Annotated in this window: 144 protein-coding genes and 1 pseudogene (1 of these 145 cut by a window edge); 136 read left to right on the forward strand and 9 right to left on the reverse strand. The window is 46.1% G+C overall.

What is annotated here, in order from left to right; all coding sequences use genetic code 11:
- The 67 genes from sucC to BM124_RS18695 form a co-directional block, all read left to right on the forward strand.
- Positions 1–432 carry the 3' portion of an ADP-forming succinate--CoA ligase subunit beta gene (sucC, locus tag BM124_RS02215; RefSeq protein ID WP_093335019.1) on the forward strand. Its footprint begins 729 nt before the window's first position, so the window shows 432 of its 1,161 coding nt (coding positions 730–1,161); its start codon lies beyond the left edge, outside the window; its stop codon occupies positions 430–432.
- Between the two features lie 20 nt (positions 433–452).
- The gene (gene sucD, locus BM124_RS02220; RefSeq protein ID WP_093335020.1) at positions 453–1,364 is read left to right on the forward strand and encodes a succinate--CoA ligase subunit alpha; all 912 of its coding nucleotides are present in this window, start codon (positions 453–455) and stop codon (positions 1,362–1,364) included.
- A gap of 53 nt (positions 1,365–1,417) precedes the next feature.
- The gene (gene dprA, locus BM124_RS02225; protein WP_093335021.1) at positions 1,418–2,281 is read left to right on the forward strand and encodes a DNA-processing protein DprA; all 864 of its coding nucleotides are present in this window, start codon (positions 1,418–1,420) and stop codon (positions 2,279–2,281) included.
- 249 nt (positions 2,282–2,530) lie between these two features.
- On the forward strand, positions 2,531–4,603 hold the full coding sequence (topA, locus tag BM124_RS02230) for a type I DNA topoisomerase (protein WP_093335022.1): 2,073 nt from the start codon (positions 2,531–2,533) through the stop codon (positions 4,601–4,603).
- A 165-nt stretch (positions 4,604–4,768) separates the two neighbouring features.
- Entirely contained in the window at positions 4,769–5,689 is a 921-nt protein-coding gene (gene xerC / locus BM124_RS02235) for a tyrosine recombinase XerC (protein ID WP_093335023.1), read from the forward strand.
- A 4-nt stretch (positions 5,690–5,693) separates the two neighbouring features.
- Complete coding sequence (gene hslV / locus BM124_RS02240; RefSeq protein WP_093335024.1) at positions 5,694–6,239, forward strand: ATP-dependent protease subunit HslV; 546 nt, start codon at positions 5,694–5,696, stop codon at positions 6,237–6,239.
- A gap of 16 nt (positions 6,240–6,255) precedes the next feature.
- The gene (gene hslU, locus BM124_RS02245) at positions 6,256–7,650 is read left to right on the forward strand and encodes an ATP-dependent protease ATPase subunit HslU (RefSeq protein WP_244504202.1); all 1,395 of its coding nucleotides are present in this window, start codon (positions 6,256–6,258) and stop codon (positions 7,648–7,650) included.
- Between the two features lie 23 nt (positions 7,651–7,673).
- Positions 7,674–8,456, forward strand: a complete 783-nt coding sequence (codY, locus tag BM124_RS02250; protein ID WP_093335026.1) for a GTP-sensing pleiotropic transcriptional regulator CodY — start codon at positions 7,674–7,676, stop codon at positions 8,454–8,456.
- A gap of 432 nt (positions 8,457–8,888) precedes the next feature.
- Positions 8,889–9,284, forward strand: a complete 396-nt coding sequence (flgB, locus tag BM124_RS02255; RefSeq protein WP_093335027.1) for a flagellar basal body rod protein FlgB — start codon at positions 8,889–8,891, stop codon at positions 9,282–9,284.
- A 29-nt stretch (positions 9,285–9,313) separates the two neighbouring features.
- Positions 9,314–9,778: a flagellar basal body rod protein FlgC gene (gene flgC, locus BM124_RS02260; protein WP_093335028.1), complete on the forward strand. Its 465-nt coding sequence runs from the start codon at positions 9,314–9,316 to the stop codon at positions 9,776–9,778.
- Between the two features lie 14 nt (positions 9,779–9,792).
- The gene (gene fliE / locus BM124_RS02265) at positions 9,793–10,107 is read left to right on the forward strand and encodes a flagellar hook-basal body complex protein FliE (RefSeq protein ID WP_093335029.1); all 315 of its coding nucleotides are present in this window, start codon (positions 9,793–9,795) and stop codon (positions 10,105–10,107) included.
- 36 nt (positions 10,108–10,143) lie between these two features.
- Positions 10,144–11,730, forward strand: a complete 1,587-nt coding sequence (fliF, locus tag BM124_RS02270; RefSeq protein WP_093335030.1) for a flagellar basal-body MS-ring/collar protein FliF — start codon at positions 10,144–10,146, stop codon at positions 11,728–11,730.
- A 12-nt stretch (positions 11,731–11,742) separates the two neighbouring features.
- On the forward strand, positions 11,743–12,756 hold the full coding sequence (gene fliG, locus BM124_RS02275) for a flagellar motor switch protein FliG (RefSeq protein ID WP_093335031.1): 1,014 nt from the start codon (positions 11,743–11,745) through the stop codon (positions 12,754–12,756).
- Entirely contained in the window at positions 12,749–13,543 is a 795-nt protein-coding gene (gene fliH / locus BM124_RS02280; RefSeq protein WP_170840914.1) for a flagellar assembly protein FliH, read from the forward strand. The genes fliG and fliH overlap by 8 nt, the downstream gene beginning before the upstream one ends.
- On the forward strand, positions 13,530–14,843 hold the full coding sequence (fliI, locus tag BM124_RS02285; protein WP_093335033.1) for a flagellar protein export ATPase FliI: 1,314 nt from the start codon (positions 13,530–13,532) through the stop codon (positions 14,841–14,843). The genes fliH and fliI overlap by 14 nt, the downstream gene beginning before the upstream one ends.
- Before the next feature lie 3 nt (positions 14,844–14,846).
- Positions 14,847–15,284, forward strand: a complete 438-nt coding sequence (fliJ, locus tag BM124_RS02290; protein WP_093335034.1) for a flagellar export protein FliJ — start codon at positions 14,847–14,849, stop codon at positions 15,282–15,284.
- Positions 15,285–15,299: 15 nt separating this feature from the next.
- Positions 15,300–15,866, forward strand: a complete 567-nt coding sequence (locus BM124_RS02295) for a magnesium transporter MgtE N-terminal domain-containing protein (protein WP_093335035.1) — start codon at positions 15,300–15,302, stop codon at positions 15,864–15,866.
- A 33-nt stretch (positions 15,867–15,899) separates the two neighbouring features.
- Complete coding sequence (locus BM124_RS02300; protein ID WP_093335036.1) at positions 15,900–17,309, forward strand: flagellar hook-length control protein FliK; 1,410 nt, start codon at positions 15,900–15,902, stop codon at positions 17,307–17,309.
- A 9-nt stretch (positions 17,310–17,318) separates the two neighbouring features.
- Positions 17,319–17,825, forward strand: a complete 507-nt coding sequence (gene flgD, locus BM124_RS02305; protein WP_093335037.1) for a flagellar hook assembly protein FlgD — start codon at positions 17,319–17,321, stop codon at positions 17,823–17,825.
- Between the two features lie 33 nt (positions 17,826–17,858).
- Complete coding sequence (locus BM124_RS02310; protein WP_093335038.1) at positions 17,859–18,254, forward strand: TIGR02530 family flagellar biosynthesis protein; 396 nt, start codon at positions 17,859–17,861, stop codon at positions 18,252–18,254.
- An 86-nt stretch (positions 18,255–18,340) separates the two neighbouring features.
- The gene (flgG, locus tag BM124_RS02315; RefSeq protein ID WP_093335039.1) at positions 18,341–19,138 is read left to right on the forward strand and encodes a flagellar basal body rod protein FlgG; all 798 of its coding nucleotides are present in this window, start codon (positions 18,341–18,343) and stop codon (positions 19,136–19,138) included.
- Positions 19,139–19,202: 64 nt separating this feature from the next.
- Positions 19,203–19,415, forward strand: a complete 213-nt coding sequence (locus BM124_RS02320; RefSeq protein WP_093335040.1) for a flagellar FlbD family protein — start codon at positions 19,203–19,205, stop codon at positions 19,413–19,415.
- A gap of 1 nt (position 19,416) precedes the next feature.
- Complete coding sequence (gene fliL, locus BM124_RS02325; RefSeq protein WP_093335041.1) at positions 19,417–19,848, forward strand: flagellar basal body-associated protein FliL; 432 nt, start codon at positions 19,417–19,419, stop codon at positions 19,846–19,848.
- Positions 19,849–19,881: 33 nt separating this feature from the next.
- Positions 19,882–20,877 carry a flagellar motor switch protein FliM gene (fliM, locus tag BM124_RS02330; protein ID WP_093335042.1) on the forward strand — a complete coding sequence of 332 codons (996 nt, stop codon included), beginning with the start codon at positions 19,882–19,884 and terminating at the stop codon, positions 20,875–20,877.
- Positions 20,867–22,078, forward strand: coding sequence for a flagellar motor switch phosphatase FliY (gene fliY / locus BM124_RS02335; RefSeq protein ID WP_093335043.1), 1,212 nt, complete (start codon positions 20,867–20,869; stop codon positions 22,076–22,078). Before fliM ends, fliY begins: the two co-directional genes overlap by 11 nt.
- Before the next feature lie 25 nt (positions 22,079–22,103).
- Positions 22,104–22,466, forward strand: a complete 363-nt coding sequence (locus BM124_RS02340; protein ID WP_093335044.1) for a response regulator — start codon at positions 22,104–22,106, stop codon at positions 22,464–22,466.
- 22 nt (positions 22,467–22,488) lie between these two features.
- Positions 22,489–23,157 (forward strand): flagellar biosynthetic protein FliO, encoded by a 669-nt coding sequence (gene fliO, locus BM124_RS02345; RefSeq protein WP_093335045.1) that lies wholly within the window; start codon positions 22,489–22,491, stop codon positions 23,155–23,157.
- Positions 23,154–23,834 (forward strand): flagellar type III secretion system pore protein FliP, encoded by a 681-nt coding sequence (gene fliP / locus BM124_RS02350; protein ID WP_093335046.1) that lies wholly within the window; start codon positions 23,154–23,156, stop codon positions 23,832–23,834. The genes fliO and fliP overlap by 4 nt, the downstream gene beginning before the upstream one ends.
- 21 nt (positions 23,835–23,855) lie before the next feature.
- Positions 23,856–24,125 carry a flagellar biosynthesis protein FliQ gene (gene fliQ, locus BM124_RS02355; protein ID WP_093335047.1) on the forward strand — a complete coding sequence of 90 codons (270 nt, stop codon included), beginning with the start codon at positions 23,856–23,858 and terminating at the stop codon, positions 24,123–24,125.
- 4 nt (positions 24,126–24,129) lie between these two features.
- Positions 24,130–24,909, forward strand: coding sequence for a flagellar biosynthetic protein FliR (fliR, locus tag BM124_RS02360; protein ID WP_093335048.1), 780 nt, complete (start codon positions 24,130–24,132; stop codon positions 24,907–24,909).
- Position 24,910: 1 nt separating this feature from the next.
- Entirely contained in the window at positions 24,911–25,993 is a 1,083-nt protein-coding gene (gene flhB / locus BM124_RS02365; protein WP_093335049.1) for a flagellar biosynthesis protein FlhB, read from the forward strand.
- Positions 25,994–26,029: 36 nt separating this feature from the next.
- Entirely contained in the window at positions 26,030–28,063 is a 2,034-nt protein-coding gene (gene flhA / locus BM124_RS02370; RefSeq protein WP_093335050.1) for a flagellar biosynthesis protein FlhA, read from the forward strand.
- On the forward strand, positions 28,063–29,205 hold the full coding sequence (gene flhF / locus BM124_RS02375; RefSeq protein WP_093335051.1) for a flagellar biosynthesis GTPase FlhF: 1,143 nt from the start codon (positions 28,063–28,065) through the stop codon (positions 29,203–29,205). Before flhA ends, flhF begins: the two co-directional genes overlap by 1 nt.
- Positions 29,198–30,085 (forward strand): MinD/ParA family protein, encoded by an 888-nt coding sequence (locus tag BM124_RS02380; RefSeq protein ID WP_093335169.1) that lies wholly within the window; start codon positions 29,198–29,200, stop codon positions 30,083–30,085. The genes flhF and BM124_RS02380 overlap by 8 nt, the downstream gene beginning before the upstream one ends.
- On the forward strand, positions 30,082–31,158 hold the full coding sequence (locus BM124_RS02385) for a protein-glutamate methylesterase/protein-glutamine glutaminase (RefSeq protein ID WP_170840915.1): 1,077 nt from the start codon (positions 30,082–30,084) through the stop codon (positions 31,156–31,158). The genes BM124_RS02380 and BM124_RS02385 overlap by 4 nt, the downstream gene beginning before the upstream one ends.
- Positions 31,155–31,784, forward strand: a complete 630-nt coding sequence (locus BM124_RS02390) for a chemotaxis protein CheC (RefSeq protein WP_093335053.1) — start codon at positions 31,155–31,157, stop codon at positions 31,782–31,784. The genes BM124_RS02385 and BM124_RS02390 overlap by 4 nt, the downstream gene beginning before the upstream one ends.
- Before the next feature lie 2 nt (positions 31,785–31,786).
- Positions 31,787–32,290: a chemotaxis protein CheD gene (locus BM124_RS02395; protein ID WP_093335054.1), complete on the forward strand. Its 504-nt coding sequence runs from the start codon at positions 31,787–31,789 to the stop codon at positions 32,288–32,290.
- A gap of 88 nt (positions 32,291–32,378) precedes the next feature.
- Positions 32,379–33,149, forward strand: a complete 771-nt coding sequence (locus BM124_RS02400; protein WP_093335055.1) for a FliA/WhiG family RNA polymerase sigma factor — start codon at positions 32,379–32,381, stop codon at positions 33,147–33,149.
- Between the two features lie 118 nt (positions 33,150–33,267).
- Entirely contained in the window at positions 33,268–34,647 is a 1,380-nt protein-coding gene (locus tag BM124_RS02405) for a flagellar assembly protein A (protein ID WP_170840916.1), read from the forward strand.
- Between the two features lie 33 nt (positions 34,648–34,680).
- A complete protein-coding gene (locus BM124_RS02410; RefSeq protein ID WP_093335057.1) occupies positions 34,681–34,992 on the forward strand; it encodes a hypothetical protein in 312 nt (103 codons plus the stop codon).
- A gap of 10 nt (positions 34,993–35,002) precedes the next feature.
- Positions 35,003–35,509, forward strand: a complete 507-nt coding sequence (locus BM124_RS02415) for a DUF6115 domain-containing protein (protein ID WP_093335058.1) — start codon at positions 35,003–35,005, stop codon at positions 35,507–35,509.
- A 154-nt stretch (positions 35,510–35,663) separates the two neighbouring features.
- Positions 35,664–36,458, forward strand: coding sequence for a 30S ribosomal protein S2 (gene rpsB / locus BM124_RS02420; protein WP_093335059.1), 795 nt, complete (start codon positions 35,664–35,666; stop codon positions 36,456–36,458).
- A gap of 149 nt (positions 36,459–36,607) precedes the next feature.
- A complete protein-coding gene (gene tsf / locus BM124_RS02425) occupies positions 36,608–37,489 on the forward strand; it encodes a translation elongation factor Ts (protein ID WP_093335060.1) in 882 nt (293 codons plus the stop codon).
- Positions 37,490–37,648: 159 nt separating this feature from the next.
- Positions 37,649–38,368, forward strand: coding sequence for a UMP kinase (gene pyrH, locus BM124_RS02430; protein WP_093335061.1), 720 nt, complete (start codon positions 37,649–37,651; stop codon positions 38,366–38,368).
- Positions 38,368–38,925, forward strand: coding sequence for a ribosome recycling factor (gene frr / locus BM124_RS02435; protein WP_093335062.1), 558 nt, complete (start codon positions 38,368–38,370; stop codon positions 38,923–38,925). Before pyrH ends, frr begins: the two co-directional genes overlap by 1 nt.
- Before the next feature lie 164 nt (positions 38,926–39,089).
- Complete coding sequence (locus BM124_RS02440; RefSeq protein ID WP_093335170.1) at positions 39,090–39,854, forward strand: undecaprenyl pyrophosphate synthase; 765 nt, start codon at positions 39,090–39,092, stop codon at positions 39,852–39,854.
- A gap of 14 nt (positions 39,855–39,868) precedes the next feature.
- Positions 39,869–40,669, forward strand: a complete 801-nt coding sequence (locus BM124_RS02445; RefSeq protein ID WP_093335063.1) for a phosphatidate cytidylyltransferase — start codon at positions 39,869–39,871, stop codon at positions 40,667–40,669.
- Between the two features lie 42 nt (positions 40,670–40,711).
- The gene (locus BM124_RS02450) at positions 40,712–41,860 is read left to right on the forward strand and encodes a 1-deoxy-D-xylulose-5-phosphate reductoisomerase (protein ID WP_093335064.1); all 1,149 of its coding nucleotides are present in this window, start codon (positions 40,712–40,714) and stop codon (positions 41,858–41,860) included.
- A 13-nt stretch (positions 41,861–41,873) separates the two neighbouring features.
- Positions 41,874–43,136 (forward strand): RIP metalloprotease RseP, encoded by a 1,263-nt coding sequence (rseP, locus tag BM124_RS02455; protein ID WP_093335065.1) that lies wholly within the window; start codon positions 41,874–41,876, stop codon positions 43,134–43,136.
- Between the two features lie 57 nt (positions 43,137–43,193).
- Complete coding sequence (locus BM124_RS02460) at positions 43,194–44,897, forward strand: proline--tRNA ligase (protein WP_093335066.1); 1,704 nt, start codon at positions 43,194–43,196, stop codon at positions 44,895–44,897.
- Positions 44,898–44,928: 31 nt separating this feature from the next.
- Entirely contained in the window at positions 44,929–49,227 is a 4,299-nt protein-coding gene (locus BM124_RS02465) for a PolC-type DNA polymerase III (RefSeq protein ID WP_093335067.1), read from the forward strand.
- A gap of 190 nt (positions 49,228–49,417) precedes the next feature.
- Positions 49,418–49,888, forward strand: a complete 471-nt coding sequence (rimP, locus tag BM124_RS02470) for a ribosome maturation factor RimP (protein ID WP_093335068.1) — start codon at positions 49,418–49,420, stop codon at positions 49,886–49,888.
- 55 nt (positions 49,889–49,943) lie between these two features.
- Positions 49,944–51,125 (forward strand): transcription termination factor NusA, encoded by a 1,182-nt coding sequence (gene nusA / locus BM124_RS02475; RefSeq protein ID WP_093335069.1) that lies wholly within the window; start codon positions 49,944–49,946, stop codon positions 51,123–51,125.
- A 20-nt stretch (positions 51,126–51,145) separates the two neighbouring features.
- Positions 51,146–51,421 (forward strand): RNase P modulator RnpM, encoded by a 276-nt coding sequence (rnpM, locus tag BM124_RS02480; RefSeq protein WP_093335171.1) that lies wholly within the window; start codon positions 51,146–51,148, stop codon positions 51,419–51,421.
- Entirely contained in the window at positions 51,418–51,720 is a 303-nt protein-coding gene (locus BM124_RS02485) for a L7Ae/L30e/S12e/Gadd45 family ribosomal protein (protein ID WP_093335070.1), read from the forward strand. The genes rnpM and BM124_RS02485 overlap by 4 nt, the downstream gene beginning before the upstream one ends.
- A 17-nt stretch (positions 51,721–51,737) precedes the next feature.
- The gene (infB, locus tag BM124_RS02490; protein ID WP_093335071.1) at positions 51,738–53,900 is read left to right on the forward strand and encodes a translation initiation factor IF-2; all 2,163 of its coding nucleotides are present in this window, start codon (positions 51,738–51,740) and stop codon (positions 53,898–53,900) included.
- Positions 53,897–54,175 carry a DUF503 domain-containing protein gene (locus BM124_RS02495; RefSeq protein ID WP_093335072.1) on the forward strand — a complete coding sequence of 93 codons (279 nt, stop codon included), beginning with the start codon at positions 53,897–53,899 and terminating at the stop codon, positions 54,173–54,175. The genes infB and BM124_RS02495 overlap by 4 nt, the downstream gene beginning before the upstream one ends.
- A 19-nt stretch (positions 54,176–54,194) precedes the next feature.
- Positions 54,195–54,548, forward strand: coding sequence for a 30S ribosome-binding factor RbfA (gene rbfA, locus BM124_RS02500; protein WP_093335073.1), 354 nt, complete (start codon positions 54,195–54,197; stop codon positions 54,546–54,548).
- A 53-nt stretch (positions 54,549–54,601) separates the two neighbouring features.
- The gene (gene truB, locus BM124_RS02505) at positions 54,602–55,540 is read left to right on the forward strand and encodes a tRNA pseudouridine(55) synthase TruB (RefSeq protein ID WP_093335074.1); all 939 of its coding nucleotides are present in this window, start codon (positions 54,602–54,604) and stop codon (positions 55,538–55,540) included.
- Positions 55,541–55,557: 17 nt separating this feature from the next.
- Positions 55,558–56,526, forward strand: a complete 969-nt coding sequence (ribF, locus tag BM124_RS02510) for a riboflavin biosynthesis protein RibF (protein WP_342028578.1) — start codon at positions 55,558–55,560, stop codon at positions 56,524–56,526.
- 138 nt (positions 56,527–56,664) lie between these two features.
- Positions 56,665–56,934, forward strand: coding sequence for a 30S ribosomal protein S15 (gene rpsO, locus BM124_RS02515; protein WP_093335075.1), 270 nt, complete (start codon positions 56,665–56,667; stop codon positions 56,932–56,934).
- Between the two features lie 211 nt (positions 56,935–57,145).
- A complete protein-coding gene (locus BM124_RS02520; RefSeq protein WP_093335173.1) occupies positions 57,146–59,236 on the forward strand; it encodes a polyribonucleotide nucleotidyltransferase in 2,091 nt (696 codons plus the stop codon).
- A 99-nt stretch (positions 59,237–59,335) separates the two neighbouring features.
- Entirely contained in the window at positions 59,336–60,295 is a 960-nt protein-coding gene (locus BM124_RS02525) for a polysaccharide deacetylase family protein (RefSeq protein ID WP_093335076.1), read from the forward strand.
- Between the two features lie 25 nt (positions 60,296–60,320).
- On the forward strand, positions 60,321–61,568 hold the full coding sequence (locus tag BM124_RS02530; protein ID WP_425288497.1) for a M16 family metallopeptidase: 1,248 nt from the start codon (positions 60,321–60,323) through the stop codon (positions 61,566–61,568).
- 30 nt (positions 61,569–61,598) lie between these two features.
- Positions 61,599–61,850 carry a YlmC/YmxH family sporulation protein gene (locus BM124_RS02535; RefSeq protein ID WP_093335078.1) on the forward strand — a complete coding sequence of 84 codons (252 nt, stop codon included), beginning with the start codon at positions 61,599–61,601 and terminating at the stop codon, positions 61,848–61,850.
- Positions 61,851–62,080: 230 nt separating this feature from the next.
- Positions 62,081–62,998, forward strand: a complete 918-nt coding sequence (dpsA, locus tag BM124_RS02540; protein WP_170840917.1) for a dipicolinate synthase subunit DpsA — start codon at positions 62,081–62,083, stop codon at positions 62,996–62,998.
- Between the two features lie 13 nt (positions 62,999–63,011).
- Positions 63,012–63,152, forward strand: coding sequence for a hypothetical protein (locus BM124_RS18695; protein ID WP_170840918.1), 141 nt, complete (start codon positions 63,012–63,014; stop codon positions 63,150–63,152).
- Here the strand turns inward: BM124_RS18695 and BM124_RS02545 are convergent.
- The 5 genes from BM124_RS02545 to BM124_RS02565 all read right to left on the reverse strand — a co-directional run bounded on the left by BM124_RS02545 (position 63,103) and on the right by BM124_RS02565 (position 66,780).
- Complete coding sequence (locus BM124_RS02545) at positions 63,103–64,521, reverse strand: recombinase family protein (protein WP_093335080.1); 1,419 nt, start codon at positions 64,519–64,521, stop codon at positions 63,103–63,105. The two genes, BM124_RS18695 and BM124_RS02545, sit on opposite strands and share 50 nt — an antisense overlap.
- Positions 64,522–64,535: 14 nt before the next feature.
- Entirely contained in the window at positions 64,536–64,886 is a 351-nt protein-coding gene (locus tag BM124_RS02550; RefSeq protein ID WP_093335081.1) for a hypothetical protein, read from the reverse strand.
- Positions 64,870–65,478, reverse strand: coding sequence for an ImmA/IrrE family metallo-endopeptidase (locus tag BM124_RS02555; protein WP_139217049.1), 609 nt, complete (start codon positions 65,476–65,478; stop codon positions 64,870–64,872). Before BM124_RS02555 ends, BM124_RS02550 begins: the two co-directional genes overlap by 17 nt.
- Positions 65,479–65,563: 85 nt before the next feature.
- The gene (locus BM124_RS02560) at positions 65,564–66,286 is read right to left on the reverse strand and encodes a DUF3862 domain-containing protein (RefSeq protein ID WP_093335083.1); all 723 of its coding nucleotides are present in this window, start codon (positions 66,284–66,286) and stop codon (positions 65,564–65,566) included.
- A gap of 77 nt (positions 66,287–66,363) precedes the next feature.
- Positions 66,364–66,780, reverse strand: a complete 417-nt coding sequence (locus BM124_RS02565) for a helix-turn-helix domain-containing protein (protein ID WP_093335084.1) — start codon at positions 66,778–66,780, stop codon at positions 66,364–66,366.
- Between the two features lie 165 nt (positions 66,781–66,945).
- On the opposite strand from BM124_RS02565, the gene BM124_RS02570 reads away from it, so the two are divergent.
- The gene (locus BM124_RS02570) at positions 66,946–67,164 is read left to right on the forward strand and encodes a helix-turn-helix transcriptional regulator (protein ID WP_093335085.1); all 219 of its coding nucleotides are present in this window, start codon (positions 66,946–66,948) and stop codon (positions 67,162–67,164) included.
- A 50-nt stretch (positions 67,165–67,214) separates the two neighbouring features.
- On the opposite strand, the gene BM124_RS02575 is transcribed toward BM124_RS02570, so the two are convergent.
- Positions 67,215–67,436 (reverse strand): hypothetical protein, encoded by a 222-nt coding sequence (locus BM124_RS02575; RefSeq protein ID WP_093335086.1) that lies wholly within the window; start codon positions 67,434–67,436, stop codon positions 67,215–67,217.
- A 92-nt stretch (positions 67,437–67,528) separates the two neighbouring features.
- Here BM124_RS02575 and BM124_RS18700 point away from each other — a divergent pair, with 92 nt between their 5' ends.
- From BM124_RS18700 to BM124_RS02855, 60 genes and pseudogenes are all read left to right on the forward strand, one after another.
- Positions 67,529–67,696, forward strand: a complete 168-nt coding sequence (locus BM124_RS18700) for a hypothetical protein (protein WP_170840919.1) — start codon at positions 67,529–67,531, stop codon at positions 67,694–67,696.
- A 79-nt stretch (positions 67,697–67,775) separates the two neighbouring features.
- Complete coding sequence (locus tag BM124_RS02580; protein ID WP_093335087.1) at positions 67,776–68,366, forward strand: helix-turn-helix domain-containing protein; 591 nt, start codon at positions 67,776–67,778, stop codon at positions 68,364–68,366.
- Between the two features lie 42 nt (positions 68,367–68,408).
- Complete coding sequence (locus BM124_RS02585; protein WP_139217050.1) at positions 68,409–68,657, forward strand: hypothetical protein; 249 nt, start codon at positions 68,409–68,411, stop codon at positions 68,655–68,657.
- A complete protein-coding gene (locus BM124_RS02590; protein ID WP_093335089.1) occupies positions 68,654–68,869 on the forward strand; it encodes a hypothetical protein in 216 nt (71 codons plus the stop codon). The genes BM124_RS02585 and BM124_RS02590 overlap by 4 nt, the downstream gene beginning before the upstream one ends.
- A 458-nt stretch (positions 68,870–69,327) precedes the next feature.
- Positions 69,328–70,593: a 5'-3' exonuclease gene (locus BM124_RS02600; RefSeq protein ID WP_093335091.1), complete on the forward strand. Its 1,266-nt coding sequence runs from the start codon at positions 69,328–69,330 to the stop codon at positions 70,591–70,593.
- The gene (locus tag BM124_RS02605) at positions 70,586–70,804 is read left to right on the forward strand and encodes a hypothetical protein (protein WP_093335092.1); all 219 of its coding nucleotides are present in this window, start codon (positions 70,586–70,588) and stop codon (positions 70,802–70,804) included. The genes BM124_RS02600 and BM124_RS02605 overlap by 8 nt, the downstream gene beginning before the upstream one ends.
- Before the next feature lie 14 nt (positions 70,805–70,818).
- Positions 70,819–71,454 carry a Rha family transcriptional regulator gene (locus BM124_RS18705; RefSeq protein WP_170840920.1) on the forward strand — a complete coding sequence of 212 codons (636 nt, stop codon included), beginning with the start codon at positions 70,819–70,821 and terminating at the stop codon, positions 71,452–71,454.
- Positions 71,454–72,395: a DnaD domain-containing protein gene (locus BM124_RS02615; RefSeq protein ID WP_093335093.1), complete on the forward strand. Its 942-nt coding sequence runs from the start codon at positions 71,454–71,456 to the stop codon at positions 72,393–72,395. The genes BM124_RS18705 and BM124_RS02615 overlap by 1 nt, the downstream gene beginning before the upstream one ends.
- 121 nt (positions 72,396–72,516) lie before the next feature.
- Positions 72,517–73,173, forward strand: coding sequence for a DnaA ATPase domain-containing protein (locus BM124_RS02620; RefSeq protein WP_170840921.1), 657 nt, complete (start codon positions 72,517–72,519; stop codon positions 73,171–73,173).
- A gap of 5 nt (positions 73,174–73,178) precedes the next feature.
- Entirely contained in the window at positions 73,179–73,352 is a 174-nt protein-coding gene (locus BM124_RS18710; protein WP_170840922.1) for a hypothetical protein, read from the forward strand.
- Between the two features lie 274 nt (positions 73,353–73,626).
- Positions 73,627–73,779, forward strand: coding sequence for a Fur-regulated basic protein FbpA (locus BM124_RS18500; protein ID WP_170840923.1), 153 nt, complete (start codon positions 73,627–73,629; stop codon positions 73,777–73,779).
- Complete coding sequence (locus tag BM124_RS02630; protein ID WP_093335096.1) at positions 73,772–74,509, forward strand: hypothetical protein; 738 nt, start codon at positions 73,772–73,774, stop codon at positions 74,507–74,509. Before BM124_RS18500 ends, BM124_RS02630 begins: the two co-directional genes overlap by 8 nt.
- A gap of 152 nt (positions 74,510–74,661) precedes the next feature.
- Positions 74,662–74,874: a hypothetical protein gene (locus tag BM124_RS02635; protein WP_093335097.1), complete on the forward strand. Its 213-nt coding sequence runs from the start codon at positions 74,662–74,664 to the stop codon at positions 74,872–74,874.
- A 39-nt stretch (positions 74,875–74,913) separates the two neighbouring features.
- On the forward strand, positions 74,914–75,231 hold the full coding sequence (locus BM124_RS02640) for a hypothetical protein (RefSeq protein WP_093335098.1): 318 nt from the start codon (positions 74,914–74,916) through the stop codon (positions 75,229–75,231).
- Between the two features lie 28 nt (positions 75,232–75,259).
- Positions 75,260–75,493 (forward strand): hypothetical protein, encoded by a 234-nt coding sequence (locus BM124_RS02645; RefSeq protein WP_093335099.1) that lies wholly within the window; start codon positions 75,260–75,262, stop codon positions 75,491–75,493.
- Positions 75,494–75,542: 49 nt separating this feature from the next.
- Positions 75,543–75,851 carry a hypothetical protein gene (locus BM124_RS02650; protein ID WP_093335100.1) on the forward strand — a complete coding sequence of 103 codons (309 nt, stop codon included), beginning with the start codon at positions 75,543–75,545 and terminating at the stop codon, positions 75,849–75,851.
- A gap of 26 nt (positions 75,852–75,877) precedes the next feature.
- Positions 75,878–76,030, forward strand: coding sequence for a hypothetical protein (locus tag BM124_RS18715; protein WP_170840924.1), 153 nt, complete (start codon positions 75,878–75,880; stop codon positions 76,028–76,030).
- Positions 76,031–76,066: 36 nt separating this feature from the next.
- The gene (locus tag BM124_RS02655) at positions 76,067–76,303 is read left to right on the forward strand and encodes a hypothetical protein (protein WP_093335101.1); all 237 of its coding nucleotides are present in this window, start codon (positions 76,067–76,069) and stop codon (positions 76,301–76,303) included.
- A gap of 43 nt (positions 76,304–76,346) precedes the next feature.
- Positions 76,347–76,622: a hypothetical protein gene (locus BM124_RS02660; protein WP_093335102.1), complete on the forward strand. Its 276-nt coding sequence runs from the start codon at positions 76,347–76,349 to the stop codon at positions 76,620–76,622.
- Positions 76,623–76,660: 38 nt separating this feature from the next.
- Positions 76,661–76,930 (forward strand): hypothetical protein, encoded by a 270-nt coding sequence (locus BM124_RS02665; protein WP_093335103.1) that lies wholly within the window; start codon positions 76,661–76,663, stop codon positions 76,928–76,930.
- Between the two features lie 213 nt (positions 76,931–77,143).
- Entirely contained in the window at positions 77,144–77,758 is a 615-nt protein-coding gene (locus tag BM124_RS02670) for a dUTP diphosphatase (RefSeq protein WP_093335104.1), read from the forward strand.
- A 32-nt stretch (positions 77,759–77,790) separates the two neighbouring features.
- Positions 77,791–77,988 carry a DUF6011 domain-containing protein gene (locus BM124_RS19635; RefSeq protein WP_425288498.1) on the forward strand — a complete coding sequence of 66 codons (198 nt, stop codon included), beginning with the start codon at positions 77,791–77,793 and terminating at the stop codon, positions 77,986–77,988.
- The gene (locus BM124_RS02675) at positions 77,921–78,238 is read left to right on the forward strand and encodes a hypothetical protein (RefSeq protein WP_093335105.1); all 318 of its coding nucleotides are present in this window, start codon (positions 77,921–77,923) and stop codon (positions 78,236–78,238) included. The genes BM124_RS19635 and BM124_RS02675 overlap by 68 nt, the downstream gene beginning before the upstream one ends.
- A 12-nt stretch (positions 78,239–78,250) precedes the next feature.
- Positions 78,251–78,445 (forward strand): hypothetical protein, encoded by a 195-nt coding sequence (locus tag BM124_RS02680; protein WP_093335106.1) that lies wholly within the window; start codon positions 78,251–78,253, stop codon positions 78,443–78,445.
- A 64-nt stretch (positions 78,446–78,509) separates the two neighbouring features.
- On the forward strand, positions 78,510–78,704 hold the full coding sequence (locus BM124_RS02685; protein ID WP_093335107.1) for a DUF3954 domain-containing protein: 195 nt from the start codon (positions 78,510–78,512) through the stop codon (positions 78,702–78,704).
- 127 nt (positions 78,705–78,831) lie between these two features.
- Positions 78,832–79,296, forward strand: coding sequence for a sigma factor-like helix-turn-helix DNA-binding protein (locus tag BM124_RS02690; RefSeq protein WP_093335108.1), 465 nt, complete (start codon positions 78,832–78,834; stop codon positions 79,294–79,296).
- A gap of 64 nt (positions 79,297–79,360) precedes the next feature.
- Entirely contained in the window at positions 79,361–79,915 is a 555-nt protein-coding gene (locus BM124_RS02695) for a site-specific integrase (protein ID WP_093335109.1), read from the forward strand.
- Between the two features lie 449 nt (positions 79,916–80,364).
- Complete coding sequence (locus BM124_RS02700) at positions 80,365–80,961, forward strand: hypothetical protein (protein ID WP_093335110.1); 597 nt, start codon at positions 80,365–80,367, stop codon at positions 80,959–80,961.
- Positions 80,939–82,732: a phage terminase large subunit family protein gene (locus tag BM124_RS02705; protein ID WP_093335111.1), complete on the forward strand. Its 1,794-nt coding sequence runs from the start codon at positions 80,939–80,941 to the stop codon at positions 82,730–82,732. Before BM124_RS02700 ends, BM124_RS02705 begins: the two co-directional genes overlap by 23 nt.
- A 39-nt stretch (positions 82,733–82,771) precedes the next feature.
- A complete protein-coding gene (locus tag BM124_RS02710) occupies positions 82,772–82,996 on the forward strand; it encodes a DUF6148 family protein (protein ID WP_093335112.1) in 225 nt (74 codons plus the stop codon).
- A gap of 18 nt (positions 82,997–83,014) precedes the next feature.
- The gene (locus BM124_RS02715; RefSeq protein WP_093335113.1) at positions 83,015–84,595 is read left to right on the forward strand and encodes a phage portal protein; all 1,581 of its coding nucleotides are present in this window, start codon (positions 83,015–83,017) and stop codon (positions 84,593–84,595) included.
- Entirely contained in the window at positions 84,516–85,655 is a 1,140-nt protein-coding gene (locus tag BM124_RS02720; protein WP_139217054.1) for a head maturation protease, ClpP-related, read from the forward strand. Before BM124_RS02715 ends, BM124_RS02720 begins: the two co-directional genes overlap by 80 nt.
- Positions 85,655–86,032, forward strand: coding sequence for a head decoration protein (locus BM124_RS02725; protein ID WP_093335115.1), 378 nt, complete (start codon positions 85,655–85,657; stop codon positions 86,030–86,032). Before BM124_RS02720 ends, BM124_RS02725 begins: the two co-directional genes overlap by 1 nt.
- Positions 86,033–86,056: 24 nt before the next feature.
- Positions 86,057–87,118, forward strand: coding sequence for a major capsid protein (locus BM124_RS02730; RefSeq protein ID WP_093335116.1), 1,062 nt, complete (start codon positions 86,057–86,059; stop codon positions 87,116–87,118).
- A 13-nt stretch (positions 87,119–87,131) separates the two neighbouring features.
- Entirely contained in the window at positions 87,132–87,542 is a 411-nt protein-coding gene (locus BM124_RS02735; RefSeq protein WP_093335117.1) for a DUF7210 family protein, read from the forward strand.
- Positions 87,542–87,883: a hypothetical protein gene (locus tag BM124_RS02740; protein ID WP_093335118.1), complete on the forward strand. Its 342-nt coding sequence runs from the start codon at positions 87,542–87,544 to the stop codon at positions 87,881–87,883. The genes BM124_RS02735 and BM124_RS02740 overlap by 1 nt, the downstream gene beginning before the upstream one ends.
- Entirely contained in the window at positions 87,880–88,443 is a 564-nt protein-coding gene (locus tag BM124_RS02745) for a phage tail protein (protein ID WP_244504203.1), read from the forward strand. The genes BM124_RS02740 and BM124_RS02745 overlap by 4 nt, the downstream gene beginning before the upstream one ends.
- Positions 88,444–88,622: 179 nt before the next feature.
- The gene (locus BM124_RS18720; protein ID WP_170840925.1) at positions 88,623–88,928 is read left to right on the forward strand and encodes a hypothetical protein; all 306 of its coding nucleotides are present in this window, start codon (positions 88,623–88,625) and stop codon (positions 88,926–88,928) included.
- Complete coding sequence (locus BM124_RS02755) at positions 88,925–89,254, forward strand: hypothetical protein (protein ID WP_093335120.1); 330 nt, start codon at positions 88,925–88,927, stop codon at positions 89,252–89,254. Before BM124_RS18720 ends, BM124_RS02755 begins: the two co-directional genes overlap by 4 nt.
- Positions 89,254–90,708, forward strand: coding sequence for a phage tail sheath family protein (locus BM124_RS02760; protein ID WP_093335121.1), 1,455 nt, complete (start codon positions 89,254–89,256; stop codon positions 90,706–90,708). Before BM124_RS02755 ends, BM124_RS02760 begins: the two co-directional genes overlap by 1 nt.
- On the forward strand, positions 90,708–91,220 hold the full coding sequence (locus BM124_RS02765) for a phage major tail tube protein (RefSeq protein ID WP_093335122.1): 513 nt from the start codon (positions 90,708–90,710) through the stop codon (positions 91,218–91,220). The genes BM124_RS02760 and BM124_RS02765 overlap by 1 nt, the downstream gene beginning before the upstream one ends.
- Before the next feature lie 18 nt (positions 91,221–91,238).
- Positions 91,239–91,544, forward strand: coding sequence for a phage tail assembly protein (locus BM124_RS02770; protein ID WP_093335123.1), 306 nt, complete (start codon positions 91,239–91,241; stop codon positions 91,542–91,544).
- A gap of 193 nt (positions 91,545–91,737) precedes the next feature.
- Positions 91,738–94,128 (forward strand): phage tail tape measure protein, encoded by a 2,391-nt coding sequence (locus BM124_RS02775; protein ID WP_093335124.1) that lies wholly within the window; start codon positions 91,738–91,740, stop codon positions 94,126–94,128.
- A 15-nt stretch (positions 94,129–94,143) separates the two neighbouring features.
- On the forward strand, positions 94,144–94,356 hold the full coding sequence (locus tag BM124_RS02780; protein ID WP_093335125.1) for a tail protein X: 213 nt from the start codon (positions 94,144–94,146) through the stop codon (positions 94,354–94,356).
- Positions 94,357–94,382: 26 nt separating this feature from the next.
- Positions 94,383–95,360 carry a phage late control D family protein gene (locus BM124_RS02785; protein ID WP_170840926.1) on the forward strand — a complete coding sequence of 326 codons (978 nt, stop codon included), beginning with the start codon at positions 94,383–94,385 and terminating at the stop codon, positions 95,358–95,360.
- Positions 95,361–95,374: 14 nt separating this feature from the next.
- The gene (locus BM124_RS02790) at positions 95,375–95,956 is read left to right on the forward strand and encodes a hypothetical protein (protein ID WP_093335127.1); all 582 of its coding nucleotides are present in this window, start codon (positions 95,375–95,377) and stop codon (positions 95,954–95,956) included.
- Positions 95,953–96,351: a phage tail protein gene (locus BM124_RS02795; protein ID WP_093335128.1), complete on the forward strand. Its 399-nt coding sequence runs from the start codon at positions 95,953–95,955 to the stop codon at positions 96,349–96,351. The genes BM124_RS02790 and BM124_RS02795 overlap by 4 nt, the downstream gene beginning before the upstream one ends.
- A 3-nt stretch (positions 96,352–96,354) precedes the next feature.
- Positions 96,355–96,660: a hypothetical protein gene (locus BM124_RS02800; RefSeq protein WP_093335129.1), complete on the forward strand. Its 306-nt coding sequence runs from the start codon at positions 96,355–96,357 to the stop codon at positions 96,658–96,660.
- Positions 96,650–97,792 (forward strand): baseplate assembly protein, encoded by a 1,143-nt coding sequence (locus tag BM124_RS02805; RefSeq protein WP_093335130.1) that lies wholly within the window; start codon positions 96,650–96,652, stop codon positions 97,790–97,792. The genes BM124_RS02800 and BM124_RS02805 overlap by 11 nt, the downstream gene beginning before the upstream one ends.
- Complete coding sequence (locus BM124_RS02810; protein ID WP_093335131.1) at positions 97,785–98,447, forward strand: phage tail protein I; 663 nt, start codon at positions 97,785–97,787, stop codon at positions 98,445–98,447. The genes BM124_RS02805 and BM124_RS02810 overlap by 8 nt, the downstream gene beginning before the upstream one ends.
- 15 nt (positions 98,448–98,462) lie before the next feature.
- Positions 98,463–100,316 (forward strand): phage tail-collar fiber domain-containing protein, encoded by a 1,854-nt coding sequence (locus tag BM124_RS02815; RefSeq protein WP_093335132.1) that lies wholly within the window; start codon positions 98,463–98,465, stop codon positions 100,314–100,316.
- 293 nt (positions 100,317–100,609) lie between these two features.
- Entirely contained in the window at positions 100,610–100,909 is a 300-nt protein-coding gene (locus tag BM124_RS02820; protein WP_093335133.1) for a hypothetical protein, read from the forward strand.
- A 46-nt stretch (positions 100,910–100,955) separates the two neighbouring features.
- Complete coding sequence (locus tag BM124_RS18725; RefSeq protein WP_093335134.1) at positions 100,956–101,405, forward strand: S8/S53 family peptidase; 450 nt, start codon at positions 100,956–100,958, stop codon at positions 101,403–101,405.
- Positions 101,386–101,502: pseudogene (locus BM124_RS19640) on the forward strand (Acb2/Tad1 domain-containing protein); the annotation flags it as partial. The gene BM124_RS18725 and the pseudogene BM124_RS19640, both read left to right, overlap by 20 nt.
- 138 nt (positions 101,503–101,640) lie before the next feature.
- Entirely contained in the window at positions 101,641–102,375 is a 735-nt protein-coding gene (locus BM124_RS02830; protein ID WP_093335135.1) for a hypothetical protein, read from the forward strand.
- Between the two features lie 30 nt (positions 102,376–102,405).
- Positions 102,406–103,173, forward strand: coding sequence for an FRG domain-containing protein (locus tag BM124_RS02835; protein ID WP_093335136.1), 768 nt, complete (start codon positions 102,406–102,408; stop codon positions 103,171–103,173).
- Positions 103,174–103,270: 97 nt separating this feature from the next.
- A complete protein-coding gene (locus BM124_RS02840; RefSeq protein ID WP_093335137.1) occupies positions 103,271–103,519 on the forward strand; it encodes a phage holin in 249 nt (82 codons plus the stop codon).
- A 28-nt stretch (positions 103,520–103,547) separates the two neighbouring features.
- Entirely contained in the window at positions 103,548–103,877 is a 330-nt protein-coding gene (locus BM124_RS02845) for a hypothetical protein (RefSeq protein WP_093335138.1), read from the forward strand.
- Between the two features lie 13 nt (positions 103,878–103,890).
- On the forward strand, positions 103,891–104,817 hold the full coding sequence (locus BM124_RS02850) for an N-acetylmuramoyl-L-alanine amidase family protein (RefSeq protein WP_093335139.1): 927 nt from the start codon (positions 103,891–103,893) through the stop codon (positions 104,815–104,817).
- Positions 104,814–105,026 (forward strand): hypothetical protein, encoded by a 213-nt coding sequence (locus BM124_RS02855; protein WP_093335140.1) that lies wholly within the window; start codon positions 104,814–104,816, stop codon positions 105,024–105,026. The genes BM124_RS02850 and BM124_RS02855 overlap by 4 nt, the downstream gene beginning before the upstream one ends.
- A 36-nt stretch (positions 105,027–105,062) precedes the next feature.
- Here BM124_RS02855 and BM124_RS02860 read toward each other — a convergent pair whose 3' ends face one another.
- The gene (locus tag BM124_RS02860) at positions 105,063–105,527 is read right to left on the reverse strand and encodes a type II toxin-antitoxin system HicB family antitoxin (protein ID WP_093335141.1); all 465 of its coding nucleotides are present in this window, start codon (positions 105,525–105,527) and stop codon (positions 105,063–105,065) included.
- A gap of 29 nt (positions 105,528–105,556) precedes the next feature.
- Complete coding sequence (locus BM124_RS02865; protein ID WP_093335142.1) at positions 105,557–105,745, reverse strand: type II toxin-antitoxin system HicA family toxin; 189 nt, start codon at positions 105,743–105,745, stop codon at positions 105,557–105,559.
- A 432-nt stretch (positions 105,746–106,177) separates the two neighbouring features.
- Between BM124_RS02865 and BM124_RS02870 the strand changes: the two genes are divergently transcribed.
- Positions 106,178–107,191, forward strand: coding sequence for a hypothetical protein (locus BM124_RS02870; protein ID WP_093335143.1), 1,014 nt, complete (start codon positions 106,178–106,180; stop codon positions 107,189–107,191).
- Positions 107,166–107,816: a hypothetical protein gene (locus BM124_RS02875; RefSeq protein WP_093335144.1), complete on the forward strand. Its 651-nt coding sequence runs from the start codon at positions 107,166–107,168 to the stop codon at positions 107,814–107,816. The genes BM124_RS02870 and BM124_RS02875 overlap by 26 nt, the downstream gene beginning before the upstream one ends.
- A gap of 454 nt (positions 107,817–108,270) precedes the next feature.
- On the opposite strand, the gene BM124_RS02885 is transcribed toward BM124_RS02875, so the two are convergent.
- A complete protein-coding gene (locus BM124_RS02885) occupies positions 108,271–108,621 on the reverse strand; it encodes a YolD-like family protein (protein WP_212634931.1) in 351 nt (116 codons plus the stop codon).
- A gap of 108 nt (positions 108,622–108,729) precedes the next feature.
- Between BM124_RS02885 and BM124_RS02890 the strand changes: the two genes are divergently transcribed.
- From BM124_RS02890 to dapA, 6 genes are all read left to right on the forward strand, one after another.
- Positions 108,730–108,942, forward strand: coding sequence for a LexA family protein (locus tag BM124_RS02890; protein ID WP_093335146.1), 213 nt, complete (start codon positions 108,730–108,732; stop codon positions 108,940–108,942).
- Complete coding sequence (locus tag BM124_RS02895) at positions 108,942–109,178, forward strand: hypothetical protein (protein ID WP_093335147.1); 237 nt, start codon at positions 108,942–108,944, stop codon at positions 109,176–109,178. Before BM124_RS02890 ends, BM124_RS02895 begins: the two co-directional genes overlap by 1 nt.
- A 66-nt stretch (positions 109,179–109,244) precedes the next feature.
- A complete protein-coding gene (locus tag BM124_RS02900; protein ID WP_244504205.1) occupies positions 109,245–109,787 on the forward strand; it encodes a dipicolinate synthase subunit B in 543 nt (180 codons plus the stop codon).
- 106 nt (positions 109,788–109,893) lie between these two features.
- Positions 109,894–110,943, forward strand: coding sequence for an aspartate-semialdehyde dehydrogenase (asd, locus tag BM124_RS02905; protein ID WP_093335149.1), 1,050 nt, complete (start codon positions 109,894–109,896; stop codon positions 110,941–110,943).
- 77 nt (positions 110,944–111,020) lie between these two features.
- A complete protein-coding gene (gene dapG / locus BM124_RS02910) occupies positions 111,021–112,235 on the forward strand; it encodes an aspartate kinase (RefSeq protein ID WP_093335150.1) in 1,215 nt (404 codons plus the stop codon).
- Positions 112,236–112,266: 31 nt separating this feature from the next.
- Entirely contained in the window at positions 112,267–113,139 is an 873-nt protein-coding gene (gene dapA / locus BM124_RS02915) for a 4-hydroxy-tetrahydrodipicolinate synthase (protein WP_093335151.1), read from the forward strand.
- Positions 113,140–113,266 lie beyond the last annotated feature (127 nt).

Raw genomic sequence — 113,266 nt, forward strand, 5'->3', positions numbered from 1 at the left:
GAAGCTTCAAAATTTGATCTCAGCTATATTGCGCTCGACGGCAATATTGGCTGCATGGTCAACGGTGCGGGGCTTGCCATGTCTACGATGGACATTATCAAGTATTATAACGGCGATCCGGCCAACTTCCTCGATGTCGGCGGCGGCGCGACGGCAGAGAAAGTAACCGAAGCCTTTAAGATTATTCTCGAGGATGACCAGGTTAAAGGCATTTATGTGAATATTTTCGGCGGTATCATGAAATGTGATGTCATTGCTGATGGTGTTGTGGAAGCAACCAAGCAGATCGGTCTTGAAATACCACTTGTTGTGCGTCTTGAAGGCACCAACGTGGAAACCGGGAAGCAGATTCTGGAAGAATCCGGACTGAATATAACAGCAGCGGATTCCATGGCTGACGGCGCACAGAAAATCGTATCTCAAGTGCAATAGAAAGGCGGGACGAAGTCAAAATGAGCATCTTTATCGATAAAGATACCAAAGTTGTTGTACAGGGCATTACCGGTTCAACCGGTTTGTTTCATACCCAGCAGGCGCTTGCCTATGGAACACAGATTGTCGGAGGCGTTACACCAGGGAAAGGCGGCACCGAAATTGAAGGCGTTCCGGTATTTGATACACTCCATGACGCAGTAATTGAAACCGGAGCCAATGCCACCGTCATTTACGTTCCACCTGCTTTTGCGGCGGATGCCATTATTGAAGCGGTGGATGAAGAAATGGATCTGGCAATCTGCATCACTGAAGGTATACCGGTTAGTGATATGATGAATGTGAAGCGTTTTATGGAAGGCAAGAAAACTCGTTTGGTCGGGCCGAACTGCCCGGGGGTTATCACACCGGAAGAATGCAAAATCGGAATTATGCCTGGCTATATTCATAAAAAAGGTCATGTCGGCGTTGTATCCCGTTCAGGCACACTGACCTACGAAGCTGTACATCAGCTCTCCACCAATGGTGTCGGCCAGTCTACAGCAGTGGGCATCGGCGGTGACCCGGTCAATGGAACGAACTTCATCGATGTACTAAAAGAATTCAATGAAGATGATGACACAAAAGCAGTTATCATGATCGGTGAAATTGGTGGAACCGCGGAAGAAGAAGCAGCAGAGTGGATTAGAGATAACATGGATAAGCCTGTTGTCGGCTTTATCGGCGGACGTACCGCACCTCCGGGAAAAAGAATGGGCCATGCCGGCGCCATCATCTCCGGCGGAAAAGGCACAGCCGATGAAAAGATTAAAACCCTTGAAAGCTGCGGGGTTGATGTAGCTGATACACCGGCTGAAATCGGAGACACACTGATTTCTTCCTTGAAGCAGAACAATCTGTTTGAGAAGTGTCTGACACACGATCCACAATAGTAAAAGAATCGGGGCGGGCTTTTACCAAGCCCGTCCTTTTTTTGGAAGGATGAATGCCTACGGAAACGACACGGCTTCTCACATTGCACGAAGCGCCCCACATGACATGGAAAAGAATAGCAGCCATTCACGGCATCGATCCGACATTCACCACGGCTTATCACCTTTCTGCAACTGAACTCGCCTCATGTCTTTATCTGCAGCCCCTTCAGGCTTCCGCACTGCACCGATTTCTTCATTCCACTGAACGTACCCCCGCTTTTTATAGAGAAAAAGGCATTGAAATTCTGACACCTTTCATGGAAGAATACCCGGAACGACTCCGCCACATATATGATCCCCCATGGGTGATCTATGCCAAAGGCAGAACCAATCTGCTTCACAGCGAAAAGAGTCTTGCTGTCGTAGGAACAAGAAAGCTTACTTCCTATGGTATGGAAGCTCTTGAAGAACTGCTCCCGCCTGTTATGGAACGCGGTACGGTTATTATCAGCGGCTTAGCTGCCGGCACAGATGCTGCTGCCCACAAATTAACGATCCGTAAAAAAGGAGTAGCAATAGCTGTTTTGGGCGCCGGGTTTGATCATATTTATCCCCGGGAGAATACAGCTTTATTCCACCACCTTTCCCGCCATCATCTGCTGCTGAGTGAATTTGCGCCGGACACCCCGCCGAGAAAATGGCAGTTTCCGATGCGGAACCGTATTATCAGCGGCTTGTCTGATGCGGTATTTATAACCGAAGCCGCCTCCCGCAGTGGTTCTCTTATTACCGCCTACCAGGCTCTGGAACAGGGCCGGGACGTGAAAGTGCTGCCCGGATCGATATTTTCCCCGATGTCTGCCGGAACGAACCAGCTTATTAAAGAAGGAGCTGCGCCGGTGATGAGTGCCGATGACCTTCTGGATCCTGAATGACGAGGAAAGAAAGGAACATAGACATTTTGGGTGGACACGGCACATAAACTGTGAAAAAATGATTGTGATTTGTTTCCCAAAACAAAAGATAGTTTTACTAATTAGCGGAGAAAGAATGAATAGACAGGTTACGTACGGCAGACGAATAAAAGCGGCACCATAATATGTTAAAGATTTGACAAAGCACAGGACACTGGTTGATAATATGGAAAATCGAAAAGCAGCAAAAAGGGGGAGGAAACAAGAGATATGGCAGATTATTTAGTAATCGTGGAATCTCCCGCTAAGGCGAAAACGATCAGCAAATATCTTGGGAAAAAATATACAGTGAAAGCGTCGATGGGACATGTCAGGGATTTACCGAAAAGCCAGATGGGAGTGTATTCAGAGAGTAATTTTGATCCAAAGTATATAACGATCCGGGGAAAAGGCCCGATTCTGAAGGAACTGAAAGCAGCGGCGAAAAAAGTAAAGAAAGTGTATCTGGCTGCAGACCCCGACCGGGAAGGGGAAGCCATTGCCTGGCATCTGGCCTACAGCCTTAATATAGATCCGGAATCGGAGTGCCGGGTTGTTTTTAATGAAATCACAAAGTCAGCGATCAAAGATGCTTTCAAGGAACCCCGCAAAATTAATATGGATCTCGTTGACGCCCAGCAGGCCCGCCGGGTTCTGGACAGGCTCGTCGGATACAATATCAGTCCGCTTCTATGGAAAAAAGTGAAGAAGGGATTAAGCGCCGGCCGCGTCCAGTCCATCGCGGTAAAAATGATAATCGACCGGGAAAAAGAGATTCAAAGCTTTGTACCGGAAGAATACTGGAGTATCGAAGGGTCGTTTCAACGCGGAAAAGACGCTTTTGAGGCGAAGTTTTACGGCGTGGACGGCAAAAAGCAGGAACTGCGCTCCAAAGAAGATGTAGACCAGGTACGAAGCCGGATGATCGACGATTCCTTCACGATTCAAAAGGTTACGAAAAAGGAAAGAAAGCGTAACCCCGTACAGCCGTTTACAACGTCGCTCCTACAGCAGGAAGCAGCCCGGAAACTGAATTTCCGCGCCAAGAAAACGATGATGATTGCCCAGCAGCTGTATGAAGGAGTCGATCTCGGCAAAGCGGGTACCATTGGGCTTATCACGTACATGCGGACCGATTCAACCAGGGTATCCAACACGGCAAAAGAAGATGCGAAAGCGTATATTGAAGAACAATACGGGAAAGAATACCTGGGAACGAACCAAAAACAGCCTTCGCAGAATTCCAACGCCCAGGACGCCCATGAAGCCGTAAGGCCGACAACAATCAGCAACGATCCAAAAAGCGTAAAATCCCATCTGAGCCGGGATCAGTACAGGCTGTACAAACTGATCTGGGAACGTCTGATGGCGAGTCAGATGGCGCCCGCTGTCATGGACACGATGTCAGTGGATATGGATAACAACGGGGTTATCTTCCGCGCGAATGGCTCCAAGGTTAAATTTCAGGGCTTTATGAAAGTGTATGTCGAAGGCAGCGACGACGGAAAGAAAGAAAAAGACACCTTTCTTCCGGACCTTAAAGAAGGAGAGCAGGTGCAGGAACAGGAACTTTCGGAAAACCAGCACTTCACACAGCCGCCTCCGCGTTACACGGAAGCACGACTGGTGCGGACGATGGAAGAAATGGGAATCGGCAGACCGTCGACCTATGCACCGACACTGGATACAATTCAGCGGCGCAACTATGTCGCTCTCGAAGAAAAACGGTTTGTACCGACGGAACTTGGAGAAATTGTTCTTGATTTGATCGTTGAATTCTTTCCGGAAATTCTGGATGTTGAATTTACCGCGAAAATGGAGAATGACCTTGACTATATTGAAGAGGGACGTCAGAATTGGATTGAAATCATCGATGAATTCTACCAGGATTTCGAGAAACGGCTGAAAGTCGCGGAAGAGGAAATGGAAGAAGTGGAAATCCGTGACGAACCGGCCGGAGAGGACTGTGAAAATTGCGGAAGTCCCATGGTCTATAAAATGGGGCGTTACGGTAAATTCATGGCATGCTCAAACTTTCCGGAGTGCCGTAACACAAAAGCCATTGTAAAAGAAATCGGAGTCGACTGTCCCAAGTGTAAAGAAGGGAATGTCGTCGAGCGCAAAAGCAAAAAGCAGCGGAAATTTTACGGCTGTGACCGCTATCCCGAATGTGACTTCATTTCCTGGGATAAACCCATTTCCCGGCCCTGTCCGAAATGTAACTCCATGCTCGTCGAGAAAAAGACGAAAAAAGGAGTACATGTCCAGTGCACCAACTGCGACTACAAAGAAGAACCGAACTAACGACAAAAAGGAATCCCCTTTTTTACAAAAGGGGGTTTTCCTATGTTTCCTTCACATAAAAACAACCGGCCCTCGTCAGAATTTTATGAAAAAATAATTAACTTCCTTGAACGGGTGCAGGGTCTATGTTAGAATTTAAGAGCTTTTGTGCGTGAGGTGACAAACATGAAAGAAGAATGGAAATACTGGAATGATACATTTCTGCAATATCTTCAGGTGGAGAAAAACGCATCTTCTTTGACGATTGATGCGTACCGAAAAGATCTGGAGGACTATTTCCGTTTTTTACAGACGGAAGGTATCCAGAATCCCCTGGACGTGGACATGAACGTTGCGCGCCTGTATTTAACACGTCTCTTTGACGAGCAGTACGGGCGCAGCAGCGCTGCCCGGAAAATTTCCGTTCTGCGCACGTTTTACAGGTATGTTAAAAAAGAAGGACAGATGGAGACAAATCCATTTGCGTCCTCCAGTCTGCCGAAAAAACAGAAAAAACTGCCCAGGTTTTTGTATGAGAAAGAGCTGGAGGCGCTGCTTGATTCCTTTGATATTGAAAAAGATCTTGACCAGCGCGATCTGGCCCTTTTTGAACTGCTGTATGCCACAGGACTGCGCGTCAGTGAGATGTGTCGGCTGGAAGAACAGCATCTTGATGAAGACCTTGGCACTATTCTTGTGCACGGAAAAGGCGACAGAGAACGATATGTACCTGTCGGGAGTTTTGCGATGGAGGCGCTTGATCATTACCGCCGGCATGCAAGGCGGCGCCTCGTTCAGAAAAACGGCGGGGATACCTCTGTTTTGTTTCTGAACAATAAAGGGACGCCGCTTACAGACCGGGGGATACGTTATATCGTGAACAAACGGGTGAAAGATGTATCAGCTACGCTGCAATTGTCTCCCCATGATCTGCGTCATACGTTCGCGACTCATCTATTGAATCAGGGAGCGGATCTGCGCAGTGTGCAGCAGCTCCTGGGACATGCGAACCTTTCCACAACGCAGATTTACACTCATGTAACAAAGGACCGGCTCCGGGACGTGTACAACAATGCCCACCCACGCTCGGAAAAGAATGGAGGATAAAACCATGGAGTCATCGTTTCATGCTACAACGATATTTGCCGTTCATCATAATGGAAAAGCCGCAATGGCCGGAGATGGACAGGTGACATTCGGGCAGGCGGTTGTCATGAAGAAGACCGCACGAAAAGTCAGGAAAATTTATCATGACCGGGTACTTGCCGGGTTTGCAGGGTCGGTTGCGGATGCGTTTACCCTGTTTGACATGTTTGAAAGCAGGCTCGAACAGTGGAACGGCCAACTGCAGCGAGCTGCCGTGGAACTTGCCAAAGAATGGCGCAGTGACAAAACACTCCGCCGGCTGGAAGCTATGCTCGTCGTGATGGATAAAGATACCCTTCTCCTGGTGGCCGGCACCGGTGAAGTTATTGAACCGGATGACGGTCTGATTGCGATTGGCTCGGGAGGAAATTATGCGCTTGCCGCGGGACGTGCACTCAAGCAGCATGCTCCCCATATGGAAGCTAAAGACATGGCGGAAGCTTCCCTGAAAACCGCCGGCGACATCTGTGTGTTTACAAATGACCAGCTGGTTGTAGAAGAAATCGAATAAAGGAAAGGGCGGATGAGTGATGAACACCCCGCTGACACCGAAAAAAATTGTGGAGATCCTCGATCAGTACATTATCGGTCAGAACCAGGCGAAGCGGTCCGTCGCGGTAGCGCTTCGCAACAGATACCGGAGAAGCATGCTGGAGGAAAGTCTGCAGGATGAAATCACGCCGAAAAACATTCTCATGATCGGACCGACCGGAGTCGGTAAAACCGAAATTGCGAGAAGACTGGCCAAGCTGGCCGGGGCTCCTTTTGTGAAAGTGGAAGCGACAAAATTCACCGAAGTCGGATACGTGGGCCGTGACGTCGAATCCATGATCCGGGATCTTGTAGAAACGTCGGCCCGGCTCGTTAAAGAGGAAAAGATGGAGGAAGTAAAAAATGAAGCCGCACGCGAAGCAGAGAAGCGTCTTGTAAAACTGCTCGTTCCGGAAAAAAAGAAGCAGCAGCAGAGCAAAAACCCTTTTGAAATGCTCTTTCAGCAGCAGAATCAGGAAGAAACAAAAGAAGAAACACAAGAAGATCAGGACATCGCTGGAAAGCGGCGCCGCATGGAACATCAGCTTGCTATGGGTGAATTGGAAGATCACATGGTTACCATCGAAGTGGAAGAACAGGGACGGGGCATGTCTGATATGTTTCAAGGGTCCGGTATGGAACAGATGGGCATGAACATGCAGGAAATGCTCGGCAGTATGATGCCTAAAAACAAGAAAAAAAGGCGGCTGACAGTAAAAGAGGCACGACCGGTGCTTGAGGAGCAGGAAGCCCAGCAGCTCATTGATATGGATGAGGTGGGGCAGATTGCTGTTTCGAAAGCAGAACAGCTGGGTATGGTGTTCATAGATGAAATCGACAAAGTCGCCGGTAATCAGCAGTCCAGTGCTGATGTGTCCCGGGAAGGCGTTCAGCGGGATATTCTCCCGATTGTCGAGGGATCGGCCGTATCCACCAAGTACGGAACAGTGAAAACCGACCACATTCTGTTTATCAGTGCCGGCGCTTTTCATACGTCGAAACCGTCCGATCTGATTCCTGAACTTCAGGGACGTTTTCCGATCCGAGTGGAACTTGATAACCTCGGAGCGGATGATTTTATCCGGATTCTGCAGGAACCGGATCAGGCTCTGATAAAACAGTACCAGGCGCTCTTAAACACCGAAGGTATAAATGTTGAATTTTCTGACGAAGCTGTACACAAGATTGCGGAGATGGCGCAGGATGTGAACCAGCATACAGAAAATATCGGGGCACGCAGACTGCACACACTGCTGGAGCGCCTGCTTGAAGATTTATCATTTGAGGCACCGGATATTATGATGGAAACGGTGACGATTACCTCGGATTATGTGGAAGAAAAACTCGCTTCGATTGCAAAGAACAGAGATATGAGCCGATATATTTTATAAGAGATAAACAGGAGGAGTCACAGATGGATTTGTTATCAAAAAGCCGCAAGATTAATGACATGCTGCAAAAAACGGCAGGGGACCATGTTAACTTTAAAGATATGGCGGAAACACTCCGCGATATTATCAGCTCCAATGTGTTCGTTGTAAGCCGCCGCGGCAAACTGCTCGGCTATGCAATTAAACAGGAGATTGAAAACGACCGGATGAAAAGAATGCTGGAAGAACGACAGTTTCCGGAGGAGTATACGTCTGGTTTGTTCAAAATAGATGAAACGTCTCCTAACCTCACGATAGACAGTGACTACACTGCTTTCCCGGTAGAGAACAAGGAACTGTTTGCTTCCGGGCTGACGACGGTCGTTCCGATTAACGGTGGCGGGCAGCGTCTTGGCACGCTTGTACTGGCGCGTTTAAACGAACACTTTGATGATGATGATCTTATTCTGGCGGAATACGGGGCTACCGTGGTAGGCATGGAGATTCTCCACGAAAAAACACAGGAAATTGAAGAAGAAGCCCGCAGTAAAGCGGTCGTTCAAATGGCGATCAGCTCCCTTTCATACAGTGAGCTGGAAGCAGTGGAGCACATCTTTGAAGAACTGGAAGGAAAAGAAGGATTGCTCGTCGCGAGCAAGATTGCAGACAGAGTCGGTATTACCCGCTCTGTGATCGTGAACGCTCTCCGGAAGCTTGAGAGCGCGGGAGTCATTGAATCGCGTTCCCTCGGAATGAAAGGAACGTACATTAAAGTACTGAACGACAAATTTCTCTATGAACTCGAAAAGCTGAAAGCAAACAGTTAGAACCGAATAATGACGGCACCCGCTGCTTCGTGTGAAGCAGCGGGTTTTTTCATGTTTTCATAAATCAATAAGATTGACCTATGTAAGCTGCTGCTCTTTTTAGAGAAAACGAAAACGACAATCAAAGTGAACGAAAGCACGGCAGGCCTTTCACTATATTGAACAGGGGGGTAAAGGTCTTAGAAATGAAAACGATACCAGTGGTTTTTGTTTAGTATAAAAGAACTATTTATATAGGAAAAAATGGGGTGGTCCTTTTTTATCGAAATGAAAAACCATGAAAACACCCTTAGACAAATGTCACATATTTTTATACAATTTGGGTGGAAGTCCTCAAACAATAGAAAAAAATGTAAGGTTATGTCATGAACAAACAAACCAAAGCAAATTTCAGGCTTAATAAGGTCTTTAGTAGGAGGAAGGAGGTAGTGTATGGGACTGTTTGATTCAGCCACTTTTCACAACCTGGAACAGGGTCTGAAAGGTGCGGCCACCCGGCAGAAGGCAATATCAGACAATATTGCAAATGTTGATACGCCGAATTACAAGGCTAAGAACGTCCACTTTAAACATACCCTAAATGAAGCGGTGCAAAACGACAAATTTCAAGCGCAGCAGACCAATCAAAAACATATTCCTTTTGGAGGCGGCAGCGAGTCGATTTATGTCAGCCGGGATGCATCTACGATGTACAACCATAACGGCAATAATGTCGACATAGACAAAGAAATGACAGATTCGGCCAAAAACCAGATTTACTATAATGCACTGACGGATCGGTTGAGCAGTAAATTCAGCAGTCTGAAAACAGCGGTACGCTCGAATTAATCCGCTGATGAAATCGGAGGGAATGAATAGTGGGACTATTTGATGGAGTGAATGCAGCAGCCTCAGGGCTGACAGCCCAGCGCCTGCGGATGGATGTTGCTTCGGCCAATACAGCCAATGCCGATTCCACCAGAGGAACTCTCGTCGACGGAGAATGGGAACCGTACCGCAGGAAAATGGTAACAATGAGTTCGGCGGACTCCGGTTTTTCTTCCCATCTCCAGCAGGCGATGGGAAGCGGCAAAAACCCGCAGGTGGGAACTGGAACGGAAGTAACGGGCATTGTGGAAGACCAGTCTCCGTTCAAACAGGTTTACAACCCGGAGCATCCTGATGCCGGGGAGGACGGATACGTGGAGATGCCCAATGTGGATCCGCTGAAAGAGATGGTGAACATGATGGGGGCGAGCCGTTCCTATCAGGCTAATATTACATCACTGAATGCGTCGAAGAACATGATGCTAAAAGCGCTTGAAATAGGAAGAGGCCAGTAAGAGGAGGACTATGAATGTTTGAAAGTTTTATAGGGGGCCCTGTAGCATCACAGCAGACCGGGGCAGTGAAAAACAATGCCGGGAACAATACAACGCCTGCACAAGCTCAGGAGTCGTTCAAAAACGCATTGAATGATGCGGTGACCAAAGTGAACGACGCGCAGATTAAATCGAATGAAATGACATCAAAACTCGCATCCGGTGAAGTGGAGAACCTGCATGAAGTAATGGTTGCGGCTGAGAAAGCAGGCGTCATGCTGCAGACCACTGTCGAAGTGCGGAATAAGGCACTGGATTCCTATCAGAAAATCATGCGTATGCAGGTTTGATCTGCTCACAGCAGATAATGCAAATCGGGAGGCCCCATGAAAGAGAAGGTACTACAATTCAGACAGAAAACAACCGAATACTGGCGTAATCGAAGCGGAGTTCAGAAAATACTGCTCATCGGTTCCTTTGTATTACTTATCCTTATTATAATTCTCGCTGTATTTTTTACGTCCAGAACGAACTATGCTCCGCTCTATTCCGAATTGACACAGGAAGAAACAGGACAGATTACGCAGAATCTTGATTCCAGGGGCGTAACGTATGAGCTTGCAAACAATGGATCTACTATCCGGGTCCCGCAGGAGCAGGTCGATTCCCTGAAAGTGGATCTGGCTGCCGAAGGACTTCCGGACAGCGGCAGTATTGATTATTCGTTTATTGAAGATCAGATGGGCTTTGGCATGACCGACAATGAATTCAACACGATGGAGCGGGCCGCCATCCAGACAGAGCTCGGTCGTCTTATGGAGAACATTGACGGCGTGGAAGCAGCTGATGTCATGCTCAATATGCCTGAAGAGTCCACGTGGGTGTCTGAACAAGGGGGAAATGCATCCGCATCTGTCGTGGTGGACACCGGAGGATCAGCAAATCTTGAGCAGTCCCAGGTGCGGGCGTTGTATCATCTTGTTGCCAAAAGTGTGCCCGATCTGACCGTTGATAACATTGTTATTATGAATCAGATGTTTGAACAGTTCACGTATGAGAATGCCGAAAGCGGCTCGACGATGAGTGCCTATGAAGAACAGCGGAGCATTCAGGAAGATATTGAAAAGGATATTCAGTCCAGACTGCAGCAGATGCTCGGCCGTATGATGGGGCTCAATAAAGTAGCCGTGTCGGTGACAACAGATCTTGATTTCACGCAGGAAACGAGAGAGGAAGCGCTGGTGGAGCCGGTCGATGAAGAGAATATGGAAGGCATCGCCGTCAGCGCTGAACGGATTGAAGAAGCTTATGAAGGTCAGCCCCCGGAAGATGGCGGCACTGCAGGAGCCGGGGAAGGAGATGTGGCGAACTATCCAGCCGGAGCCGGCACCGGACAGGGCGATTATCAACGGGATGAAGAGCGGATCAACTACGAGGTGAACCGAATTCACCGTGAAATCACGGAAAGTCCTTACAAAATCCGTGACCTCGGTATCCAGGTGATGGTTGAACCACCTGAACCGAATAATCCGGACTCTCTTGATCCGCAGACAATAACCGAAATTGAAGAAATGCTGACGACAATGGTAAGTACAAGCATCAATCAGGAATACCAGGATAATATGGAAGCCGGAGCCATTGAGGACAATATTTACGTCGCTTCCCAGCCGTTCAATGGACAGCAGGAGATGCCGGAGGAAACCTCAACATCGTCTATCCCGATGTGGGCGTACATTGCCGGAGGAGCTCTTCTGTTCACGGTTCTTGCGCTCATCATTATATTAATACGCAGAAGAAACCACGGTGAAGAAGAGTGGACCGAAGAAGAAATGACCGCAGCAGAACCGGTGCCCGATATTCCGGATGAAGACAACTCAGAGGAAGCACAACGTAGAAAACAGCTGGAAAACCTGGCTCAGGAAAACCCGGAGGAATTCTCAAAACTATTACGGACGTGGTTGTCCGATGAGTAAGGAGGTTCTGCCATGCCGAAACCAAAAGATACCCTGACCGGAAAACAGAAGGCGGCCATGCTCCTTATCTCGCTTGGGCCGGATGTTTCCGCCCAGGTATATAAACACTTGAATGAGGATGAAATCGAGAAACTGACACTCGAAATATCCAATGTCCGGAAAGTGGACAGCGCCACAAAAGAGAATGTCCTTGAAGAGTTCCATCAGATAGCGGTGGCTCAGGACTACATCTCACAGGGCGGGATAGGTTATGCCAAGAGTGTCCTGGAAAAAGCACTCGGCGAGGAGAACGCAATGCAGGTGATCAACCGCCTCACCTCATCGCTGCAGGTGAAGCCGTTTGACTTTGCACGAAAAGCCGATCCGTCCCAGATTCTCAATTTCATTCAGAATGAACACCCGCAGACGATTGCTTTGATTCTTTCCTATCTGGAGTCTGAACAGGCCGGCCAGATATTGTCGGAACTGCCACAGGACGTACAGACCGATGTGGCAAGAAGGATTGCTGTGATGGACAGCACATCCCCCGAAATTGTCAATGAAGTGGAATCCATCCTTGAACAGAAACTGTCGGCTACCGTGACGCAGGATTACACCGAAGCCGGCGGCATCGAATCTGTCGTGGAAGTACTAAACGGGGTGGACCGCAGCACAGAACGCACCATTCTTGATTCCCTGGAGATTCAGGATCCGGAACTGGCTGAAGAAATCAAGAAGCGGATGTTTGTTTTCGAAGATATCGTCACGCTCGACAACCGTTCCATCCAGCGTGTTATCAGGGATGTTGAAAATGATGATCTGCAGCTTTCCCTGAAGGTGGCAAGTGATGAAGTCAAAGAGCTCGTTTTCAATAACATGTCTCAGCGGATGGCAGACACATTTAAAGAGGAAATGGAATTTATGGGGCCGGTGCGCCTGCGTGATGTGGAGGAATCCCAGACAAGAATTGTGTCGGTGATCCGCAGACTGGAAGACTCAGGCGAAATTGTCATCGCACGCGGAGGAGGAGACGATATTATTGTCTAGACTGATTAAGCGGTCCTCTTCCCCCGCTTCCTCTGAAAATGTGCGGCCTATCGGCCTCAGGCAGGTAGCGCCGGATTATTCCCAGAACAACCATGAAGTTGGAAAAGCCGACACCGGTGAAACAACAGCTGATCGGGAAGAGTCCCGGCTCGAAAAAAAACGAAAAGAAATAAAGGTGCTGAAACAGCAGGCGGAAGAGGAGCTGCAGGAGACACGCAGAAAGATCAGTGAAGAAGAGGAAAATTCCAAGCAGCGCATAGAACAGGCGTATACGGATGCTAGACAGGAAGGCTGGAAGCAGGGGATCGAAGAAGGCAGACAGGAAGGATACGCAGCTGTTGAAGATGCCGTCCAGGAAGCGAAGCAGACGATAACAGCAGCACAGGCAGAGTATCACCAATACCTCGAGCGGGCAGAACCGGTCATTCTTGATCTGGCACTCACCATAGCCAACCGGATCATTTACGACTCCCTGGAGGACCACGATGGAACGTGGATGGAGATAGTGAAAAATGCGGTGAAAGAAGTGAAAGACCATGAAGAAGTCGCCGTATATGTTCCACTCTCCCGGCTTGAAGAAACGAGAAAACAGCGCAATGAAATGCAGAACCTGCTCGCTTATTCCCAGGACCTTCTCATTTACCCGGACAGCTCTCTTGGAGAAAGCGACTGTATTATCGAGACGCCTTACGGCAAAGTGGATGCATCATTGGACAGCCAGCTTCAGGAACTGAAAGAACAGCTCGAAGAAAAACTGAAAGAGGGCGGTATGCATGAAAGCAGCTGATCTCGCAAGCGAAATACACACCCTGAATCCGTACAAACAGTATGGAAAAGTAACGAGGGTGGTTGGTCTGACCATCGAATCCAAAGGACCCCGTACGTCGGTTGGAGAACTGTGCTTCATTTATCCGGAAGCTGCTGACAAACCGGTTCTTGCTGAAGTTGTTGGATTTAAGGACAAGCACGTACAGTTGATGCCGCTCCGCCACACAGTGGATATCAGTCCCGGAAGCCTCGTGGAGGGGGCAGGCAAACCTCTGCAGGTAAAAGCAGGCACCGGACTGATCGGGAAAGTCATTGATGGAACAGGCCGGCCGCTTGATGGATCAAAGCTGCCGGACGGGCTTGTTCCGGTGCCGACAGAAGCAGAACCGCCCAATCCGCTGCTCCGCCCGCGGATCACCGAGGCGCTTTCCCTTGGTATCAGAGCAGTGGATGGTCTTCTCACGATGGGAAAGGGCCAGCGGATCGGCATTTTTGCAGGAAGCGGTGTTGGAAAGAGTACGATTCTCTCCATGCTCACGAGGCACTCGGAAGCGGATGTGAATGTTATTGCCTTAATCGGAGAGCGAGGCCGGGAAGTGAAGGATTTTATCGAACGGGACCTCGGCGAAGAAGGAATGAAAAAATCCGTTGTCGTCGTAGCGACGTCCGACCAGCCGGCTTTAATGAGAATCAAAGGCGCCATGACCGCAACAGCAGTAGCGGAGTATTTCCGGGATCAGGGAAGAAATGTGAATCTGATGATGGATTCAGTGACGAGATTTGCGATGGCGCAGCGTGAAATTGGGCTTGCAGTCGGGGAACCCCCGACGACAAAGGGATACACTCCTTCTGTTTTTGCCATGCTTCCTAAACTTCTGGAACGTTCCGGCACGAGCGAGAATGGAACGATCACCGCGTTCTACACTGTATTGGTGGATGGAGATGACTTGAATGAACCGATTGCCGACGCGGTCCGGGGGATTCTTGACGGCCACCTTGTTCTCGACCGCAAACTTGCCGATAAAGGTCATTACCCTGCCATTAATGTACTGAGAAGCATCAGCAGGGTGATGGAAGACCTGGTGGACAAAAGCCACCGGGAAGCAGCCGCCAACCTGCGGCACTACCTGTCCACCTACACCGAGTCGGAAGACCTTATCAATATCGGAGCTTACAAGAAAGGCTCCTCCAAAGAAATCGACGAGGCGGTGCAGATAAAGCCGAAGATCAATGCATTTCTTCAGCAGGATACTTCGGAAATGCAGGCTTTGTCCGAAACAAAAAAACAGTTGGTCGATGAGTTTGGTAAAGGAGAATGATGAATGCCGTTTACATACTCTTTTCAGAAAATACTGGAGCTGCGAAAACGCCAGAAAGAACAGAAAACCCAGGAGTATGAACAGTCGGTGCAGCAGTTTGAACGAATGGCATCTTCTTTGTATGAGCTGCTCAAACAAAAAGAGCAGATAGAATCTCTATATAAAGAACAGATGAGCGGTGGCACATACGTCCATCAGCTGCAGCAGAGTGAAAAAGCCATGTTTCAGCTGCAGCATCAGATCGCCGATATTCAGAAACAAACCGATAAAGCAAGGGACAACATGCACCGGAAACAACAAGAGATGCAGGAAGCGTCCATCGAATGGAAAAAGTATTCTAAAATGAAAGACTGGGAAAAAGAGGCATTCCATCAGGAGGAGAAACGGCAGGAAGAAAAAATGATGGATGAAATATCAACACGGAAATTTGCGTTTCGATGAAATGTGGTGAATCAGATGGCCAAACAAAAAACGGAAAAAAGAACGAAAAAAGGGCAGTGGTTCTTCCTTATCATTTTTGTGCCGGTCGTGTTTGCGCTCATTCTAGGCGCTGTTCTCCTGTCCGTTCTCGGTGTCAACGTAGCTGATCTGGGAAAAAGCATGTTGAATGAAGTGCCGGGTATTTCCATGGAAGCAGACAGCACAGAAACGGGAGCAGAAGAATCCGCGCCTCAGGCATCGCAGGAAGAGCTGGCCGCAAAAGAAGAAGAGATAGCATCACTTGAGCAGCAGCTCGAAGCGAAAAACACGGAAATACAGGAACTTGAACAGGAGATCGAAACCACGCAGGTGGAGCAGCAAGCCGAAAGCTCAGGGCAGGAACAGGAAAACTCCGCCCTTCAGGAAACGGCTCAAGTATACGAAAGTATGGGAGCTTCGGCAGCTGCCTCTATCTTATCGGAAATGAGCAATGAAGAAGTCGTCCGGCACCTGTCGGAGACCGGGACGGAAATGAGAGCAAATATTCTCGCAGAAATGGAGCCGCAGCGGGCTTCTGTCATTTTAAACTCGATGAGTGAATAAAAAAATGATTATTACTGAAAGGGGGTGAAACAGATGCAGATGCTTATGCAGACCATGCCGAACGCGGAGCTGAACATGCAGCGTACAGGGAAGAAAGGCCCGGACGCAGGCGCGGAAAAAGGATTCATGCAAATGCTCGGCAAGGCATTAAACGCGGCCGGGTCCGAAGGAACAACGTCCGGTGCGCAAGCCGGCGGCTCCCTCAAAGAGTTATTGTCCGGGTTTATGAACAACGGGGAAAAGCTGCTTGAACAATTTTCAGATGAACTGAAGGCTTTGTTTGAAAGCGGGGACTTCCAGTGGTCCGGCAGGATGGAAAAACTGCTCGACCAACTGCCGGAAGATATGCAGGAACTGGCCGGGGCATTAACAGAACTCAATGGCCAGGAAATGATGCAGTGGCTGGAGCAGACATTCTCGACGTCTTCCGGCAACGGAAACAAATCGGCACCGGAGGCTCTGGCTGACCTGCTGCAAACGAACACAGAATTATCCGCTGACTTTATGAAAAATTTGAATGCCGATGAACAGAAACTGGCGTCCGCCTTCACAGGAATGCTGGCTGTTTTACAGCAGACGCTCAGCGTCGGAAATGGATCCGGCGCAGATCTAATGTCCCAGGCAGCTTCCACGGGCGGGAAATCGAGCGGATTCAGCGCAGGGTTGTCCTCCCTTGTCATGTCGTTTACCGGTCATTCCGGTCAGCAGCAGACGCTGACGCCGGACCAGGCAGTGAAACAACTTTCGCAGTGGATGGAATCCGCCGGCGGACAGCAGAGTCAGCTGAAAACGATGGACAACTTTACGCAGGCCTGGAAAAACACAGCCTCAAGCAGCGGGGAGTCAAAGCAGCAGTATCTTCAGCAGCTTCTTAACCGCAGTATGACAGGAGGCGCTTCCGATGCCGGATCTTCAAATGCACAGCCTGTCTCCATGAGTTCCCAGGACGCAACCGGCGTTATGGCTAAAGCCCAGCAGGCCGTTGTTTATCTTGGAGAGGGAAAAACGGAACATGCCCGTGCCCAGGAGTTTGTGAAGCAGTTCCAGAATTTGATCGGCAAAAGCAGCCTTCAGTCCTTTAAAAACGGCAATCAGCAGCTCACTGTAAAACTTGTGCCTGAAAATCTGGGGAGACTGGACGTAAAAATTATGCAGCAGAACGGGCAGTTGACCGCCCAGCTCATGACGACGACAAGTACCGCCAGAGAAATGGTGGAAAGCCAGCTTCATCAGCTCCGCGCTGCGTTTCAGCAGCAGAACATACAGGTCGAACGGATTGACATTTCCCAGCAGCAGCCGTCCACCCTGCAGCAGGATGACGGGGGACAGGAAGAATCCGAAGATCCGGCCGGCCGTGATGTAAATGAGGAAGACGCGGACAGAGAAGCAGAAGAATCATTCGCCGATATGCTCGATGCATTAACATTTAATGAACAAGTGTAGGTGAAAAACATGGCAAATACGATTCAGGATCAATACGCACTGCCGACCCAGACGGACAAGTTAAGAACCAATGAAAACAATGGAAAGCTGGGAAAAGATGATTTCCTCAAAATTCTGATGACCCAGCTCCAGAATCAGAGTCCGGCCAATCCGATGAAGGACAAGGAGTTTATCAGTCAGATGGCACAGTTCTCTACACTGGAGCAGATGACAAACATGACGTCCGCTATTACAGATATGGCCAATGCTCAGCAGAAAGGGTCACTCGTCCAGCACAGCCAGCTCATCGGAAAAACGGTGACATGGGAGCATACGGTGAAAGATGAGAACGGCGTCGAGCAGACCGAAGAAAAAGTGAATGAAGTTACTTCCGTCAAACAGGATAAAAGCGGAACCATCCGGCTTCTGATGGACAGCGGCCAGTGGGTGAACAGTGAACAGATGATTCAGGTGGAAGCTGCATCGGATGATTCGGAAGAAACCGGAAATAACGGACAGAACAGTGCCGGCAGTTAACGGCATAGCTGTGACAGGCAGGAGGCAGACAAAATGAGTTCAGGGATTCAGCCCGGTGGACTGCATCAGCTGCCACATCCCGGGACATCAGCCCCAAAACAGAAGACGGCACCGGCTTCATCCGGACCATCGTTTCAGGAAGTTTTAAATGGACAGCTGGAGACATCCGGCGGACTGAAAGTGAGCAGACATGCAGAAAAACGCCTGCATGACCGGGATGTCATCGTAACAAACGAACAGTGGCAGAAGATCAGCGGCAAAATGGAAGAGGCGCGTACGAAAGGCGTAAAGGATGCGGTCGTTTTCACTGACAGCAGTGCTCTTGTTGTGAGTGCACAAAATAATACAGTGATCACGGCAATGCAGCGAAACGAAGCATCCGATCACATTTTCACAAATATTGACGGCACATTTGCCGTGAACGACTGAACCGGCCCGACCTGAAAAAGGAAGCCGGAGGACGGCGGACCGACCGAAGCCGTCCACATGAACAAAAAATTGAGGAGGAAAAACCTATGTTAGCTTCTATGTATTCCAGTATTTCAGGGATGAAAAACCACCAGCAGATGCTCGATGTAACAAGTAACAACATCGCCAACGTCAACACATACGGCTATAAAAAAGGAAGAGCCACGTTTAAAGATATGATCAGTCAGCAGATTCAGGGCGCCACCGCCCCCGGCGATGATATGGGGGGATCCAACCCGATGCAGGTCGGTTTAGGTACGCAGATGGGCAGTATCGACACCGTACACACCCAGGGAAGCCTTCAGAATACCGGCCGAAGCCTCGACCTCGGCATTTCCGGTGACGGATTTTTCAGAGTAGGAGATGGCACTAACGACTTTTATACAAGGGCTGGAAATTTTTATTTAGACCAAGATGGTAACATGGTCAACTCAGATGGGTATTATGTTTTAGATGATAGTGATAACGGTGCTCAAATTAATATACCTGTAGATGCGCAAAGTTTTAGTATAGGTTCAGACGGAACTGTGAGTTACACAGATGTAGACGGAGATACCCAAGAAGCAGGAACTATCGGCCTTACTAATTTTGCTAATCCAGGAGGTTTGGAGAAGAACGGAAGTAATTTATATACAGAATCTGTTAATTCAGGAGATGCTCAATTTGGAGGAGCTGGTGAAAACGGAACAGGAGAAATTGTTCCAGGTACACTTGAAATGTCCAATGTTGACCTTTCTGAGGAGTTTACAGCAATGATCAAGGCCCAGCGTGGGTTCCAGGCGAATACTCGGGGCATCACCACCGCCGATGAAGTGCTGCAGGAGCTCATGAACCTGAAACGTTAAATCGGCCCATTACTTGAAAAAGGAGGCGTGAGCCGGGTCCTGCCGCCCGGCTCATCCAATACATATGATTTCATTAACTAGATTAAAAGGGGAAACCTTTCTATTGAACGTAGCGATGATTGAGCAGGTGGAAGCTTTTCCGGACACGACCGTCACGCTCAGTAACGGGAAAAAGATTGTCGTACAGGAAAGTATAGAGGATGTCCGTCAATTGACAACAGCTTTTTACCGGCGGATCGGCTTGATCGGTTTGTCAGCCAAAGAGGGGGACGATTAGCTTGTTTCAGAACCGTTTAGTGAACATTATGCTTATCATTATCATATCGTTGACGCTGGTCGGGGTTGTGGCCTTTGTGCTGTTCAACTATTTTTCCTATTCGACCGAAGCCGGGGCAGAACCGACCATCGATCAAATTATAGAAAACTCCTGGGAAACCGAGGAAATCACTACCAACCTGAATGATGGGTCGATGTTCCGCGGAGCCTTCCGTATTCATGTGGAAACAAAAGCGGGAGCCGAAGAACTGCAGAAACGGGATTTTCAGATCAAAAACATTATCATCCACGAGCTTGCCGGTATGAACGCCGGGGGCCTGCAGAGCCGGGAAGGACTGCAGACGCTTGAAGATACCCTGCGTTCTGATATCAATGACATTATGAAAGAAGGAGATGTCGTCCGGGTGTATACGACACAGCGGATGATCCAATGAAGGCAGCTTATGTCGAAAGGGAGGTGAAAACGTTTGGCGGACGTTCTTTCACAGGGTGAAATAGACTCGTTGTTATCCGCGCTTTCTACCGGGGAAATGGACGCGGACGAACTGAAAAAAGAAGAAAATGAAAAGAAAATACAAACGTACGATTTTAAGCGGGCGCTCCGTTTTTCCAAAGACCAGATCCGAAGCCTTTCCCGGATTCACGAGAATTTCTCAAGGCTTTTAACCACGTCTTTGTCCGCCCAGCTTCGAACGTTCGTCCAGATATCCGTCGCATCGGTGGATCAGCTGCCTTATGATGAATTCATCCGGTCGATCCCGAAAATGACGCTGTTGAATGTGTTCGATGCGTATCCGCTGGACGGGCGTCTTCTGATGGAAGTGAATCCCAACATCGGTTATGCGATTCTTGACCGGCTCCTCGGCGGAAAAGGGACGAGCATTAATAAAGTGGAGACCCTGACAGAAATTGAAACGAAACTAATGACACAGGTGTTTCAGACGATGCTTGAGACGTTTCAGAATGCCTGGGAATCCGTGGTCGAGATGGAGCCGCAGATGGAGGATATTGAAGTCAATCCCCAGTTCCTGCAGATGGTATCCCCCAATGAAACGGTCGTTGTTATCTCACTGTCGACGACCGTCGGGGAGACGAGCGGTATGATTAACATCTGCCTTCCCCACGTTGTGCTCGAGGAAATTCTTCCTCATTTGTCGGTTCATTACTGGATGCAGACAAAAAAGAAAGAGCGGGATCCCCATGAACTGGAGGAGCTGCAGCAGACGGTGAAAACCGCACCGATTGAACTTCAGGCCGTTCTTGGTACGTCCGAAATATCGATTGAAGAATTTCTTGGTTTGAACAGCGGAGATGTGCTGGAACTGGATCAGAATATCAACGAACCGCTGCTGTTGAATGCCGGCGGTGAGGCGAAATATTATGCGCAGCCCGGGCAGTGGAAAAAGAACATGGCTGTTCAGATCACAGAAGAAATAAAGGAGGGGGATGAGTATGAACGATGATATGCTCTCTCAGGAAGAAATCAATGAACTGCTCAAAAGCGTGGAAGGCGGGGACGGCGGCTCTGATGATAACGGACAGGCGTCACCGGGATCATCAGCGGATGAGCCGGGGGAACTCAATGTAGAAGATTATTTGTCAGCCGTGGAGCAGGATGCTTTAGGCGAGATCGGTAATATTTCCTTCGGGAGTTCGGCCACCGCTTTGTCCCAGCTGTTGAATCAAAAAGTGGAAATCACGACGCCGGTTGTTTCCATTGTGGAACGAAGGAGACTGGACGAACAGTTTCCAAGGCCGAATGTCGCTGTCCACGTGCGCTACACGGAAGGATTTGAAGGCACAAATCTGCTTGTTATAAAAACAACCGATGCTGCGATTATCGCTGATTTGATGCTCGGCGGAGACGGAACCAATCCGGCGGAAGACATGGAAGAAATGCACATAAGCGCCGTCCAGGAAGCGATGAACCAGATGATGGGCTCGGCTTCCACTTCGATGTCCACCATCTTCAATAAACGTGTCGACATCACACCGCCCGGCATCGACATGATGGATCTTAAAAACGAAGAAGGAGCCGGCAATGTTCCTGATGCCGATACGCTCACCAAAATTTCCTTCCGTCTGATTATCGGAGATTTGATTGATTCATCTATTATGCAGCTCGTGAGTGTTCCGTTTGCAAAAGATATGGTGGATAACCTGATGAATCAGCCGGAACCTGAAGGGGACAAGGCTCCGCAGCCTGAGGAGGAACCGCAGACTCCAACGCCGCCGCAGGAACCTGCTCCACAGAGCAGCCAAGCATCGGAGCAGAAGATGCCGTCCGGGGGTCAGCAGCAGAAACCGAGTGGAGGACAGGAACGTTTTGTCGGTGGACCTTCCGGCAATGTGCAGGCTGCACAGTTTTCAACCTTTGAGACGCCGTCTCTGAGTGAGAATGAATCGAAAAACCTCAACATGTTGATGGACATCCCGCTTGAGGTGACGGTGGAACTCGGACGTACCCAGCGCAGCATCAAAGACATTCTGGAGTTCTCGCAAGGATCAATTATTGAGCTCGACAAGCTTGCAGGCGAACCGGTGGACATTCTCGTAAACCAGAAGCTGGTGGCCAAAGGGGAAGTTGTCGTGATTGATGAAAACTTCGGCGTGCGTGTGACGGATATCGTCAGCCAGGCCGAACGTATCAAAAAACTAAAATAATGGGATAAAGGGAGGAAAACAGACGATGGCACATTCTGTACTGATTGTGGATGACGCATCATTCATGCGGATGATGATCAAAGACATACTCGAAAAAAATGATTTCACGATTGCTGGCGAAGCAAAAGATGGACAGGAAGCGGTGAATTTGTATAAAGAGACCTCTCCTGATCTGGTTACGCTCGATATTACCATGCCGGAAAAAGACGGTATTGCAGCGTTGAAAGAAATTCAGGAATTCAACCCGGATGCCAAGGTCATTATGTGCTCGGCGATGGGGCAGCAGGCGATGGTTATTGACGCCATCCAGGCCGGCGCCAAGGATTTCATCGTAAAACCATTTCAGGCCGACCGGGTTCTTGAAGCAATCAATAAAACACTGAGCTGACAAGACCGGGGAGGTATTCGGCATGTACTCGAACAAAGCAGTCCGGCTGACACTGGTACTTCTCGCATGGTTTCTTTTTCCACTCACGATGCAGGCCTCTCCAGGTGAGAACCAGTTCATAGGCGATATTCTGGAGAACAGCCCGCAGCAGGAAGAGAATCAAAACACAGAAGAAAACACCACGACACCGGAAGAATCGACAGAGACAACGAACAATATGGACTTTGCGGAAAGTACCAATGTCTTCTCCATGCTCGTGCAGCTGTTTCTTGCTCTCGGTGCGGTTATCGCGCTCATGTATCTGCTGCTCCGATTCATCAATAAACGCTCGCAGCGGTTTCAGTCCAACCGGACTATGCAGAACCTGGGAGGTGTCCCGCTCGGACAGAACAAATCCGTTCAGCTTGTGAAAGTGGGGCAGCGCCTGCTTGTTGTCGGTGTTGGTGATTCGATTCAGCTGCTGAAGGAAGTCGATAATGAAGAAGAGATGGAAGAGCTGCTGGAGCCAAACCGTGGAAATGAGCAAGGTCCGCTGCAGAGACTGCAGTCGTTTTTTCCAAAGAAAACCCGGCAGCAGGAAAGCCAAACGTCCGATGCTTCTTCTTTTCAGAAAGTACTGGAAGGACAGCTCGGTGAAATGAAAAAAGTACGGAAAAACGTCCGCCGCCACTTAAAGGAGTATGACAAATGATTTTTGCGATCCCCGGCCTGGATCTTGGAGGCCTGATCAGTGACGATCCGTCGGATTTAACGACGAGTCTGCAGTTAATTTTTCTTATTACCATTCTATCGCTGGCTCCAGCCATTTTAATACTCATGACGTGTTTCACCCGGATTGTCATTGTTCTTTCTTTCGTCCGGATGGGACTGGCCACCCAGCAGATGCCGCCGACCCAGGTGCTGATCAGTCTGGCGCTGTTTATGACGTTTTTCATTATGGCTCCTGTGTTTTCCGAGGTGAATAACCAGGCATTGACCCCGCTTTTGAACGGGGAGATGAACCAGGAAGAGGCGTTCACGGAAGCCGCAGCCCCGATGAAAGAATTCATGGCCGACCATACCCGCGAAAAAGATTTGTCCTTGTTTATGGGATATGCCGAAATGGAACGGCCGGAAACGGTGCAGGATATACCGCTGACGGCACTTGTACCTGCATTTGCAATCAGTGAACTGAATACGGCATTTCAAATCGGGTTTTTAATCTTTCTTCCGTTTCTCGTCATCGATATGATTGTGGCCAGTGTCCTTATGTCGATGGGGATGATGATGCTGCCGCCGGTTATGATTTCACTGCCTTTTAAGATTCTTCTCTTTGTTCTGGTGGACGGCTGGTATCTCATTGTTGAATCGTTATTATACAGTTATTAGGTGTTAGAAAGGGATGGAACCATGACGGCGGATACAGTCATCAGTCTTGCCGAGAACGGGGTATGGGTTGTGTTTCTTGTGGCGGGTCCGCTTTTAGTGGTGGCGCTCGTTCTCGGTTTCGGCGTTGCTATTTTTCAGGCTACCACTCAGATTCAGGAGCAGACTCTTGCCTTTATACCGAAGATTCTCGGTGTGCTCGCGGCTCTTATTGTTTTCGGGCCGTGGATGCTGCAGATTTTGACCGATTTTACAGCTACAATTTTAAGTAATCTAATGGAATATATAAGGTAGGCTTATGACGATTGAATGGTTGAACCAATTACCGGTTTATTTGTTGGTGTTAATAAGGGTGCTTGCGTTTTTTACAAGCATGCCTCTGTTTTCATATCGGAACGTTCCCTCTCATTTTAAAGTGGGGTTCGGTGCTTTTTTTGCATTTATTATCGTGTTCACTCTGGATGTAGAGAGCATTTCCATCGACAGCACGTATATTCTGCTTATTTTCAAGGAAATGCTTGTCGGTCTTACCATCGGTCTTCTCGCCGGTATCATGGTCTATGCCGTACAGGTGGCGGGGATGTTTCTTGATATTGCTCTCGGCTTTCTTGTCGCCAATGTGATTGACCCGCAGACTGGAGCGCAGAGCCCGTTAATGGGGGGGTTTCTGTACACGTTCACGCTTATGTTTCTGCTTGCGGTGGACGGACATCACCTTATCATGGACGGCATTTATTACAGTTATGAATTTATTCCGGTGGAGCAGGTGACGCTGCCATTTGGAGATGAGGCCATCGCCAAACACATTCTTGAATCGTTCAGTACGATGTTTATGATTGCTTTTCAAATGGCGTTTCCGATTGTAGGCTGTTTGTTTCTGACCGATATTGCTCTTGGCATGATGTCCAGAGCCGTGCCTCAGATGAACGTGTTCGTCGTCGGCCTGCCGCTGAAATTATTTGCCGGCCTGCCGCTTCTGGCCATCACACTGCCGGGTTTTTTCATGGCGGTGGATCATCTGTTTGATGAAACATTTGAAGCGATGAGAACGTTAATGGCGATGTTTGGGGGAGCCTGACATGAAACTAACCCTGGATCTTCAGTATTTCCAGCAGGAAAAAACGGAGGAAGCGACACCAAAAAAAAGGCAGGAAACCCGTGAAAAAGGCCAGGTCGCCAAAAGTAATGATGTCAATACGGCTTTTATTCTGCTTGCTGTCTTTTTGTTCATGTTTCTGTATGCACCGGTACTGGGCACGCACTTGTACGACACGATGCAGACCGTATTTACCGAATTTCTGATGTGGGAAATTACCGAAAGTACGATTCCTCAGATTTTCTATGAGCTTGCTGTGGAAACAGGCATCGTGATGGCCCCCATTATGCTCATAGCCCTTGTTTTTGGTGCAGGGGCTTCCATGCTGCAGGTCGGCTTTTTGTTTTCGCCGGAAGCGGTAAAATTCAAACCGTCGAAAATCAATCCTTTAAGCGGTTTTAAGCGTATCTTTTCAGCAAGAGCACTCGTTGAATTACTGAAATCCATGTTTAAAATCACGCTGGTCGGACTGCTCACTTTCATGATTATCTGGCTGAATCTGGATTCGCTGCTCTTCTTAAACCAGAAAGATGTGTCGGACGGGTTCGGTGAAATTGCCAGGCTTACCGGATTGATCGGTGTTTGTTCGGCGCTTCTCCTTTTGTTTCTTGCGATTCCGGATTACCTGTACCAGCGTCATGATCACGAAAAACAGATCAAAATGTCCAAACAGGATGTAAAGGATGAAAACAAAAAGATGGAAGGCGATCCGCAGATTAAACAGAAGCGGCGTCAGCAGCAGATGGATATGGCGACGCAGCGGATGATGCAGGAAGTACCGGAGGCGGATGTGGTGATTACGAACCCGACGCATTTTGCTGTTGCTCTGAAATATCAGGAGGAGCAGATGGCTGCCCCGAAGATTACGGCAAAGGGCGCTGACTTTGTTGCGTATCGTATACGATCTGCTGCCAGAGCCCACGATGTGATGCTTGTTGAGAATAAACAGCTCGCCAGGTCCCTTTATGACCAGACCGACATCGGCGATGAAGTGCCGGAAGAATTGTTTAAAGCGGTGGCGGAAGTTTTGGCTTATGTGTACCGCCTGCGAAATCAGCTCGTCTGATGAGAGTCAAAGGAATCGAGAAAAAGGAGCATCTAAATGGGTACAAGAGAGTTTTCCGTATTATTTGGTGTCATTTTAATTGTTGTCATGCTTATTATTCCGCTTCCCAACTTTGTACTTGATATTTTAATTATCACTAATATCTCTCTTGCTCTCATCATCATTCTCGTTTCGATGAACACGAGAGAGCCGCTTGAATTTTCCATATTTCCGACGCTGCTGCTCCTTGTGACACTGTTCCGGCTTGGATTGAACGTATCGACTACCCGTTCAATTTTAGGCGATGCCGAAGCGGGAAATGTTATCAACACGTTCGGAAACTTTGTTGTAGGCGGAAGCCCGCTTGTCGGCTTTGTTGTGTTTTTGATACTCGTTATTATTCAGTTTGTCGTTATTGTTAAAGGTGCAGAACGAGTATCGGAAGTAGGAGCCCGTTTTACGCTTGATGCCATGCCGGGGAAACAGATGAGCATTGATGCCGACCTGAACGCCGGCATGATATCGGAACAGCAGGCCAAACAAAAACGGGAAAAGATTGAGGAAGAGGCAGACTTCTACGGCTCCATGGATGGTGCCAGTAAATTTGTGAAAGGAGATGCCATCGCCGGTATTGTCATTGTTATTATTAATCTCATATTTGGTCTTGTTATCGGCATGGTGGAACATGGCATGGGGGTGGCGCAGGCAGCCAATACATATACCCTGCTCACTGTTGGTGATGGTCTTGTCAGCCAGATTCCCGCTCTGCTCGTATCAACGGCTACTGGAATTGTTGTTACCCGTGCGGCGTCGGAAGGTAATTTAAGTCAGGACGTCACCAGTCAGCTGTTTGCCTTTCCAAAAATGCTCTATATTGCTGCCGGCGCGATATTTCTTCTCGGCCTTCTTACACCGATCGCGATTCTCTTGACGACAGCGATTGCCGGTGTTTTAGCTGTCATGGGCTATTTCATGAGCCGGACGGACGTTCCAGCAGCACAGGAGGAAGAAGAGCCTGAAGACGCGGCAGAAGATGACGATATGAAGTCACCTGAAAATGTCGTGAACCTGTTAACCATTGATCCGATAGAGTTTGAATTCGGTTACGGCTTAATCCCGCTTGCTGATGCAAACCAGGGCGGAGATCTTTTGGACCGGGTCGTGATGATACGCAGACAGCTTGCTCTTGAGCTCGGCATGGTCGTACCGGTTATTCGTATTCGTGACAATATCCAGCTGCAGCCAAATGAATACGCCGTAAAAATGCACGGTAATGATGTCGCTTCCGGAGAGCTTCTGCTCGATCACTACATGGCAATGAGCCCGGGCGTGGAAGATGAAAGCATCACCGGAATGGAAACGACCGAACCCGCTTTCGGTCTGCCGGCACTGTGGATCGGCGAGGAGATGAAAGAACAGGCGGAGCTTTCCGGGTATACCGTGGTGGATCCACCTTCCGTTGTTTCCACGCATCTGACAGAAATTATCAAAAACCATGCACATGAGCTTCTCGGCAGGGAAGAGGCAAAACAGCTCGTTGAACATCTGAAAGAAACGTATCCAACTCTTGTTGATGAAGTGACGCCGAATCCTCTTTCTCTCGGTGAGATTCAGAAGGTGCTCTCCAACCTGCTGAAAGAAAAAATATCGATCCGCAACCTGCCGACTATTTTTGAGACGCTGGCGGAATACGGAGCATTGACCAAAGATATGACTCTTGTCACAGAATACGTCCGGCAGTCCCTTTCCAGACAGATTACGAAACAGTTCAGTCCTGACGGGGAACCATTGTACGTTGTAACGATGAGTGGTCAGGCGGAGAAAAAAATCGCCGAATCGGTCCAGCAGACAGAACACGGTAACTTTCTGGCCATGAATCCCGATGACTCGCAGTCCCTTGTTGAAAATATCGGCCGGGAAGCAGAGCGGTTGTCTGAAATGGGGCAGAGTCCTGTTCTGCTGTGTTCCCCGGCTGTAAGAATGCATATTTCCCAGCTGATTGAACGCTTTTTACCGCAGGTGCCCGTTCTTTCCTACAATGAACTGGAACCAAATGTTGAAGTGCAGAGTACAGGGGTGGTGAATGCCTGATGAAAGTAAAAAAGTTTAAAGCGGGGACGATGCCCGAAGCCATGACAAAAATTCAGGCCGATCTTGGTGATGATGCTGTTATCCTGAATTCCAGGCATGTGAATGCAGGAGGCTTTCTCGGTCTGTTCACCAAAAAATATATCGAAGTGATTGCAGCGAAAGAAGATACTCCCGCGGCGGCTCCAGCCCCTGCACCGCAAAAGAAGCGGCAGGCACTGGCTGCGCAGAACGCCGCCCCTTTACAGACTTCTTCCGCCCCGTCAAAAGAAAAACTGGAAGAAGATGTGCGGGAACTGAAAACGATGATCAACGGGCTCCACGAGAAAACAAACACCTCCACCGGCGGTTACCCCGCACCTATCAAGCGCATCGCGGATGTGCTGGAGGACCAGGAAGTGGAAGAGACATGGATGTATGAACTGCTCAGGCACCTTCTTGGGGAATGGTACCGAAGTTTTGAAAAGGCGGACAGTGAAAGAGTACAACAGTGGGCCGCTGCTCATCTGAATGAGCTGCTTCCCCGGGAGATGGGTCCTTCGGAATCCATGGCGCAGATGGTCAATCTAGTTGGGCCTACCGGGGTAGGTAAAACCACAACCGCTGCAAAAACGGCAGCCTACTATCATCTGGAGGAGAACAAGTCCGTCGCTTTCATTACAACTGATACGTACCGTATTGCGGCTGTCGATCAGTTGAAAACTTATGCGGAAATTCTTGACATTCCCGTGGCTGTCGCTTATTCGATGGAAGACTTCCGTGAGGCGAAGGAACAGTTTTCGGACAGGGATCTTGTCATTGTCGATTCCGCCGGCCGCAATTTTACCAATCCCCTTTATGTGAAAGAACTTAGCAGAATGATTGACTTTGAAGAAAAGATGGATACCTATCTTGTTCTGGCCCTGACATCAAAGTTTAAGGACATGAAAACCATCTACGAGCAGTTTTCGCTGCTTACGATTGACCGCTTCGTTTTCACTAAAAAAGATGAAACGGCATCGTACGGAGCGATGTTTAATTTGATGGCACGCACCGGTATTCCTGCGGCCTATGTAACCTACGGTCAGAGCGTTCCTGATGATATGGAGGAAGTGGATCATGCTAAAGTGACACAGTGGCTGCTGGGGGAGGCGGAACATGAGTGATCAGGCACAGAATTTAAGGAAGGTGCTGGAGCACAAACAACAGGAATCACCGAAAACCACCAAAGTTGTATCCATCGTCAGCGGAAAAGGCGGCGTCGGAAAATCGAATCTATCGGTCAATGCCGCTATAGGGCTCGCCCGGGATGGATACAAAACCGCCTTGATTGATCTTGATATAGGGATGGCCAATGTGGATATTCTGCTCGGTCTTCAAACGCCGGGAGATATCGTCGACATGATAGAGAATGACCGTTCTATATGGGATATCATGAAAGTCGGCCCCTGTGGTCTTCACGTAGCAGCAGGAGGATCCGGTCTGAACGATATTTTCGAAATGACGACAGAGAAAAAAGAACGTTTTTCAAGGCAGATGGCGATGCTGGACGGGGTTTTTGACTACATTCTGTTTGATATGGGGGCAGGGGCGGACAGGGACAGCATTCATTTCATTTTGTCCTCCCACGAAGTGGTTGTCGTGACGACGCCCGAACCAACGTCTATCACCGATGCATATGCCATGATCAAACACCTGCACCTCCGTTCTTCTGAGCTTGACTGCTGCATTCTTGTCAACCGGAGTGAATCCAGTAAAGAAGGCCGTCAGACGGGGGAGAATCTGCAGCGGGCGGCCGGTCGTTTTCTGCAGAAGGATGTCGAGCTGCTTGCGGTCATACCGCAGGACAAACGTGTACTGCAGGCGGTGAAGAAACAGGAGCCGTTTCTGCTTGCGTTTCCGGACGCTCCCGCTTCCAAAGCGATGCAGAAATGTCTCGACCGATTTACCGGCAGACGCCGTACAGATGACAATAATCACGCTTTGTCCTATAGACAATGTATCGGCCGTCTGAAAGAATTTTTACTAAAGGGGGGAGACCGGTGATTCGTGTTCTCGTCGTTGATGATTCCGCGTTTATGAGAAAACTGATCAGTGACTATATCAATGAAGATCCGGATATGACAGCGGCGGACACCGCCCGAAACGGAAAAGATGCTCTCGAAAAAGCACGAAACGGCCGCTTTGACGTCATCACCCTTGATGTGGAAATGCCCGAAATGGACGGTATGGAAGCTCTTTGTTCCATCATGGAGACCTGTCCTCATCCAGTCATCATGGTGAGTTCTCTTACAAGAAAAGGAGCACAGCAGACGATTACGGCCCTCGAATCGGGAGCCGTCGATTTTGTAGCAAAGCCTTCCGGATCGATATCGCTTGATCTTCATCACGTGAAGGAAGAAATAATTGAAAAAATCAGAACCGCGGCGCAGGTAGAGGTGAAACAGAAAAACGAGCCTCCCGCCTCGACTGTGATGCACAAGGCTCAGGATGAGCCGGATGGTATCTTCCTTGAAGGGAAAAAGACGGTCGCCATTGCCACGTCAACCGGAGGCCCTAAAGCACTGCAGGTTCTTTTGTCCGACCTGCCAAAAGACCTTCCGGCACCGGTGTTTGTTATTCAGCATATGCCGCCTGCTTTCACCCGGTCGCTGGCCGAAAGACTTAACCAGCGGAGCTCTCTCTTTGTAAAAGAAGCGGAGGACGGTGAGATTGCGAAAACCGGTACAGTCTATATTGCACCAGGGGGCAGACATCTTGCCGTCCGCCGGATGGGGAGGTCCCTGGTCACGGAAGTGCTTGATACATCTCCTGTCAACGGACACCGCCCGTCGGCGGATGTTCTGTTTTCGTCGCTTGCGGCTGTGGATGGATTCAGCCACGTTGGAATTGTTCTCACCGGAATGGGGTCCGACGGTTCCGCCGGTCTCGTGGAAATGAAAAACGCACAGAAATGCCTGCTGATTACAGAGTCGCAGCGGACATCCATTGTATATGGAATGCCAAAAGCGGCCCGTCAGCGGGCTGCAGCAGAATACAGCCTGGATCTCGGGGATATAGCTGGATTTTTATCGGCGTCCCTGCTTCCCGGATCAAAAAACAGGAGTGACTTTTCATGACTTATATTCATAACATTCAACCGGTGCATCTGGATGCCCTGCAGGAAGCAGGAAATATCGGGGCCGGAAATGCGGCGACGGCTCTGTCCCAGTTACTGCACAAAAAAATTGATCTTCATGTTCCTTCTGTCCGGATGGTCGATTTTCAAGAGATGCAGGCCATAGCGGGAGGAGAGGAAGAAGTAGTGGCCGCTTCCTTTCTGCGGGTAACAGGCGAAGCGCCGGGAAGCATGTTTTTTATCCTGCAGAAAGAAGAAGCCGAAGAGCTCGCTTACACACTGACAGGCAGAAAAGTGGACATCATTGATGATTCATTGGATGAATTGGCCGCGTCTGCTCTCAGAGAACTCGGCAATATACTGGCGGGGGCCTATCTATCTGCTCTGGCTGATTTTACGGGCCTTTCGATGCAGCCTTCTGTCCCTTCCCTCGCTGTTGATATGGCAGGAGCCATTATCAGTGCAGGACTGCTTGAGATTTCGATCAAGGGAGATCATGCCATCGTGATCGATACGGTGATGGAGGAAGCGGCTGAAAACAGTACCGACGCTGTGAACGGTCAGTTTTTTCTCCTTCCCGATCCCGAAGCGTTCGACAAAATATTCAAGTCTCTTGGGGTCGAATAATCATGACGAAGACAAAAGAAGATCAGGTGATAAAAGTCAAAATGGCGGACTGGAAAACCGCCGAAGCACCGGAAAGGCTGCGGACATCCGGGCTTGGCTCCTGTGTCGGTGTCGTCCTTTACGAAGAAGGCCTCAGCATAGCTGCCATGGCTCATATTATGCTCCCTGATTCATCGATGGCAGCGGGACGCTCGCTGCAGCGGGCGAAATTTGCCGATACGGCGCTTGAAGACGTGCTGGCCTGTCTAAAAGAAAAAGGATGCAGCCTGCGCCGTCTGCAGGCGAAACTGGCAGGCGGCGCACAGATGTTTTCATTTTCTGAAGGAAGTGACATGTCGCGGATCGGTCCCAGAAACAGCGAAGCGGTAAAAGCTGTCTTAAAGGAGAATGGTATTCCCGTAAAAGCGGAAGACACAGGCGGCAGTAAAGGACGCACCATTGAATTCAGTATCATGGACAGCAGTCTTTATATCCGGACCGTGAATGAGGGAAAAACCATCATCTAAAAGCACTACAAAAAGAGAGATAACAGCAGGTACTGCGGCGGTGGAACGAGTCAGAGCAGGAACCATCGATAAAGAGAGGAGGGCATTCATGATGAATTCCGGATCATCAGAACATAAAGAATGGTGGGACAGATGGCTGTACAAGGAAGACGAGACAGCAGCTGACAAATTGGTGGAAGCTTACATGCCTCTTGTAAAATATCACGTGCAGCGGATCGGCTCCGGACTTCCGCGGAATGTATCCAAAGAAGAATTGATCAGCCATGGCATGAGCGGACTGTACGATGCCATGAAAAAATTCGATGTCTCGCGCAACCTGAAATTTGACACGTATGCTTCCTTCCGCATCCGGGGGGCCATTATTGATGGACTTCGGCAGGAAGACTGGATGCCAAGGTCCCTCCGAGACAAATCCAAAAGGATAGAGGAAACAATGGAAGAATTGGAGCAGAGACATGGGAGGTACGTCTCTGAAGACGAGGTCGGCCATGTTCTGGATATGAACGGAGAAGAGGTCCGTAAAGTAGTGACCGAAACATTTTTTTCCAATATGCTCTCTATCGATGAAGAAACACCGGAAGGAGAGAGGGAGGAAACATACAGAGCTTCTATTGAAGACACATCGTCCCCTTCTCCTGAAGATATTCTCGTTCAGTCCGTTTCCGTATCGGAACTGGCGGAAGTTATGGAACAGCTGTCGGAAAAAGAAAAAACGGTAGTCGGTCTTTTTTATCAGGAAGAGTTAACATTGACCGATATCGGTGAAATTATGGGGCTCTCCACCTCAAGAATTTCCCAGATCCACTCCAAAGCATTGTTCCGTTTGAAACAGGCACTTCTTAAAAAAGAAAATTTTTGATATACTCAGTACAATGACGGGAATAAAATCATAGGAATGTCCTGTCATGCAGAGACAGGTGTTCCGGGATGACTGGATAGATAGAAAAAATTTTCAAAAAAAAAGAAGGCGGATGAGTATGGAACCTTACAGAATTCGCGATTTTTTTCGGTTGACGACATCAGAGAACAAATTAGCAGCTTCTGTGGATGCGTTGTCACCTCCGGAAGATGCCTCCTGGAGCACTGAGGAATGGATGGCTTTTTTGGAAGAGGAAGGCATTACATATGGAATACTGAATAATAACATCGAACGTTTGAGCAGTGACCCCCTCTCGGTCGTCTATCCACTCGAAGTCGCGCGGGGCACCGAAAGTGTCAATGGAGCCGCGGCTTATATTGAACCCGGGAATTTTGAGGAATCAGATGAACCGGAGGACACAGACGAAGTAGATTTGAAAAAAGTTATTCAAATTGCGATGGTCGAAGCCGGAGCGTACACCGGCAGAAAAATCGACGCCGAACCCGGAGAAAGTGGAACCGGGGTGGATGGACGCGTACTGCAGGGCAGAGACGGGAATGATTTTGTGCTTCGGGCCGGAAAAAATACCCGTTTGGAAGGAAACGATATTTACGCTGTACAGGCCGGGCAGGTAAGTGTCGGGAAGAAAACTATTCATGTCAATCCGTTATACGAGGTCAAGGGGGATATTGATCTTAAGACCGGTAATATAGATTTTACCGGCAATATCATGATCCGCGGAAATGTCCCTTCCGGTTTTGAACTGAAAGCAGAAGGCGACATCCGTGTTCTTGGAACGGTGGAAGCTGCCGTGCTGGAGGCCTCCGGATCGATATTTATTAACGCCGGCGTCAACGCACGGAACAAAGGCAGAATTAACGCAGGGCAGAACGTACATGCGACCTATTTGAATGAAGCCGATGTGTCCGCGGGTGCGGATATTGTTGTGAAACAGACGATCATGCACAGCCGCTGTACGACCGGGGGCACTCTGATCTGCAATCAGGGCAGAGGGCAGGTTGTAGGCGGGGTGATTTCGGCCGTTCAGGAAATCAATGTGAACGAAGCCGGCAATACGATGAATACACCAACGTCTTTTTATATCGGTGCCACCCGCGACTATGTTGAACGCAGAAAGCACCTGGAGCAGACACTGTACGAAGCGAAAGAGGAAAGCCTGAAAGTCACCGATCTTCTGAAAACGATACAAACCAAAGAAGAAAACGGCAGCAGTCTTTCTTCGAAGGAACGTGTCATGAAACTGCGGGCCAGAAATACACTCGAGGCTGCCAAAGACAAGGCCAGACATGCGGCAGAAGAGTTGGAGGAACTGGCATATGTTTCCCCCAACCCTGAAAGTGGTATAATAAAAGCAGCAAAGACTCTTCACTCCAATGTAGACGTTCATTTCGGTAAATACCGCAGGATCATCAACAAATCTTATGACAGGGTCGTTGTTTATTTGGAGGAAGGGGAAATAACACTGAACGTCACCTGATAGGTGGGGAAACGGTGAAAGGAGGCGGAAGCCATGAGCTGGAAAGCAGTGGAACTTCAGGTTGCCCTCCCGAGAACCCAGGATGCAGGAAAACTTCAAGAGCAGCTTCAACAGCGGGGGCAGGCTGCCCAGGACCGGATGGCAGCCCAGGAGGAAAAAGAACTGGAAAAACAGCGTACACAGGTGCTGGACCCGGCCGGATCAGAAAAAAGCCGGCTGGAAAGCGGGGAGAACGGACAGCTCCCGGTTAATAATGAGCGTTCGACACAGACACCCGGTGCGGCAGAAGAAACGAACAGACCGGGCCACCCTTTTAAAGGGAAATTAATCGACATCACAGGTTAGGATGGAAAACATGACCATTGTAGTACTCGTATTCAGTGTGGCGCTTCATGCTCTTACTTTCTTAGTACTTGCGCGTTTTTATTCGCATGTACAAAGCGTAAAAGAAGAACGGCGTCAGCTGCACGGCATGCGTGAAGAGATGGAAGAGATATTGCGGCAGTATACCGAAGAAATAAAACAGGAAAACCAGGGGCTGAAAGATTCTCTGCATTCCGCTGCCGGACGGCACGCTGAATCATCACTCGATCAGGAAGAAATCGGCGGCGCCAAAAAAACAGCCGCCCCTTCCTTTCAAACACCGCAGAAAACGCGGGAAGAAACAGTGGAACAGGAAGCCGCACGGGAAACAGAAGAGAGGTATGTTCCGCCTTCTGCAGCGGATGAAGACCAGCTCGAAGCTTCAAACCAGGCGAAAGTACTTTCTCTTTCCGCCCGCGGTTACGAGAGAGACCAGATTGCCAGGGAACTTGGAATCGGAAAAGGGGAAGTAGACCTGTTTCTGAAATTTTATCAATAAATCGCGGTTCTGTTCTTGCTTCCCCCGAAGCCGTATGATATATTTATTCACGGTGTTACTACACACGTCTCGCTGATTCAGAAAGTGGTGCCCGCAGCCCGGGTCCTATCTGGAAACGAAGCAGGCGGAGGAAAAACCAAAGGAGGATTTAAGCATGGCAGTTATATCCATGAAACAACTGCTCGAAGCAGGGGTGCACTTCGGTCATCAGACACGCCGTTGGAACCCGAAAATGAATCGTTACATCTTTACAGAAAGAAATGGCATCTACATCATCGATCTGCAGAAGACGGTGAAAAAGGTGGAAGAAGCGTACAATTATGTCCGCGACCTCGCAGCAGACGGAGGCAGTATTCTTTTCGTCGGTACGAAGAAGCAGGCGCAGGATTCCGTGCGTGACGAAGCGAAACGCTCCGGCATGCATTATATCAACCAGCGCTGGCTCGGTGGTACACTTACCAACTTTGCGACAATCAGAACGCGTATTGCCCGCCTGAAAGATATTGAGAGAATGGAAGAAGACGGTACATTTGAAGTGCTTCCGAAAAAAGAAGTAATGCTTCTCCGTAAGGAAATGGATCGTCTTGAGAAGTTCATCGGAGGCATTAAGGAAATGAACGACCTTCCGGATGCCCTCTTTGTCATTGACCCGCGCAAAGAGCGTATTGCAGTTGCGGAAGCGCATAAACTGGACATTCCGATCATCTCGATCGTTGATACCAACTGTGATCCGGATGAGATTGATAAAGTGATCCCCGGTAATGATGACGCCATCCGTGCGGTGCGTCTTCTGACTTCCAAGATGGCCGATGCGGTCATTGAAGCGACACAGGGCGCTGCGGAAGAGCCAGAGCAGACGAAAGAAGAACCGGCGCAGACTGCTGAAGAGCAGGCAGAGCCGGAAGCAGAAAAACAGACAGAAAACAGTGGGGAAGAAAGCCTTTCCTGATTTGCAGAAACACACGTTCTTTGAAAAACGGTACGTGTTTTTGGCGGCCGCAAAGGGTGATAAAAGGGGAGTGCCCTTTTTTCACCCTTTTTCTTGACCGGCGGCCCGGTATAAAAGAAGTAGGTATTGAATTAAAGGAGGAATATAGCATGGCGATTACAGCCGGCATGGTAAAAGAACTTCGTGAACAGACTGGTGCAGGGATGATGGATTGCAAAAAAGCCCTGAGCGAAACTGACGGCAGCATGGAAGAGGCAGTGAACTACCTCCGCGAGAAAGGCATTTCCAAAGCACAGAAAAAAGCGGACCGCGTGGCGGCCGAAGGTTTGACATACGTAACAAGCAGCGGAAATAAAGCCGTCATTGTTGAAATCAATGCGGAAACGGATTTTGTCGCAAAAAACGAAAATTTCCAAAATATGGTTAAATCGACAGCTGATTTCCTTCTTGAAAATGAACCGGCAGATGTGGAAAGTGCCCTTTCTTCTGAAGTGGAAGAAGGAACGACTCTCGAAGGATACATTAACGATCAGATCGCAAAAATCGGAGAAAAAATCTCCCTGCGTCGTTTTCAGGTAATTCATAAAGACGATAACGCTGTATTCGGTGAATACCTGCATATGGGCGGAAGCATCGGTGTGCTTCTGCTTGCTGAAGGCACGAACGACCACGCCGTTGCAAAGGATCTCGCTATGCACGTTGCCGCGGTAAGTCCTTCCTATGTTTCCAGAGACGAAGTGTCTTCCGAGGAAATCGAGCAGGAGCGCGAGGTTCTCAAGCAGCAGGCGCTGAATGAGGGAAAGCCGGAAAACATTGTGGAGAAAATGGTCGAAGGACGTCTTAACAAGTATTTTGAACAAATCTGCCTGCTTGATCAGGAATACGTAAAAGACACAGAGCAGAAAGTGGCACAGTTTCTGAAAGATCAAGGTGTTTCCGTCAAGACGTTCGTACGTTATGAAGTCGGAGAAGGCATCGAGAAGAAAGAAGATAATTTCGCCGAGGAAGTCATGTCGCAGGTGAAAAAATAAAACAGTAGAACAGGGGGAGCCGCACGCAGCACAAAATGCACTTTCCTCTGAATGGCAGGGGTGGGGCGTTCATCTATGGGAAGAAACGCCCAGCCCCTTCTTTATGGCATTGAAATGACGGGTTCACATGCATGATTACATACGGAAACGGGGGATAAAGTGGATCAATATAACAGAGTTATTTTAAAATTGAGCGGGGAGGCTCTTGCCGGCGAGCAGGGCTATGGAATCGATCCCAATGTCATACAATCCATTGCCACCCAGATCAAAGAGATTGTAGAATTGGGAGCAGAAGTGGCCGTCGTTGTCGGCGGAGGAAATATATGGAGAGGATTGGCCGGCAGTGCGGAAGGAATGGACAGGGCAACAGCAGACTATATGGGGATGCTTGCCACTGTTATGAACTCCCTTGCGCTGCAGGACAGTCTGGAAGACAACGAAGTGGAAACAAGAGTGCAGACCTCCATAGAAATGAGACAGGTGGCAGAGCCGTATATACGTCGTAAAGCTATCCGCCATCTCGAAAAAAAGCGGGTCGTTATTTTTGCGGGAGGAACGGGCAATCCTTACTTCTCCACGGATACGACAGCAGCGCTGCGGGCGGCCGAAATCGAAGCTGAGGTCATACTGATGGCAAAGAACAGGGTGGACGGTGTATATGATGCCGATCCTTCCTACGATGTCGACGCGAAAAAATATCATCAGCTCACGTACCTGGATCTCCTGAACAGCAGTCTCAATGTAATGGATTCGACAGCTTCCACGTTGTGTATGGACAATAACATACCACTGCTGGTATTTTCGATTATGGAAGAAGGAAATATTAAAAAAGCGGTTCTCGGTGAAGACATCGGAACTGTCATCAGGGGGAAAGAATAATGTCCAATGAGAAATTAAAAGAAACCGATGAAAGAATGCAGAAGTCCGTGGACTCCCTGTATAAAGAGCTTGCCACGCTGCGTGCCGGTCGTGCCAATCCAGCAATGCTCGATAAAGTAATGGTGAACTATTACGGCATGGACACGCCGCTGAATCAACTGGCGACGATTTCCGTACCGGAAGGGCGCCTTCTGGTCGTAACCCCTTTTGATAAATCATCGATTGGTGATATTGATAAAGCAATTCAGAAAGCAGATCTGGGCCTTTCGCCGAACAATGACGGCAATGTTATTCGTATCAATGTGCCCGCATTAACGGAGGAACGGCGTAAGGAACTGAGCAAGCTCGTGAAAAAATATGCGGAAGAAGGCCGGGTTGCTGTCCGCAATATCCGCCGTGATGTCAACGATGAGTTCAAAAAGCAGGAAAAACAGGGTGACATACCGGAAGATGATTTGCGTAAACTGCAGGATGAAGTGCAGAAACTGACGGACAAGCACATCGGATCGATCGATAAGGCAGCGGAGAATAAAGAGCAGGAAATTATGGAAGTTTAATGCCGTCCACGTTATAATGAATGCATGACGACAACCCTCTTTCCATCAGAGGGTTTTTTTTCACCGTTAATCTAATGCCTGAAGCGTTTACAGGTATACAGCGTCTATGATAAAGAATACAATCATACATAGGCATGTCAACTTTAATAAAGGCTGGTGTCCTGATAATGGATCAATTTTTCTCCCGTAAGGAAAAGAGTTCTGAAAGCTATCCTCATCTTCCTGATCAGGACAATATTCCTTCTCATATCGCCATTATCATGGATGGAAACGGCCGGTGGGCCAAGAGCAGAGGACTGCCACGTTCATCCGGTCACCGGGAAGGAATGAAAACGATAACGGAAGTCGTTGAGAAATCGGGTGAAATAGGCGTGGATTATTTGACGCTCTACGCATTTTCCACGGAAAACTGGAAGCGTCCGAAAACAGAAGTTGAATTCCTTATGAAACTTCCCGAACGTTTTCTTCATAAAGAACTGCCCCGGCTGCAGAAAAACAACGTACAGGTCAAAACCATCGGAGATCCTTCCGTGCTGCCTGCGCATACCCGCCGGGCTGTTGAAAAAGCAGTCGAGGAAACAGCCGGCAACACCGGTTTGATACTGAACTTCGCTTTGAATTACGGTGGACGCCAGGAACTGGTGGAAGTTGTGCGCCAGCTTGGTCAAGAAGTGCAGAACGGTGTTCTTGAGCCGGATGACATTACCGAAGATATGCTATCAGGAAGGCTTTTGACCAGAGACATTCCGGATCCCGATCTATTAATCCGAACGAGCGGGGAAATCCGGCTGAGTAATTTTATGCTGTGGCAGCTGGCTTACAGTGAATTCTGGTTTACCGATGTATTGTGGCCGGATTTTACCGGATCCGACCTGATGGAAGCCGTGCAGCGTTATCAGCAGCGTAAACGCCGTTACGGCGGCGTTTAAATGGAGGACCTTACATGAAGCAGCGATTAATAACAGGGATTGTAGGAGCACTCGTCTTACTGATCGTTACCATTCTCGGAGGGTGGGTGTTCAACCTTGCTGTTGCAGGGGTTGCCTCCATCGCCCTGCATGAACTTCTTAAGATGAAACACATTAAAACATTTTCCATGATGGGCTGGATCAGTTACATCTTTATGTGGAGTCTGCTGGTCCCTGAAACCTGGCTTCAGCCGACATTTCTGTCCGGGATTCCCAAAGTGGAACTTTTTTTAATGATGATACTGTTTCTGCTGGCTTTAACGGTCGTTACGAAAAACTCCTTCACCTTTGATGAAGCCGGCTTTGTCATTTTGTCTTCCGTCTATGTCGGTTATGGATTCTATCATCTTCTTATTACGAGAAATATAGAAGACAACGGTCTCGTTTTAGTATTTCTTGTTTTATTTATCATCTGGGCAACAGATACCGGCGCTTTTTTTGTGGGTAAGCAGTGGGGCAGGTATAAGTTGTGGCCTGAAATAAGTCCGAAGAAAACAATAGAAGGTTTTCTCGGCGGCATTGTAACAGCCGGCATAATAGGAGCGGTATTCCACCACTTCTTCCCGGTTTTTGATTCGTGGTATGTGTTCGCTCTGTTTATTGTCGTTACAGCTGTTTCCGGCCAGCTCGGAGACCTTGTGGAATCAGCGCTCAAACGTCATTACGCGGTCAAAGATTCCGGGAAGGTGCTCCCTGGCCACGGCGGAATTTTGGATCGTTTTGACAGTCTGATTTTTGTGCTCCCTGTGCTTCATTTTTTACAGTTTTTCGGATAATTCTAGAAGCTGATAGTCAACTCAGCGTAACGAGGAGGAAATATGAAAAATTTAGCGCTTATTGGATCCACCGGATCGATCGGCCGGCAGACGCTTGATGTTGTCCGGAAACATCCCGATTCCTTCCGGGTCCTGTCTCTTGCTGCCGGCAGAAACGTAAATACATTGATGGAGCAGATTGAAGAATTCAAACCGCTCACTGCTGCAGTGGAACAAAAGGAAGATGCGGACTACATCCGGGCCAGAGTAAATGGAGATACGTCCATTCATTACGGGAAGGAAGGTCTGATTGCAGCTGCGGTTCCGCGTGACGGAGATCTTCTTATGAATGCCGTGGTCGGAAGCATGGGCCTTGAACCAACACTCCAGGCGATAGAAGCCGGCATGGATATAGGTATTGCCAACAAAGAAACCCTGGTTACCGCCGGCCATATCGTGACACAAAAAGCATCCAGGCATCAAGTGCAGCTTCTGCCCGTGGACAGCGAGCATTCAGCTTTGCAGCAGAGTCTGGAAGGAAACGCTCTGAAAGAAGTGGACAGGATAATTCTAACGGCCTCAGGCGGGAGTTTCCGGGACAAAACCAGAGACCAGCTCCACGGCGTGACGGTAGAAGACGCGCTTCGGCACCCGAACTGGAACATGGGGGCCAAAATCACGATTGACTCCGCAACAATGATGAATAAAGGATTTGAAGTAATCGAAGCCCGCTGGTTGTTTGATATGTCGTACGATGCTATCGATGTTGTTCTGCATAAAGAAAGCATCATTCATTCCCTCGTGGAATACAGGGATAAAAGTGTGATCGCCCAGCTTGGGTCGCCTGATATGAGAGTACCGATTCAATACGCGCTTTCCTGCCCCGAAAGGCTTGAATTAGATGATACAAAAAGGTTAAACTTATGGGAAACAGGGGCACTGCATTTTGCTGAACCGGATTTCCAGCGGTACCGGTGTCTCCAGTTCGCCTTTGACGCCGGCCGGGAAGGCGGAACGATGCCGGCGGTCTTAAACGCTGCCAATGAAGAAGCCGTTGCCGCTTTTCTGCAGGGGGACATAACCTTTCTCTCGATTGAAGATAGAATAGAAGAGGCGCTCGAGCGTCATCAAAAAACGGACAATCCGGATCTTGCGGCCATACTGGAAACAGACGAAGAGACAAGGGCGTTCGTCCGCTCTCGAATAAAATGAAGGTGGGAAAAACGTGGATACTTTTATAGCTGTCATCATTATGTTCGGGGTTCTGGTCGCTGTTCACGAATGGGGACATCTTTACGTTGCCAAAAAAGCAGGGATTTTATGCCGCGAATTCGCCATTGGTTTCGGTCCGAAAATCTTTACGACAAAGCGCAATGAAACGGTATATACTGTGCGTCTTCTTCCACTCGGCGGTTTTGTGCGCATGGCAGGAGAAGATCCGGAGGAAGTACAGATTAAACCGGGGTATGAAATCGGCCTTGTTTTTCAGGAAGACGGCCGCGTCGGCGAGATCATTGTGAACAACAAATCAAAACACCCGGAAGCAAAAGTTGTTTCTGTGGAACGGATCGATCTGGAAGAACGCCTTTTCATTCAGGCTTACGGCGATGAAGAAGAAGGGCTGCAGACGTTTCATGTCGGCGAGAAGTGTGATTTGATTGTGGATGAGCAGCCGGAACAGATTGCGCCGCTGAACAGACAGTTCCGCTCCAAATCACCGCTGCGTAAAGCTCTCGCCATATTCGCCGGACCGTTCATGAATTTTGTGCTTGCATTTGTAGTGTTTGTACTGATCGGTATAATCAGCGGCGTACCGCAGAATCAGGCAGCGTTTGGTGAACTTCAGGATGACAGTCCCGCCAAAGAAGCCGGCATGAAGCAGGGGGATGAAATCACCTCTATAGAAGGACAGCCGGTCGACAGCTGGCAGGAAATGACGTCTGTGATCCAGAAGCATCCCAACGAAGAAATAAACGTTGAATTCACCCGCGGAGGCGAGCAGCTTTCGGCGTCGGTGGAAACCTATTCGCGCACTATTGAAGCTTCGGGACAGGAAGTCGGCATGGTAGGCGTACGCGCTCCTGTTGATCACTCGGTGCTCGGTTCCATCCAATACGGGGGAAGCCAGGTCATCGAAGTAACGACGGTGATATTTGATACGCTCGGCATGATTTTTACAGGAGACTTTTCGCTTGACTTTGTTTCCGGTCCTGTGGGCATTTACAACTATACAGGGGAGGCCGCCTCGATGGGCATGGTCGTTCTTATCCAATTCGCGGCTATGCTGAGCGTGAACCTGGGTATTGTCAACCTTCTGCCGCTTCCGGCTCTGGATGGCGGAAGACTGTTGTTCATCGGATATGAAGCGGTACGCGGCAAACCGGTTGATCCGCAGAAAGAGGGAATGATCCACTTTTTCGGGTTTGCGCTGCTGTTTCTGCTTATACTGGTTGTCACCTGGAACGATATCAACAATTTCTTCCTGTAACGTGAAACACAGAAAGAAATGTTATTTGTAAATCATAGATGAAAGAGGGTCTTTGTTATGAGACAACAGTTTCTTTTCAGTCCCACCCTGCGGGATGTACCGCAGGGCGCGGATATTCCCAGTCATCAGCTGATGCTGAGGGCGGGACTGATCCGGCAGACAGCTTCCGGTATTTATTCCTACCTTCCGCTTGGGAAGAGAGTACTGAATCACGTTGAAAAGATCATCCGCGAGGAAATGAATAAAAGTGGTGCCCAGGAGATTCTGATGCCCGCTGTGCAGCCGTCCGAGCTGTGGGAGGAATCCGGCCGTCTTGATGATTATGGTCCCGAGCTTATGCGTCTGAACGACCGCAATGACCGGGAGTTTGTTTTGGGGCCGACACATGAGGAAGTCATTACGAGCCTTGTACGTGATGAATTGAACAGCTATAAGAAACTGCCGGTAAATCTTTATCAGATTCAGACGAAATACCGGGATGAGCGCCGCCCGCGTTTCGGCGTACTCCGCTCGAGAGAGTTTATTATGAAAGATGCCTACTCGTTTAATCCGGATACAGAGAGTCTGGCGCAGAGCTATGACGCTATGTATGAAGCCTATTCCAACATATTCAGGCGCTGCGGCCTTGATTTCCGGGCTGTGAAAGCAGATGCCGGCGCCATCGGAGGAAAAGGCGGCACGCACGAATTCATGGTCCTTTCCGATGTAGGAGAAGACACGATTGCTTACTCGGATGCTTCGGATTATGCCGCCAATCTTGAAATCGCGGATCTTCCGGATACATTTTCCGAGAGCGCTGTGCCAGATGAAGAGATAACGTCTGTACATACACCAGCTGCGCGCTCCATGGATGAGGTATCGACGTACCTGTCCGTTATGCATGATCAGCTTATCAAGTCGATTCTGTTTATCGTGGATGATGAACCCGTGCTGTTTATCTGCCGAGGCGATCACGAGTTGAATGATGTAAAAATCGGGAATGCATTGGATGCCGGGACAACGAGACTGGCAGAGGAAGAAGAAATCCGGAATCTGTTCGGTACAGAACCCGGATTTATCGGTCCTGTCGGCATTCCTGAAAACGTGAAAGTTATGGCTGATTATGCGGTCAAAGGCATTTCTTCGGGAGTGTGCGGGGCGAATGAAACAGATACCCACCTGCTGCACGTGCATCCTAAGCGCGATGTGCACATCGATCAGTACGGTGATTTCCGCTTTGTGAAAGAAGGGGACCCTGCTCCGGACGGCGGAGGAACCATTCAGTTCGCCAAAGGTATCGAAGTTGGACACGTCTTTAAACTCGGAACAAAATACAGTGAAGCGCTTGGCGCCTATTATCTTGATGAAAACGGCAGTTCCCGCCCGCTGCTCATGGGCTGTTACGGAATCGGAGTGAGCCGTACGCTGGCTGCGGTTATTGAACAGCATCACGATGAGGATGGATTGATCTGGCCGCGTAGTGTGGCACCGTTTGACCTGCACCTGCTCGTTCTGAATTCGAAACAGGAAGACCAGGCGGAACTTGGTGAGTCACTTTATGATAATCTCCGGCAGCAAGGGTATGATGTGCTCTTTGATGATCGTAATGAAAGAGCCGGCGTCAAATTCAAAGATGCCGATCTCGTTGGTCTGCCTGTCCGGATAACGTGCGGGAAAAAAGCGGATGAGGGCATCGTGGAAGTGAAAACAAGAGAAACAGGCGAAATGGAAGAAGTTCATGCCGACCGTCTCGTTGATTACCTCAACGCTTTATTCCGCTGATAAAATTCTGTAATCAGGAAGGGGGGCTTTCATGACGGACACAGAACAGCAAATCAGAAAAGAGCGTTTCCAGCTTCTGATGGAGCAGATCGGGATGCCTGAAGATCAGGTTCAAACGTATCTCTACGACGGCAGCATTCAGAAGCTGACCATAAATAAAGAAAACCAGACGTGGCACTTTCAATTACAATTGGGAAGCCACCTTCCCTATACTGTCTTTGCCGGAATCCAGGAACGGATGACACAGGCATTCCGCCACATTGCTTCCGTTCAGTTTTCCATCACCTATGAATCCGGACCTCTTCCGCTGGATGTTCTTCCGGAATACTGGCCCTCCATTATCGACCGTCTTCACGGCATCGCTCCTTACCTGCGCCAGCGGCTGAACGGCGGAAAACCGGCTGTGGAAAATGGCAGCATTGTCATTCCTTCCAAAAACGAAGCAGAAGGAACTATGTTTGAACGCAAACTGCAGGAACCGTTGAATGAGATCCTGCAGTCTCTTGGCTTTGCATCCTGCCGGATTACCACAACAGTCGAGCACTCAGAGGAAGAAGCAGCCCGTTTTGAAGAAAGAAAAAGGCAGGAAGATCATTCTAAAGTTGTAGAAGCGATGATGGAAAAAAAGAAACAGGAACAGCAGGCCGCACAGGAACAGAGCGGACGGAAACTACAGATTGGCTATCCTGTCAAAGACGATCCCGTACCGCTTGAGACCATCGAGGAAGAAGAACGCCGCGTGACGGTGCAGGGGTATGTATTTGAAGCAGAAACCCGCGAACTCCGCAGCGGCCGCACCCTGCTTACATTCAAAATCACCGACTATACGGATTCCATCCTCGTTAAAATGTTTTCGCGCGATAAAGAGGATGTCCCCCAGCTCCAGGCCGTTAAAAAAGGAATGTGGCTGAAAGCCCGCGGCGGCGTCCAGAATGATACATTCGTCCGTGACCTGGTCATGATCGCCAATGACGTGTTGGAAGTAGATCCATCCCAGCGCAGGGATGACTCGGAAAACAAACGGGTCGAACTCCATGCCCACACCGTAATGAGTCAGATGGATGCTGTTTCCACTGCGTCCCAGTATGTGGAAAAAGCGGCGGAGTGGGGACATGAAGCAGTCGCCATCACGGATCACGCCGTCGTACAGTCCTTTCCGGAAGCATACGAAGCCGGCAAAAAACATGGCGTGAAAGTGCTTTACGGCATGGAAGCCAACCTTGTCGACGACGGGGTGCCCATCGCTTACAACGAAGCCGATCGTACTCTTGCCGATGATACGTATGTTGTCTTTGACGTTGAAACGACCGGATTATCCGTCGTTTATGACACGATTATTGAACTGGCTGCCGTGAAAGTGAAGGACGGTGAAATCATCGACCGCTTCGAATCGTTTGCCAACCCTCATGAAAAACTCACCGCCACCATTACGGATCTGACGGGCATTACCGATGATATGCTGGAGGGGCAGCCTGAAGTGGAGGATGTTCTCCGTGATTTCCACGCGTTTACCGCGGATGCGGTGCTTGTTGCGCACAACGCCTCGTTTGATATGGGATTTTTGAATGAGGGATATAAAAAAGCGGGGCTGGAAAAAGCACCGAATCCTGTGGTTGATACGCTGGAGCTCGGCCGTTATCTGTATCCGCATTTAAAAAACCACCGTCTGAATACATTGTGTAAAACCTTTGATATTGAACTTGTGAGTCATCACCGTGCGATTTATGACGCGGAAGCGACCGGCTATCTTCTCTGGAAAATGATAAAAGACGCCCTCCAGGAGGACCTGTCGCTGCACCGGGACCTGAACCGGAATATGGGGCAGGGGGACTTTCACCGCCTCCGCCCTTCTCACTGTACGTTGATCGCCCGAACCCAGGAAGGGCTGAAAAATCTGTACAAGCTCGTATCGATGTCTCATGTCCATTACTTTTACAGGACGCCGCGGATTCCCCGTTCCAAACTGCAGCAGCACCGGGAGGGACTTCTGGTCGGTTCTGCGTGCGATAAGGGTGAAGTATTTGAAACGATGATGCAGAAATCCTGGGAGGACGCCAGAGATGCAGCTGCATTCTACGATTACCTCGAAGTGCAGCCGCCGTCCAATTATGCGCATCTTGTAGAGAAAGAACTGGTGAAGAGTGAAGATGCGGTGCATGATATCATCCGAAAAATCGTCCAGCTCGGGAAAGAACTCGAAAAGCCGGTCGCAGCAACCGGCAATGCCCATTACATTGAACCGGAGGAGAACATTCACCGTAAAATCCTGATTGCTTCCCAGGGCGGAGCAAATCCGCTTAACAAGCAGACGCTTCCCGATGTCTGGCTTAAAACGACCGGGGAAATGCTGAACAGTTTTTCCTTTTTGGGAGAAAAAGAAGCAGAGGAGCTGGTCGTTCATACGCCGAAGAAACTGACGGAGCAGGTGGAAGACCTCCAACCTGTGCCCGATGAGCTCTATACACCGAACATTGAAGGATCCGATGAGGAAATACGGGACATGTGCTACGGCAAAGCACGTCGTATTTACGGGGAAGAACTGCCCCCGCTCGTCCAGGACCGTCTTGAAAAAGAACTGGAAAGTATAATCGGACATGGATTTGCTGTCATTTATTTAATATCCCAGAAGCTTGTAACCAAATCACTGGAGGACGGCTATCTTGTCGGCTCGCGCGGGTCGGTCGGCTCTTCCTTTGTCGCCACGATGACCGACATAACAGAAGTGAACCCTCTTCCTCCGCACTACGTGTGTCCGTCGTGCTGCCATTCCGAGTTTTTCAATGACGGCTCGGTCGGTTCCGGATTCGACCTTCCGGAAAAGAACTGCGTGCAATGCGGTACGCCTTATACCAAAGACGGCCATGACATTCCATTTGAAACGTTCCTCGGGTTTAAGGGCGATAAAGTTCCCGATATTGATTTGAACTTCTCCGGGGATTATCAGCCGATTGCCCACAATTACACGAAGGAGCTGTTCGGAGAAGACCGTGTCTACCGGGCGGGCACCATCGGAACCGTGGCGGACAAAACCGCCTACGGCTTTGTGAAAGGGTATCAGCAGGACATGGAAGCTCATTACCGGGGGGCTGAAATTGACCGCCTCGTTTCCGGCTGCACCGGGGTGAAGCGAACGACCGGACAGCACCCGGGCGGAATCATCGTTGTACCGGATGAGTACGACATTCACGATTTCAGTCCGATTCAGTTCCCCGCTGATGACAAAGAATCGGAATGGAAAACGACGCATTACGATTTCCATTCCATCCATGATAACCTGTTGAAACTTGATATTCTCGGTCACGATGATCCGACGGTTATCCGGATGCTCCAGGATTTGAGCGGCATCGATCCGAACACGATCCCGGTGGATGATGAAGATGTGATGAAAATATTCAGCGGTCCGGAAGTCCTCGGGGTGACACCGGAACAGATTAAGTGTCAATCAGGGACGTACGGGATCCCTGAGTTCGGCACCCGCTTTGTGCGGCAGATGCTCGAGGAAACGAATCCTTCCACATTTTCCGAGCTGGTGCAGATATCCGGTCTTTCCCACGGAGCCGACGTCTGGCTCGGAAACGCTGATGAATTAATACGAAGCGGAACCTGTGAACTGAAAGATGTAATCGGATGCCGTGACGACATCATGGTCTATTTGATTTATAAAGGGGTCGAGCATTCCCTCGCCTTTAAAATCATGGAATACGTACGGAAAGGAAGGGGACTCCAGGATGATTGGGTGGAGGAAATGAAGAAAAACGGGGTTCCGGACTGGTACATTGAATCATGCCTGAAAATCAAGTACATGTTCCCGAAAGCCCATGCGGCTGCGTATGTCTTGATGGCGGTCCGGATCGCTTACTTCAAGGTTCATCATCCGATTTTGTTCTATGCGTCCTACTTCACCGTACGAGCCGATGATTTTGAAATTCCAACGATGGTGAAAGGCGGCGCTTCCATCCGTACAAGAATTGAAGAAATTCAGGCCAAAGGAATGGAAGCTCCCCCCAAGGAAAAAAGTCTTGTAACCGTCCTTGAATTGGCGCTTGAAATGTGCGAACGCGGGTACTCCTTCCAAAAGGTGGATCTGTACCGCTCCAAGGCAAGCGAATTCGTTGTGGACAAAGACAGTCTTATTCCACCTTTTGATTCGCTCGACGGCGTCGGCACCAATGCTGCGCGCAATATCGTCAAAGCAAGGGAAGACGGAGAATTCCTGTCGAAAGAGGACCTGCAGCAGCGCAGCCGGGCAACAAAGACGGTGATTGAACACCTCGACCTGCATGGCTGCCTGGATGAGCTGCCCGAATCCAATCAGCTGTCGCTTTTTTGATGAAAGGACGCATGCGGCAGGGTTACCTTGCATTTCCATATGTCCTGTGGTAGGATATATGCAGATACCTCGTATAAGCACGTCCGGAGAAGAGTGGGTTTTAGCCCACTCTTTCGTTTTGCCCGCCGGCCCGGCTGCCTGGTTTAAACCGGCGGGGCCGGCCATGGCAGTGAAGTAAAGGAGGCAGGCGATGAGTAACAGGATAAAAGATCAAGCATCCGCGATGGCTGAACCTATTGTAGAAGAAATGGGGCTGGAGCTGGTGGATGTTGAATATAAAAAAGAGGGAAAACATTGGTTTCTGAAGGTGTATATTGATGGAGAAAACGGCGTGGATATCGAAGACTGCGGTAATGTGAGTGAAAAGCTGAGTGAAGCGCTGGATCATGAGAATCTCATTCAGGGGGCCTACTATCTCGACGTTTCTTCTCCGGGGGCGGAGCGCCCGTTGAAAACAAAAAAAGACCTGCACCGCGCTGTCGGAAAGCATGTGTATGTGACAACATATGAAGCGGTGGACGGGGAGAAAGCCTTCGAAGGAACGCTTTCGGATTTTGATGAGGAACGGCTTGCGATCGAAACAACCGAAAAGCAGAAAACCATCACCCATCATGTACCATACGACAAAGTAGCAAAAGCGAGACTGGCAATCCAATTTTAAGAGACCACAGCTTCATGACGGGGCTGCAGCAGGTGTAAGGGGGAAACCGATACTCATGAACAGTGACTTTATGGATGCACTGTCCACACTGGAAACAGACAAGGGAATTGAAAAAGAAATTATTATTGAGGCTATAGAAGCGGCTCTTATCTCCGCTTATAAACGGAATTTCAATCAGGCTCAGAATGTAAGGATCGATATTGACCGTGAAGATGGTACGATCCGTGTGTTTGCGCGGAAAGAAGTGGTCGAGGAAGTATTTGATCCAAGGCTGGAGATAGCACTGGAAGAGGCAAGAACGATCGACCCCAATTACGGGCTGGACGACATCGTCGAGATGGAAGTGACGCCGAAGAATTTCGGAAGAATCGCCGCTCAGACGGCAAAGCAGGTTGTAACCCAGCGCGTGCGTGAAGCAGAACGAGGTATTATTTATTCTGATTTTATCGACCGGGAAGAAGACATTATGACCGGAATAGTCCAGCGCCAGGATCACCGGTTTGTTTATGTGGATCTCGGTAAGGTGGAGGCTCTGCTTCCACAGGGCGAACAGATGTCAAATGAAGCGTACCGGCACAATGACCGTCTTAAAGTGTATATCACAAAGGTGGAAAAAACAACAAAAGGACCTCAGATCCTCATTTCCCGGTCGCATCCAGGACTGTTGAAGCGACTGTTTGAACTGGAAGTACCGGAGATTCATGATGGTACGGTGGAAATTCTTTCTGTAGCCAGGGAAGCCGGGGACCGTTCAAAAATTTCGGTATACGCCGAAGATCCGGAAGTTGATCCGGTCGGATCCTGTGTCGGACCGAAGGGACAGCGGGTACAGACCATTGTGAATGAACTCAAAGGCGAAAAAATAGATATTGTTCATTATTCCGAAGATGTGTTTGATTACGTCACGAACGCGCTCAGCCCTTCTAAAGTGCTCGATGTTAAAGTGGACGCCGAGGATAAAAGCACCCTGGTGATTGTACCTGATTACCAGCTGTCTCTTGCTATCGGTAAACGCGGACAGAACGCGAGACTCGCTGCGAAGCTGACCGGCTGGAAGATCGATATCAAAAGTGAATCCGAAGCTCTCGAAAGCGGTCTTTATGATCCCGAGAACCCTTCATACGGAGCGCTTGGCACGCTTCCGTCGGAAACAGTGGAAGAATTACCGGAAGATGCAGACGATGAACATGTCGCAGTGGACCCCGAAGAACAGGAAATCGATGAAGAAGAATATTGATGGGAGAAAGGCGGGAGAGGATGGCGAAGAAAAAGAAGCCGATAAGAAAATGCATTGTGACAGGAAACACCGCTGAAAAAAAAGAGCTGACCCGTGTGGTGAGAAGCCCCGAAGGAGAGGTATTTGTAGATCCGGGCGGAAAAAGAAACGGCCGCGGAGCCTATCTTACGGACAGCGAAGAGTGTTTTCTGGAAGCCAAACGTAAAGATGCTCTTTCCCGCCATTTGAACATCAAGGTAACAAAAGAGGATTATGATCGTCTGCTGGAGGAACGAAAGAAAGGAATAAACCGATGACAACATCGATATATTCGTTTTTAGGTCTGGCCGCCAAGGCAGGCAGAGTGAAGACAGGTGAGGGAGTCGTTCTGGACGGAATCAGAAACCGGACTCTGTTTCTCGTGCTTATCGCCGGAGATGCTTCACCGAATACGCAAAAAAAATTTAAAGATAAATCCAGTCATTATCAGGTTCCTGTGTATATTACCGGAGACCGTCAGCGGCTTGGCAGCTCCGTCGGTAAAGAGAGCCGTGTACTTATTGGTATTACAGACAAAGGCTTTGCAGAAAGGCTGATGACAATGCTGGATGAATAAAGGTGGAGGTTATGCTTATGAGTAAGATGAGAATTTATGAATATGCCAAAACAGTCAATAAATCCAGTAAGGAAGTAGTGAATGAACTGAAAAATATGAATATACCGGTTTCCAATCACATGTCCGTTATCAGTGAGGACACTGTAGCGAAGCTGGAAGGAAAAAATAACAAGCAGAATGACACGGCAGAGAAGAAGACCGAAGAGCCCGGTAAAAACACCGGAAACAACACCGGAAACAGAAGTAATAAAAACAATACCGGAAACAATGGTCAGCAGGCGGCTCGCCCGGGCGGAAACAACAATCGTAAACACGGCGGGCAGCAGCAGAATCAACCGAAGAATCAACCGAAAAACAAGAAGCCGAACAACAGGAACAAAGGCAAGAAGAACCGTAAGAACAACGGACGGAAACAGCCGGCACCGACACCTGAAAAAATCACGTTTACCGGCTCTCTGACCGTCGGGGAGCTTGCCGACAAACTGAATAAAGAATCATCCGAAATCATTAAAAAACTCATGAATCTCGGCGTGATGGCTACAATAAACGAGGATCTTGAAAAAGAATCCATTGAATTAATTGCAGCCGATTATGACGTGGAAGTGGAAGAAGAAGTGGAAGTCGATGAATTAGATCTTGCCCATCAAGTCGAAATTGATGACCCGGAAACGCTCGAAAAACGTCCGCCGGTTGTTACCATCATGGGTCACGTCGACCACGGGAAAACAACACTGCTGGATTCCATCCGCCAAACGAAAGTAACAGCGGGGGAAGCAGGCGGGATTACCCAGCATATCGGTGCGTACCAGGTGAAAGAAAACGATAAGAAAATCACCTTCCTTGATACACCGGGACACGCCGCATTTACTACGATGCGGGCGCGCGGGGCCCAGGTGACCGACATTACCATTCTCGTCGTCGCTGCCGATGACGGAGTGATGCCGCAGACAAAAGAAGCGATCAACCACGCGAAAGCCGCGGAAGTGCCGATCATCGTGGCAGTTAATAAAATGGACAAAGAAGGTGCCAATCCCGACCGGGTCATGCAGGAATTGACCGAGTTTGAACTGGTTCCGGAAGCATGGGGCGGCGACACGATATTCGTGAACGTTTCCGCCGTGAATAATCAGGGGCTGGATGAACTGCTTGAAATGATTCTGCTTGTCGCCGAAGTGGAGGAAATTCAGGCCAACCCTTCCAAACGTGCACGCGGAACGGTCGTCGAAGCAAGACTCGATAAAGGGCGCGGCCCGGTAGCGACACTGCTCGTCCAGGCAGGAACGATGCAGGTCGGCGATCCTATCGTTGTCGGCAACACCCACGGTAAAATACGGGCGATGGTAAGCGACACCGGACAACGCGTGAAATCAGCGGGGCCTTCCACTCCTGTTGAGATCACCGGTCTGAGCGGAGTGCCGCTTGCCGGGGATCAATTCGTTCAGCTGCAGGACGAAAAGAAAGCCCGCCAGCTCGGTGAAGCCCGCGCTGTCAGAGCCCGCGAGCAGGAACGCGGCCAGACGGCGAAAGTCAGTATTGATGACCTGTTCAGCCAGATTCAGGAAAATGAAATGAAGGAAATCAACGTGATTGTAAAAGCCGACGTACAGGGCTCTGTTGAGGCAGTGAAAGGATCACTTGAAAAGATCGAAGTAGAAGGTGTGAAAGTAAATATCATTCATGCAGGCGCCGGCGCGATTGCCGAATCCGATATTATTCTGGCGTCTGCATCCAATGCGATTGTCATCGGCTTCAATGTACGGCCGGATGCCAACGCCAAGCGGACAGCGGAGTCCGAAAAAGTTGATGTCCGGCTGCACCGTGTCATTTATGATGCCATTGAGGAAATCGAATCAGCGATGAAAGGCATGCTGGACCCGGTTTATCAGGAAAAAGTTATCGGACAGGTGGAAGTCCGCCAGCTCTTTAAAGTATCACGGATTGGTACGATTGCCGGAAGCTACGTCACTGAAGGAAAAATCACGAGAGATTCCAACGTCCGCGTTATCCGTGAAGGCGTCGTTATCCATGAAGGAAAGATCAATGATTTGAAACGCTACAAAGATGATGCCAAAGAAGTCCAGTCTGGATATGAGTGCGGTATAACCATTGAAAAATTCAATGACATCAAAGAAGGCGACATTATCGAAGCGTATGTCATGGAGGAAGTTAAACCTGTATGATAGGTGCCCTTCACTGTGAATGTTACATTTATGGGGCCCGCTCGTTGAAAGAAAAGCGTGCCGTTGTCAAAAGCGTAATGACCAGAGTGAAACAGAAACTGAATGCCGCCGCTGCTGAAATGGACCATCATGATGTATGGCAGCGGACGGCACTCACCATTGTATCGGTAAACCGTGATCGGGTGGTCGTGGAGCAGGAACTGCAGAAAGCAGCTGACATGATTGACCGGAACCCGGAACTCGAACGCACCATCACTGAATTGGAATGGCTGTAGCTGAAAGGAGGGAACGTTGATGAGCAATGTCAGAGCAGACCGTGTCGGTGAGCAGATAAAAAAGGAAATGGCTGATATTCTTTCCAGAGAAGTAAAGGATCCCCGTGTTCAGTTTGTCACGGTGACGGGTGTGGATGTCACCGGCGACCTTCAGCAGGCCAGAGTGTTTTTCACCGTACTGGGTGATGAAAAAGATCAGGAAGATACCATTCAGGCGCTTCAGAAAGCCCGCGGATTCATACGAAGTGAAATTGGTAAAAGAGTACAGCTTCGAAAGACGCCGGAAATATCATTTTACTTTGATGAGTCTATTGATTACGGCAACCGGATTGAACGCCTCCTTAAAGACTTAAATGAAGAAAATCAGGACTAAAAGGCTTGGGCCGCTCAAGCCTTTTTCCTGTTCTGAATAAAGGTGATATACATATGGAAAACATGGTCATTCCCCTTTATAAAAACAGAGGATTAACGTCCCATGACTGCGTGAACCGAATCCGACGCCTGTACGGGGTGAAAAAAGCAGGCCACACCGGAACGCTTGATCCTGAGGTGGAAGGAGTACTGCCGGTCTGTACCGGAAGGGCAACAAAAATCGCCGACTACATGTCCGATGCAGACAAACAGTATGAAGCAGAAATCACTCTCGGATACGCTACAACGACCGAAGATGCGGATGGCGCGAAGACCGAAAGCCGGCTTGTAACGACAGTACCGTCTGCAAAGCAGCTGATGGACACCCTTCAGACTTTTGAAGGAAAACAGAAGCAGATTCCTCCGATGTATTCGGCAGTGAAAGTAAACGGAAAAAAACTGTATGAGTACGCCCGTGAAGGAGAAACAGTAGACCGGCCCGCCCGTGATATCGATGTTCATGAGCTTCAGTATCTCGAGGACACACTTACCGCGGGTCCCGAAACGGTATCGTTTTCGGTTCGTGTGACCTGCAGCAAAGGGACATTTATTCGTACGCTTGCTGTGGATATCGGCCGCACGCTCGGGTTTCCTGCGCACATGTCCGATCTGAAACGAACCCGTTCCGGTCCGGTGGATGCGGGAGACTGCTACACGTTTGAAAAGCTTGAGGCCAAAAAAGCAAACGGGACACTTCATGAGACCGGCTGGAGCATAGAAACGGCGCTCCGGCATCTTCCTTGTGTTGAAGTTACCGATGAAACGGCGGACAAGATTCGAAACGGAGGCCTGCTCCCTAAAGAAAAAGGAGCAGCAGAAAGCTCACCCTTTCTGTTTCTGCACGAAAACCGGGCACTTGCTGTCTATCAGATTCATCCCAAAAAACCGGAGCTTATAAAACCGAAAACGATGCTGCAGCTTACCGCGCAGCAGTCTGATTCAGGAAATTCATGATCGGCAGGTGAACATCGTTGCAAACTTTCTACCTATCCCATCAAAAAGAAATACCATCAGGCTTTCCGGATATGGTGCTTGCCCTCGGCTATTTTGACGGCGTGCATACCGGTCATCAGGAAGTAATCCGCACCGCCGCTGCCATCGCAGCTGAAAAGAACTGTGCGCTGGGCGTTATGACATTTCATCCTCACCCCAAAGTTGTTCTTTCCGCCGAAACGAATGAAAACAATATGCGCTACCTCACCCCCCTTTCCCATAAAGAGGAATGTCTGCAGGAGCAGGGACCGGATTATCTGTTTGTTGTTCAGTTTGACAAACAATTCGCCTCTAAGGAGCCGCAGGAATTTGTGGATCAGTATCTTATCGGTCTTCAGGCTGTTCATGTCACGGCCGGATTTGATTATTCCTACGGGCGTCTGGGAAGAGGCACAATGGAAACTCTACCGTTTCATTCCAGAGGAAGGTTCGGACAAACCATTGTTGGAGAAGTAACCCGTAACGGCGAAAAAATCAGTTCCACTGCAGTGAAAGAATGCATCCAGACCGGGGATATTGAAAAAGCCGGCTCTCTGCTCGGAAGACCATACAGTATCCGGGGCGTTGTAGAAGGAGGAGAGCAGCGCGGGCGTACAATCGGTTTTCCGACAGCGAACATCCATAAACACGATCTCTATATTGTGCCGGCGCCGGGAGTCTATGCCGTCCGCATCTATGTCGGAGGCCGGTGGCTCGACGGGGCAGCCAGTATTGGATTTAAACCAACTTTCCATGACGAGGCACCCGAAGACCCGGTCATCGAAGTATATATCTTTGACTTTAACCAGGACATTTACGGCGAAAATGTGGAAGTCTGTTTTTACACATTCATCCGCGGGGAAGAAACATTCAACAGTGCCGAAGAATTGATAGAAGAAATGAACAGGGATGTGGAAAAAGCACGTACCGTGCTGGCCGCCCGTTCTGATGTGCCCGGTACATCCTGAAATTTTTCTCTTGCATTCTGCGGTTAAAACCGGTATGCTGATGATTGTAACAGCAAGCCAGCCATTGCTCGGTCAAAACGTACCTCCGGCGTGTGACTGGGGAATCGGCGGTTATTAAAAGAATAGGAGGTGCCTGACATGGCATTGACAATTGAAAGAAAACAGGAACTGGTACAGGAGTTCAAGACGCATGAAAACGACACTGGTTCTCCGGAAGTCCAGATTGCTATCCTGACAGAACAGATTACGACGTTAAACCAGCACCTGCGGGATCATAAAAAGGACCACCATTCCCGCCGGGGTCTGCTTAAAATGGTCGGTAAACGCCGTAACCTGCTGACATTTCTGCGGAAGAAAGACGTAACAAGATACCGCAGTCTGATCAAAAAGCTGGGTCTGCGCCGATAAAGAAAAAAGCGGGAGTAATCTCCCGCTTTTTGTTATGGATAAAAAAACACAGGGGCCGGGTTTTCCGCAGCGGCCCGGCATCCATGTTTTTTACAGGCTGGAAAGAGTCACTCCGCGCTTTTCTTATTAACCGCAGGAATTGTAAAATATAAGACAGAAGGATACACTTAAACATAAGAACATAATAGTACAGGAGGAAAATCCTTTGGGAATGGAACAAAATATGCACACATTTACTCTCGACTGGGCCGGCCGGCAGTTAACGATTGAAACCGGCCATCTTGCCAAACAGGCAAACGGAGCCGTTATGGTCAGATACGGAGACACAGCCGTTCTTTCCACAGCCACGGCGTCAGATACTCCGAAAGACCTTCCTTTTTTCCCGTTGACCGTCAATTATGAAGAACGCCTTTACGCGGCAGGAAAAATACCGGGAGGCTTCATTAAAAGAGAAGGACGTCCGAGTGATGAAGCTGTACTCACGAGCCGTCTGATCGACCGTCCGATCCGCCCTCTGTTTCCGGATGGTTTCAGAAATGAAGTACAGGTCGTCAGCATGGTCATGAGTTCGGATCAGAACTGCTCGTCGGAAATGGCGGCTATGCTTGGTTCATCGCTGGCGCTGTCTTTGTCCGATATTCCTTTTTCAGGACCTGTCGCAGGCGTGCAGGTCGGTAGAGTTGACGGGGAATTTGTCATTAACCCTACCGTTGAACAGGAAGAAAAAAGCGATATTGAATTGACGGTCGCCGGTACGAAAGATGCGATCAACATGGTCGAAGCCGGTGCCTCGGAAGTACCGGAGGAAGATATGCTGGAAGCCATCATGTTTGGTCATGAAGAAATAAAAAGACTGGTGGCTTTTCAGGAAGAAATTTCAACGGAAGCCGGCACCGATGAAGTGATGGAAGTCGAACTGAAGCAGCCGCCGGAAGAACTGGAAGAGCGGGTGCGTGAAACGGGGGAAACCGGCATTAAGGAAGCCGTTCTTGTCAAAGAGAAAAAAGCACGGGAACAGGCGATAGATGAAGCAAAGGATGCTGTGGTAGAGCAGTTTGACGAAGAAGAGCAGGAAGATGTGAAAGATATACTGCAGGGAATCGTCAAAGAAGAATTCCGTCGTTTCATCACCGAAGAAAAGATCCGCCCGGATGGACGCGGACCGGAAGAAATCAGAGACCTTGCTTCCCAGGTGCAGCTGCTTCCGCGCACGCATGGTTCCGGCCTTTTCACCCGCGGCCAGACACAGGCACTCAGCGTGTGTACGCTCGGACCGCTCGGTGATGTACAGGTTCTCGACGGGCTCGGCATGGAAGAGTCGAAGCGCTTCATGCACCACTATAACTTTCCGCAGTTCAGTGTCGGCGAAACAGGACCGATGCGCGGACCGGGACGCCGTGAAATCGGACACGGGGCTCTCGGCGAGCGGGCGCTTGAACCGGTTATCCCGCCTGAGAAGGACTTCCCGTATACGATACGGCTCGTGTCGGAAGTGCTCGAATCCAACGGCTCCACTTCCCAGGCAAGTATCTGCGCCAGTATCCTTGCCATGATGGACGCCGGTGTCCCGATTAAAGCTCCGGTAGCCGGTATCGCGATGGGTCTTGTGAAAGAAGGAGAAGACCTCACTGTATTGACCGACATTCAGGGAATGGAAGACGCGCTAGGCGATATGGACTTTAAGGTGGCCGGAACCGAAGAAGGTGTAACGGCACTGCAGATGGATATCAAGATTGCCGGTATCAACCGGGAAGTACTGGAATATGCGCTCGAAAAAGCCCGTTCCGCCCGAATGAAAGTCCTCGGCAATATGCTTTCGACCATCAGCGAAACGAGAAACGAACTGTCCGAATACGCACCGAAAATCCTTACCATGTCGATTTCTTCGGATAAAATCCGTGACGTCATCGGACCGAGCGGAAAAACAATCAATCAGATTATTGAAGACACCGGCGTGAAGATTGATATTGAACAGGATGGCACGGTATATATTTCCTCGACCGATGCAAAAGCCAATGACGACGCGAAAAAACAGATTGAAGATCTGGTTCGTGAAGTGGAAGTCGGCGAAACGTACCTCGGGAAAGTGAAGCGTATTGAAAAATTCGGTGCTTTCGTGGAGATCATCAAAGGAAAAGACGGCCTGGTTCATATATCCCAGCTGGCGGAAGAACGCGTGAACAAAGTGGAAGATGTTGTGCAGATCGGGGATGAAATTTTCGTGAAGGTAACGGAAATTGATAATCAGGGACGTATTAATCTTTCCAGAAAAGCGCTTCTGAACGAACAGAGTCAAAGCTGAACAAACCGGGTGTAGGAAAGACTTGGCAGAGGCCAAGTTCTTTTTCATGTTCTAACTCCTGCTTTATCAATCATATTGTACAAGCAGGAGGGAGATATCATGAAAAAGCTGCTGCTCGCCTTGCCGGTTTTTCTCATCATCATGATTGCGATTTTTGTGAATAGTCCGCCTCTGTATCATTTTTTTTCTGTACATAACGAAGAGGCCGTTCCAGTCTCCTCGGATCCTTCGGGAGATTCACTGTATGAAAAACTGGAACGGGCAGCTGGACAGTGGAATGAACCGCCTCGTGACGCGGTCATTGACAAAGTGTGGAAAGCGCTTCCGGGTTATAATGGAAGAATGGTCAATATGAAAGACTCCTATGAAGCCATGAAAGAGCAAGGACGATTTCAAAAAGAGGATATTGTTTTTGAACAGGTTCCTCCGAAGGTGCACCTTGATGATCTTCCTCCTGCTCCTGTTTACAGAGGAAATCCGGCTAAACCTGCCGCAGCGTTGATGATCAATGTGTCCTGGGGAGACGATTACATTCCCCGGATGCTGAAAGTTCTGAGGGAAGAAAAAGTGAAAGCGACGTTTTTCCTCGAAGGACGGTGGGTGCGCAATCAACCGAAATCGGCAAAAATGATAATGGAAGAAGGCCACGAAATCGGCAGTCATGCGTACTCGCATCCAGACATGGCGGCATCTTCAGAGGAAGAGATCACGCAGCAGCTCAAGCAGACCGATGATGTTCTTAAAGCGGTGCTGTCAGAGGATCCGGAATTGTTCGCTCCGCCGTCCGGCAGTTATAATGATCAGGTTGTGGAGACGGCCGATGATCTGGGTATGCATACGATTTTATGGACGGTGGATACGGTGGACTGGAAAGATCCGGAACCTTCTGCTATGGCATCACGGGCGGCAGAAAAGGTGGAGAACGGTTCCCTTATTTTAATGCACCCCACGGAGGCGGCCTCTGCGGGACTGAGAGAAATGATTGAAGGAATCAGAGCGGAGGGAATACGTCTGGATACCGTATCCGGTGTATTGGATGAAACTCGTATAGATAGATAGGACAACGGAGAAGGAGGCACTGTTTATCATGAAAAGAAACAGATTATCCAACGGACTGCGGGTCGTAACCGAACATACGACGACAGTACAGTCGATGACCATCGGCATTTGGATCAAAACAGGTTCAAGGTATGAGACTGCCGAAGAAAACGGCATATCACATTTTCTGGAACATATGTTTTTTAAGGGGACCGTTCACCGCAGTGCCGCCGAGATTGCGGAAAGTTTTGATAAAATTGGTGGAGACGTGAACGCCTTTACATCCAAGGAATATACCTGTTTTTACGCCAAAGTGCTGGATAAACATACAAAAACCGCTTTATCCATTCTGGCTGATATGCTTTTTCATTCCACGTTTGATCAGGAAGAGATTGAAAAAGAAAAGCAGGTGGTTATGGAGGAAATTAAAATGGTGGAGGATACGCCGGATGATATCATCCATGATTACCTGGACCGGGAGGCTTTCGGGCATCATCCGCTTGCCCGTCCTATTCTTGGAACAGAGGAATCTGTACGTGCGTTCACAAGAGACGGCATTCTTGATTTCAGGGAAAGACATTACACAGCCGGCAATATGGTCATATCCCTTGTCGGCAATGAAAGCAGTGAACTAATAGAACAGCTGGAAAGGTTGTTCGGTGGTCTGCCGCGTGGGTACGTGGAACAGCCTTTTGAGAAACCACTGTTTCTGCCGGGTAAAACGGGAATTCAAAAAGAAACCGAACAGGCTCATTTGTGTATCGGTTTCCCGGGTGCTCCTATGGACGATGAAGCGATGTATCCATTAATGCTGATGAATAATGCGCTGGGAGACAGCATGAGCAGCCGTCTGTTTCAACGGATCCGCGAGGATAGAGGGCTTGCTTATTCCGTTTTTTCCTATCACGTGCCATTTCTGGATACTGGTATGCTTACCATTTATGCGGGAACAGGGCTGAAGCAGCAGGAGGAAGCGGCCGCAGCTGTCTTTGAAGTGGTGGAAAACATCGCCGCAGACGGGCTGACAGATAAAGAGATCGAGAATGGAAAAGAACAGCTGAAAGGAAATATAATACTCGGTCTGGAAAGTACCTCGAGCCGCATGTCCAGAAATGGGAAAAATGAACTGATGCTCGGACGGCACCGGACACTGGAAGATACCGTGCAGCGGCTTGATCATGTAACGAAGGAAGATATCCAGCAGACTGCCTCTGCTATGTTCCGGTCCGACTACGCGCTTTCTTTTATATCAGACAACGGCCTCATCCCGTCTGTCGGAAAAGAAAATGGTTAATAGAGAACAGGGGGCAAGGAGTGTGATCCCGTGCTGTTAAGTGATATATCCAGAAAAGAGATTATCGATGGAAATCAAGCAGAAAAACTGGGAATGCCGGGACGCATGGAACTCGACATTGATGAAAACAGCGGCCGGATCAGAGAAATAATCATTTCCTCCTCCCCGCTTCGGAGAAGAGCAGGGGAGTGGAGGTTCCACTGGGAGGATATCTTGAAAATCGGAGAAGATGTGCTTATCATGGATGCCGGGAAAGGCCGAACCAAAAGATCGAAAGAGTAAAACGTGAAAAGAAACAGTGCAGAACAAAACAATACAGACAGAATCAACATCCGAACGATATGTGCAGGTTTTTTACAAAGCCTGCGGTATCGTTCGGATTTTTATATGGTATCTGTCTTTTGCCCCGTGCTGTCATGCCGGGTCTTTTTCCTGTTCCGCGTTTCACCTATCTGCGGACGGCTCATAGTATAGAGAAAGAGTCATTCATGAAAAGAAAGGCGGAGGGGATGATGAAAAAAAACATACTGCTTGCAGGCGGGGATGAAAGACAGTTGGAAATGGGGGAATATCTCTATGGAAAAGGGATGTCTGTTACCATGCTCGGCTTTTCAAATGAAAGCGGCATACGGGAAGAAATACCCTGTTACCAGGCAGGAGAGGAATTGGAGTGGGAGCGGCTGGATGCTGTTGTTTTTCCGTCGGACGGTATCCATTCCGGATTTATCGTTCATGCTCCATTATCAACGTCTCCTTTGAAAATAGAGGAGAACTGGCTGCGGCGGCTTCCACCGGAGTCCCTTATCTTCACCGGCATATCCTCGAGCGAAGCCGATCAGTGTATGGAAAAAACAGATAGAACGTATACGGCGCTGCTGGAACAGGAAGAAACAGCGCTGTATAATGCGGTACCCACAGCTGAAGGAGTACTGCTCACTGCGATACAGAGGACAGACCGTACGATTCACAGGTCCCGCGTCGTCATCCTCGGATTCGGCCGCACAGGTAGTGTGATAGCGCGCACGTTTTTTGCACTTGGCGCATATGCAGAAGTAGGGACCAAAAGCCCCACAGAAAAAGCAAGAGCCGAAACGTACGGACATTCTGTGTTTTTGCTCGATGAGCTGCCGCAGGCACTGGGACGCGCAGACATCGTCATCAATACGATTCCGGCTTTTCTTTTAACAAAGTCAATGCTGCAAAACGTTTCCCGGCACACGCTAATTATCGATATTGCGTCACGTCCGGGTGGTACAGATTTTTCCTATGCATTGGAAAAAGGAATTACCGCTCTATGGACACCCGGCCTTCCCGGGAGAACTGCCCCGAAAACAGCGGGATATATTCTCGGCAATGTTCTCCTGCAGCTTCTCGAGGATACCACAGAAAATAAGGAAGATCGTCATCCGAAGGGCTGCACGGATGAGTAAAGGAGGCGTAATCATGCTGCCTTTTGAAAATAAAAAAATAGGATTCGGTGTAACCGGATCGCACTGTACGCTGGAAGAAGTAAATGTTCATCAGTATGAAGTTATTATTCTTCCAAATTCCATTGTACTTGAACATCGCCGCCAGGGAGTATGATTACTGTTTTAATGACTTTACGAAGCATTTCTCTTTTTTCATCGAAATCGAGATAGTCCCATGTTTCATTTATATTTTCCATGAGCTGAATTGTTTTTTCACTCGAATTCTTTTTTGGCTTATTAATTTTTAAATCATCTAAATGAACCTCTACTCGTTCTCTCTCTGACTCCAGTTTATTAATGCGATCACTAACAAAAGATGCCTTTATCTCACCAGTTTCGATTGCTTCATATAAATTGTCCAGCTTACTTTCAATCTGCGACAGTTTGTCTTGAAGTTCACGTTGTAGCATCTCATTATCTTCTAAGTTTGTTTCGAGTTCATTTAATTCCTTTTCAATCACTTTCCTGTCAAATGAAACACTTCTTATTTTTTGAAGTACTTTGTCTTCTATATCATAACGACGATAATAGCCAAGTTTACATTTAGCAACTTTTCTTTCCTTTCTTCTTACATGCTGGTCTTTGCACACATAAAAATAGTAAACGTCTTTACTCCCCTTTCTTCTCACATGAGTGATTCCGCAACCGCAAAGCCCGCATTTAAGTAAACCTGTGAGCAGGTATTTTCCTTTGTGATATTTTGTGGTCTTTCTTTTTTCCAGTTCGCGCTGAACAGCATTATATGTTTCATCATCCACGATAGCTTTGTGTCTGCCTTCTATCACTTGATCATTATGCTTCACTTTCCCTGTGTAAAGAACTCTTGTTAGAATATGCGCCACGCTGTGATGATTAGAAAGATTTCGCTCGGCTGTTCTATTCTGCGCCCACTCAGAAACCTCTAATCTTGATGCGCCCTTAAGGTACATATCAAACATTGTTCGAACGATATCAGCCTGTTCTTCATTAACTTCAAGCTGCTGTTCTTCTTTGTTCCAGTTGTAACCGAAGGGTATAGGGCCGCCATGCCAGTAACCTTTACTTGCTCTGTTACGTTGTCCCGTTGTAAGCCGTTCGATCATCGTGTCCCGTTCTAGCTGAGCGAAAACGGCCAGAATACCAATCATGGCTTTCCCGAATGGACTATCAGTGTCAAAGGGTTCCGTGGCACTTTTAAATGCACAATTGTTTGTTTCGAACACGTCTTCAAGAAGACGAATGACATCTTGCTGGCTACGGCTGAGTCGATCTAACTTATATACAATGACAGAGTCAATTTTTTGCTCCTCAACGTGATTAATCATTCTCTTTAAAGCTGGCCGATTTGTGTCAGTTCCACTGTATCCATCGTCCACGTACAACTTATAGTCATCCCAACCCTGTGATTTACAGAAAGCAATAAGACGTTCTTGCTGGTTATCAACCGAAAAACCGGTTTTAGCTTGTTCTTCAGTACTAACTCTTACATAAAGAGCTGCCGTCATATCTATTTTCTCCTTTATGGTAAATTAGGCAGATTAATTTCAGCCAGTTCTTCTAGATCATCACATAATAATATGAAATAATCTAATTCATATATATTCTCAGTGGATAATTTACTCTTATGAAGTCTCTTTTTCACGAGATTAATATTAATGCCGAAACGGTGATCATCAAAAAAATCATTCACTAGCTCGTTCATTGATATTGATAAAGCCTTCAAATCATCGTGAAAATCCTCCGGATAAAATCTCTCGACATCCTGATTTGTAGAGTAGTAGACAGTATGTTCATCTTCTGGTACACGAGCTTCTAACAGTACCCATTTTGCGTGCAGATCTCCGTCAATTTCATCAAAATAGACCAACATAGTTTACCACCTCTTGCCCAGTTTGTTTTCGCAATTGATTCATTATGCGCTGGGTTTCGTTTGACCACTCATCTGGGTTATAGGATTTCGATTTAGTCGGAACAGATCCTTCATAAGCTTGTTTTAATTCTTCCTGTTTCAGCTGCTGCATGACATGAGCGATTCTCTTATTTACGTAAGTTCTCGGGATAACAAAGTCCTCTACAACAGTATCAATTACAGTTGAGTCACTAAGATTATAATGCTTCAACATATGATAGGGCAGGGAAGCATAATATTCGAATAGCCTTGCGTCGCTTTCAATCCAATTAGAAAACATAGAAGCAGGATCCACGAATCGATTAACGTCGACATGCCGAAGAATGTGGCCGAGTTCGTGAAAAAAATGTAATCTTTGATACTCTTTTGGTACCCTGGTACAAATATAAATCTCCGGAGAACCTAATAACATATCATGTTTAGAAGGATGACGCCAAAACGTCAATTTAATATCTAATTTTTGAGCAATATTTTCTTCATTAATCTGATCCGGCGCCTCAATGTTCAACCCTTCGTAAAGATCAATAACAAAATCTTCTCGATGTGTATGCATAGAATCACGCTCCGATAGAATATATGTTCGGTTTATGGGTAAAAGAAAAGCTCTTACCATGTAAAAGCCTTTCTTTTTATCGAAATTATTGGAGTCCAATTTGGGATTTAGACGACAGTTCGCCACCTTGGAACATCAATGTCGCATTTGCTCCCATACCACTTTCTCCATAATATGTGTAAGTGACGGTATAGTATTGAGAACCTTCTTCTCCTGATTCAGATGTCACTTCACCTTCTCCACCTACAATGTCAAACACTTCTTGTGTTGTCATGCCATTCTCTAATTGGTCGAACTGTTCCATAGTTATTGTTACATCTGATTCGCCACCACTCAGCCCTGCTTGAGCTTTATTGGTTAGTTCACCGTTTTGGAAAGTGAAGTTGGCATTTCCACCAAACGCATCGGAAGTTTCCCAAGAATACATAATTGTGTGGAATTCAGACCCTTCTTCTCCTGATTCAGACATCACTTCGCCTTCCGAACCAATGATTTCAACGACTTCTTCATAAGTCATCCCGCTTTCAATGGAATCAAACTTTTCTTGCGTTATCTCACCTTCATTGGAGCCGGAATTGGAATTATCACCCGAGTCATTATTTGAACTGGATTCTTGGTTTTGTTCTGAAGATTGGTCCGCACTGTTTGACGTTTCGCTTTCCGATGTTGTCTCTCCTGTTGTCGTCTCAGTGGAAGAATCAGAACCACTACCTGAATCATTTCCGCCCCCAGTAAACGCAGCAATGATGATGATAAGCACAATTAAAGCAACAACAGCTGTCAAACAGCCTTTAAATGCTTTCCCCATCTATGTAACCCCCCTCAAAAAGTTAATTCCTTATTATCATACAATATTCATAGGTCTTTTTGTCGAATTCGACAAAATCAGACATCATTTTTTTCGTTTTTTCTTTGGCTCGCCTGCCACAGCTTGTATTTATAGTGATTAATGATATCTTGGACGTCTTCAGGGGAGAGCTTCTTCCATTCCTCGATATCATAAAAGTTTACGCTCTCATTCTCCAGCCCATTATCAATCATAAACTGCCGAAGTTCTGCTAGGGGGTCGTATTCTTCTATACTTGGATCGTTTTCCTTAGATTTTCCGAGTAAATAATCTGTAGATACATCGAATATCTCAGCTAATTTGACAGTTGTATCATGATTGGGTTCTCTTTTGTCTTCATTCAAGCTTTCATAATAACCATAAGCCTGTCGAGTCATTCCTAATTTATTTGCAACATCTTGTTGTGTCATTTTCTTTTCTTTTCTTAGCGTCCTCAACTTTTCTTGGAAAATCATAATATTCTCCTTAAACTACAGTATATTTGCTATTCTAACGCAACTGAAGGTTGCGTAATATATAAAGTAACAAAAAGTTGCAAAAAAGTATTGACAGTAACGAATTGTTGCGTATAATAGTAATTAACAAAGCAACAAAACGTTACTTTGTTTGGAGGTGAAAAATTGAGAACTTGGCTCGAAGAAGCAAGGAACAACAAAGAGTTAAATCATCGTCAGGTTGCTGAGAGTGTAGGAATTAAAAGGCAATACTACGGAATGATTGAAAGCGGAGAAAGAACTCCCAGCGTTTCTGTAGCAAAGAATATTGGTAACATATTAGAAGTTGACTGGACTCTTTTTTTTGAACATCAAGGTAACAATACGTTGCAAAAAAGCACTTGAAGATAATTCAGGTTAGGAGGGTGACAAATAGAACATCAAATAACAGCACATTAACTCAGGAAGTCATGGCCGGCATCACTCAAACCAATCACTTTGCCACGTCGCAAGTGAACGAGGCCTTCATCAGTGATTTTATTAATATGACAGTTGATAAGATCTTGATCGACCTCCGATAAATAAACTTCAGTGATCTCTATGAGGTCAAAGCTGAGTAATCCATCGGACACGGCTTCGACAAGCAGAAGTATTTCACAGGTTAACTCATTGGTCAATTAAAAAATCCTTTCAAAAATGTAATTTGGTTTAATTATTAGGGCTGTCCTGCAATTAATGTTTCATAACATGTATCAAGGGAGGGGTGAAGATGCACAGAACATCAGGAACCAGTAAAGACCCAACGCACTTGAATCAATTCCCGGATCACATCCAGAAAGACGTGTATCGCATCATTATCGGAGCTTTGAAAAGGGCTCAAACAAACGGAGAACTTCAACAGAAGATTTCCGAAGAGAAAGAAGCAGCTCTCAAATGAGAGTTGCATGAATGGACAACCTTTCTATGCTAATCATAACTTTACAGTAATATCCAAAGTAAAAGAAGGAGGAGAACAGGTGAATACGGTATATCGAAAATCGAATTTAGGGGAATGGCTCCGTCATTTCAGAGTTAACAGCTTTGACGAAAGTGTAAGGTCGCAGCAGGGGCTTGCAAATCGGCTGCACACGGATCAGAAGAAGATCTCGAACATTGAGCACGGAGCCGAACCAAGGTTGGAATTCGCGTCCGAGTGGTGCAAAGCAACTGGATGGCATGAAGGATGGGATATTGTTGCTCACATTTATCAGCTGGATCCATTCAGTGTTCCTCCCATTCATCAAGAACTCTCAAAACGATTAAGTGACGCGATTTTGAATATGAAAAAACAAATGCTGCAGGCATGGAAAGCTTTAGAGGATTTAGAGGAAGTGAACAATTCGAGAAGGCCGACCAAGCCAGTAGAAATCAACCACATTTTGAAGAAGGATGCCTGCGATCTATTTGATCTCATACCGGCTACGAAAACAATTCTTTATTCATCAGAGCGCGACATTGGCTTAGACATCGAAGATATCACATCGGAATGGACAATGGGGTGTTTGTCAGATGATTTGATTATCCCTACGTTATCGGAATTGGAGAAGGAATTAGCATCAGCAAGGTGAGGGAGTGGTTAGATGCAGTCAATAACCAATTTGGGGGAGTTCATGGAGCAACTTAAAGAACTACCAGAACTTCAAAAGAAAAAAATAGAAGGTATTTTCTACACCACCGAAGGGTTTGAAAAAGCTTATATTCATAACAAGTCGAATACAGTGATTCTTTTCACTTCTGTTTACATTTTTGTAGTTAATTACATGGGATTTTGTGATGAGGTATTTGTAGAGAAAGTTCATAAGGAAACGTTTCAAGTTTTAAAAGATTTAGAAGACAACAATATCGGGAGGTACTTATGAGAATTGCAAATAAAATAAGCGCTGAATTGCTGGATTATGTGCAGGATGGAGACTTACACACAAAGATGGGGAGTGTCCCTTATTCAACAGAAATAAGGAACATAGTGACAGTCGGACACATGATGGAACGGCACACAAAAAATGCTGACCGCGGCAACGATCAGCAAGAGATAAAAACTAAACAAATATGCGCTATTAAAAATATATCATGATTTCTTTGATAAGGCAAGGCTTCCATAGCTTTGCCCCTGAGGGTATACACGTTACGCCTTCAGGGGTGCAGCTATGCACCATGCCATTACCCTCCTTAGGTGAAGCCGGCTGGGTTGACCGGTTTCACCGCAGGGCTGCGAGCACATAAAGTTTCGTTTCTTGGCGCATTACCTCCTCCTCTCTTCGCTCGCAGTCCCGCGGTGCAACCGCACCCTATTAATCTATTGAAAGGAGTGATTGACTTGATTCTTGCCGAAAAAAGCACAGAACACCGATTCCTTTTCCTTGATAAGAAGGCCACAGAACTACGTAAAAGACAGTTTTCCTGGACGGAGAGGAGGCGTAATAGAAGGGCAGCACGACTATCCGTTTACTTCAGAATGATCAATGAAAGACATGCAATAACAGATGAAAACTAAACAAATGTACGCTGCATATCTCCAGAAAGGAGGTCATCATGGATCATTTATTCGTGGTATTTCCTGCACATTGCACTTATAAAAGTGCTGTATGCTGCATAAAATCGTTGCTTTCAAAAACACATCACCTGGAAGATACCGCAGTGTATGAAATCAATCTCGAAATGATTTCAGATATGCCAAAGCTAGTCCTTTCCAGGTCAGAAAAGAATTCAGAGAGTTACGACGTTGCATCTCATGAATTACCTCTGTCAGCCTCGGCAAAAGCTTACAGAGATTCAATCCAAAAACTTTTGGGATGGGTATCAGCCAATCCTACTTACGAATTGCGATTCCATATTAATCAGATGGAAAACGCCATTTCCTTTTCAACGGCGAAAAGGCAGCGACAGCCGCAAAACGTAACCCCAATGAAGAACCGTAATGAACGGCTTATATTGGTTGATGGATCCAATATCCTTACCACTGGATACTATGCTACCAATTCAAACGCTATGCAAACTGTTGATGGTAGACCTACCAATGGCGTGTACATCTTCGTAAAACGTCTCATCGAATTGTTACAGCGTTCAAAACCGAGTCACGTTGCAGTAGCTTGGGATGAAGGAAGAGACACCTTCCGAAAACGTATGTACCACGATTACAAAGCCCAGCGGAAAGCAACAGAACCACAGCTAAAAGAACAATTCTCCATCACGCAAGATTTTCTTACGCAGATAGGCATTGCACAGTATTCCAACCCTGAGATTGAAGCTGATGACGTGATTGGGACATTGGCGCGCATGTGGGAAGAACGCACCAAGCAGGACTGTTACATCATATCGAATGATAAGGACCTGTACCAGCTTGTGTCCGGTCAAACCACGCAGATTGTTCGGAAAAAGAACAATTATGAGTCCATTACTTCAGACACTATCATTCAACAACACGGTGTCCGTCCTGATCAGTGGGCTGACGTGAAAGCATTGCTAGGTGACAGTTCAGACAACATTCCAGGCGTCAAAGGCGTAGGAGATAAAGCAGCATACCCTTTGATTCAGAATTATGAAACACTGGATAACCTTTATAAGGTCCTGGAGGAGTTAGAACAAACGGATTTCAAAAGGTATAAGAAGAAACTTCAGGAGCATCGAGACACGGCGTTTCTAAGCAGAGACTTGGCTCTTATCGAGAAATACTCCGAGGAACTGTTTACCCCTGATTTCAATGAGATGAAATTGCAAGTTACAACTAACAGGTTGATTGAATCACTGGAGTTGCTGCAGTTTTATTCAATCGTGAAAGGGTTGAAGCAGCATGCTTAGAAAGAAAGCGAAGTTAATCGATGATATTCCGGAGTTAGGAAAGGGCAATGTCTTCTGGATCCGTCCTCTCTCTGAAACTGGTGATGTTGTTTATGTCTATCATGAGCACATTAAATCCGAGAGTGCCTATTGCGCTGTTATGCAGGCTTCACGGTTTGATGTGATAGAGGACGAGCCGCCAGCAGTGGCTGAACAGATGACATTGTTTTGAAGGGAGGAGAAGGCATGCAGGAAGATTTAGATTACAAAGAGCTGGTTTTTGTCGATCAGAACAACCGACCGGCCACAGATAGCATACGCATCGCAGAAGCTTTCGAGAAACGTCACGATAAAGTGCTGCGCGATATAAGGTCTTTAAGATGTTCCGATGAATTCCGACTATCCAATTTTGGAGAATCGTCTTATGAAAACCAGCAGGGAAGAAAGATGCCGCTGTTTATCGTCAGTTACGACGGCTTTGCTTTTCTCTGCATGGGTTACAACGGAGAGAAGGCTGATCGGTTCAAAGAGCGATATATCAATGAATTCAACAGGACACGCACATATTTGGAGACTCAACAAAATTTCTTGGAGAGTTCGAATGTAGGAAAACTGCTGGAGATTTATGAGGACAGGGTCACGCTCAATTCAGATCAGCAGAACAAATTGAATCAGAGTGTCAAAGAACGCATTCACCATCTTTATCCAAGCATTAGCAACAAAGCAAGAGCTAAATATTTCTCTGCACTATACAGAGACCTGCGCCATAACTTTGGGGTCAGGTCATACAGAGATATTTCAGACAAACACTATCATGATGCTATACAGATCGTTAATGAATGGGCACTCTCCAATTTTGGGGAGACGAGAGGTGAACGTTAGTGAAACGGCTAAAGCGTGTGATGATAAAAGAAGAGTTAGTCCAGTTAACCGGCGATTATAAGCTGGCTATCACATTAAATCAGATGATCTATTGGTCAGAGCGAATTAAAGATTTTGAGCAGTTCATACAAGAAGAAAACCAGCGCTTACATCAAGACCATCAGATGCAGCCAATCAACGGTTGGATTTACAAAAGGGCAGAAGATCTTTCGGATGAAACAATGCTGGATGTCTCAAAAAAGGCTATGCGGGACTATCTTAAAAAACTCGTTGAACAAGGATGGCTCCAGGAACGGAGGAACCCAATGTATGACTGGGACCGCACTAAACAGTATCGAGTGGACCTGCTAAAAATACAGCACGATCTGCACGATATTGGTTATTCCTTAGACGGTTACCGTATCGACCTTTCGTATTTACAAAATGTAACTTCGAATTTACCGAAAGGGAACCCGGAGTTACCAAATGAAACAGCAATACCAGAGATTACTACAGAGATTACTACAGAGAATTATAATGACAACGACGACCGCGCGCGTAAATCACCTGCCGAGTTTTTTGAAGAAAATGGATTCGGGATGATATCCGGATTCTTGGCTGACAGATTCGATTATTGGCACCAGCAGTTTCAAGAGGCCGATGCCCTTTTAATCAAGGCCATGGAGGCAGCCGTAACGCAGGGGAAACGGAATTTCAGGTATGTCGAAGCGATTCTAAGTAATTGGCAGCAACAAAATGTTCAAACGGTATCCGATGCGGAAGCGCTAGAAAAGCAGTTCCAATATAAAAAGGGAGGGCGTCAACGTGGAGGACTTCACCAGCGCGGAAAAGGCAATGCAGGAAATGGCGTTGATGAGACCGGAATTTCAGAAACGATACGAAGACGCCAAAAAATCGCTGAAGGAGAAAGGGCCAATCAAACAGACGACTCCAGCGAATGAATGTCCACACTCCGAGTGTGATGGGTCAGGGTGGATTCTCTGGAAGGATTGGTCGCAGACGCAGTCTACGAAAAGAGATTACTACAGCCCCTGCGAATGCTATGACTACCGCAAGCAGCTTATGGACAAACGAGCCGAAGAAGCAGCCGTGCCCGAGAATTTCAAAGATGCCAAGCTCAATAATTTCAAAAAGGACGTCTATGTACTACCTGAATCTCAGGAGATCATTAATCTAGCATTTAAGGCGTCCAAAAACTTTGTTTGGCACTTTGATAAATTCCGCGACGAAGGGAAGGGGCTATACTTTCACAGTAATACAAAGGGATCTGGGAAGACTCGATTAATCAGCAGCATAACCAATGCTATTAATTCGCAGCACCCACAACTTCATGCCATTTACAAAAAGGCAGATGACTTGCTCGGAGAAATTAAAAGCACTTTTATTCCAAATGTAGATACAGAGCAAGTGATAGATAAATTCAGAACATCTGACTTATTAGTTGTTGATGACCTTGGTGTTGAAAACATCGACGATAAAAACGGGTGGGTTGAACGAACGCTGACGGATATTTTTGATAAACGGTTGGAGAAAAACAAAGTGACCATTTTCTCTTCAAACTATTCATTGTCGGATTTGGACGGCGTTTATGCTTCAGACCGAATAAGTAGCAGAATACGCAAGATGGTTGTAGAGATCCCAATGCCGGAAGAAAGTATTCGTGACCAAGAGAGCCGAAAAGAAGCAGAAGAGATGGAAAACATATTGTTCCGGGGGTGAGAAAAGTGGTCGAATCTGCGATTTATATTCGCGGACGGAAAATGCCGGACGAGCTGTGGGAAGTGCGCAAAGGGCAGTTGATGGAAATATATCGGGAGAATGAACGTTTATTACGCGACATGAAGAAAAACGTGCACACCACCCCAACTAACATGATGGGGCAAACAGTAAGCAATTAATATATGAGACTGCTGGATTTATAGGAAATAGATGGAGGGATAGCATGGGATATTTCCCAAACGGAACAGCGGGGGCAGCATATTTTGAACGTTATTGCTCCAACTGCAAAAACTGGACACAGCGAGAAGAAGATGGGTGCCCGATATGGGGTATGCACTTGGCTGACAATTACGACTTATGCAACGTAGAAGATAATTACCTGGATAAATTGATACCTCGTACGGAGCAAGGAAACAAGCAATGCGTGATGTATTTACCGGAGGAGGGATAAGGATGGAGCTTAGACGGCAAGTAATCATAAAGGATCTTGAGCAGAAGGGTTTTTTCCTTGCTCTGGACGGACGGTTGCTGAATGAATTGACGGTGAGTGAATTGGAACGGGAGAGAGTACGGATTCCTGAAGTGATGGAGGTTAAAAATGTTTAAACCCATTGAAACAGAGCCGAGTAATACCAACGAAAAGATACGCTTTAAAGATGGTTCCAGGGAAGTGTCATTTGAATTGTCGCAGCTTTCTTCCGGAGAACGACAGCAATTGATTAACCGAGCCATGACCTTTATTGGATCCGATGAATCTGAAGAAAATCCGGATCCAATAAATGACGCTGAAGAGATACATCAAGGCATAAAGATGGAAAATGGGATTCCACTCTATCAAACCTTCCTTTGGTGTAAGAAAGAAGGCTGCCATAACAGAGAACAGCATTATATTGCTCATAACAAGAAAGTGTACTGCAGCAAATGTAAAACTCCTCATTTGAAGCGAAAAGCTAATCCCGCTGGAGGCAATCTGAGTCGTGATAGATTCGGAAATTATTTCAGAGCTGACCGGTTGGTTGAAGATTCGGAAGCTAAACAAGAAAAGTCAATGACAAATACGAGTGTAACCAACACTTCTGAGGACGAGCGAGAATCTGATACAACTAAGAAACTCCCTCTGCAAAAGACGACCGACAATCATTTATCGTCAGTCGGAGAAGCGTTAAAAAAAGCTCAACAAGACAAAGAAGAAGTTGCTCCATGGACAGACCATCAGGCTCGAGTGAAAACTACATGCAGCGAATGTAACAAAGAAATCAATATTTACTGGAAACAGGGACAGAGTAAAAAGAAATATTGCTTCGATTGCAAACAAAGTAGGGAAGTGAGCGCATGATGATTGTCTGCAGCCAGTGTGGGAGGAAAGAGGACGTAAATTTCTTTCCTCAAGACTGGCATATTGACAAACAAGCAGGTTTGATGGAAAACCCGTTAACTTGCGGCAATTGCCAAAACAGGAGTAGTTGACGTGGAAAGGAGAATTTAAAAATGAGACTTGTCAACGGAAAGAAGCAAGACATTGGTAATCAGGTTGATGCTGTAAAAGAGGCTGTACCTTTGCAAATGGAATTATATGTGGAATTTGCGAAATTGCAAAAGGCCTACTTTGATGAATTAGTTCAGGCTGGTTTCTCTGAAAGCCAAGCTCTTCATATAGTGTCGGTTCAAGGACCTTTAGCTAATGGACAGCCAAGTCAATAAGAGCACATCTGACGGACTACGATCACAAAGGAGGGACCTATGACTGCAAGATCTTTTTTAAACGGACATCCGATAGAGCATAACGGCACGGGATGGGTGTATAGCGACACCAAGGAATCAACAGTAGTAAGCAAAGAACAAGGTTGCAAAGAGTACGTCAAAAGAAAATGCGGACACTGCGGACAAAAGGAAACGGCAGAAGGGCATGATGGGTGCTTAGGAACGTTGATAGGTGTGATGAACGCCTGCTGTGGACATGGGAAAGAAAAGGGAGCCTACGTCCAGTTTTGGAACAGGGAAAGTGTCCGAGGTCGCAAGGCGATTGAGATTATGAAAATTTTAAAGAAACATTCTTAAATGACGGATTATCGAAGGAGTGAAAAAAGTGTTCAAAAAGTTACTACGTAAAGTGAATAAACAGAATCCCGAACGAGAAACTGATGAAACGAACTACAATTATGTCTGTCTATCCACAGACCCGAATAATACGATAAATGACCTCCGTGTAGGTGAATGGAACATGCCTGAAGTGCAAAAAAGTTTAATAACAGGGATGTTGAGATACGCGAAGCAAAGCGAAGTGGATGAAGCGAAAGAAAACGGCAGGATAAAGAGCTGAATTATTACGTATACGACGGAATATGAGAATTAAGAAAGGATGATTGGATATGAGCGATATGGCTGAAAAATGGGAAGCGTGGGAAAAACAAGCCGAGGAACTAAGCAAAATCAACGGTGAGACAGCCTCCCTTTCGGAAATAAAAGATTACTTCAATCACTTCAAAAGGTTGCCTTACCCAGAATCAGCTACGTTTGAACGGATTATAAATGACGCTATGAGGTTGAAATCATATCGCCAAGAAATAATTGACGGTCTGTCCACTGTCACCGATAAACAACCTCCGAATAGTAAGGAATTGTTACACTGGCAAGCTGGTTTTGCGGCGGCAATTGACTTTATAGAAGATAACTATTAATACGCATACCGAAAGGAGAAATGAAAATGAAATATGCGATTGTGTTAGATAGTTTCATCATGGAAAAGTTTGATACACCTGAGGAAGCCTATGATGAAGGACGTTCTGCTTATGAAGAATCTGGTTTGTTCCATGAAATAAAGCTGGTGTCTGATTCAGCAAAAACTATAAATGATTAATTCTCATAGCGACGATTACGCGAAGGAGGAATAAGCATGGCACACAATTTCAAGCCAGCCGGTGAAGAAACGAAAATATGTAGAACATGCTATCATTTCAGCCTTCATGCGGGCGTTTTCTCCTTCTGCTTGGTTCAAGAGTATGATGTCTATGAAGGGGATAGCTGCGACATGCACACCGAGAGTGCATGGATTGGACGAAAGCGCGAGAAAGAGTTGACGCAATATGTAGACACCATCTTTGACAGAGGAGATGGCAAGGCGAATTTTTGATTATCGCAGGGTCTTGATGATTATCAAATAGGAGGAATAAATGATGAGATATTACGAAATTCACCACCCTTATTACGCCATGATAAAAGCAGAGGATGAAAACGAAGCAGTGAAAGAGTATATCAATAGTGTTGCTGGCGACGAAGGCGAAGAAGGATCCCTGATGAAAGAAATGGATGAAATAGATCGAGATACAGCAATTATCAAATTTTCAATGGCAGCAGGAGAAGGGGAAGAGAAAACCGCCATTACCGAGAAGAAAAGACACTTTAATGATGAAGATTACTCCATTCTTCTGATTGATGGTGCGCTGGTATGATCGACGATTACATGCAATAAGAGGGAGGCCGAGGAAGCATGACAATAAAGAAAAAGGAATGGGATAGATGGCAGGGTATAACGGATGAGATCAATGCAGAAAATGCGGTGTTACGAAACATCAAAGAGAGGCTAGACAAACAGACGAAGAAAGACCTTGAAAAATACGGGAAAACGGTCAATCCGGACGACTACAGTGTGACAGGCTGGATTGAGCATGCACAGGACGAACTGATAGACGCGCTGGTGTACTTGGAAACGTTGAAGCAAAAGGAGTGGCTGGATGAATTGCCCCGTAAAAAACTGTAGAGGTCGTCTGTATGTTCTCGAAGGTCCGCGTTTAATGACGAGCAAAAGGAAATCCGGTTTATGGCGTCGTCGTCGTCAATGCGATACCTGCTCTACCCGGATGTCTACATGGGAAGCTGTAGACTTGGAAACAGTGGTTAAGCACATTAAGAAAAAGCCAAACGGTAAAAAGAAAAATCGAGGAAAACCTAACTTCAAAAAGGATGATGTAATGTGAATTTAAACGAAATGGTTGAGAAGCAGCGCGAATTGGATGAAAGAATAGTGCAAGAAAAAGGGCTGGAAGGGGAGGATTTGCTACCGAAGAGAATACTGGCTTTACAGGTGGAATTAGGGGAGCTCGCAAACGAATGGCGTGGTTTTAAGATGTGGAGTAACGATCGGGAGCCTAGAATATGGGGGCCTAATCCAAAGAATGTTTGCGAAGTATGCGATGGTCAAGGATATACGAATCCCCATTTGCCATTCATTGAAAGGACATTCTGCGGTAACTGCGATGGTTGCGGTGTTCATTTCAACAATCTACTCCTAGAAGAATACGTAGACTGCCTGCACTTCATCCTGTCGATTGGTATCGAAATCGGAGCAAACAATTACAACTACACCAGCGTAAATGTGATACCTGACACCACAAGAGCTTTTAATTTTCTGTTTGAACAAGCTTCTAAGCTGAACAAAGCCAAAAACGATAAAGCCATTTACTATTTAATGCTTCATAGTTTTATAGATTTTGGTCTAAAAAACTTAGATTTCACTTGGAGTCAGGTAGAACAGGCCTATATGGAAAAGAACATGACCAATCATGAAAGACAGGAAGCCGGATATTAATTGGAGGTCTTACTATTGGAAATAAGCACTGTATACGATGTGGGAGATCGTTAACTGACAGTATCAGCCGTGTTAGAGGATATGGGCCAATATGTTGGATTAAGTCTCAAGAGTCTATTGATTTGATTGATTCACTGCAAAAGTTGAACGGGGAGGATGCCGATGATGGTACAACTGGATCTTATAGAGTCTCTCCATTATTTCAATCCGGCCGCCTCAGCATGGATTGATACGAAACAAGAACCTGTACATTGTTATGTGAAAGCTGTTGTTCCCGAGAAAAGAAATTCTAGGAAATCGGATTTTATGACTTGGGCTGCACACCGCGATGCGATCTTCAGAGCTTATGAATGTTCATTAAGCGAAGCAGAAGAAATTCTTCACCATTCATACGAGAACAACACTCCAGTCACAATGAAAATCTATAGAGACGAAGAGCATGAGTTTTATTTTACGAAAGTAGAAGATTATCTTAAATAGGGGGATAAAGAGATGAAGTATATTGTACAAAGTTATCGTCACCTTGTTATTGGCCAACCGTATTGGGCCGATTATTGTGAAGTGAAAAATTTCAAAGAAGCTGATAGGAAAGCTGATGAATTATTAAAGAGTGGTGTAAAGCCCGAAGATATCAGAGTTATACAGATAGTACGAAGTTACAAGTCTCGATTAGAAGTTGTTGAATGAAGAAGCCGCCCCTCTCGGAACGACTGTCGCACATTTATTTTAACACAACCCGGGGAGGGCAAACATGGGAGATTTCGATTTAAAACAAGAAATTAGCCTGAAAGAAGACGCTGCCTATGTCGTCAAAAATGGGAAGCTTACAACAATGAAAGCTCCTGAATGCGGCCACGGAAATGACGAGATCGTTTGGAAAGACGGCAAAGTCTTAGATGTGATCCGAAGCAAGAGAGAAAGAATAAATGGCCAAGAATACATTTAATGTTTGAAAGTGCATAAAAATTCAATAGTCCTGAGCGATGAACGCAGGGGCACTGATTATGGAGCAGATAACGACTGCTCTATAGTTAGTGCTCCTTTTTTATGTATATAAAAGGGAGGCAGTTATTATGAAAGATTTACTGGACGAATATAAAATAACTCGGTCTGATTTGAAAAAAGCTTTAATAACTGCTAATGAAGAAGATGCCTTTCATTTCAAGCGAATGATATCAGATCTGACATATGCTATTGACTGGATGAGGTTGGGGTACAATCCGGGCAACACAAGGGGCATTGAAAGACGGGCAGCGTACGAAAGAGAAGTTGCTGTGGATCCATTACACATACAAAGCTACGTCAGCAATACTACTACTGGGCACACCGGAACTAGTGAAGATGATAAGCAACGTATACAAGAAGCGCTGGAAGTCCTGACAGATAGAGAACGTGATGCTTATTTAATGGTTCGGGGCGAAGCGCTTCCGCGCGAAGAAGTGGCGCGGCTTCTAAATGTTTCAAAGGGGACAGTAAACAACATGATCACCAGATGCGAGCAAAAGATTATATCCCATCGAATAGCGCCGGCAAATTAGCCGGCTTTTTGTCGCCCGAAAGCACGCAATAGATAAGAAGGATTATATAGGAGCGTGGTTATATGTGAATTACGTACAACCGATTCGAGATCCTGCGAAAATTGAAATGATGAAAGAGTACCTCAAAGAGAAGAACGAGCGCGATTATGTTCTGTTTGTTCTTGGCATTAATACCGGATTACGAATAAGCGACATCCTCAACCTGCAGGTAAAGCATATACAGGGTCACTACATCAGAATTATGGAGCAGAAGACCAGGAAACAGAAACGCATACGGATTACCCCTGAACTGTTTCCATACCTGAAAGAGTATATGCGTAACATGCAGCATGATGATTATTTGTTCCAGAGCCGGAAAGGAAGGAACAAACCTATTCAACGTTCCGCAGCTTATAGAGTATTGAGAGAAGCTGCAGACTACGCCGGACAAGGAGAAGTTGGGACGCATACACTTCGTAAAACCTTCGGTTATCACTTCTACAAGCAGAAGAAAGATGTAGCCATGCTGCAGGAGCTTTTCAATCATTCGTATCCCAGCACAACGTTGAAGTATATCGGCGTGAATCAGGATGCGATGGATAATGCTATGAGCTCGTTCAAGATACCCACAGGGTTATAAAAATAGAGGTATTCAGGCTTTCTTATACCCACAATGAACCATAGTGAACGTTGTGTTTCGTTCAGTTAGGAAAGAGAGATAAGGATTGTTGTGGCAGGTGTTTTGAGTATTGATAAAAAGAAACAGAATACCTGATATGATTCATTCGTGGATAACTCATTATATCTGTGGATAGTGAAAAGTCAAGGAATTCTTCATAGTATTTTTGTTCTGTTTTTTTGAATCAATGCAAAAGCAAAATTTTTCTAAAAGGGAGCACCCCCTCACTTGCCTTAAACCCCTCTAAGCCTTGGGGCGCAAGGGATACAGAAAAACGGGTCCTTCTGGGTATCTTAAACCCCTGCGGGTGCATACGAGCCCGAAAATTGCCCAGTTTCTGCGTTTTTAAGGCCATTTCGCTTTCAAGCGTCCGTCATTCTGGGAAATAATTTAGGAGGTGATGAAATGCCATGGCACGCAAGGATTTAAAAGAAAATAACTATCTTGTGACAACAGCTGAAATTAGCGAAATCCTTGGTTTATCGAAGCGAAGAATTCAGCAATTAGTGCAGGAAAAAGCGCTTGTACGCGTGTCTCATGGGAAATTTGATCTACCTTCTTCTATAAATTCCTATTTTGAATACAAAATGGAAAAAATGCAGACGGAAGATGATCTCGATAAGAATAAAGAGGCAGCTAAATGGACCAGGGCAAAAAGAGAAAAGACAGAGCTGGAAGTTAAAATTATGCGTGGCGAGCTGCATCGTGGAAAAGACGTAGAAAGAGTAATGAGTGATATGCTTGGCGCTTTTCGGGCTCGTCTTCTGTCTTTTCCATCAAAATATGCTCCCCAGGTACTGGGTAAAACGGAAATACCGCCTATTAAAGAGAAGCTCAAAGACGGTATTTACGAAGCTTTAAACGAACTATCTGAATACGATCCGTATGTATTCTTCGATCAAAGCAAAGACAAGCTGTATTTGGAAGAGGAAGAGGAAGATCCGGAATCGGAAGTGGCTCTAATGGAAGAAGGTCCGGAGGCTTATGAGCGTAAGCAGGAAGAATAACAGCACCTCAAAGCTGTTTAAAAGATTAACAAAAGAGATACTCTCTCCGCCTCCGGATCTTACTGTATCAGAATGGGCGGATTCATACCGTAGGTTATCCAGCGAATCTTCTGCGGAGCCTGGACAATGGAGAACAGACCGCGCACCGTATCAAAGAGAAATACTGGACTCCATGCTGGATCCGGAGTTGAAAAAGATTGTCGTCATGGCAAGTTCGCAGGTGGGGAAAACCGAGATACTGTTAAATGCGGTAGGATACCACATTGACTTTGATCCATCTCCAATTCTTCTTCTTATGCCAACAGAACAGCTTGCAAAAGATTTTTCAAAAGAAAGGCTTTCTCCGATGATCCGTGACACGCCGGCCATTCGGAATAAAGTAGCTGAGTCAAAAACAAGGGATGGAGGTAATACCACACTCCAGAAAGCTTTTACCGGAGGGTATATTGCATTGGTAGGAGCGAATGCACCAAGCGGACTATCTTCCAGACCGATCCGTATACTGCTGGCTGATGAGGTAGACCGTTTTCCGGTTAGTGCAGGAACAGAAGGCGACCCGTTATCCCTAGCTCAGAAGCGGACGAATAACTTTTACAATAGCAAAGAAGTAATTGTGTCTACACCAACCGTGAAGAATGCTTCTCGAATTGAAGCGGAATATAACCTTGGGACACAGGAACTTTGGAATTTGCCATGCCCTTCCTGCGGTGAATATCAACCGTTACGCTGGCAGCAGATAAAGTTTGAATCAGCCTCCCACGCCTGCAAACATTGTGGGACGCTGCACAATGAATATGAATGGAAAGATGCAAAGGGAATGTGGGTTGCTCAGAATCCTGACGCTAACTTCCGGAGTTTCCACTTGAATGAACTGTTATCCCCATGGAGCCCGTGGAAGAAGGTTATTGATGACTTTTTGGAAGCCAAATCAAAGGGTCCGGAATCCTTAAAGGTATGGGTGAATACCTCGCTGGGTGAGTCATGGGAAGAAGAAGGTGAACAGCTGGAAGAAGACGAGTTGTTGAAACGCGCTGAAGGATACGAGGCAGATGTTCCGTCTGGTGTGAAAATACTGACCGCAGCTGTAGACGTTCAAGATGATCGTTTTGAAATTGAAGTTGTAGGCTGGGGAGCCGGGAAAGAATCATGGGGTATTGAGTATCATCAAATATTTGGGGACCTCAATACAATGACTCCGTGGAATGACCTTGATGCATATCTATCACGAACATGGAAGGATAGTCAGGGAAAGGAATGCGGAATTGCAGGAGCATGTATAGACAGCGGCGGCCATTTCACACAGGAAGTATACAAATTCTGTGCCCCACGTAAAAGCAGACGTATTTTCCCGATCAAGGGGCAGGGTGGACAAAATCAATATATACCTCTTGTGAATGGATACAAGGAAATCAAAGGGTTGAAAGTATTCTTGTTTCACCTTGGTGTTGATGAAGGGAAAGCGAAAGTCATGTCACGTTTGCAGCAGTTAGAAACCGGACCCGGATTCTGTCACTTTCCAGTAGGAAAAGGGTACAACAAATCCTATTTTGAAGGGCTGACAGCTGAAAAATTGGTCACGCGGTATCGCGAAGGAATCCCGTATAATGTTTGGAAGCAGGTTCGGGATCGTAACGAACCGATTGACCTCCGGGTGTATAACACTGCAGCGATAGAAATATTAAATCCTAACCTGGACGAAGAATTCACGCCGGCGCAGCAACCTAAAAAGCGAAGAAGAAAAAGGACGCATTCCCGTGGCGCAAGCATTTAGAACTCATCATACAGAGTTCTTTTTTTGTGAGGTGATAGAATGAGCACATTTACAAAAGAACGAGCAGAGAAACACCTTAATGCCTGGCTGGATGCTGAATTGGCTGTTACAACCGGTCAATCTTACAGCACAGCTAATCGGAGTTTAACGCGCGCTAATCTCCCGGAAATCAGAAAACAAATAACGTTTTGGCGCATGGAGTTGGCTAAAGCGGAAGGTAAAGGAAAACGTAAAGTTACGAGAGTTATCCCACGCGATATGTAGAGAAGGGAGGGGTGGTTATTGACTAAACAGAATGCTCCCACGCAGCGAAGGGTGAAAGGTAGAAAAAGCGCCAAAGTGTTGAACCAAGGATATGGTTCCCATGGGGCGAATGCTGAAAAAACGAGCTTGGCCGGATGGATAGCAGCAGCGGGATCTGCCATTGAAGATATAGAAAGGAATGTAGATCAACTTAGAACGCGTTCCCGTGACTTGTATATGGGTTCTCCATTGGCCGCCGGAGCTTTGAAAGCAATTCGGACCAGCGTAGTAGGTTCCGGGCTAAAACTAAACGCACAGCCGGATCATGAGTATTTGGGTATGACTCAGGAAGAGGCGGAAGAATGGTCTTCGAAAGTAGAGCGGGAGTTTTCCCACTGGGCAGATAGCATTAACTGCGACGCGCAACGGATGAATAATTTTTACGAACTGCAGCAATTGGCTTTTTTGTCATGGCTGATGAGTGGAGATGTATTCTCCTTGCTCCCCATTATAAAAAGGAAGGGGGCAATATATGACACCCGCATTTATTTGATTGAAGCAGATCGTATTGATACTCCAAATGACTCTAAGGGTGTGTCGTATTTTAACAACAAAATTATTAATGGGGTGGAAATTGCTGATTTTGGCGAAGTGATTGCCTATCATATCGCGCAGCATCATCCAAACTCTATCCACTTTTCTGCGCCACAGGAATGGAAAAGAGTTTTGAAGTTCGGCGAGAAAACTGGACGACAGAATATCATTCATCTCATGGAATCAGAGCGTCCGGAGCAACGACGAGGGGTTCCCATTTTAGCTCCTGTTATCGAATCATTAAAGCAATTATCACGATACACAGAAGCGGAACTAATGGCTGCTGTGGTGAACGGGTTTTATACTGTATTCATCAAATCACAAAGTCCTGATGAAGGACCATACGGCCCCAGTATCCCTGATGATATGCAGGTTGATGATGAAGATGATGGGACATACGAACTCGGAAGTGGATCTGTTGTAGGTCTTGCTCCGGGAGAGGAAATACAAGAATCCAACCCAAGTCGTCCGAATCAAAACTTTGACGGGTTTGTCACTTCTATTTGCCGCCAGATCGGAACAGCACTGGAAATTCCGTATGAAGTGTTGCTTAAACACTTCACCTCCAGTTATTCAGCAAGTCGTGGAGCGCTAATGGAAGCTTGGAAGATGTATAAAATGCGTCGTGCTTGGCTCGCTAATGATTTTTGTCAGCCTATATATGAAGAATGGCTGTCAGAAGCGGTGGCCAAAGGGCGTGTTGAAGCTCCTGGTTTTTTCGATGACCCATTGATGAGAAAAGCCTATTGCGCTGCAGAGTGGACTGGACCTTCTCAAGGTCAGCTTGATCCGTTGAAGGAGGTGAATGCAGCTGAGAAAAGGGTGAAGGGTGGTTTTAGTACAAGAACAAGAGAAACCACAGAACTCACAGGCACTGATTGGAAGACTAATCATAGAAAACGAGTCATGGAAGAAAAACTACGTGAGGAAGGAGGACTGAAACAAGGTGAACCGAACCAATCTCAACCAACCGATCCCCCAGCATCGAATCAAGATGATGACAGGGAAGACGACAGCGACGACTAATGAAGGCAAGAAATTCTGGGATATCAAAAACATTTCTGCTGATAAGGCAGAATTGTTTATTTATGGTGATATTGAACCTTTTCAAATTGTAGAAAGTGACGTTACAGCCTATGCCTTTGCGGAAGATTTGAGAAGCGTCGGTGAAGTGGCCGAAATTGATCTACGAATCAACAGTTCGGGAGGGGATGTATTTTCTGCTCAGGCTATTTACAGTTTGCTGCGTTCCCATAACGCAAAAATTACAGCTTACATTGATGGCATTGGAGCATCGGCAGCTTCTTTTATACCGATGGCTGCGGACACAATCTACATTCCAAAAAATGCATTGATGATGATTCACAATCCTTTGATGATGACTATCGGCAATCGTAATGACCTTCTAAAAACTGTGGAAGTTCTTGATAGAGTCAAGGACACCATTATCGCAGCATATGAAAACAAAACCGGAAAAGATCGTCAGGAAATTAGCGATGTTATGGACGAAGAAAAGTGGATGACGGGAGAAGAAGCGGTGGAAAACGGATTTGCTGATGAACTCTTAGACGAGGTCGAGGCCGTTGCAAAAGTAGAAGGCAATTATCTTATTGTCAATAACATCAAACATGACCTGTCAAAACTTAAAAACATCTCTTCATATTCCGGCAGTCAAACAGCGAAAACAAATACCGAGGAGGAAAAGATTATGAACCTGGAAGAGCTTAAAGAAAAATACCCGGAAATCTACAATCAAGCAATGAAAGCCGGCGCTGATCAAGAAAACGAACGCATTAAGGCCATTGAAGAAATGCAGATTCCAGGCAATGAAACCCTTGTTAACAATGCAAAATTTGAAACAAGAAACTCTGCGGAAAAGCTGGCTGTTGATATTATCAAGGCTCAAAAAGAACAGGGCAGCAGTTACTTGAAAAACAGAGAAGAGGACGCCGGAGAATTAAATAACATTTTTGGCGGTGAAGCTCCGGAAGATAAGTCGTCAGAGGAACAAAAAAATGAAGATTTTGAAAAGGTAGGCAAAGGTATTGCCGATTTCATTAATTCTAATCGAGGAGGTGCGAAGTAATGCCTGAAAATCTTCAAACCAACCACGGGCAATTTCAAAATGATAATCTTTTTGCAGGATTGGTAGCCGATGTAGTGACGGATTCTGTGACCGTAAAAAGCGGTGAGAATCTGGTACGTGGAACTGTAGTGGGGCTTGACACGAATAATGAAGCAGTTGCTGTTGATTCTGCTAATACAGACGGAAGTGAGGAACCTTTTGGTGTGCTTGCAGGAGATGTGGATGCTACGAACGAGGCGCTACCCGGAGCCGTCTATCTGACAGGAGAATTTAACGAAGAGAAACTGACATTCGGCGGTTCCGATGCAGCAGCAGATCATTACATTTCCCTTCGCGACAAAGGAATATTTTTGAAAACCAACATTTCAGCAGACTAATAAGTAAAGAGAGGATGACGATTTATGGCTGATCAAATCAATATTTATGACACTCGAACCATGCTGGCAGCAGTAGAACAAATGATTCCGACTCACACATTTTTACGAGACACTTTTTTCCCGAACAGTATTACGTTTCGGTCGGAGCATGTGGACGTTGATTATTTTAAAGGACGCAGGAAAATGGCTCCGTTTGTATCACCTCGAAAAACCGGTCAAGTTATGGACCGAAGCGGATATGAAGCCCAAAGTTTTAAGCCTCCATTGATTAAGCCTCAACGTATTATTACGGGGGAAGACCTCCATCATCGTTCCCCAGGGGAACAAGTATACTCTCGTCGTTCTCCACAACGTCGTGCTGCTGAAATGATAGCGCGTGATATTGAAGATCTGGATGATGCCATTACCCGGCGTGTTGAGTGGATGATTGCTCAAGTCTTGTTTACTGGTAAAGTAAACGTAAAAGGCGATGGTGTAGATGCTGTTCTTGACTTTGGATTCACAAATATGGAGACTTTGAGCGGCACTGATAAGTGGGATAATTACGCAAACACAGATGGACAGTATGAAACAGACCCTATGGGATATCTCAAAGAGAAACGGCGTGAAGTCACAAGAAAATCAGGAGTGTCACCTAACCGCGTTATCATGGCTTCCGATGTTGTTACAACTTTTGTGAATCACCCAAAAGTACGTCAAACACTTGACACCCGGCGTGTAACACTTGGACAAATCAATCCAGATTTGCTTCCTGACGGTGTTACTTATATTGGATCTTTAAGCGAGTTGGGTATGGACATTTACAGCTATGATGAATGGTATTTTGATGAAGATGAAGGAATAGAAAAACCGATGGTTCCAGATGGTACGGTTATGCTCGGTTCATCAAACGCTCGTTCTTCTCTCCTGTACGGCGCTGTAACATTGACTGACAGAAACACAAACGGGTTCGTCACGTATGAAAGTGAGCGTGTTCCGGATTCTTGGATTCAGAAGGATCCGCCTGCTCGCATTCTTCAGATGAACAGCCGGCCGGTGCCTGTACCTCACGAAATCGATTCCTGGTTTGTGGCAACAGTTATTTAAGGAGGTGTGACATATGGATTTATATGCGAATCAGCCTATTAAGCATAACGGAAAAAGTTATGATATTGGAGACACACTTGAAAAGGTAAACAAAGAGGATGCGGAGCGGCTCATTTCATTAAGGGCTGCTTCTTCTATGCCGGGGAGAGAAAGTTCTGAAGAGGCGAACGAACCGAACGACCCCGTTGAGAACGTTGAGAACAATGAAAGCAAAGATCTCAAGCAAGAACTCAGTGAGCTTGATTTTTCTGATTTAAAACAAGCTGCTACTGATCACGGCATAGAGTTCAACGCTAATATCGGTGAAGAAAAGTTGATTGATCGTATTATTTCAGAAGAAAAAGCTGAAGCGGTACTTGCTGAATTTGAAGAAGCTGAAGAAGTTGAAGAAGTTGAAGCGGAATCAGCAGACGGTGAATCGTAATGGTCCGTTTAAAAGATTACCTTGAAGAAGATCTAGATACCTTCTTTAACACGGATGAATTCGCGGAAGAGATTGACATCACCCACAATAAGAAAACGAAAAGACTTACTGTGATTCCTGATGACGATCTATTGAAAAGACATGCCTTGAAAGAAGGGAAAGAGGGGCTCGCTGAAGACGGGCTCCTTATTCATGTGGCCAAGAGAGATTTTGTTGAAGCCTTCGGCGAACCATATCATGATCAGAGGCTGAACCTAAGGAAATCCTTGTACACTATCATTGAGTACCAGGAAGACCATGACGTATATACCATCACTCTCAGGAGGTACAGCGTCATATGAAAATGTCGGTAGAAGTTGATGAAAAACTACTTGAAGAAGTGCAAAGCAGACTAGGAGCGTTTCAGAAAAAAGCTCCCAATGCGATTTCTAATGCCCTTAACCGCGCTTCTTCCAACGTTCGTTCGAACATCAGCAAAGAAATACGTAAAGAGTATGTAATAAAGGCCGGAGATGTGAAGGAAACCCTTTCAAAAGGGAAAGCACGCAGAGGAGATTTAAGCACAGAAGTACGATCACAAGGATCGGTGATTCCTTTAAACCGTTTTAAGGTATCTCCAAAAACGGTGAATCCGACAAGAAAAAAGCCAATCAAGATTGGCGTAAAAAAGGGAAGCACCAAAGAGGTTCGGGGAGCATTTGTAGCTGATATCAATGGACCGAAAGTGTTTAGCCGTCATGGTAAGTCAAGGCTTCCGATTAGTAGATTATTTGGTCCGTCTGTCCCTCAAATGCTCGACAACGAAGAAATTCGTCAAGAAATTAATGATCAGGGTGTTGAAACGTTTTATGAACGCTTAGATCATGAGATATTCCGTCTTTACGAAAAAGGAAGGGGGTAAACATGGTACCTCACGAACTCCAGGACGAATTAGACAAACGGTTGAAGGGTGTTTTAAAGCATATGCGCTTTGAAAACCCTACGCCAAGCGAGGAAGAACCAGACCCCATCCCCCTTAATTTTTACACGCAGCATTTACCGGAACGTCGAGACGGCGATATATCTCATTTTCCGTTTATTTTGACACGGGTACGGTACGGAGAAGAATCGTCAGAAGACGGACATTTGAAGCTTCAGGTGTTCATTGTTATTGCTGTCTATGATGAGAGTGGTAACCATCAGGGACACCGTGACGTGTTAAACATCGTGCAAAAAGTGGTAAATAATCTGCATCATTTTCGCATATTGAACAAGACGTTTGAACGTGATTTTCCTTTACGCTGGGACTATGAAGATGAAGATACATTTCCTGTTTACTTCGGAACCATCGAAACAAATTGGATTATGCCGGAAACTGAAAGAAAGGACGTGAGGGATTTAATATGACTGAAGAGACAAAGACCTCTGCTGCCAAGAAAACAAGCACTTCTAGGGCCAAGACAGCAGCCAAAAGCAGCACAAAAGAAACCGTTATCTACATTGGGCCAAGCATAGGAAATCAATTACGACAAAACTCCATTTTTCGAGGGAAGTTACCTCCAAAAATTCAGGAACATGTTGACAAAAGCGCCGCGGTGAAGGCGCTTTTTGTGTATCCGAAAGATTTGAAGAAGTCCTTTCAAAATCTAAAAAAATCCGGGACAAAAGAAAGTACTCTTTACAAAAAAGCATTTAAGTACTCGCAGGCTATCCAGAAAGGAGAAGCTGAATAATGGCATATCGGCATGGGATATATACAACAGAAAGTGATACGCAGGTAGTCGATCCTGTAGAAGCAGGCACCGGTCTGGTTGTTTTTGGGACGGCCCCTGTCAACCTATTGGATAACCCGTCTGAAGCGGTAAATAAGCCAATCCAGGTTAACGACTGGAATGGCGCGAAAAATGAAATTGGGTATTCAGAGGATTGGAGTAAGTTCACTCTATGTCAGCAAATGGACGCTTCCTTTCGCAGGATTAATGCCGGCCCTGTCATATTTGTCAACGTTCTCAATCCTACGGATCATACTGCCTCTGAATCTGCTGTGACCATCAATGTCAGTGAAGGAGAAGCAGTCATTGAAAAAGAAGGTGTACTTCTTAACTCGCTGACTGTATCGGCAGGAGATGGGAGTTCCAACTATGTAGAAGATACAGATTACACAGCTGATTTTAATGAAGACGGACATGTTGTTATTTCCATTCTTGATAGCGGATCAATTACCGGATCCGATTTAACCGTTACCTACGACTATTTAGACCCTGAATCTGTTACCTCAGAAGACATTATAGGCGGCTATGATTCAGAGAACGGGACTTATCAAGGAATCGAAGTTATTGAGCAGGTTTTCCCTCGCCTAGGTGTGAATCCGGGGTTGCTATCAGCTCCTGGTTGGTCTCATCAGGAGGAGATTGGAACCACACTTGTATTAAAAAGCCGTGGCATAAACGGCGGGTTTAACGCAGGTAACATCTTAGATGTAAAGGGTAATACAAAAGATGATGCAGCTTCAGATAAAGATACAAAACTTTACGATGACTCGTCTTCCACTATCTGCTGGCCACGAGCTAAAATTTCCGGAAAGACGTATCAGTACAGTGCAATCGCTGCCGCCCTGATGGTTCGATTGGATGCGGAGAATGACAATGTTCCTTACAAGTCACCGTCCAATAAAAAAATATCGATAAGCGCGATGGTAAATGATGCCGGCGAAGAAGTATATTTGGATCAGATGGCCGCAAACGAGTTGAACGGGAACGGCATTTTCACAGCTATCAACTTAAACGGTTGGAGAACGTGGGGGAACAATACGGCGGCTTATAATGACACAGTGCAAAATATCGATGTGAAAGACCGATTTATAGCCGTCCGCAGAATGTTTGATTGGTGGGGGAACTCATTCATGCTTTCCTTCCTGGATCGAGTAGATGATCCCACGAATACACGCCTGATTGAGTCAGTTGTAGATAGTGAAAACATTCGCGGGAACAGTCTTCAAGGAGAAGGACAGATTGCAGGGGCTGCGATTGAATTCCGCCAAAAGGATAATCCGACATCGGACATTCTGGATGGTGTAATTAAATTCAAACAAAGAGTAGCTTTTTATACGCCTGCACGGGTAATAGAAAATGACCTTGAATTCGATCCTACTCTGCTAACTAATGCGCTCTTTGGAGGTGGCGAATAATGACTATTCCAGAAAAAGTGATTAATTATAACGTCTATGATGACACAGATGTTTTAAAGGGCGTATCCGCAGAAGTCACACTACCGACACTGGAGAACATGTCGGAGACAGTATCAGGAGCCGGAATTCTTGGTGAATACGAATCTCCTACGCCTGGGCATTTCAGCAGCACCACATTAGAAATACCCTTTCGAACGCTACACGATCCATCGTTTACTCTCATGGAAAATCGAGGGCGATCTATTGTTTTGCGGGCGGCACAGCAGAGTTATGATATGGCACGCGGAGAAACAAGAAGTCGAGGCCTGAAGATTACCGTTCGAGGTATCCCGAAAGGAAACGAGATGGGAACCCTCGGGATTGGAACACCAACCGAGTCCACGAACACCTTGGAACTGCTATATATCAAGATAGAAGAAGATGGCCGAACATTGTTAGAACTGGACAAAACCAATTTTATTTTTAATGTCAATGGGAGAGATCAGCTGGCAGAAATACGAGACCAAATTTAAGAAAGTTGAGGTTTTAATATGAGTGAAGAACAAAATCAAAATGAATATCTAATTGAATTTAAAAAGCCTTATCAATTTGAAGGACAAGAATATAAAGATGTTGATTTATCGGGGATGGAGAATTTATGTGCCAAAGACCTTATGGATGCCGACAAAAAATTCAACAACAGTGGTCAAACAGCAATTATGAACGAGATGACAATTGGTTATTCCTGCATCATCGCCTCTAAATCTACCGGAAAGCCGGTTGAATTTTTTGAGAATTTACCGGCTCCAGATGCGCTGAAAATTAAACGCACGGTGATGGGTTTTTTGAACGCATAGAGGTTGTAAAAAAACAACAAAACAGCTGGGTCAAAAATGTAACTGGTAAAAAATTGAGAAAAACTTGTGTTCGGCTATCCATAGCCACATACACGAATCTTGATTATTACCTAGGCTTAAACGTGTTTGATCTAGCGGAGATAACGTCTGAAGTCGCAGACGCACTTCCTCAAAAAGGGGGAGGGAAAAAGCAGTGAGCAGCCAAAAAACGTATGAAATAGCCTTTCAGATGGGAGCGAACATGGATTCTTCCGTCCGAAAGGCTTTTTCTAGTGCAAATAAGAACTTGGATAAAATCGGGAATAATGCAGAGGACGCCTCTGAAAAAACCGGACTATTGCAAAAGTCTTTACAGTCAATAGGTAAAGTGGGATTGGCAGGAGTAGGGGCTGCAATGACAGCTGCAGCAGGAGGAGCTGCAGCTGCTTTTGCGTCTGCTGAGAACTTCCAACAGGCTATGAGAAGTGTGGAAGCGGCCACCGGTGCTTCCAATCAAGAGATGAATGAACTAGAAACCATCTCCAAAAATCTGTATAACAATAACATGGGTGAAAACTGGCAGGATCTTGCCGACGCCGTATCTCAAACAAAGAATATTACTGGTTTAGCTGGCGAAGAATTGCAGAATGCTACGAATAATGCAATCGCATACCGCGATACATTCGGAGCAGATTTACAAAGCTCCATACAAGCAACGGATACCATGATGAAAAACTTCGGTATTACCAGCGAACAAGCATACAATTTGTTAGCTCAAGGTCAACAAGCAGGACTGGATAAGTCCGGAGATTTACTTGAATCGGCAAACGAATACGCAAATCACTTTTCAAACCTTGGCATGAATGCGGAAGAGATGTTCAGCATTTTTCAACAGGGTGCTGATTCGGGAGCTTTTTCTGTTGATAAAGTTGGAGATGCCGTAAAAGAATTCGGTATACGAGCTACTGATGGAAGCAAAGCATCTCAAGAAGCATTTGAAACTCTTGGATTGAATGCTGACAAAATGACGCAGAAGATTTCTGAAGGGGGACCCGCTGCCCAAAAAGCCTTTCAAACAGTTATAAAAGAACTAGATAAAGCAGGGGATTCACAAGAAGCCCTCCAAGCCGGCGCTGCTCTTATGGGAGCTCCGTTTGAAGATTTAGGTGTTGAGGCAATAGCAGCTCTGTCTAATGTTCAAAATGAATTCGATATCACAAAAGCATCCATGGATCAAATCGGAGACGTTAAGTACGATACGGTGGGTCAAGCCTTCCAGGGGATAGGCCGGCAACTTCAGACCGGCCTTCTCATACCCATGGGCGAAAAGTTGATGCCTGTACTACAAAGATTCTCCGATTTTATAAACGCTAATATGCCGGCAATAAAATCTGTGTTTGGTGGTGTGATTGATAGTATAGTCCAGTCCCTGAATAACATGGGGGATTCTTTTTCTACTCAGGACTTACAGAATTTCATCACATCAATTCAAGAAAAAATGCCGCAAATTAAAAGCTCCATTCAAGGTGCGTTTTCCACAGCTGGAGTGATTATTAATACCTTTGGGAAAACGTTGAACTGGGTAAGAAAAAATTCAGATCAGCTATTGGCTGCAACTGCGGGATTAGCGTCAGCATTTATAGCTTTTAAAGTGATTACAAGCGTTGTAGCAATGTTTAGAGCATTACGAACTGCTTTAGCAGCAGCAACGATTGCGCAAAGAGCTCTGAATTTAACGATGATGATTAGCCCGATTGGAGTTATTGCTGCTGCAGTGGGTGCTCTTGTAGCAGCGGGAGTATTACTTTGGAAAAATTTCGATATTGTAAAAGTTAAAGTGCAACAGCTTTGGCAAAAGCTTCTCAATAACCCTATAATGGCTATTGTTGCAGGTCCTATCGGAGCTCTGATTGCGGCAGGTATTTCTCTCTGGAAGAATTGGGATTTAATCAGAGCTAAAAGCATTCAAATATGGAATGCAATTAAATCTTTTTTTGCGGGTATCGGACCATGGTTTTCAAAACTCTTTTCTGGAATAGGAAACGCAGCTGCATCGGTAGGAAAAGCAATAGGAAGTGCTTTCACCAGCGCTTATAATGGAATCACAAGCCTTTTCTCGGGTATCGGTAATTGGTTTTCAGGTGTATTCAGCTCCGTTACCGGCGCTTTTCGTTCGGGAATTAATGGCGTCATAGGATTGGCAAACTCTGCGATTGGCAGTTTGAATAATATCAGCGTTGATATTCCTAACTGGGTCCCAGGAATGGGCGGTAAATCGTTCGGTGTTAACATTCCGAGAATCCCTATGTTAGCGGAAGGTGGAATAACAACGGGCGCAACCTTGGCCATGATAGGTGAAGGAGCGGAACAGGAAGCTGTATTGCCTCTTTCAAAATTGGAAGGTATGTTAAGCAGTTCGGAAACAGATAATAGTTCAAGCTATACCGATAACGATACAAAGTTTGTGTATGCTCCAGTGCATTATCATTATGGGGATACAAATCAGGAAGATATCGAAAACGCTGAACGAGAGAGTCAGAGAGATTTTGAAAAGAGAATGAGACGATACGAAAAAGAGAAAGAACGGAAAGATCCACGTCGCTAGGAGGGAGGATGAAGGTTGATATATACAACAATATCCGGTGACACGTTTGATCAGATTGCAAAAAAAGAATTGGGCAGCGAGCGATATACAGGAGAACTATTGGACGCCAATCCAGAACACCTCCATACTGTAATATTCAGCGCTGGCCAGGAACTGACTATCCCTGAATTGAATAACGAAGATGACAGTAGTTCCAGCCTTCCTCCCTGGAAGCGTGGTGATAATTAGTGGATCCTCGACACGCATTTGTTAAAGTGGATTATCAAGGCGTAAATATCGATGAAGCTATACGGCCGGATATTAAAAGCTTTTCATATACTGACAATGCATCCGGTGAGTTTGATGATATAAGTATCAAACTCAAGGATGATCATAGGCGTTGGAGCACAGATTGGTTCCCTCAAAAAGGGGATATCATAGACGCTTCATTAATTGCGGAAAATTGGACGAAAAACGGCGACAGGAAGAGACTTCCTTGTGGTCGTTTTTTTGTTGATGAACCGAAGTTTTCTGGGCCACCCCGGGAAGTTTCTATCGATGCTATTGGTGCTCCCTTAAACAACAACTTTACGGACCGGGAGCGTAGTAAGACATGGCGAAATACAACACTACGGGATATCGCATCGGAGATATCCAGTCGTTCGGAATTGACCCTACAATATATTGGAGACGAAAACCCATCACTTGATGAAATTGAGCAGTCCGAAGAGCCGGACTATTCTTTTCTCGCCAATCTATGTGATGAAGAAGCTAAAGCCATTAAGGTGACGGATCAAAAGATTATTATTTTCGACGAACAAGAATTTGAGCAGCGTGACGCTGTAGATACTTACAGAGAATCTGCGGACAGAGTGCTGGATTATTCATTTGATACATCTTTGACCAATACAGCATACGACGCTGTAGAAATTTCATATTATGACCCGAAAAAAGGGGAGAACATTCAGCATTTATATGCCATCACAGATATAACAGAAGATTCTAAAGTATTTAAGATGAGCAGCAAAGTGAGCACCGGGGAAGATGCTCGCAGAATAGCCCAGAAGAAATTAAGAACCCTCAATAAACGGGAAATTACAGGGTCAATAACGATTCTGGGTAATCCGGAATTGGCTGCAGGAGCCTGCATTATATTGCAAGATTTTGGCGTATTTGATGGAAAGGCCTTTATTGAGAAGATTACACACGATCTTCCGGGATACAGAAACAACGTTGAGTTCCGGTTAGTGTAGTTAGGAGGGATAATATGGGTCAAACATCCGGCAACGAAGCTTTGAAAATTGCACGGAATCTCGTTCGTGTAGGTGAAGTTAGCAGTGTGGACGATGAAAGTGGGATGGTGGAAGTTCTTTTCCGCGACCGAGACAATATGGTGTCAGCTCCATTACCCCTTTTAAGCTTTGAATATAACATGCCGGTTCCGGGTGATTCCGTTGCGTGTTTGTTTATGGGGAACGGACTCGAGAATGGGTTTTGCATAGGGAAATATTACTCAGAAAAGAACAAACCGACGGAGCAGGACAAAAATATTTACCGAAAACAGTTAGACGATAATGTTTATGTTCGGTACGACAAAACACAGAAAGACTTAAAAGTTATTGTTGACAGTGTTGAGTTGAAAGTACAAGGGGGGAGTGTGACTGTGAGCGCCGAGGAAGTTCAGTTAGGAGAAAACGCAGAAGATGGGATTCCATTGGGAAAACAACTGAAACAATGGCTGGACAATCACACTCATCCTATTTCCTGGACAAACTCTGGTGGCAGTGGTGATAGTTCTCCGCCGTCTACATCGAGTCCTTCTCCGAGTGAAAAGGTGAAGGTAGAATGATTGGAAGCTTTGGAGACATTGTGTTTGAAACGTCAGACAAGCGCATCCATTCCTTTTACGATTTTACAAGAGATATAACCTCACGATGGGACTCCTCAAAAATTATCGGTCGCAAACCAGTCAGTGAATTCATCGGCCCTGATCTCGATGGAATTTCTTTTTCTATTGACTTACATGGTCAATTTGGTGTGAGGCCGCGTGTTGAAATGGAAAAATGGAATCGAATGAGCAGATCCGGACAAGTAGAAATACTGGTTATAGGTAAACGAGCATTAGGGTTGGATCGCTGGTACGTATCGGATGTATCGGAAAAATGGAACGTTGTGATGGACAAAGGGGAACTATTATCCTGCAGCGTAGAAGTATCGCTGAAAGAATACATTGGGGAGTTGTAATAAATGGCGGATATTAACTATGAAAACGTAGACATCAACTTTTCTGCAGAAGGTAGTGAAGATGTTCTCCGTAATCTTCAAATTCTGTATACTACCCCAGAAGGCACTGTTCCATTCATGCGGGATTTCGGTATATCTCTGGAAATTCAAGACCAACCCATCAATGCCATACAAGCCAAGATGGTAGCTGAATATACGGCGAAAACAAGGAAATTCGAACCGCGCGCAACGGTCGAAGAAGTAACGTTTGTATCAGATGGAGAAACAGGATCCATGCGCCCGAAGGTGGTGATTAGTAGTGATTCCTGAACTTAGTAACCTTCCGGAAATAAGTTTTGCTGACACAGACGTGAATGAAATGCTGAATAGCATGGTTTCAGACTATGAGCAAGCCTACTACGAATCAACAGGGGAAAGAAAGAAACTATATGCCGGGGATCCGATTAGAATATTTTTGTATACTCAAGCATTACGTGAACTTCAATTGCGTTCCATTATCGATGATGCTGCAAAACAGAATTTGCTTGCATATGCCAGAAGGCCGGCTATCAATCATCTGGCAGCGTTTAAAAATATTTCAGAATTTCAACCCCAACGAGCGACAACCTTGCAACGATTTTATTTAAGTGCTCCTCAGGCTGTTCCACAGACGATTCCTGCGGGGACAAGAGTTAGTCCGGGGAACAAAATATTTTTTGAAGTGCAAGAAAATCATGAAATACCGGCTGGGGATACGCAGATTGATATCGTAGTAAGGTGTACGATTCAGGGAGAAGAAGGGAACGGTTTCACTCCTGGTCAAATTGATATTTTAGTGAATCCTATCCCCTGGGTGGAAAGGGTTGAGAATATCGAAACAAGTCAAGGTGGATCCGGAGAAGAGGATTTGGAGAGTCTTCGAGAACGTATTTGGCTTGCGCCTGAAACATATAGTGTGGCCGGGCCGAAAGAAGCGTACGAATCAATGGTAAAGCAGTACAGCCCACTTATAACTAACGTAAAAGCGACGACGCCGCACCCTGGTGTAACAGATATTCGTTTCCTGCTTGAAAATGGAGAGGTTCCGACAGACTCTTTTTCAGAGGAGCTCATTAATTATCTCAGTGAGAAAGATAAAAGACCTCTTACTGACAACATTCAAGGAGGTGCTCCCGAACAGAATGAATATAATATTGATGTAACATATTATATACGTTCCTCGGATTCAAGCCGTTCTGTAGATATTCAAAATGCAGTCGAAAACGCCGTGCAATTGTATAGAATATGGCAAAAATCAAAAATTGGAAGGGATATTAACCCATCCGAGCTGCAATCCAGGATTATTCAAGCGGGAGCCAAGCGTGCAGAAATTATAGCACCATCCTTTACAGTGGTTCCAGATATCAATGTGGCTAATGACGCAAACGTAAGTGTCAATTACGGAGGAATGGAAGATGACTGAATTACAAAATTCAAACGTGATTGATCTACTGCCACCTAATTTAAAAAATGATCCGGATATCAAAGCAGCATCTAAAGTAATTAATCAGACATTTAAAGATACTGTTGAGAAGACAAATCCTTTAAAGCTTTATGTAAATATTCAGGATCAGCCCGACGAAGTACTTGATCATCTTCTATGGCAGTCACATGTAACTTTTAGCGAAGGTTCTGGATTAGCTGAGACGCGGGAAGAGAAGATCAACCTCATTGAAAACTCCGAATATATACACAACATCAAAGGGACACCGGCAGCTTTAGAGAGAGTCCTGGAACTGCTCAATATGGATGGAAAAGTAACAGAATGGTTCAATTATGGCGGGGACCCCTATTTCTTTCGAATTGATATTCAAGTCAAAAATAAAGGGTTGTCTGAAAATAATATAACGCTTTTGGAGAATCTTATCACCGCATTTAAGAATAACCGTTCCTGGGTGGATGTCATTAATTTTTACTTGGTATCCAATGCTAAGGTGCATTTGGCTAGTCTTTCTTATTTCGGAGAAGAAATAACAGTTTACCCTTGGCAGCAAACTGAAGTGCAAGGACATGCTGTAGCTCGGCTCGGATCAGGATCGCGTTCCACAGAAACCACTACAATTTATCCCAAGGGATAGGAAGGGAGAGACGGAATGGCTGAATTTTATACTATTTTAACTGATGTCGGCCAAGCAAAGATTGCCAATTCACAAGTCACCGGGGAAAAGGTCGATCTTGTTGAATTGGCTGCAGGCGATGGTAATGGTAATTATTATAACCCTACAAGTGATCAATCAGAATTGGTAAATGAAACGTGGAGAGGGAATATAAGTTCCATTGACATCGATGAAGACAACCCTAATTGGATCACCATTGAAACCATAGTTCCGTCTGAAACGGACGCTTTTATGTTACGTGAAGTGGGCATTTTTGACAGTAACGGTGATTTGATCGCAATCGGAAAATATCCAGAAACGTACAAGCCTAGTTTAGATAATGGGAGTGCTAAAGATTTATATGTTCGAATGATCATTGAAGTCTCCAACGCTGAAGCAGTGACACTAAAAATAGATCCTGCAGTTACAATCGCTTCACGTAAGTATGTTAACAGTATTACAGGAGACCTTAATGACCTGAATACCGCAGATAATACCAGTCTTGTTTCCTCAACAAACGAGGTCCTGCAAAAATCTAAAGATTACGCCCAAAACGCCAAAGACTATGCTCAAAATAGAGCGGCTCTCCCGCGATCCGAGCAAATAGACCCTAATACAACAGAAACTTCGCTGATAGTTACAGATCATGCCAACGCACCAACGGATGACCTCTACTATATTCAAACGTACTTCGATGAAGGGGATCAATGTAGTCAAATTGCCATTCCGTATAATTTCAACGGGACTGGTTTTTGGTATCGTTTCAAATCTATCGACACTTGGTCGGATTGGGCAAGAGTCGTGCCACAAAGTGATCTTGATAATCTCATCAATCGAATCGGGCAAAACACGAACTTAAACACCAGTGATAACTCGACAATTATAGCTGCTATCAACGAAGTGCTGCAGAAATTTAATACGCATAATTCCGATGATGCTCGTCACGTTACAAGTACGGATCGTGGTCATTGGAATGGGAAAATGGAAAAACAAGGCGAGAGCAATGTTAGCTTTAATAAGAATAAGTTATCAGAAGCTCCTGTAGACTTCTTAATTTCAAATGAGAATGTCCAATCTGGACAGGCTGATTTAACTGCACTTTTTGGAAATGATATTCAGTCGGCATCCGGAAGAAAAGTAGGAATCGGATTTGCTGTATCAACTGCAATTAATACCCAAGGAAATTTAGGAGCAAAAATCGTTCATGAAGCAACAGGCAATCGTAGTCAAGGTGATTTAGCTTTTTATACGAAAATAGATGAAAATGAGGGTGATACCACAGAAGAACACCTTAGAATTAAAGATAGCGGTGAATTAAGACCGGGGGAAGATAACGCACAAACTTTAGGTTCGTCGTCTTACCGTTGGAATGAAATTTATGCCGGTACAGGAGCTATCAATACGTCAGACAAGAAAGAAAAGAAAGATATAAAAGAATCTATCGGTCTATCGTTTATTGATAAATTAACCCCAATTGAATATAAGCTAGAAGATAGTGGTAATCGTGATGAAAATGGGAATATCATTCCGGGAACAAGACCTCATCATGGTTTAATTTCTCAAGACGTAGAAAGTTTGCTTGAACAGTTAGGTATAGACCATGCTGGATTTATTAAAACGCCAATTACAGAGTTGGTTCCTGATGAAAATTGGGAACCAAGTGATGATGAAACAGAAGAAGATAGACCACTTATTGAGAAAGAAACAGGAGAGTACAATTACGGACTACGTTACTCGGAGTTTATTGGCAACTTAATTAAAGCTGTGCAAGAGTTAAAAGTGGAGAAGGATAATTTGGAGAGCAAGCACAGTAATTTAGAAAAAAGAGTGGCTGAATTAGAAAGTTCGTAGCGTGGCTTATGCGCATTAGATGCAATACCCAAAAGGGTGTATTTTTTATGTAGAAGGATTTCCCTCCTATTTTGTCGAAATAAGTGAGATAAAGGGAGCTGTGCAAGAGTTAAAAGTGGAGAAGGATAATTTGGAGAGCAAGCACAGTAATTTAGAAAAAAGAGTGGCTGAATTAGAAAGTTCGTAGCGTGGCTTATGCGCATTAGATGCAATACCCAAAAGGGTGTATTTTTTATGTAGAAGGATTTCCCTCCTATTTTGTCGAAATAAGTGAGATAAAGGGAGGGAATGTAATGGAAGTCACATTAAGTAGATGGATAATTTTAAAGGACATTGCTCATAAATCAAGAAATGTTACTAAAACATTTACATCAGAAGTTATACCCCACAAAGGAGATTTTGTATTCTCAACTGCTTTTGAAAGAGATGAAGAGGTAGAGGTGGCAAGTGTATTTATTGATTATGAAAGAGATGATTGCATGGTTTTCCTAGAACCTCTTTCTCTGAATACTGAAGACAACCATTATCTGAAGCAAACCGTTGATATGTATATGCTTCATGAGTGGAAATGTACATTTTATGATTTTGAATAATTAACAAAGCATCCTACGGGGTGCTTTTTCTTATGAGGAGGATAAAATGCTCAAAGAAAATGACGCCGAGCGCCGAAAGGTCAACGCGGACACATGGCACGCAGCAGGCTACACTGGCAAAGACGTGACAGTCGTGTGCATCGACGACAAGAGCGCACCGCACGCTCACATGGTTTACGCAGAGTCGCCATTTCTTGATCCTGGAGAAGAAGTCGGGCACGGCACAAACGTAGCGCAGTGCGTTCATGAGATGGCGCCTGACGTGCGCGTCGTTCTCGTCCAGTCCAACGACGAAGGGCGGCAGTGGATACGCGATCACGCGGATGACATCGACATCATTTACGTATCACGCAGCGCAGGCCGGCCACTTGCCGAGCACAGCTACAGTTTTTTAGATGACTTGGACATTACGGTTGTTTGCTCGTCCGGAAATGACGAGGATGATCGTGTCAATTTCCCGTCGCGATTCCCGTGGAGAGCTGGCCTATCTAATTGATCAGGAGTGTCCAGGATCGCGTGAGAAGTCCTTGGCCATGACTAATTTAGAAACGGCCGTGATGTGGGCCAATGCTTCTGTCGCTCGTAATGAGTAAATAAGGGAACTATTGTTTGAGTATATGCTAGGTTATGGTAAAATAGATAAGAGAGTAGGCGGTCTGATCAACCACAAGCGCGTTTCCCAGGAACGCCCCTACTCTTTTTATTATTGTATCCCTGGGAGGTATGAATGCGTGAGACGAATTGAGGTAGCAAAAGGAGAAGTTTTCGGTAAATTGAAGGTTATAGAGTTTACCAAAACATCCAATAGAGGACCTTTGTATAAATGTCTTTGTAGATGTGGTAATCACCGGGAGTTTGCAGGAAAAGATTTAAGAAATGGAAACAATAAAAGTTGTGGGTGCTTAACCCAATCCCACGGCATGACAGGCAGTCGCCCATATAGAGTGTGGAGTAATATGAAAAAGCGCTGCAATAATGAAATGAATCCTGATTACCCGCGTTATGGCGGCCGAGGAATAACTTATTGCCCAAAATGGGAAACGTTTGAAGGCTTCTGGGAAGACATGAAAGACGGATATAGAAGCGATTTAACTTTAGATCGAATTGATGTAAACGGGAATTATATCAAGGAAAACTGCCGGTGGATTAACAGGAAAAAACAAAACAATAACAGGCGCAATAACAATCTCTATGAATATAAAGGCGAGACTTTAACTCTTCCTGATATTTGTGAAAAGTACGGTTATGATTACAGCATCATAAGGGCTAGAGTTCAAAGCGGAATGACTATTGATGAAGCCTTTAGATTTGAAAATGAGAAAGAAGAAATCACTTACAATGGTGAAACTAAAACCGTTTCTGAATTCGCCCGTGATAACGATATGACTTACCATCAATTAAAAAAGCGATTAATGCGCGGGTGGACTGTTGAGAGGGCAATTGAGCAACCGTTGAGAATAAGATAAAAAATATCTATAGGTAGAGGTTTAATTTACATGATGCCATTATTTGAAAACAACTTTAAAGCAATTCTTAGTCAAATTAAGCAATTTATGATGAGGAACAATCAGGTATGGTTTAGAGGTCACAGCAACTTTGGTTTAGATGGAGAACTTAAAGAATATAAGCTTACCTCTTCAATATTCAGAACAGACGCAGATATTGATCAAATAAAAAAATATGAGAGTAATTCTATTTATGAGTTTATGACAAAAGGATATAGTTTACATCAAACTCAAAATAAGTGGGAATTGTTATATATCATGCAACATCATGGTGTTCCTACTAGATTATTAGATTGGACTTCTTCTTTTGCAGTTGCACTATATTTCGCAAGATTAAACTGGGAAAATAGCGATAGTACTCTTCATATATGGATGCTTGCTCCTGAAAAACTAAATGAGATACTCATAGGGACCAAAAATGTAAGTATACCTTCCACCGAAAAAGAGTATGATGTATTCGCTGATAAAGTGAAAAATTCAAGAGCTATTGCCCCTATATATAACTCAAGTCGGTTGATTGCTCAACAAGGACAGTTTACTCTTCAAGGAAATACCTACTATGATCTTAAGGAGGAATTGGATCAAAAAACAGAATATAGTGACACCATATTACAGAAAATCGAAGTCCCTTCAGAATTACGTCACGACGTTTATGCATATTTACACATGAATGGGATTAATGATTTTGCTGTATTCCCCGATCTTGATGGCTTGTCGCAAGTTATTAAAAAAAGAATTATAAAAAAATCATTAGAATAAAACAGCACCACAAAAGACACTTGGTGCAATAAATAAAGGTTGCAAGGAGTCTCCAAAATTGGAGGCTCCTTTTTAATATTAAAAAGGAGTGATTTTCATGATTCAATTTTTCAAAGGACTCGATGCCGGCACAGTGACACGGACAATTATTATGGTGGTGGCTTTCATTAACCAAGGTTTGGCTATTTTTGGACAGTCTCCACTTCCTATTGATGAGCAGAATCTTGAGTTGTTCGTATCGTTCATTTTCTCAGCTGTGACTGCTGTCATTGCTTGGTGGAAAAACAACAACTTCACGAAAGAAGCCAAGTGGGCGCAGGAATATCTCGAGTCGAAGAAGCAGTAATCCCGAGAAATAGAGAAGGGGGCTCAGGATGAGTGATGAACAGAAGAAAAGCAATGAGTGGTACAGCAACAAAGACCTGTATGAAAAGTTTGATAAGGCTATAAATACCATTAGACAGGATAATAACTCTCTTCGCGTGGAGTTGGAACGGACTCGTTCTGACATCCGGAAATACAATGGGCTGCATGAAAAGGTCAATAAAACCCGAGAAGATATTGAAAAAGTGAAGAGACAAGTGAACGGTATCCAACAGCAAGCGCAGGGACGATCGAAGACATGGGATGGCATACGACTATGGGGCGGATGGATAGTAGGTATCCTCGGCATGACGGCAGCATATTTGAAAATCTTTTTATAGGAGGAATCAAAAAATGCCAATGATCGCTCTTGATATCGGGCACGGATCCGATACCTTTCAGCGCACAGGCGGAAAAGGCGTAAAGAGGAATGGAAAAGTATACGAAGAACACGAATTTAACTCGGATATTGCCATGCGGCTCCAACCTATCTTGGAACGGCATGGCTTTTCTGTGTGGTTGCCGCAACCACCGAATTCAAAAGAAGTTGACTTGACTACTCGAACTGATGCTGCTAATAGGCGCGGCGTGGATTTGTACTGGTCCGATCATGCCAATGCTGGTGGCGCATCCGGTGTATGTGCATTTTACTGGGGCACCTCAGACGAGGGCAAAAAGCTTGCAGAGTTGTTCGCCAAACGTATGAAGGAAGCAGGGTTTGAAACGCACGGGAACGGCACACACGCTGGCGAGCGCGGGAGTTGGACCAACATGCATGTCACAAGGGAAACCAACATGACCGCTGTGCTGACGGAAAATGGTTTTATGGACGATAACGGCGATTTTCAAGGTATATTCGGCAGTGATAAGGAGTCGTACCGGCAGCGTGTAGCAGAGACGCATGCCAAGATTCTCTGTGAATACTTTGATATACCTTACAAAGACGTGAAATCCGAAACTGATAAAGGAGATGAGATCATGAAACCCACAGGAGTTTTGAACGGTACGTTTGGCGATTATCTCAAGAACGCGTCTGATAGAGGCATCATCGAACAGTCTACTGCAGACGAATACAAAAACGGTGAAATGACGGAGTCAAACGCCATTGCTCTTGTGGCGTTGATTCAAACTGCTGCACCTGGGACCGATGTGGCACCAGTCCATCAGCCAGCTTGGGAAAAGGCTCAGGAAGAAGGAGTATTTAACGGTGAGCGCCCAAATGATCCTATCACTCGAGTAGAAACGGCAACTGTTCTGAAACGGACGGGGGCATTCGAATGAATAGGTACGTCTATTCCTATCGCATCTTATCTACTGGTGAGACGAGCAGGTATGGCGTTCCGGCTGCCACTCAGGACGAAGCAGACGCCGGCATTTGTGAAGCAATTGCAGACATTGAATTTACGGAGCCGGAGGATGTGCAGGACATCACGCTCGACCGCATCATCGAAGAAAGCGACAATTATTATGAGTGTGAAGGCTGTACGTAAAAAAGAGCAGGGGCTTTCCCTGCTCCATACATATAGTTACAATTTCGATTTGTAAGAAGAAATGGAATCCTCTTGGCCTTTGGATGAAATAAGAGGCTTATGAACCCCGATATGCTCTTTCAACGCATCTTGAAGTAATTGTGAGTAATTAATTTTATGCTCTTTTGCAATATCATCCAACCAAGCAGGAAGGGTTAGAGTTTTTTTAATAGACCGCTGCTGCATATCACTTCTAAATGGCGGCATCCAGACATCTATATAAACGGCATATTCATTATCCTCTGGCGCAGTATCCTTCGGAGAACTAGGGCTTGGAATATCATCTCCATCCTGTTCCATGCCATACAAGTGCAGTGCTAAAGCTTCTTTGGCCATATCAACAGCTTCTGCTTCTTGATCAGCGACGGTAATACAACCAGATAAATCTGGGAAACGTACACCCACTTGATTATCCTCATATTCAAAAAACGCAAGAAATGTGTAGCGATCAGGATAACTCATCTATATAAAACCTCCTTAGAGGGCGAGGCTTAGAGCCCCGCCTGTTTGAAGATGCTTTTCACTGTTCCGGTTGGTAACTGTTTCTTGGGGTGTGGTAGCGTCACTTTTCCGGGCTTCGTATGGTGCTTAAGCTGATGGTGACTACCTTTAATATTTGTTATGTACCAACCATCTTCCTCAAGTATTTTTAAGATTTCTTTTGAAGAATAATTTTTCACATTGGCTCCCCCCTCCCTTCTTTGTTAATTATATTATAACACGTATTATAATACGTGTAAATGTTTTTTTATTAAAAAACAGACCGCCCATCTGGACGGCCTGCTATATCACCTTTAATCCTTCTCTTCCCCTATTTCATTTTACCACTATTAATATGTAGAGTGAGTATATTCTTCGCAAGATCTACTAAATTTTACATCAAACTCCAACTTTAGCATGATATATGTTAGAATAAGACATACATTTTAGGAGAGTAATAATCCGCTCTTCCTTATTCTAAAGTTATACTTTGAACTTTAATCATTGTATATTGTACATTTTCAATTCAAAAAAAGACATATAGAGTCGGTTCCTCCATACGTCTAATAATGTGTAACTATATTATATCATAATATAGTAATGTTTAGGAGGGGCTTTTTCAGGAGGCCTTTATGAATAACAAACCAGTAATGATCTACGGTTATGAGCTCACCACGCCAAAATTTATGGGTGGTAGCATGGATATCGACCGTTACGACAATGAAACTTTAGAGTTTTTCCTTAATAGGATAATTAACGAAGTTCCTTTGAGCGAAAGAAAATTATTGCATGATAATAAGATGATAAATCTAACAAATTTACAAGACAGTAATGATCAAGAATTTTTGGAGGGAGTCTTTACTACAGCTAGGTTTGGAAAAGAACAAAAAATAATAGATGTTAGACATCAAATTGAAATGGGGGAGAAGGGAAAAGAACAAGGGGTCTTAAATGAAGTGAACTTTGTCATACATAAAAATACTGGATTACTATTAGTGGAAAAAGATACTGAGAACGTTGCTAGAAAGGGTTTTATACAAAAATTCTTTTCATATCATAGAAAACAGATTGAAAAATATCATAATACTTTTAATAAAAAATTTAAACACAGAAAAATATACAGAAGAGGTTTTTTGAAAGTAATTAGTCTACCTTCTAAGTCTTTTTTTGATGAAATCGAGGACTTTGCAACTGTAAAAGATGCATTTGTTTATAAGGATGTAGACACCTCTAAAAAAAATAATAACGAAGCGGCTGACTTCTTTTATATGTATAGTATAGCAAAAGAGAATGGAGTAGAAGATGTTACCCGATTAAAAATGTCTTTTGAAAATAAAATTCAAAGGGGAACCATAAAACATGTGAAGAAGTTTTTTGAAACACTTCATGAATCACAATATTATGATGGACTTGGTGTGAGTGGAAAACTTCAATCTGGCAGAAATAAAACAATACAACTTGAAAATATTCAGAGAATATTTGATATTGAAGTTTCCCATCACGATAATGGTTTGCCTTCATTAAGTTCATTGTTAGATGGTATGATTAACCTAGCAAAGAAAGATAACCCATTAAGGCACAAAAATAAAATAAATCAATTTAAGGGAGTGGATCCTTCCAATGACAAGGAGAGTGAAGAAAACTAAGGAAATAGATAAAGACAACTCCGTAAACAGAGATTTTATAGAAATAGTAAAGAATTATAAAAAGTTTACGACTAAATCAGAATGGAAGTTAATATTAGGTCTTCCTATTTTATTTTCAGCTTTAACTTTTATATTTATGGGAACTCTAGAAGACCATAATACTGTCTTACTAAAATCAATTTTAAAGATCAACCAGGTTTCTATTTCAGTAATGGCTATATTAGCCGGTTTTAATACAACTAGCTTAGCTATAATTGCTGCGAGTAGTCCTAGAATTTTAATGAATCTAAATTCACCAGAATTTATTGAACAGGATAAAAATGATACTATACTAAGACAATTAGTATCCTTTTTTACTTTTGCTATAGTGTTTCAATTGGGAATACTAGTTGCAGCGACTTTAATTACTATGTTCACTGAGAATATAGTTGATCTTAGTGAAGTGTTTGTATATTTAACTGGTATATGGGTTAGAATTCCATTAATTATTTTTGGGATCTTATGGATGACAGTTGTTCTCTTCGCTTTAGTACTATCCTTGAGAAATGCAACTTTATTATATAGATATATACTGTTTATCGGCGATTTCTCTACTAATGAAGAAAACAATAAAGATAAAGAGTAGTCCCAGTGCTTGGTGCAGGATGGGGATAGCCATCGTTTCTTGCTCCATAAGAAACTATAAATAATTTGCAAACAAGATTGCAAACGCACCATATAAACACAGGCGGATTATAATGAATGAACACCCTTGTATAAAGCTATTTATACATGTTTGCAATCTTCCTTATGAATGCGTGCGAGCGCCTGCGAAGGGAAAAGGAATCCATGGTAAGGATGAGGTCAGTTGTCAGCTGCTAACAAAGTTTTTAAATGGGGCAGACATGGGGCAGAATTTCATCATTTCTGCCCCAAAAAAATCGAGTTTCTTCCATTATAACCTTATGTATGTACTGATTTATCAGCTTTCTTCATATAACATAATAATTGTTCCTAACGTTGCAAACGGCCTTCTAAGCCGTAGGTCAACGGTTCGAATACGGTAGGAGATCCATGAATAATGCTGTTACAGAGCAGGGTTACTCCCCTGCTCTTTTTATGTCCGTCAGCTGATCAAACGGCACATAATGCACATCGTCTTCGCTGTCTTTGATGTGGAACTGCTGCTGGCTCGTATTAACGTGATGACACCAGCCGGCCACGTCATAAAAGAACCCGTCCTTCCAGTACGTGAATACCAACTCTGCATTCTCCTTCATTGCTTCGTTCAATAGCCACTCAAATTCCTCCCACTGCTGCTCATCAAGCACCGGCTTCTTCACCTTCTTCTGCTCTTTTTGATGCTGTAGCCAAGCATCACGCCATTCCGGAAGAATCATCCGCATCGATTCCCAGCGCATATTTGATCCAGGTGTCAGTTTGTTCGCCAATATCATCGCCTCCTCAGTCTTATAATAACACGAACAAAAGTTCTTTATAAGTATTGAAATAAAACAAATGTTCGTATATAATGAAAGGAAAGCGAACGGGGTGATTGCATGACAAAACGGCAGCGTGAAGTTTTTGATGCGATTGTTACCTATACAGGAAAGAACGGCTATTCGCCAAGCATGAGGGAGTTGACTGAATTGGTGAATGCCAGAGCGGTATCGACCGTATTTGGTGTATTGGAAAGGCTACGCAGAGATGGATTTATCACCTGGGAGGAATCAAAGCCGAGGACCATGCGAGTTCTGAAGGAGGCTTCGTGATGGAAAGTATCTTGAAACGTGCAGCAGAAACCAAAGAACCGATTCAGGTGATTTACGAAGCCAAAGATGGAACATTGAGTCAGCGCATTGTTACAGTGTATCAATTCAATGAAAAGCATGTGCTGGTGTGGTGTCATTACCGTAATGCAGTTAGGTCTCTCAAGAAAAGCAACATTTTATCAGTAGGATGGAAACAAGAATATTATAATGAAGAAACTCGAGCCAGGATGATATAGTCCTGGCTCTTTTAATGGTAGAGAAGTATCTTTAGTACACGTATTTTTACTTCATACTGATGAACATTGGTTGAAGCTATTCCATACATGAGGGATCTTCGTGAAAAAGGAGCGGATGTGTATCCAATTATTACACCCACTGTTCTGAAAACCGATTCGAAGTTCGGAGCAGCGGAAAAGTGGCTTCAGGAAATCAAAGCGGCATCCGGAAAAGAGGACGTTGCCGACTCCATTGTCAAAACGGAACCATTCGGCCCGAAACAACCGCTGGATGTCATGCTCATAGCGCCGATGACAGGTAACTCTATCAGCCGGTTCGCCAATGCCATTACCGATTCCCCGGTATTAATGGCCGCCAAGGCAACGCTTCGCAACAGCAGTCCTGTCGTTCTTGCCATTTCCACCAACGATGCGCTGGGGTTAAACGGCAGCAACATTATGAAACTGATGAATGCCAAAAATATTTACTTTGTTCCGTTCGGTCAGGATAATCCTGTATCCAAACCAACGTCGCTCGTAGCAAGATTGGAAGATATCGAACCAACGTTGGAAGAAGCGCTCTCCGGACGTCAATATCAGCCTGTCATCGTGGAAAATTTCAATAAGTAAGCCGTCACAGGAATTGCTTCTTTCAGCTTCAGCTATTATGTTACAATAGACGTTAAATATACTGGATTCCATAAGAAAACAGGAAGCTGGAAGGAGATAATTATTCATGGCTGAAGAAACAGGTTATTCTGTAGCAGTACTGGGAGCTACCGGAGCAGTTGGGGAGCAGATTCTAAGAACGCTCGAAATGAAAGACTTTCCGGTGAGAGAGCTTAAATTATTGTCATCACCGCGTTCTGCCGGTAAAAAAATAACATTCCGCGGGCAGGAGTATACCGTGGAGGAAGCAAAGCCCGAATCCTTTGATGGAGTTCAGATCGGCCTGTTCTCCGCAGGAGGTTCCATATCAAAACAGCTGGCACCGGAAGCCGTCAAACGCGGGACAATTGTCATCGACAACACAAGTGCCTACCGCATGGATGAAGAAGTGCCGCTTGTTGTACCGGAAGTAAATGAAGAAGATGTGAAAGACCATAAAGGGATTATTGCCAATCCGAATTGTTCCACCATTCAGATGGTGGCGGCACTTGAGCCGGTGCGGCGCGTCTACGGATTGAAAAAAGTGATTGTATCCACCTATCAGGCCGTTTCCGGAGCCGGGTATGAAGCAGTTGACGAGATGAAAGAACAGTCCAGAAATGTGCTGGACGGAAAGTCCGCCGAACCGGAAGTGCTCCCGGTAAGCGGAGATGAAAAACATTATCAGATCGCTTTTAATGCGATCCCGCAGATAGATAAATTTCAGGACAACGGCTATACATTTGAAGAGATGAAAATGATCAATGAAACGAAAAAAATCCTTCATGAAAACGACCTTCCGGTTGCCGCCACGTGTGTACGGCTCCCGGTCGAAACCGGACACTCGGAATCGGTGTATATCGAAGTGGAAAAGGATGCACCGACCGCGGCAGGCTTGAGAGAAACTATCGGTTCCGGCGGAGGCATTACCATTCAGGATGATCCTTCCAGACAGGAGTATCCGATGGCCGTAAACAGTGTCGGACTGCCGGATGTCTTTGTAGGCAGAATCCGGAGAGACCTTGATTTTGAAAATGGCTATCACTTCTGGGTGGTCTCCGACAACTTGATGAAAGGGGCCGCCTATAACTCGGTTCAGATTGCCGAGAGTCTGATTCAATATGAACTTATAAAATAAGATGTGCAGAGACAGCGGAAGGAAACGATCCGGATACCGGTTGTAAGTACGGCATCGTCAAAAAAGGAGATGCAGGTATGGAAGTATTGGTGCAGAAATTCGGAGGAACCTCCGTGCAGGATGAACAGACGCGGTCTGCTGCTGCTGCTCACGTGAAGCGGGCTTCAGAGAGCGGCAGTAAAGTAGTCGTCGTCGTGTCTGCCATTGGACGAAAGGGCAGTCCGTATGCGACAGATACCCTTGCCGGACTGATTCAGAACGAACATTCACCGGCGCCCGCAAGAGAACAGGATCTGCTGCTTTCGTGCGGAGAAGTTATTTCCGCTGTTGTTTTCAGTGAACAGCTTCGGGCGGCTGGTGTTGAATCCATGGCATTTACCGGCGGTCAGGCCGGCATCCGAACAAACAATGCATTTGGTGATGCCGTTATTGAAGACGTGCAGACCAGCTTTCTTGAAGAAGCTTTTGAACATGTCGATGTGGTTGTCGTGGCCGGATTTCAGGGAATGTCAGGATCTGGGATTACGACGCTCGGCCGAGGCGGAAGTGACACGACCGCGGCGGCTCTGGGGGCTGCTCTGCAGGCGGAAGTGGTGGACATTTTCACGGATGTGGACGGCGTCATGACGGCTGATCCTGGAATGGTTAAAGAAGCATCACTGATCCCTGCGGTGACGTACGAGGAAGTGAGCAATCTGGCTGTGCACGGAGCACGTGTCGTTCACCCAAGGGCAGTGGAGACAGCAGAGCAGGGCGGCATTCCAATGCGGATCCGGTCTACGGCATCCGAACATCCGGGGACGTGGATTTCGTCGCAGCGCGCAGCATCCGGATCCGGTAAAAGACAGGTGACAGGAATTGCCCACAAGTCCGGATTGACGCAGGTCACGGTCCGCAGTGAAGACGGAATTTCTTTGCAGCAGACTGTATTCCGGGAGATGGCGGATGCACGCATTTCGGTGGATTTCATTTCCATTCAGCCTGCTGCTGTTATGTATACCATACCTTCAGAACGCACGCAGCAAGTGGTACAGCTGCTGCAGCAGAAAGGGTATGAACCGGAGTGTCTAAAAGACTGCACGAAAATATCGGCGGTCGGGGCAGCGATGACCGGCACTCCCGGTGTCGCAGCCACTATGGTTGATGCGCTCGCAGCACACGATATTGATATTTATCAGGCTTCGGATTCCCACACAACGATCTGGGTGCTCGTCTCATCAAAGCATGAAAAGCAGGCGGTGACAGTGCTTCACGATGCGTTCTGCCTGAACCATCCAACAACAGGTCTGTAGGAACAGCCAGGAAGAAAGGGGCGGAAAACGATTGGAATTTGGTCGATTACTGACCGCCATGGTCACCCCGTTTAACAGGGAAGGAGCCATCGACTGGCCGGCGCTGGAACCGCTTGTGGAGCATCTGTTGTCCACTGGGTCAAAAGGATTGGTTACGGCCGGTACGACCGGGGAGTCCCCCACGCTGTCGACCGAGGAAAAGCTTGCTTTGTTCCGGAGGGTGAAAGAAATAGCCGGGACACGCGCGGCGGTTATTGCAGGAACAGGAACAAATGATACAGCCTATTCCAGGTATCTGACACAAAAAGCTGTATCCTGTGGTGTGGACGGCATCATGGCGGTCACACCTTACTACAGCAAGCCAAGCCAGGAAGGGATGTATCACCACTTTAAAACGGTGGCAGAAGCCGCGCCTTCTCTGCCGGTCATGATTTACAATATTCCCGGCCGCAGTATTGTCAATCTTGAGCCTGACACACTGTTTCGTCTGGCCGGTTTTTCAAATATTCGCTCTTTGAAAGAAGCGAGCGGTGATTTTGATCAGATTTCCCGCGTTTTGGAACATACACCCGATTATTTTCAGGTGTACAGCGGTGATGATTCATCCACTCTCCCGCTCATGTCGATAGGGGGAACCGGTGTTGTATCAGTCGCCTCTCACATTGCAGGGCACGGGATATGCATGATGATGGACCAATTTGCAGAGGGAAATACTGCTCACGCTGCTGCTTGGCACCGCACGCTGCTGCCAAAAATGAAAGCATGTTTCATGACACCCAGCCCCGCACCCGTCAAAGGACTTCTTGAAGAGTCCGGCGTCATTTCAAGATACACAAGAGCACCCATTCTTCCATTGACGGAAGCAGAAATGAATCAGTTGAAAGAAACATTCAGCCCGGCTTAAGCCGGGCTGATTTTTTTCATTGTAAAAACGTGTTGATTCCATGGAATGTCCGGGCTGTTCTTAAAGCAGGTGAACCATTTTTCAGGATGCAGGTGCAAAAGAGACTTGTATTCTCATTTATGTTTAG

The sequence above is a fragment of the Salibacterium halotolerans genome (assembly GCF_900115625.1).
GTDB classification, from domain to species: Bacteria; Bacillota; Bacilli; order Bacillales; family Marinococcaceae; genus Salibacterium; species Salibacterium halotolerans.

What these genes read in the sequence shown, in the direction of transcription:
- BM124_RS02605 (WP_093335092.1), top strand. Translation starts at nt 70,586, where the DNA reads ATGCTTAGAAAGAAAGCGAAGTTAATCGATGATATTCCGGAGTTAGGA.
- BM124_RS02565 (WP_093335084.1), bottom strand. Translation starts at nt 66,780, where the DNA reads ATGATTTTCCAAGAAAAGTTGAGGACGCTAAGAAAAGAAAAGAAAATG.
- BM124_RS02800 (WP_093335129.1), top strand. Translation starts at nt 96,355, where the DNA reads ATGGCGGATATTAACTATGAAAACGTAGACATCAACTTTTCTGCAGAA.
- BM124_RS02835 (WP_093335136.1), top strand. Translation starts at nt 102,406, where the DNA reads ATGATGCCATTATTTGAAAACAACTTTAAAGCAATTCTTAGTCAAATT.
- BM124_RS02400 (WP_093335055.1), top strand. Translation starts at nt 32,379, where the DNA reads ATGATGAATTCCGGATCATCAGAACATAAAGAATGGTGGGACAGATGG.
- BM124_RS02295 (WP_093335035.1), top strand. Translation starts at nt 15,300, where the DNA reads ATGGCCAAACAAAAAACGGAAAAAAGAACGAAAAAAGGGCAGTGGTTC.
- flhF (WP_093335051.1), top strand. Translation starts at nt 28,063, where the DNA reads ATGAAAGTAAAAAAGTTTAAAGCGGGGACGATGCCCGAAGCCATGACA.
- tsf (WP_093335060.1), top strand. Translation starts at nt 36,608, where the DNA reads ATGGCGATTACAGCCGGCATGGTAAAAGAACTTCGTGAACAGACTGGT.
- fliY (WP_093335043.1), top strand. Translation starts at nt 20,867, where the DNA reads ATGAACGATGATATGCTCTCTCAGGAAGAAATCAATGAACTGCTCAAA.
- BM124_RS02765 (WP_093335122.1), top strand. Translation starts at nt 90,708, where the DNA reads ATGACTATTCCAGAAAAAGTGATTAATTATAACGTCTATGATGACACA.
- rpsO (WP_093335075.1), top strand. Translation starts at nt 56,665, where the DNA reads ATGGCATTGACAATTGAAAGAAAACAGGAACTGGTACAGGAGTTCAAG.
- BM124_RS02460 (WP_093335066.1), top strand. Translation starts at nt 43,194, where the DNA reads ATGAGACAACAGTTTCTTTTCAGTCCCACCCTGCGGGATGTACCGCAG.
- BM124_RS02815 (WP_093335132.1), top strand. Translation starts at nt 98,463, where the DNA reads ATGGCTGAATTTTATACTATTTTAACTGATGTCGGCCAAGCAAAGATT.
- BM124_RS02710 (WP_093335112.1), top strand. Translation starts at nt 82,772, where the DNA reads ATGAGCACATTTACAAAAGAACGAGCAGAGAAACACCTTAATGCCTGG.
- BM124_RS02650 (WP_093335100.1), top strand. Translation starts at nt 75,543, where the DNA reads ATGAGCGATATGGCTGAAAAATGGGAAGCGTGGGAAAAACAAGCCGAG.
- BM124_RS02395 (WP_093335054.1), top strand. Translation starts at nt 31,787, where the DNA reads ATGACGAAGACAAAAGAAGATCAGGTGATAAAAGTCAAAATGGCGGAC.
- flhA (WP_093335050.1), top strand. Translation starts at nt 26,030, where the DNA reads ATGGGTACAAGAGAGTTTTCCGTATTATTTGGTGTCATTTTAATTGTT.
- BM124_RS02725 (WP_093335115.1), top strand. Translation starts at nt 85,655, where the DNA reads ATGCCTGAAAATCTTCAAACCAACCACGGGCAATTTCAAAATGATAAT.
- BM124_RS02415 (WP_093335058.1), top strand. Translation starts at nt 35,003, where the DNA reads ATGACCATTGTAGTACTCGTATTCAGTGTGGCGCTTCATGCTCTTACT.
- fliR (WP_093335048.1), top strand. Translation starts at nt 24,130, where the DNA reads ATGACGATTGAATGGTTGAACCAATTACCGGTTTATTTGTTGGTGTTA.
- flgB (WP_093335027.1), top strand. Translation starts at nt 8,889, where the DNA reads ATGGGACTGTTTGATTCAGCCACTTTTCACAACCTGGAACAGGGTCTG.
- BM124_RS02690 (WP_093335108.1), top strand. Translation starts at nt 78,832, where the DNA reads ATGAAAGATTTACTGGACGAATATAAAATAACTCGGTCTGATTTGAAA.
- BM124_RS02635 (WP_093335097.1), top strand. Translation starts at nt 74,662, where the DNA reads ATGAGACTTGTCAACGGAAAGAAGCAAGACATTGGTAATCAGGTTGAT.
- BM124_RS02300 (WP_093335036.1), top strand. Translation starts at nt 15,900, where the DNA reads ATGCAGATGCTTATGCAGACCATGCCGAACGCGGAGCTGAACATGCAG.
- BM124_RS02875 (WP_093335144.1), top strand. Translation starts at nt 107,166, where the DNA reads ATGACAAGGAGAGTGAAGAAAACTAAGGAAATAGATAAAGACAACTCC.
- xerC (WP_093335023.1), top strand. Translation starts at nt 4,769, where the DNA reads ATGAAAGAAGAATGGAAATACTGGAATGATACATTTCTGCAATATCTT.
- rnpM (WP_093335171.1), top strand. Translation starts at nt 51,146, where the DNA reads ATGGCGAAGAAAAAGAAGCCGATAAGAAAATGCATTGTGACAGGAAAC.
- asd (WP_093335149.1), top strand. Translation starts at nt 109,894, where the DNA reads ATGGCTGAAGAAACAGGTTATTCTGTAGCAGTACTGGGAGCTACCGGA.
- BM124_RS02855 (WP_093335140.1), top strand. Translation starts at nt 104,814, where the DNA reads ATGAATAGGTACGTCTATTCCTATCGCATCTTATCTACTGGTGAGACG.
- BM124_RS02390 (WP_093335053.1), top strand. Translation starts at nt 31,155, where the DNA reads ATGACTTATATTCATAACATTCAACCGGTGCATCTGGATGCCCTGCAG.
- BM124_RS02485 (WP_093335070.1), top strand. Translation starts at nt 51,418, where the DNA reads ATGACAACATCGATATATTCGTTTTTAGGTCTGGCCGCCAAGGCAGGC.
- fliO (WP_093335045.1), top strand. Translation starts at nt 22,489, where the DNA reads ATGTACTCGAACAAAGCAGTCCGGCTGACACTGGTACTTCTCGCATGG.
- BM124_RS02655 (WP_093335101.1), top strand. Translation starts at nt 76,067, where the DNA reads ATGGCACACAATTTCAAGCCAGCCGGTGAAGAAACGAAAATATGTAGA.
- BM124_RS02545 (WP_093335080.1), bottom strand. Translation starts at nt 64,521, where the DNA reads ATGACGGCAGCTCTTTATGTAAGAGTTAGTACTGAAGAACAAGCTAAA.
- BM124_RS02660 (WP_093335102.1), top strand. Translation starts at nt 76,347, where the DNA reads ATGAGATATTACGAAATTCACCACCCTTATTACGCCATGATAAAAGCA.
- BM124_RS02585 (WP_139217050.1), top strand. Translation starts at nt 68,409, where the DNA reads ATGGAGCAACTTAAAGAACTACCAGAACTTCAAAAGAAAAAAATAGAA.
- BM124_RS02410 (WP_093335057.1), top strand. Translation starts at nt 34,681, where the DNA reads ATGAGCTGGAAAGCAGTGGAACTTCAGGTTGCCCTCCCGAGAACCCAG.
- BM124_RS02555 (WP_139217049.1), bottom strand. Translation starts at nt 65,478, where the DNA reads ATGCATACACATCGAGAAGATTTTGTTATTGATCTTTACGAAGGGTTG.
- BM124_RS02590 (WP_093335089.1), top strand. Translation starts at nt 68,654, where the DNA reads ATGAGAATTGCAAATAAAATAAGCGCTGAATTGCTGGATTATGTGCAG.
- BM124_RS02820 (WP_093335133.1), top strand. Translation starts at nt 100,610, where the DNA reads ATGGAAGTCACATTAAGTAGATGGATAATTTTAAAGGACATTGCTCAT.
- fliE (WP_093335029.1), top strand. Translation starts at nt 9,793, where the DNA reads ATGTTTGAAAGTTTTATAGGGGGCCCTGTAGCATCACAGCAGACCGGG.
- BM124_RS02320 (WP_093335040.1), top strand. Translation starts at nt 19,203, where the DNA reads ATGATTTCATTAACTAGATTAAAAGGGGAAACCTTTCTATTGAACGTA.
- BM124_RS02760 (WP_093335121.1), top strand. Translation starts at nt 89,254, where the DNA reads ATGGCATATCGGCATGGGATATATACAACAGAAAGTGATACGCAGGTA.
- BM124_RS02675 (WP_093335105.1), top strand. Translation starts at nt 77,921, where the DNA reads ATGATGGTACAACTGGATCTTATAGAGTCTCTCCATTATTTCAATCCG.
- dpsA (WP_170840917.1), top strand. Translation starts at nt 62,081, where the DNA reads ATGAAAAAAAACATACTGCTTGCAGGCGGGGATGAAAGACAGTTGGAA.
- BM124_RS02560 (WP_093335083.1), bottom strand. Translation starts at nt 66,286, where the DNA reads ATGGGGAAAGCATTTAAAGGCTGTTTGACAGCTGTTGTTGCTTTAATT.
- BM124_RS02890 (WP_093335146.1), top strand. Translation starts at nt 108,730, where the DNA reads ATGACAAAACGGCAGCGTGAAGTTTTTGATGCGATTGTTACCTATACA.
- rbfA (WP_093335073.1), top strand. Translation starts at nt 54,195, where the DNA reads ATGAGCAATGTCAGAGCAGACCGTGTCGGTGAGCAGATAAAAAAGGAA.
- fliG (WP_093335031.1), top strand. Translation starts at nt 11,743, where the DNA reads ATGCCGAAACCAAAAGATACCCTGACCGGAAAACAGAAGGCGGCCATG.
- BM124_RS18705 (WP_170840920.1), top strand. Translation starts at nt 70,819, where the DNA reads ATGCAGGAAGATTTAGATTACAAAGAGCTGGTTTTTGTCGATCAGAAC.
- BM124_RS02620 (WP_170840921.1), top strand. Translation starts at nt 72,517, where the DNA reads ATGGACAAACGAGCCGAAGAAGCAGCCGTGCCCGAGAATTTCAAAGAT.
- hslV (WP_093335024.1), top strand. Translation starts at nt 5,694, where the DNA reads ATGGAGTCATCGTTTCATGCTACAACGATATTTGCCGTTCATCATAAT.
- BM124_RS02700 (WP_093335110.1), top strand. Translation starts at nt 80,365, where the DNA reads ATGGCACGCAAGGATTTAAAAGAAAATAACTATCTTGTGACAACAGCT.
- BM124_RS02405 (WP_170840916.1), top strand. Translation starts at nt 33,268, where the DNA reads ATGGAACCTTACAGAATTCGCGATTTTTTTCGGTTGACGACATCAGAG.
- BM124_RS02895 (WP_093335147.1), top strand. Translation starts at nt 108,942, where the DNA reads ATGGAAAGTATCTTGAAACGTGCAGCAGAAACCAAAGAACCGATTCAG.
- BM124_RS02845 (WP_093335138.1), top strand. Translation starts at nt 103,548, where the DNA reads ATGAGTGATGAACAGAAGAAAAGCAATGAGTGGTACAGCAACAAAGAC.
- infB (WP_093335071.1), top strand. Translation starts at nt 51,738, where the DNA reads ATGAGTAAGATGAGAATTTATGAATATGCCAAAACAGTCAATAAATCC.
- BM124_RS02790 (WP_093335127.1), top strand. Translation starts at nt 95,375, where the DNA reads ATGGGTCAAACATCCGGCAACGAAGCTTTGAAAATTGCACGGAATCTC.
- fliQ (WP_093335047.1), top strand. Translation starts at nt 23,856, where the DNA reads ATGACGGCGGATACAGTCATCAGTCTTGCCGAGAACGGGGTATGGGTT.
- BM124_RS02810 (WP_093335131.1), top strand. Translation starts at nt 97,785, where the DNA reads ATGACTGAATTACAAAATTCAAACGTGATTGATCTACTGCCACCTAAT.
- codY (WP_093335026.1), top strand. Translation starts at nt 7,674, where the DNA reads ATGGATTTGTTATCAAAAAGCCGCAAGATTAATGACATGCTGCAAAAA.
- BM124_RS02770 (WP_093335123.1), top strand. Translation starts at nt 91,239, where the DNA reads ATGAGTGAAGAACAAAATCAAAATGAATATCTAATTGAATTTAAAAAG.
- BM124_RS02860 (WP_093335141.1), bottom strand. Translation starts at nt 105,527, where the DNA reads ATGAGTTATCCTGATCGCTACACATTTCTTGCGTTTTTTGAATATGAG.
- sucD (WP_093335020.1), top strand. Translation starts at nt 453, where the DNA reads ATGAGCATCTTTATCGATAAAGATACCAAAGTTGTTGTACAGGGCATT.
- rimP (WP_093335068.1), top strand. Translation starts at nt 49,418, where the DNA reads ATGAGTAACAGGATAAAAGATCAAGCATCCGCGATGGCTGAACCTATT.
- BM124_RS02445 (WP_093335063.1), top strand. Translation starts at nt 39,869, where the DNA reads ATGAAGCAGCGATTAATAACAGGGATTGTAGGAGCACTCGTCTTACTG.
- BM124_RS02680 (WP_093335106.1), top strand. Translation starts at nt 78,251, where the DNA reads ATGAAGTATATTGTACAAAGTTATCGTCACCTTGTTATTGGCCAACCG.
- BM124_RS02525 (WP_093335076.1), top strand. Translation starts at nt 59,336, where the DNA reads ATGAAAAAGCTGCTGCTCGCCTTGCCGGTTTTTCTCATCATCATGATT.
- BM124_RS02705 (WP_093335111.1), top strand. Translation starts at nt 80,939, where the DNA reads ATGAGCGTAAGCAGGAAGAATAACAGCACCTCAAAGCTGTTTAAAAGA.
- BM124_RS02735 (WP_093335117.1), top strand. Translation starts at nt 87,132, where the DNA reads ATGGATTTATATGCGAATCAGCCTATTAAGCATAACGGAAAAAGTTAT.
- BM124_RS02745 (WP_244504203.1), top strand. Translation starts at nt 87,880, where the DNA reads ATGAAAATGTCGGTAGAAGTTGATGAAAAACTACTTGAAGAAGTGCAA.
- BM124_RS02665 (WP_093335103.1), top strand. Translation starts at nt 76,661, where the DNA reads ATGACAATAAAGAAAAAGGAATGGGATAGATGGCAGGGTATAACGGAT.
- BM124_RS02465 (WP_093335067.1), top strand. Translation starts at nt 44,929, where the DNA reads ATGACGGACACAGAACAGCAAATCAGAAAAGAGCGTTTCCAGCTTCTG.
- fliJ (WP_093335034.1), top strand. Translation starts at nt 14,847, where the DNA reads ATGCCGTTTACATACTCTTTTCAGAAAATACTGGAGCTGCGAAAACGC.
- BM124_RS02795 (WP_093335128.1), top strand. Translation starts at nt 95,953, where the DNA reads ATGATTGGAAGCTTTGGAGACATTGTGTTTGAAACGTCAGACAAGCGC.
- BM124_RS18695 (WP_170840918.1), top strand. Translation starts at nt 63,012, where the DNA reads ATGCTGCCTTTTGAAAATAAAAAAATAGGATTCGGTGTAACCGGATCG.
- BM124_RS18715 (WP_170840924.1), top strand. Translation starts at nt 75,878, where the DNA reads ATGAAATATGCGATTGTGTTAGATAGTTTCATCATGGAAAAGTTTGAT.
- BM124_RS18500 (WP_170840923.1), top strand. Translation starts at nt 73,627, where the DNA reads ATGGAGCTTAGACGGCAAGTAATCATAAAGGATCTTGAGCAGAAGGGT.
- rpsB (WP_093335059.1), top strand. Translation starts at nt 35,664, where the DNA reads ATGGCAGTTATATCCATGAAACAACTGCTCGAAGCAGGGGTGCACTTC.
- BM124_RS02310 (WP_093335038.1), top strand. Translation starts at nt 17,859, where the DNA reads ATGAGTTCAGGGATTCAGCCCGGTGGACTGCATCAGCTGCCACATCCC.
- BM124_RS02640 (WP_093335098.1), top strand. Translation starts at nt 74,914, where the DNA reads ATGACTGCAAGATCTTTTTTAAACGGACATCCGATAGAGCATAACGGC.
- BM124_RS02685 (WP_093335107.1), top strand. Translation starts at nt 78,510, where the DNA reads ATGGGAGATTTCGATTTAAAACAAGAAATTAGCCTGAAAGAAGACGCT.
- BM124_RS02870 (WP_093335143.1), top strand. Translation starts at nt 106,178, where the DNA reads ATGAATAACAAACCAGTAATGATCTACGGTTATGAGCTCACCACGCCA.
- frr (WP_093335062.1), top strand. Translation starts at nt 38,368, where the DNA reads ATGTCCAATGAGAAATTAAAAGAAACCGATGAAAGAATGCAGAAGTCC.
- fliI (WP_093335033.1), top strand. Translation starts at nt 13,530, where the DNA reads ATGAAAGCAGCTGATCTCGCAAGCGAAATACACACCCTGAATCCGTAC.
- BM124_RS02340 (WP_093335044.1), top strand. Translation starts at nt 22,104, where the DNA reads ATGGCACATTCTGTACTGATTGTGGATGACGCATCATTCATGCGGATG.
- BM124_RS02380 (WP_093335169.1), top strand. Translation starts at nt 29,198, where the DNA reads ATGAGTGATCAGGCACAGAATTTAAGGAAGGTGCTGGAGCACAAACAA.
- dapG (WP_093335150.1), top strand. Translation starts at nt 111,021, where the DNA reads ATGGAAGTATTGGTGCAGAAATTCGGAGGAACCTCCGTGCAGGATGAA.
- BM124_RS02450 (WP_093335064.1), top strand. Translation starts at nt 40,712, where the DNA reads ATGAAAAATTTAGCGCTTATTGGATCCACCGGATCGATCGGCCGGCAG.
- BM124_RS02600 (WP_093335091.1), top strand. Translation starts at nt 69,328, where the DNA reads ATGGATCATTTATTCGTGGTATTTCCTGCACATTGCACTTATAAAAGT.
- dprA (WP_093335021.1), top strand. Translation starts at nt 1,418, where the DNA reads ATGCCTACGGAAACGACACGGCTTCTCACATTGCACGAAGCGCCCCAC.
- BM124_RS18700 (WP_170840919.1), top strand. Translation starts at nt 67,529, where the DNA reads ATGCACAGAACATCAGGAACCAGTAAAGACCCAACGCACTTGAATCAA.
- BM124_RS02520 (WP_093335173.1), top strand. Translation starts at nt 57,146, where the DNA reads ATGGAACAAAATATGCACACATTTACTCTCGACTGGGCCGGCCGGCAG.
- BM124_RS02840 (WP_093335137.1), top strand. Translation starts at nt 103,271, where the DNA reads ATGATTCAATTTTTCAAAGGACTCGATGCCGGCACAGTGACACGGACA.
- topA (WP_093335022.1), top strand. Translation starts at nt 2,531, where the DNA reads ATGGCAGATTATTTAGTAATCGTGGAATCTCCCGCTAAGGCGAAAACG.
- truB (WP_093335074.1), top strand. Translation starts at nt 54,602, where the DNA reads ATGGAAAACATGGTCATTCCCCTTTATAAAAACAGAGGATTAACGTCC.
- flgG (WP_093335039.1), top strand. Translation starts at nt 18,341, where the DNA reads ATGTTAGCTTCTATGTATTCCAGTATTTCAGGGATGAAAAACCACCAG.
- flhB (WP_093335049.1), top strand. Translation starts at nt 24,911, where the DNA reads ATGAAACTAACCCTGGATCTTCAGTATTTCCAGCAGGAAAAAACGGAG.
- flgD (WP_093335037.1), top strand. Translation starts at nt 17,319, where the DNA reads ATGGCAAATACGATTCAGGATCAATACGCACTGCCGACCCAGACGGAC.
- nusA (WP_093335069.1), top strand. Translation starts at nt 49,944, where the DNA reads ATGAACAGTGACTTTATGGATGCACTGTCCACACTGGAAACAGACAAG.
- BM124_RS18725 (WP_093335134.1), top strand. Translation starts at nt 100,956, where the DNA reads ATGCTCAAAGAAAATGACGCCGAGCGCCGAAAGGTCAACGCGGACACA.
- BM124_RS02495 (WP_093335072.1), top strand. Translation starts at nt 53,897, where the DNA reads ATGATAGGTGCCCTTCACTGTGAATGTTACATTTATGGGGCCCGCTCG.
- BM124_RS02755 (WP_093335120.1), top strand. Translation starts at nt 88,925, where the DNA reads ATGACTGAAGAGACAAAGACCTCTGCTGCCAAGAAAACAAGCACTTCT.
- fliP (WP_093335046.1), top strand. Translation starts at nt 23,154, where the DNA reads ATGATTTTTGCGATCCCCGGCCTGGATCTTGGAGGCCTGATCAGTGAC.
- BM124_RS02630 (WP_093335096.1), top strand. Translation starts at nt 73,772, where the DNA reads ATGTTTAAACCCATTGAAACAGAGCCGAGTAATACCAACGAAAAGATA.
- BM124_RS02850 (WP_093335139.1), top strand. Translation starts at nt 103,891, where the DNA reads ATGCCAATGATCGCTCTTGATATCGGGCACGGATCCGATACCTTTCAG.
- BM124_RS02730 (WP_093335116.1), top strand. Translation starts at nt 86,057, where the DNA reads ATGGCTGATCAAATCAATATTTATGACACTCGAACCATGCTGGCAGCA.
- BM124_RS02740 (WP_093335118.1), top strand. Translation starts at nt 87,542, where the DNA reads ATGGTCCGTTTAAAAGATTACCTTGAAGAAGATCTAGATACCTTCTTT.
- BM124_RS02550 (WP_093335081.1), bottom strand. Translation starts at nt 64,886, where the DNA reads ATGTTGGTCTATTTTGATGAAATTGACGGAGATCTGCACGCAAAATGG.
- fliF (WP_093335030.1), top strand. Translation starts at nt 10,144, where the DNA reads ATGAAAGAGAAGGTACTACAATTCAGACAGAAAACAACCGAATACTGG.